This window comes from Streptomyces sp. NPDC002513 (assembly GCF_053595355.1).
On sequence record NZ_JBSFXK010000002.1, the window covers coordinates 196789 to 289955 of the forward strand.

A 93167-nucleotide genomic window follows, 5' to 3' on the forward strand; every position below is an offset into this window, starting at 1 on the left:
GGCGGAGATCACCCGCCACGGACCGGACCGTACGTGTGACCTGCGTCAAATATTGTCGGCCCGGAACCGGGCTGCGGATCTCCGTGCAATGGCGCAGTATCACAGCCGCATCGCCGAATTGAGTGGTTTTGGTCGGGCGTGTTGCCCAAGCGATGCCGACCGATGTTGGTCATCGGGTCCTGAGATGCGGGATAATGGCTTGGAAGCAATGTGTTCGATGCCGGTGTCGCGTGTCCCCCGAGGGGTCGCGTGCCCTTCAGGGGCTGTCGGCTGACAATGAGCTGGTTTCAGGAAGGGGAACGAGCATGGCGGCCATGAAGCCGCGGACGGGCGACGGCCCGCTCGAGGTGACCAAGGAGGGGCGGGGCATCGTCATGCGCGTTCCGCTCGAAGGCGGCGGTCGGCTCGTCGTCGAGCTGACCCCTGACGAGGCCGACGCTCTCGGCGACGCCCTCAAGAAGGTTGTCGGCTGACGCGCGAGCGATCCCGCATTCTCTGCTGCCCCGGCATCGTACGCGGTGCCGGGGACTGCTTTTCTGCCCGGCACGCGCTCGGCGCACCCTTCGGCCCGCACAGCCCGTAAGCCCGCACAGGCGGCTCAGCGTTTGACCGCGCATAGCAGTCCGTCACCCACCGGGAGCAGCGAGGGCACCAGGTCCGGGCTCTCGCGGACCGTGCGCAGCAGGTCCCGCAGTCGCAGGACCTCGCTGGGCTGGGGCCCCGAGTCCACTGTCCGGCCATGGGCGAAGGCACCCTCGAAGACGACGAGGCCGCCGGGCCGCAGCAGACGCAACGATTCCGCGAGGTAGTCGAGCACCTCGAGCCGGTCGCCGTCGCAGAAGACGAGGTCGTAGCCGGCGTCCGCGAGCCGGGGCAGCACGTCCAGGGCGCGGCCCGGGATGAACCGGGCGCGGTTGCTGGCGAAGCCGCAGGCGCGGAACGCCTGGCGGGCGAACTGCTGGTGCTCCGGCTCAGGGTCCACCGTGGTCAGCACGCCGTCCGGCCGCATGCCGTGCAGCAGATGGATCCCGGAGACACCGCATCCGGTACCGATCTCCGCCACCGCCTTCGCGTCCACGGTGGCGGCGAGCAACCGCAGCGCGGCGCCCGTGCTGGGCGACACCGAGCGCAGCCCTGCCTCACGGGCCCGGTCGCGGGCCCAGTGCAGCGCTTCTTCCTCGGCGACATAGGCGTCGGCGAACGCCCAGCTCGTCTGCCGGTTGCCGGTAATGACCCTCTCCTGTCCCCGTGATTGCCTGGGCGTGACTGTATCCGTTGGCCCCGGGAACCAGGAGGTGGGACCAGGCGTTTGGAAGGGCGGGAAAGGCAGCGAGGGAAGGACGGGGGACGGCCGGTGGACCTGGACGCCGAGCAAGTGTTGACGCATCCGCATCAGCGCGCGTCAAATTCTCTTAAAACCGCTTATCCGGAGCTAACGGGCGAGGTGGCTATGGTAGGGGCTCCACTGGACACCACCAGAGCCGACAGGGGAGGTGCGGCTGCGCCTGTGGACCGGAGAGGAGTGCTGCGGCGCCTTCTCGGGTCATCGGGTGAGCCGAAATCCGTGACCAACATCGCTGACACGCACCACGCAGCCGACACCGTGCAGACCGCGACCTTCGCCGCTGACGCGGACTCGCAGGCGTGGACTCCGCCCACCTGGGAGGAGATCGTCAGCACGCACAGCGGCCGGGTCTACCGACTGGCGTACCGCCTGACCGGTAACCAGCACGATGCCGAGGACCTGACCCAGGAAGTCTTCGTCCGGGTCTTCCGCTCCCTGTCGACGTACACGCCCGGCACGTTCGAGGGCTGGCTGCACCGCATCACCACGAACCTCTTCCTGGACATGGTCCGCCGCAAGCAGCGCATCCGCTTCGACGCGCTCGGCGAGGACGCGGCCGAGCGGCTGGCCAGCCGGGAGCCCACCCCGCAGCAGGCCTTCAACGACGCGCATTTCGACGCCGACGTCCAGCAGGCCCTGGACACCCTCGCGCCCGAGTTCCGTGCCGCCGTCGTCCTGTGCGACATCGAGGGGCTGTCCTACGAGGAGATCGCCGCGACCCTGGGCGTCAAGCTCGGCACGGTCCGGTCCCGTATCCACCGCGGTCGCTCACAGCTGCGCAAGGCGCTGGCGCACCGCTCGCCGGAGGCCCGGGCCGAGCGGCGCACCTTCATGGCCCGTGTGCCCGCGCTGGGGGGAGGGGGCGCGACCGCGTGAGTGGATCCCGTCGCCCCACACCGGCAGAGCAGCACCTGGGAGACCGCCTCTCCGCCCTCGTGGACGGAGAGCTGGGTCATGAGACGCGCGAACGCGTGCTGGCCCATCTGGCCACGTGCGCGAAGTGCAAGGCCGAGGCCGACGCCCAGCGCCGGCTGAAGAACGTTTTCGCGGAGGCGGCCCCGCCGCCGCCCTCCGAGAGCTTCCTGGCCCGCCTGCAGGGCCTGTCCGCGGGAGGCGACGCCGACGGCGATGGCACGCCGCTCGGCGGGGGTGGTTTCGGCGGTAGACCGTCGTCGTCCTCCGGGCTCCCCTCGGAGCCGGGCGTCTTGGGCGAGACCTTCGGATACGTGCCGACGGGACCCCACGCCACGGCGCTGACCCCTTCCGAGGATCGGGCACTGTCCGGGGAGCGGGGGTTCCGCATCCATCACGTCGGCCGCTCGGACACCGAGCGCCCGTACTCACGGGGGCGGAGGTTCGCCTTCGTCGCCGCGGGCGCCGTTTCGCTGGCCGCGATCGCGCTCGGCGGGGTGTCGACGGGTGTCCCGGCCGACACGGCCCCGGAGGCACGCGGTTCGGACACCGGAAGCAATGTGACCCCGGTGCGTTCACCGGGCACGGGCGGCGGCACGACGACCGACGCCTCCCGGCGGCGGGCCGTCGGGCCGCTGCTCGGGCAGCGAACGCTGAGCCAGGAACCCGTCGCCTCCACGGCGGCGTCGGCCCCGCTGCTGCCCGCGGGCCCCGCTCCGGATGAGCGGGACGCCTCGGAGATCCGTGCCCTGACGGCTCCCGTGGTGGCCGGAGCCGCCGCGATGTCCCCGCTGATAGGCCCGCTCGCCGAGCCCGCACCGCTCACGCTGGCGTCCTGGTCGGCCGCCCCCGGGCTCACCGCTCCCGGGCTGCTCATGGCTCCGGCGCCGGCCACGTCCACCGGCCCGTCCCCCTCGTCCTCCCCGTCCGTCGCCCACTGAGCCGAGCATCGGCGCGCGGACCCGTGCCGCCGCCAAGGGCGCCGACGGCGGCCCCGCGGTCACCAGGGGTGAACCCGGCGACAAGGCCGGCTCGGGACCGGCGATGTGATCACGGAGGCCGAGGGGACGGGCGTCCACTCCGGGGGGAACGCATCGTCCGGACCCGCGCGCACCGCCCCGGCGGCCGTCTGGAGCCGGCCGTGGTCCGCGACGGCGCGCGGCGGAGGAGCACACGCGTGCTCGGTTCCGCGGACGGCAACTGACGCCAACCCCACAGGAACACGGACGAAAACCGCTACGCAAGGCAAACATCCCGGAAAACCCGACGTGTACACGAGGTCGCGGAGGCCGGGACAGTACCGATCGGGCGGGAACGCCGGGTACCGTGGGTCCGGCCCGGACCACGGAAGACCCGCCACACCATCGAGGGCCGCGGACCGAGGACCTCGCAAGGAGCATCAGGTGTTCAATGACATAGGACCGCTCGAGCTGGTGACGCTCGTTGTCCTCGCCGTGCTCGTCTTCGGTCCGGACAAGCTCCCGAAGATGATCCAGGACGTCACGCGCACCATCCGGAAGATCCGGGAGTTCTCGGAGAGCGCCAAGCACGACATCCGCAGCGAGCTGGGCCCCGAGTTCAAGGACTTCGAGTTCGAGGACCTCAACCCCAAGACGTTCCTCCGCAAGCAGTTGGAGAACGACGAGCTGGGGCTGACGGAGATCCGCAACGGCTTCGACCTGAAGAAGGAGATGGCCGAGGTCACGGACGCGGTGCAGGGCCACGACTCCGAGGCGCCGTCCTCCCCGTCCTCGCCGGCCTCCCCGTCCTCGTCGGCTGGTGGCACCGTCGACATGACGAAGAGGCCCGAGAAGCCGGGCCCCGGCGAGTACCCGCCCTTCGACGCGGACGCCACCTGAGCCGTCCACGGACGCGGCCGGCGGGGTGGCACGGCCGCTGAGACGTGACGCAGGCCATTTGCGCTTCAGCGCGCGGGCGGTCGTATTGAGACGTCCAAGAGGCCGTATGTGCCGGGCGTTTCCCTGTGCTTCGGACCGCTGTGGCTATGCTGCCCAGTTGTTGTGCGGACCGTTTCTGGAGCGAGGACGCCCGTGGGGGGCGGGCCGCTCGGTCCGACGAGAGCGAGGAGGCGTCCGGGCAGATGGAGACGACGAGTCGGGTGGGTGCGCAGGCGCCCGCCGCGGAGGGCGGAGCGCGGCTCCCCTTCGCCCGGGGCACGGTGGACGGTTACCAGCAGGCGTCGTTCCCGTGGTACGGCCTCGACGAGGCCTTCACGGGCCCGCGCTGGCTGATGCAGGTGGGCACCGCCGCCGACGGGGCCGTGGAGCACGGGTCGGTCGGACACGGTGACGAGCCCTCCGTGCGGCACGAGGCCACCGAGGACAAGGAGCGGTTCGCGGTCGTGGTGACCGTCGCCGCCAACCCCGTGCGGCGCAGCGCGGACGGCACCGGAGTGCTGGAGGCCACCTCGGTCTCGTCGGCGGCCTGGCTGGCCGGTGTGGGCCTGCTGTCGTTCGTCTGGCCCGGTCAGCTGGACCACAGCCTGCGGGACGACTGGCTCGAACAGCAGACCGAGACGGCGTGGGTGCTCGCGGACGACCTGACCGGCCCCGTCTGGTCCACCCTGTCCCTGCCCGTGGACGGGGTGCCGACACCGTTCCACTACCGCGAGTCCGAGTTCGGCTGGGTCCTCGCCGGGACCACGCAGGCCGGGGAGCACGTGGGGGCGTACGGCCGGGGCATGAGCGCCTATGGACTGGGCTTCGCGATGATCAAGGACATCCACGCCTACGTCGCCTAGCGGGGCGTACGAGGAAGAGGAAGGGGGCGCCGTCACGGTGACGGCGCCCCCTTCCTCGTAAGGCGTAGGGCGTCCTGGAACCCTCGTAGGCGTCCTAGAACTTGTTCTTCGGGGTGATCCCCAGCGACATGCCCGCCAGGCCGCGCTGCCGGCCGCCGAGCTTGCCCGCGATCGAGCGCAGGGCCGAGCCCGCCGGGGAGTCCGGGTCCGTCAGGACCACCGGCTTGCCCTCGTCGCCGCCCTCGCGCAGGCGGACGTCGATGGGGATGGAGCCCAGTACCGGGACCGTGGTGCCCGTGGTGCGGGTGAGGCCGTCGGCGACGGCCTGGCCGCCGCCCGTGCCGAAGACGTCCACCATCTCGCCGCAGTGCGGGCAGGGAAGTCCGGACATGTTCTCGACCACGCCCACGATCTTCTGGTGGGTCTGCACGGCGATGGAGCCCGCCCGCTCCGCCACCTCGGCGGCGGCCTGCTGCGGGGTGGTGACCACCAGGATCTCCGCGTTCGGGACCAGCTGGGCCACCGAGATCGCGATGTCGCCCGTGCCCGGCGGGAGGTCGAGCAGCAGCACGTCGAGGTCGCCCCAGAACACGTCCGCGAGGAACTGCTGGAGCGCGCGGTGCAGCATCGGGCCACGCCAGACCACCGGTGCGTTGCCCGGGGTGAACATGCCGATCGAGATGACCTTCACGCCGTTCGCCTGGGGCGGCATGATCATGTTTTCGACCTGGGTCGGACGGCCGTCCACGCCCAGCATGCGCGGCACGCTGTGGCCGTAGATGTCGGCGTCCACGACACCGACCTTCAGGCCGTCGGCCGCCATCGCCGCCGCCAGGTTGACCGTCACGGAGGACTTGCCGACGCCGCCCTTGCCGGAGGCCACCGCGTACACCCGGGTGAGCGAGCCCGGCTTGGCGAAGGGGACCTCGCGCTCGGCCTGGCCGCCGCGCAGCGCGGTCGCCAGCTCACGCCGCTGCTCGTCGCTCATCACATCGAGGGTGACGTCGACCCGGGTGACACCGTCGACGCGGGAGACCGCGTCGGTGACACGCTGGGTGATCGTGTCGCGCATGGGGCAGCCGGAGACCGTGAGGTACACGGTGACAGCGACCGCTCCGTCCGCGCCGATGTCCACCGATTTGACCATCCCCAGTTCGGTGATGGGTCGCTGGATCTCGGGGTCGTTCACCGTCGCCAGTGCCTCGCGCACCGCGTCTTCCGTAGCCATAAACACGATGGTACGGCGCCGGGGCGGGGCCTTTGAAAGTCCCGTCAGCGGTCGTCTGCGTCACGTCCGCCCGCGTGTTCCGCCGGGACCACGAGATGTCCGTCGGGACGACGGTGCCCGTCCAGCTCCCTCACCAGGTCCTGGAGTTCGGAGCGGATCCAGTCGCGGGTGGCGACCTCGCCCAGGCCGGTGCGCAGCGAGGCCACCTCCCGGGTCAGATACTCGGTGTCCGCGATGGACCGCTCGTTCTGTTTGCGGTCCTGCTCGAGGTTGACCCGGTCGCGGTCGTCCTGGCGGTTCTGCGCCAGCAGGATCAGCGGAGCGGCGTAGGAGGCCTGCAGGGACAGCATCAGGGTCAGGAAGATGAACGGGTACGGGTCGAAGCGCAGGAAGTGCGGGGCGCTGATGTTCCACACCAGCCACAGGGCGATCACGACCGTCATCCAGACGATGAACCGCCCGGTTCCGAGGAAGCGGGCGATCCGCTCCGACATGCGTCCGAAAGCCTCCGGGTCCCACTCGGGCAGCACCCGGGTGCGCCGGGGCTGCGGCTGGTCGAGCCGGATGCGGGCGCGGGCGGCGGTCGAGCCGGAGGGCGTCTTCTCGCGATCAGGTGCCATGGGCGGCCCCCTCGTCGCTCAGGTCGAACTCCGCCTCGCGCCAGTCCTCGGGCAGCATGTGGTCCAGCACGTCGTCCACGGTCACCGCGCCGAGCAGCGAGCCGGACTCGTCGACCACGGGTGCCGCGACCATGTCGTAGGTCGCGAAGAACCCGGCCACGACCGGCAGCGCGGCGTCCGGGGACAGGGTCTGCGGGTCGTCGTCGAGGAGGGCGCTGACGAGGGTGTACGGCGGGTCGCGCAGCAGCCGCTGGAAGTGCACGGTGCCCAGGTACTTGCCGGTCGGCGTCTCGTCCGGCGGCCGGCAGACGTACACCTGGGCGGCGAGGGCGGGGGACAGGTCCGGATTGCGGACCCGGGCGAGCGCGTCGGCGACGGTCGCGTCGGGCCGCAGCACGACCGGCTCGGTGGTCATCAGGCCGCCCGCGGTCTTCTCCTCGTACGCCATCAGACGGCGCACGTCGGCCGCGTCGTCGGGCTGCATCAGGCTCAGCAGCCGCTCCTTCTCGTCCTCCGGCAGCTCGGCGAGCAGGTCGGCGGCGTCGTCCGGGTCCATCGCCTCCAGGACGTCCGCGGCGCGCTCCTTGCGCAGCTTGCCGAGGATCTCGATCTGATCGTCCTCGGGCAACTGTTCGAGGACATCGGCGAGCCGGTCGTCGTCGAGGGCCGCGGCGACCTCGGCGCGGCGCTTGGCGGACAGGTGGTGCAGCACATTGGCGAGGTCGGCGGGGCGCAGTTGTTCGAAGGTGGCCAGCAGGCTCTCGGCGCCCTGTCCGTGCTCCTCCAGGGAGAACCCGGTGACGGCGGACCACTCGACCGTGAGCGTCTCGCCCTTGCTGCGCCGGAACGCCCCGCCTTTCCCCTTGCGCACGAAGACCTTGCCGACCTCCCACTCGCGGCGGGCCGGCAACTGCTGCACGGAGAGGTCGAGCACGGTGACCTCCTCGTCGGTCTCCACGAGACGGACGCGCCGGTCGAGCAGCTCACCGAAGACGAGCCGCTCCGTGGGCCGCTGCTCGAAGCGGCGCACGTTCAGCACGCCGGTGGTGATGACCTGGCCGGACTCGATGCCGGTCACCCGGGTCATGGGCAGGAAGATACGGCGGCGGGTGGTCAGTTCGACGACCAGGCCGAGCAGTCGCGGGGGACGCCGTCCCACGCGCAGCATGACGACGAGGTCGCGCACGCGGCCCACCTGGTCGCCGTTGGGGTCGAAGGCGGCGACGTCGGCGAGGTGCGAGACGAAGATGCGAGGGGCGCCAGCAGCCGCCATGCCCGCCGCCTCCTGTTCCTGCCGTTCTATCCCTTCAGGTGGGCTTCAGGCTAGTCCGTCCTGTTGTCGTACGCCCTGGCGAGAGGTGCGGACCGACTGACTCCGGAAGGCCCCGCGGGCACCGGTACTCTGCGGTAGGCCGATGAGGACATCCGTATGAGAGGCAGCCCCCACCCGTGACTGCAATCCCCCAGGGCCCCACCCGCAGGGCCGCACTGGTGAGCGCGATGTGCACGCTGGTCGTGACGGGAGCGGGGCTCACGGGATGCAGTGACGGCGACCCGGACGCGGGGACCAACGGGGTGGGGAAGCTGTCCGCCGACAAGATCCAGAGCCGGACGCGTACGGCGGCGAAGTCGGCGCCGGCCGTGCGGCTGTCGGGGACGGTCGTCAGCAACGGCGCCACGTACAGCCTGGACATGCGGCTGAAGGGCGAGGGGGGGCACCGGATCGGTCACCTCGAAGAACGGCACGTTCCGGCTGCTGCGGGTGGGCGAGCACCTGTTCCTCAAGGCCGACGCGGAGTTCTGGAACCACGAGAGCGGCACGGGGGACGGCGCGGGCTCCGCGGCCGCCGCGGGCAAGCTCGACGGGAAGTACGTCAAGGTGCCGTCCGGTGATCCGGCCTATCAGCGCTTCAGCGGGTTCACCGACAAGGACATGCTGCTCGACGGGCTCCTCACGCTGCACGGCACGCTCGCCACGGACGGCCGCCATGAGCAGGACGGCGTCCGTACGGTCCGCATCACCGGCGACAAGGGCTCCGGCGGCACGCTGGACGTCTCCCTGGAGGGCGCCCCCTATCCGCTGCTCCTGGCGCGCGCCGGCAACGCGGGGACGCTCCGCCTGTCGGACTGGGGGAAGGACTTCGCGCTTCAGGAGCCGTCGAAGCAGGAGACGGTGGACTACGGGGAGCAGCTGCCGACGTCCTGACCACGGTCGGTCGCCCTCGCCCGGGGCGGCCGGCTCGGCCGGCTCGGCCGCCCATGGTGGCGCCGCAGACGTACGGCGGTGGTGGTGCGACTGCGCGCGCAGCCGGGAAACCGGTCAGCGGCGCTTGCGTCGCAGCAGGCGTGGCAGGGCCGCCGGGATCGGGCGGCGGGTCACGGCCGGGCTCGGCGGCGGGGGCGCGGCCTGCGCGTCGGACGGCAGCGGGAGCGTCGCGCCCCGCGGCTCCAGACGCAGCACCCGGCACTCCCGGCGCCAGCGCTCGGGCATCTCCTCGCCGTCCGGGGCGTTCAGCCGCTTGCCCTTCAGCTCGGCGACCGCGCTCTCCCACTCCGGCGATCCCGGTGCCGGCTCCACCACCCGTGCGGGCCAAGTGACGATCCGGCCGCCCTTGTCCTTGCTGCGGACCGTGACGACCGCGTCGCCCCCGTCGGCCAGGCCGGGCAGCGGCTGCTCGCCGGGACCGTCGCCCACCACGCACGCCGCGCCCTCGTGCCACACATGCCACAGCGCACGCGCGGGCGCGGCCTGGGTGTGCGCGCCGGGAGACGGCGCGGCCTGGACCCAGATCAGCCCGGACTTCTTCGTGGCCTCCTCGACGAGGGCCCTCTCGAGCAGCTCGCTTGTCATGCGCTCAGCCTAGTGCCCCGGCAGGACACCGGTCCGGCCCCTCACAGCCAGCCGTTCCGCTTCAGCGTGCGGTGGATGCCGAGACAGATGGCCACCGTGATGCCCATGATCACGGGGTAGCCGTACTTCCAGTGCAGCTCGGGCATGTGCTTGAAGTTCATGCCGTACACCCCGCACACCATCGTCGGTACGGCGATGATCGCGGCCCACGCCGTGATCTTGCGCATGTCCTCGTTCTGTGCGACGGACGCCTGCGCCAGGTTGGCCTGGAGGATCGAGTTCAGCAGCTCGTCGAAGCCGAGGACCTGCTCCTGCACGCGGGCGAGGTGGTCGGCGACGTCGCGGAAGTACTTCTGGATGTCGGGGTCGATCAGCCGCATCGGCCGCTCGCTCAGCAGCTGCATGGGCCGCAGCAGCGGCGCCACGGCCCGCTTGAACTCCAGTACCTCACGCTTGAGCTGGTAGATCCGGCTCGCGTCGGTGCCCCGGGGGGTTCCCTTCCGGCCGGGCGAGAACACCTCGGTCTCCACCTCGTCGATGTCGTCCTGCACCGCGTCCGCCACCGCGATGTAGCCGTCGACGACATGGTCGGCGATCCCGTGCAGCACGGCCGACGGGCCCTTGGCCAGCAGCTCGGGCTCGTCCTGCAGCCTGCGCCGCAGCTCCCGCAGCGAGCCCTGTCCGCCGTGCCGGACGGTGATGAAGAAGTCCCGCCCGGTGAAGCACATGACCTCACCGGTCTCGACGACCTCGCTGGTGGCGGTCAGCCGGTCGTGCTCGACGTAGTGGATGGTCTTGAAGACGGTGAAGAGGGAGTCGTCGTACCGCTCCAGCTTGGGGCGCTGGTGCGCCTGCACCGCGTCCTCGACGGCCAGCGGATGCAGCCCGAAGTCGCTTGCGATACCGGCGAATTCGGCATCGGTGGGCTCGTGCAGGCCGATCCATACGAAGCCGCCGTCGCGCCGCACCAGCCGCATCGCCTCGTGCGGCGTCAGCGGCTTCGGCGTCTGCAGCCGGACCCCGTCGCGGTAGACGGCGCAGTCGACGACGGCGGACGGCGTCGCGGGGTCGCGCGTGGCGTCGTACGCGCTGGTCTCCTTGCGCAGCGAGGGGCGGGACGGGCGGACCACGGCGCGCAGGTCGCGGATCATGGACATGGCAGGCTCCTTCGCAACGGGCAACGAAGGCCCCGGCGACGGGTGGAACTGCCCGGAATGGGGACGTCCTGACGAGGTGTCTCCTCCCTTTTCGGCAGGGGAGGTTTGGCACGTCCACAAAGCGGGGAGCACCGCACCGTTGGGTCGCGGGCTTCGCTACGGGTTCAGATCAGACAGATCAGGTGAAACGAAACGAAGTGCTCTTCCGCGGTGCGCGGAGGGATCCTGAGCGGGTCCCCCGGGGGCCGCGCGAAAACACGGCACGCAGATGAGAGGTAGCAGTCAGCCGGAGCAGCTACATCAGCGGTCGGAAGAGCGGGTGGTACTGCACGGTCGACTTCGATCCATGCCAGCCCCACCTCCTCCGGCCGGTCCCTGGTGAGGGACGATCCATCTCCCCATAAGGGAGTCTCACGGTGCGGGACTCGATCGCACCGCTTCTGCGGGCTGCCCGACCACCGGCCAAGAGTAACAGCCGGCCGAAGTGTCAAGGCGCCGCTTTGCCGGGTACTGACGAGTTCTATGCTCGCCGCATGGTTGATGTTCTTCCTCTGGTCGAGGCCCGGTTGCGCACCGCGCTCGGCGAACCGGACGCTCGCGCGGCGGTCACCTTCCTCGGCGCGGACCGCGTCGAGGTACTGCGTTTCCGGGACGAATCCAAGGAAGGCGCCGTCCTGCGCTACGCCACCCTCGGCATGTCCGCCCAGCCGATGACGGACCCCACCGCGATGCTCGCCGACCCCGTCAAAGGCCCCCGGGCCGAGCTGGTCCTCTCCGTCCGGGGCGGTCTCGCCGACACCGACAAGGTGCTCCGCCCGCTCGCCGTCCTGGCAGCGTCCCCGCAGGTCGAGGGCGTGGTGGTGGCTCCCGGCGCCTCGCTGGACGTGGGCGGACCGCTGTGGCCGGGCGCCCCGTTCAGCTCCGTGCTGGTCGCCGAGCCCGGCGGTCTGGTCGAGGACCTGGAGCTGGACCCGCCGCTCGACCCCGTACGGTTCCTGCCGCTGCTGCCGATGACTCCCAACGAGGCAGCCTGGAAGCGGGTGCACGGCGCTCAGGCCCTCCAGGAGCGCTGGCTGACGAACGGAACGGATCTGCGGGATCCGTCCCGCAGATCCGTCCGTCTGGACTGACACCCGCGTGAGCAAGCTCACCAACCCATGGCCGAAAGCCGTCAGTTGGCGAAGACGGTGACGCCGTCCTCCGTGGCGTGGCGCGGCTGAAGCTCCGCCGCCTCGTGGGTCAGCGCCTTGCGCCGTACGAGGACCACGAGCGCGCCCGCGACCGCGGTGGCCGCCGCCACCACGAACGGGAGGTGGATGTCGCTCCACTCCTCGATCTTCGGCGCGAGGAAGGGCGCGGCCGCGGCGGCGAACCACCGCACGAAGTTGTAGCCGGCGCTCGCCACCGGGCGCGGCGCGTCCGAGACGCCGAGGGCCAGCTCGGTGTAGACGGTGTTGTTCACACCGATGAAGGCGCCGGACAGGATGGTGCAGACGACGGCGGTGGTGTGGTCGCCGTAGCCGAGTACGGCGACATCGGCCGCCAGCAGCACCAGGGAGCCGCCGAGCACCTTCAGCGAGCCGAAGCGCTTCTGCAGGCGCGGCGCCACGATCACCGAGAAGACGGCGAGCAGCAGGCCCCAGGCGAAGAACACGGCACCCGACGCGTACGGCGTCATGTTCAGCACGAACGGCGTGAAGGCCAGCACGGTGAAGAACGTGTAGTTGTAGAAGAACGCGGAGACGGCCGCGGAGGCGAGGCCGCCGTGGCCGAGCGCCTTGAGCGGGTCGAGCAGCGAGGTCTTCCGCGCGGGCCGGGGCTGCTCCTTCAGGAACGCCGTGATGCACAGGAAGCCGATCGCCATCAGGGTGGCCGTGCCGAAGAACGGGTAGCGCCAGCTCATGTTGCCGAGCAGCGCGCCCAGCAGGGGACCGCAGGCCATGCCGAGGCCGAGCGCCGACTCGTACAGCAGGATCGCCGCGGCGCTGCCTCCCGCCGCCGCGCCGACGATCACGGCGAGGGCCGTGGAGACGAACAGCGCGTTGCCGAGGCCCCAGCCGGCCCGGAAGCCGACGAGCTGGGCCACCGAGTGCGAGGTGCCCGCGAGGCCCGCGAAGACCACCACGAAGGCGAGCCCCAGCAGCAGTGTCCTGCGGCCGCCGATGCGGCTGGAGACGAAGCCGGTGACCAGCATCGCGACGGCGGTGATCAGGAAGTACGAGGTGAAGAGGAGGGAGACCTGGCTGGGCGTCGCCTGAAGGCCCCGGGCGATGGACGGCAGGATCGGGTCGACGAGTCCGATGCCCATGAAGGCGACGACGGACGCGCCCGCGGTCGCCCAGACGGCCTTCGGCTGGCGCAGGAGGCCGCCGGCCCCCGCGTCGAACGGATCCGCCCCGGCCGCCGCCGCGGCGGGTCCTCCTGTACTGCTGCTCATGGGTGTCCTCGCAGTCCTCGGTGAAGGGCCGGTCCGACGGCCGGCCCTGTGGTCGGATGGTCACGACCTGATGGTTGGCTTATACATACATTAAGTTAGAGTGCCTAATAAATGCAAGTCACATCTACTTCTGGCCGGCGTGGGCCGACGTGCGGGCACACGCCGGACGGGTGATCGTCCTTGACGCGGCGCGGGACGGGGAGGAGCGTGGGGCCCTATGAGGGGCGAACCCAGTTGCCCGAAGTGTGGTGGCCGGGTCAGGGCTCCCGGACTCTTCGCCGATTCCTGGCAGTGCGATGTGCACGGGAACGTGCATCCGCTGCAGCCCGTGATCCCGCCCAGCGTCGAGGCCCTCAGCGTCGTGGTGCACCGTGCCCGGGTGCCGGTGTGGATGCCGTGGCCGCTGCCGGTGGGCTGGCTGTTCACGGGCGTGGCCTACGCGGGCGACGACCGCAGCGGCGGCCGTGCGACGGCCGTGGCCTGCTCGGGTCCCGGGCCGCTCGGCGGCGTGGGCGAGCTGATCCTCGTCGCCGAGGAGCTGGGTGTGGGTCTCGGCGCACGCTACGCGGGCATCGACGGCCCGGACCCCGGCCCCTATCTGAACGTCGAGAAGCCGCCCCAGGTCAAGGTGCTGGCCGCCGGACGCCCCACCCCGCTGTGGCATCTCACGGGCACCCCCGACGACCGGGCGGTCTTCGCGGGCGAGGCGCGCGGCCTGTGGCTGTGGGCGGTCGTCTGGCCCGAACAGACCGGCATGCTGATGTACGACGAACTGGTGCTGACCGATCTGCGCGACGCAGGGGCCGAGATGGACCTGCTGCCGATCGGGGCGCTGTCGCCGCGCCTGCTCGATCCGTGACCTGAGGAGCCCGTGCGCCCGGGGCGCTTCCCGCGCCGTCCGGTGCCTGCGGGCTCGTAGGGGGCGCTCGCGGGCTGCGGTTGTGACGGGGATGCCGAAAATCCCGTTATCCTGGAGCGTCCCCTTCCGTCCCGTCACCGCCTGGAGCCCGTGTCGTGCGCATCGATCTGCACACCCACTCCACCGCGTCGGACGGCACGGACACCCCGGCCGAGCTGGTGCTGCGCGCCGCCGCCGAGGGGCTGGACGTCGTCGCGCTCACCGACCACGACACCACCCGCGGCCACGCGGAGGCGATCGAGGCGCTGCCCGAGGGCCTGACCCTCGTCACCGGCGCGGAACTCTCCTGCCGGTGGAACGGCATCAGCATGCACCTGCTGGCCTACCTCTTCGATCCCGAGGAGCCCGGCCTGCTCGCCGAGCGCGAACTGATCCGGGACGACCGCGTGCCGCGGGCCCACGCCATGATCGCCAAGCTCCGGGAACTGGGCGTGCCGATCACCTGGGAGCAGGTGGCCCGCATCGCCGGCGACGGCTCGGTCGGGCGCCCGCACCTCGCCTCCGCCCTGGTCGAGCTGGGTGTCGTGGACAGCGTCTCGGACGCGTTCACGCCCGCATGGCTGGCCGACGGCGGGCGTGGCTACGTCGCGAAGCACGAGACGGACCCCTTCGAGGCGATCCGGCTGGTCAGGGCCGCGGGCGGAGTCACCGTCTTCGCGCATCCGGCCGCCTCGAAGCGGGGGCGCACCGTGCCGGAGTCCGCCCTCGCCGACCTCGCCACCGCCGGGCTCGACGGCATCGAGGTCGACCACATGGACCACGACCCGGCGACCCGGACGCGGCTGCGCGGCCTCGCGCAGGAGCTGGGACTCCTCGCCACGGGCTCCTCCGACTACCACGGCAGCCGCAAGACCTGCGTCCTCGGCGAGTACACCACCGACCCCGAGGTGTACGGGGAGATCACCCGCCGGGCCACCGGGGCGTTCCCGGTACCAGGGGCCGGCGGACGCCGGAGCGTCCAGCTTCCGTAACCCCCCTGTGGTCACCTGTGACCCCCCTGCAGTGACCTGCGACCCCCTGTCTCGGAGGCACCACCCGGCATCCGCCGCCGTGCCCCCGCCTCACCGCGCCTTCCGCGCGGCGACCGCCCCCAGCGGCCGCGGCCCCCCTCGCCGCGCGTCCGCTCCGTACCTCTGCGCAAGGCCCCCATGTTCGACGTCGCCGTCTTCGGTTCCCTCTTCCTCACCCTCTTCGTGATCATGGATCCCCCCGGGATCACCCCGATCTTCCTCGCGCTCACCGCCGGCCGCCCCGCCAAGGTGCAGAAGCGGATGGCCTTCCAGGCCGTCTGCGTGGCCGGCGGCGTCATCGCCGTCTTCGGGGTGCTCGGCCACCAGATCCTGAACTACCTCCACGTCTCCGTGCCCGCGCTGATGATCGCGGGCGGACTGCTGCTCCTGCTCATCGCCCTCGATCTGCTCACCGGCAAGACGGACGAGCCGAAACAGACCAAGGACGTCAACGTCGCCCTCGTACCGCTCGGCATGCCGCTGCTGGCGGGCCCGGGTGCGATCGTCTCGGTGATCCTGGCGGTCCAGAAGGCCGACAGCGTGTGGAGCCAGGTGTCCGTGTGGACGGCGATCCTCGCGATCCATGTCGTGCTGTGGCTGGTCATGCGGTACTCGCTGCTGATCATCCGCGTGATCAAGGACGGCGGTGTGGTCCTGGTGACCCGGCTCGCGGGCATGATGCTCTCCGCGATCGCCGTGCAGCAGATCATCAACGGGATCACCCAGGTCGTCCACGCGAGCTGAACGGCCGGACGGGTCCCGGGAACGCGCGAAACCCCGTACGGACGTGCCGTACGGGGCTTCGAAGTCTCAGACGGCCGTGCGTGAGCAGCTGCGAGGCCGTTCGTACCGAGAGCGAGACGGTGGGTGAGGCGGCTTATGAGGCAGTCGGTTCGGCCGGGCGGATCCAGAGTCGCTGCCCGATGGCGGCGGCTTGCTGCACGATCTGCTTGACGGAGGCGGCGTCCACGACGGTGGTGTCCACGGGCCTGCCGTCGACATCGTCGAGTCGCATGATTTCGAAGCGCATGAGGCTTCTCCCTTCGTCTGGTCATCCTCCTGAGGAGAACTACTGGTGTGCGGAGCACGGGGCGGCGCTGCCCCCTCCGAAGGAGTCAACGGGTTGCTCCGCGCAAACATTCCCTACGCTAAGGAAATTTTTCGAGTCTCTAAATGATGACCGCTAAGTCGGTGGACGGCCACCGGAAGCGGTGGAGCATGTGTGTTCACGTAGCACCGATCGGGACCGGTTGTGTTCGCAGCGTGACCACCGGGACAATGGACGCATATGAACGACGACCTGGCGGCGCTCGGCGCCCGCATCGACCGCACGAACGAGCTGCTCCAGCGCATGCTCGCCGAGGTGGCGAAGACGCCCTCGACCCATGCGATCTTCGTCGACGCCGGCTATCTGTACGCGGCGGCGGGACGGCTCGTCGCCGGGACCGAGGACCGCCGGGCCTACGACCTCGACGCCGAAGGACTGATCGAGGCCTTCATCGACAAGGCGCGCTCGGTCTTCGCGGACAGCCGGCTGCTGCGCGTGTACTGGTACGACGGCGCGCGACGCCGTATCCACACGGCGGAACAGCAGTCCATCGCCGAACTCCCCGATGTCAAGGTGCGGCTCGGCAACCTCAACGCCAACAACCAGCAGAAGGGCGTCGACTCCCTGATCCGGACCGACCTCGAGTCACTGGCCCGGCACCGGGCCATCAGCGACGCGGCACTCATCGGCGGCGACGAAGACCTGGTGTCGGCGGTCGAGGCGGCGCAGGGGTACGGGGCACGGGTGCACCTGTGGGGGATCGAGGCCCCCGAGGGCCGCAACCAGGCGGAACCGCTGCTGTGGGAGGTCGACAGCCAGCGCACCCTCACGCTCGAGTTCTTCAAGCCCTACGTCGCCCGGCGAACGGCCGCGGCGTACGAGCCGTCCTCCGCGGCCCGTCCCACGCGTGAGGAGGTCCGCTTCGTGGGCGCGCAGATCGCCGCGAAGTGGCTCGCGGCGCGGGGCCGGGAGTCACTGGCGGACCTGCTGCCCGGACACCCGTATCTGCCCGGCTCCGTCGACCAGGACCTGCTGGTGGAGGCGGAGGGCGTGCTCCAGTACTCCCTGCGCGGCCAGTCGGACCTGCGGCGCGCGCTGCGGGACGGCTTCTGGGAGCACGTGCAGGGGCAGTACTGACGGACGGGCTTCCGAAAAGCGCCCGCGGGCGGGAACCGCGACCGGGCGACGGCTAGGCGTGCCGGTCCCAGAAGGCGGTGAGGGCCTCGGCCGTCGGCGCGGGCCGGTCCGTGTTGGGGGAGTGCTCCGCATGCGGCACGACCGTGCGGTGGGCGCCCAGCCGGGCCGCCATGTCGTCCAGCAGCGGGAGCGGCCAGGTGTCGTCGCGGTCGCCGGACAGGACGTGCACGGGCAGACCGGCGGCGGCCAGCTCGGCCACGCGGTCGGGTTCCTCGCACAGCTGCCGGCCCGTCGCCAGGAGCTGGGCGGGACTGTTGCCGAGCCAGCGGCGCCGCAGATCCTCCCCGTCGGTGAGGCCCTCGTCGATGCCCGAGGCGTCGCCCTCCCCGGGCGGCTCCATGGCCTGGATGGCGTCCCAGACCTCGGCCAGGTCCATGACGGCGAGGGCGTCCCTGAGCAGCTTCACGCGCTGCTGCTGCGGGACGGAGATCTGGGCCGGACCCGATGCCATGAGGGTGAGCGAGGCGAACGGGGAGGCGTCGAGCAGAACGGCGGCCCTGGCGATCTGACCGCCGAGGGAGTGTCCGAGGAGATGCACGGGCGCACCGATGGCGCGCGCCTGCGCGAGCACGTCCCGCGCCAGCTCGCTCTGCGCGTACGGCGCCTCGTCGTCCCGGGGCCCGGGGGACTGGTACTGCCCCCGCCCGTCGACGGCGACCGTCCGGTACCCGGCCTCCGCGAGCAGGGGCTGCACGACGATGAAGTCCTCTTTGCTCCCGGTGAAGCCGGGGAGCAGCAGGGCGGTCCCCTTCACTCGCGTAGTCGCCGCGTCCGCCATGAGCACGGCGAACTCCCCGCGCTCCGTGGCGAGCGTGTGCGCCCGGACACCGGGAGGCGGGACAAAGCTGGGGGGACGGCTCATGGTGGGGAGGTTACCGGGCGGTCGGGGGACAGCGAAGGCGGGGCGGGTGACGCCTGGGTGCACGGGGCGGCGAGAACCAGGGGGGAAAGAACGGCGGGAGCGAGAGGAACCGACGAGAAACGCCGATGGCCCGCCCCGGCGTGGGGGCGGGCCATCGGCGTTTTCGCCGTCTCAGCCTTCGGCCGTCCGGGCTCAGCCCTCGGCGGACTGGGCGGCCTTGCGCGTACGGCGGCGCGGCTTCGTCTCCGCGTCGTCCGCCTGCGCCGGGATCTCCGCCTCCACGGCAGCCGCCTTGCGGGTCCGGCGCCGGGGCTTGGCCTCGGTCTCCTCGGCCGTCTGCGCGGGAATCGCGGCTTCGGCCTCGGCTTCCGTGGTCTTGCGGGTGCGGCGGCGCGGCTTGGCCTCCGCGGCCTCCGCGGTGTCGACGGCGACCGTTTCGGGTGCGGCTTCCGTGGTCTTGCGGGTGCGGCGGCGCGGCTTGGTCTCCGCGGCCTCCGTCGCTTCCTCGGCGGGCGCCGGAGCCGTTTCCGTGGCTTTACGCGTACGGCGGCGCGGCTTGGCCTCGGTGGCCTCCGCGGTGTCGACGACGGCCTCGGCCGTCTTGCGTGCACGTCGCGGCTTGGCCGGTGCCTCGCCCTGGACCGTGTCGACAGCGGCCTCGGCGGGAGCCGGAGCCTCTTCCGTGGTCTTGCGGGTGCGGCGGCGCGGCTTGGTCTCCGCGGCCTCCGCGGCCTCCGCGGTGTCCACGGCGACCGTTTCGGGTGCGGCTTCCGTGGTCTTGCGGGTGCGGCGGCGCGGCTTGGTCTCCGCGGCCTCCGTCGCTTCCTCGGCGGGCGCCGGAGCCGTTTCCGTGGCTTTACGCGTACGGCGGCGCGGCTTGGCCTCGGTGGCCTCCGCGGTGTCGACGACGGCCTCGGCCGTCTTGCGTGTACGTCGCGGCTTGGCCTCGGTGGCCTCCGCGGTGTCGACGGCGACCGTTTCGGGTGCGGCTTCCGTGGTCTTGCGGGTGCGGCGGCGCGGCTTCACCGGCTCGGCGGCGTCCACCGCGTCCACCACCGCTTCAGCGGCCGCCGGCACCGCCGGCACCGCCGGCTCCACCGTTTCGGTCACCGTCACGGCCTGCTCCGGCGCCACCCCGGCGCGCGTGCGACGGCGGCGGCGCGGCGTGCGCGGCTCCACGGCCCCGGTCGTGTCGTCCAACGTGTTCGTGACCTCCGGCTCGCCCGTGGCGGTCAGGGCCTCGGTGGCGGCCGGCGTCTCCAGCGTCGCGCCGCCTCGCGTACGACGGCGGCGGCGCGGCGTACGCGCCGGACGCTCGCGTTCCGCGGACGGGGCCGAGGCGCGGCGGCCGCGCGGCCCCCGACCACCGGTCTCGCCGAGGTCCTCCAGTTCCTCCGCCGCGAGCCCCGCGCGCGTGCGCTCCGAGCGCGGCAGCACGCCCTTCGTGCCCTCGGGGATACCGAGGTCGGCGAAGAGGTGCGGCGAGGTGGAGTAGGTCTCCACCGGGTCGTTGAAGCCCAGCTCCAGCGCCTTGTTGATCAGCTGCCAGCGCGGGATGTCGTCCCAGTCGACGAACGTGATCGCCGTACCCGACGCGCCCGCGCGGCCCGTACGGCCGATGCGGTGCAGGTAGGTCTTCTCGTCCTCGGGGGACTGGTAGTTGACGACGTGCGTGACGCCCTCGACGTCGATGCCGCGCGCGGCCACGTCGGTGGCCACGAGCACGTCCACCTTGCCGTTGCGGAACGCCCGCAGTGCCTGCTCGCGTGCGCCCTGGCCCAGGTCGCCGTGGACCGCGCCCGCCGCGAAGCCGCGCCGCTGGAGCTGCTCGGCGATGTCGGCCGCCGTCCGCTTCGTACGGCAGAAGATCATCGCCAGTCCGCGGCCCTCGGCCTGGAGGATGCGCGCGACCATCTCCGGCTTGTCCAGGGAGTGGCCGCGGTAGACGAACTGCTTGATGTTCGCGACCGTCGCGCCCTCGTCGTCCGGCGCCGTGGCACGGATGTGCGTCGGCCGGGACATGTAGCGGCGGGCGAGACCGATGACCGCGCCCGGCATGGTGGCCGAGAACAGCATGGTCTGGCGCTTCGGCGGCAGCATGTCGATGATCTTCTCGACGTCGGGCAGGAAGCCCAGGTCGAGCATCTCGTCGGCCTCGTCGAGCACCAGGCACTTCACGTGCTTCAGGTTCAGCTTCTTCTGGCCGGCCAGGTCCAGCAGGCGGCCCGGGGTGCCGACGACCACGTCGACGCCCCTCTTCAGGGCCTCGACCTGGGGCTCGTACGCCCGGCCGCCGTAGATCGCCGTGACCCGCACATTGCGCACCTTGCCCGCGGTGAGCAGGTCGTTGGTGACCTGCGTGCACAGCTCGCGGGTGGGGACGACGACGAGCGCCTGCGGGGCGTCGGTGAGGTCTTCGGGCTTCGCGCGGCCCGCCTCGACGTCCGCGGGGACGGTCACGCGCTCGAGGAGGGGGAGGCCGAAGCCGAGCGTCTTGCCGGTGCCGGTCTTGGCCTGGCCGATGACGTCAGTGCCCGAGAGGGCTACGGGGAGCGTCATCTCCTGGATGGGGAAGGGATGGATGATGCCGACGGCTTCCAGGGCCTCGGCCGTCTCGGGAAGGATTCCGAGTTCTCGAAAAGTCGTAGTCAGGGTGCTGCCTCTTCTGTGTGTGCGGTGCGAGGCGAGCGCGGGGGTCGTGACCGTGCCGGATGACGTCGGCCGCTTGGGGGACGGGCCTGTGGCACGGGACCACGCCGACGCTCGAGCGCTCGTACCGCTGAGGGTCTCCCTCCGGGGGCCGTACGCACGCTGGCGTACGGATGAGGAGGGCTGTCGGGTCGGAGCCGATCGGGCCACCGACCGGGCATCCTCATACATGCGGCCCGTCGAGATACGTCAACGTACTCAGCAGGCGCATTACCACCATACCCCGGAATCACGCACACGCGATGGCCGATTCGGTCACGTAGTCGTCGTCACACTGCTTGACCGAGGCCTTCCGGGGCGCGGTGAGCGGGCTATTGTGCGCTTCATGACCACGCCTGACAACGCCCCCGAGGCATCCGCCGAACCCACCGGAGTCGCCGCCCAGGACTGGGCGACCGCCTCTGTCGACCCCCACTACCGTGCCGCGGTCGTGGACCTGCTCGGCGCCCTGGCGTACGGGGAGCTGGCGGCGTTCGAACGGCTCGCGGAGGACGCGAAGCTCGCGCCCACGCTCGCGGACAAGGCGGAGCTGGCCAAGATGGCCTCCGCCGAGTTCCACCACTTCGAGCAGATCCGGGAGCGGCTGACCGGGATCGGCGTGGGGTCCACCGAGGCGATGGAGCCGTTCGTCGCGGCGTACGACAGCTTCCACAAGCAGACGGCGCCCTCGGACTGGCTGGAGGGGCTCGTCAAGGCGTACGTGGGCGACTCGATCGCCAGTGACTTCTACCGCGAGATCGCGGCGCGGCTGGACGCCGACACGCGCGGGCTCGTGCTCGCCGTGCTGGACGACACCGGGCACGCCGGCTTCGCCGTCGAGAAGGTGCGTGGCGCGATCGACGCCGACCCGCGGGTGGGCGGCCGGCTCGCGCTGTGGGCACGGCGGCTCATGGGCGAGGCCCTGTCGCAGTCCCAGCGCGTGGTCGCGGAGCGGGACGCCCTGTCGACCATGCTCGTCGGCGGCGTCGCGGACGGCTTCGACCTCGCCGAGGTCGGCAGGATGTTCTCGCGGATCACCGAGGCGCACACGAAGCGGATGGCGGCCCTGGGCCTGGCGGCCTGACGGCGGCGTGGCGCGGGCCTCGGGGCCCGAGCGAACGCGGCGGCGGTCCCGGTCATGGTCACCGGGCCGCCCGAGCGTGTCGTCGCAGTCGCAGTCGCAGTCGGAGCCTGGGGCGGAGCCGGAGCCGGTGGCGGGGTGGGCGTGGGCGCCGATCTCCGCGGTGTCCCCCGTCTCCCCGGTCTCCTTGGTCTTCCCGGTCTCCGAGGTCTCCCTGGTCTTCCCCGTGTCCGGCCTCAGGCCGTGGCCGACCGGCGCCGAAACCGCTCCGCAGGCCGCAGCAGCAGCGACAGCGAGGCCGCGGAGACGACCAGGGCGCCCATGAGGATCACCAGGAGGCCCACGGCGCCCAGGGCGCTACGGGTGACGAAGGCGCCGAAGAGGGCACCCGCCACGCCCGTCGGCAGCACCAGGGCCCGGGCCGGCAGCCGGTGGGGCAGCCGGTGCGCGGCGACCCAGGCCAGGGCCAACCCGAGGACGGCGGAGCCGAGCGCTTCCAAGAGCATGAGTGGTTCCCTCTCGCAAGGCTGCTGCCAGGGCATATCGGTCGTAGCCGGTCCTACCCCCGGCGCGCGGAACACAATCATCCACTGTGTGCGAGATGTGCTCCATCTGTGCACTCCGCATCCGGGTGCGAGGCCGCCGGGACCTGTGCGGCGGGCGTGAGAAAGGGGCCCGGCGGCGTGCGCCACCGGGCCCCTTCCCTGCTCCGTTCGGATCTACAGCGTGCCGAAGCCCACCTTGCGGGGGGCCGTCTCGCCGATCTCCACATAGGCGAGGCGGTCGGCCGGGACCAGGAGCTTGCGGCCGTGCTCGTCCACCAGGCTCAGCAGAGCCGACTTGCCGGACAGCGCCTCGGCCACGACGTTCTCCACCTCTTCGGCACTCTGACCGCTCTCCAGAACGATCTCGCGGGGCGCGTGCTGCACGCCGATCTTGACCTCCACGACTTTGTCCCTCCGACGGTCAGTGATGTGCGCGGCCGTCCGCGCCGTACCAGCACACATTAGCCCGGTGAGGGGATCTGCACGCTCTGCCCCTGAACGCCAGGAGCGAACAGCCGACGGGAACAAACGCGCGTGCGGCCCCACCCGGTGCCGTCACACGGTCCGGCTCGGTGCCGTCACACGGCTCCGCTCAGCGGTGCCCGCGCGGTCCCGGTCAGTGGTGCTGGTCGTTGCCGTGCAGCGGGAAGCCCGCGATACCCCGCCAGGCCAGGGACGCCAGGAGCTGCACCGCCTGGTCGCGCGGCACGCTGTGGTCGCTGTGCAGCCAGGAACGCGCCACGACCTGGGCGAGACCGCCGAGCCCGGAGGCCAGCAGCATCGATTCGGCCCGCGACAGGCCGGTGTCCTCGGCGATGACGTCGCAGATCGCCTCCGCGCACTCGAGGGTGACCTTGTCGACGCGCTCGCGCACGGCGGGCTCGTTCGTCAGGTCCGACTCGAAGACCAGCCGGAACGCCCCGCCGTCGTCCTCCACGTACGCGAAGTAGGCGTCCATGGTGGCCCGGACCCGCTGCTTGTTGTCCGTCGTCGACGCGAGAGCGTTCCGCACGGCCTGCAACAGCGCCTCGCAGTGCTGGTCCAGCAGGGCCAGATAGAGGTCGAGCTTGCCGGGGAAGTGCTGGTAGAGCACCGGCTTGCTGACGCCCGCGCGCTCGGCGATGTCATCCATCGCCGCCGCGTGGTAACCCTGCGCCACGAAGACTTCCTGCGCGGCGCCCAGGAGCTGATTGCGTCGGGCACGGCGCGGCAGGCGAGTGCCCCGCGGGCGCGCCGCCTCTGTCTGCTCGATGGCTGTCACGCCGCCTCCCAAGATCGTCCACATGCGGTGTGCGCCGCGCCGCCATCGTACTTTTCGGTAACCGTGGTGTGCGCGGTGCGAGCGCAGAATTTCACGGACCGGACGCCGGCGAAACCCGTCCTCGGCGTCCCGGACACCGACGGGCCGGGCGAATCGCCTCCCCGGCGCTCGCCGACGCCGGGCGGTCCCGCCACCTCGCGCACCCCTCCTCTTACCTCGCGCACGTCTTCTCTTACCGCGCGTGACGGTCGTGTGCGTCCTGCCTCGCGTGACGGCCCTGCGCGGGGTGCTCGTCCGGTTCCACGTGGTCGCCCGGTCCGAGAGGGGTTCGTCCCGTCCCACGCGATCGTCCTCTATGCCTCACCGATGCCGATGCCGATGCCGATGCCGATGCCTGTACCGATACCGATACCGAACCCGATCGTGTGGTCCCGGGTGCTCACCGATAGTCGTCCTCGTCAAGGGAGATGACGCGTTTCTGCTCCACGAGGTCCGCCACGTTGGCGCGCAGGACCTCCTCCTCGGTCAGCGGCTCGTCCCGCTCGGGGGCGAGTTCCCGGTGCTGTTCGGCGGCGTCGTTCACCGGGGCCTCCACGTCGAGTTCGTCGAGGTCCGTCTCGTCGTCCTCGAACGTCTCGGGCTCGGTGGGGTCTGCGGCCATGGTGGGCTCCCTTCCCAGAACTCCTGGAACGTTCTTGAAGAGGCAGGGTCCACATGCGGGTGCCCTGTTATGAGCCTAGGAGACACCCGAATCGGACGCTATGTGTGCTGACGGCGCTCTTCGGGGCGGGCCGACAGGGTGCGGGGGCCGGAGTGCCGGGCCCTTCCGTTTGTGACAGCGAACACAGGAACCACGATGTGATCGTCTCGTAACATTGCCGCATGTCTTCGACCGAGTTGCCGTCCGTCCCGGCCGCCAATGCACTGCCGAAGGTGACGCCCGTCCGGGTCGAGGAGGGCGAGCGGCTCAGGACGGTGGGACTGCCCGGAATCACGCTGACGGTGCGGTCGAGACCGCCGCGGCGCGAGGGGCTGGCGCCCGCGCTGTACGTCCACGGGCTCGGCGGCTCCTCCCAGAACTGGTCGGCCCTGATGGTGCTGCTGGACGGGCTCGTCGACGGTGAGGCCGTCGATCTGCCGGGCTTCGGCGACTCCCCGCCGCCCGACGACGGCGACTACTCCGTCACCGGGCACGCGCGCGCGGTCATCCGCTATCTCGACGCGAGCGGACGCGGGCCCGTGCACCTGTTCGGCAACTCGCTGGGCGGGGCCGTCGCCACGCGCGTGGCGGCCGTACGGCCCGATCTCGTCCGTACGCTCACCCTGGTCTCCCCGGCGCTTCCGGAGATCTTCGTGCAGCGCGGCGCGGTGCCCACGGGGCTGCTGGCGCTGCCCGGGGTCGCGGCCCTGTTCACCCGGTACACCAAAGGCTGGACGGCCGAGCAGCGCGTCCGCGGAGTCACGGCGCTGTGCTACGGCGACCCCGGGCGCGTCACCCCGGAGGGCTTCCGCGCCGCGGTCGAGGAGATGGAGCGGCGGCTGCGGCTGCCGTACTTCTGGGACGCGATGGCACGCTCGGCGCGCGGGATCGTGAACGCATACACGATGGGCGGACAGCAGGGTCTGTGGCGCCAGGCGGAGCGGGTCCTCGCGCCGACTCTGCTGGTGTACGGCGGCCGGGACCAGCTCGTGTCGTTCCGCATGGCCAAGCGTGCGGCGCACGCCTTCCGCGACTCCCGGCTGCTGACCCTGCCGGAGGCGGGACACGTGGCCATGATGGAATACCCGGAGCTGGTGGCCCGGGCCTTCCGGGAACTCCTCGCGGACGCAGGCGAGTTGACCGCGGACGCGGGCGACCGCGACGGTGGCGGGGTACGAGGCGGAGTCGAGTCCGGCGGCGCCGGGGCGGGGAGCTGAGGCGCGGCGTGGGACGGCACAGCCGCAAGGGGCGGGGCGACAAGAGGGGCACGGGCTCGGACAGGGGCGCGGTCCCGGGCATACCGGCGCCGGCCCCGTCGGCCTCCGGCACGAGACCGACGACGGCCGGCCCGGCACCGACGACGGCAGGCACGAGACCGGCGACCGTAGGCCCGACACCCACGACGGCAGGCCCGGCACCGGCGACCGTAGGCCCGACACCCACGACGGCAGGCCCGGCACCGGCGACCGTAGGCCCGACACCGACGGCAACCGGCGCAACACCGTCGAAAACCGGGACCACACCCCCCAACCCCCGGCCGGCGCCCGGTGCGCCAGGACCCCGGGACGCGACGGCACAGGGCCGGGTGCCCGCGGGGCCGGCTTCTCAGCGAGGCGCGCGCCGCGCGGCCGAGGGCACTCCTGCGCGGGGCGTCCCGCGTGTCGCGGACGGCACCCCGGCCCACGGCATGCCCCGCGTCCCGGCCGACGGTACGCCCGCGGACGGCACCCGTGCCGTCCGCGGCGGTCACCCCCAGCAGCGTGAATCCGGCGGCGGCTGGGGTGAGTTGGGAAGCGGGACCGGGTCCCAGGCGGCGCCCGCCGGGCGCTCCGCGCCCCGGGTGCCGCGCCAGCGGAGGCAGTCCGGCCCCCGCCAGGAGTACCTCGACGCCTTCGACCAGGGCGCCCCAGACCAGGGCGACAACGTCTTCGTGCCCCGCCGCGAAGGCGCCGCCGCCCGTACGCCCCGCACCCGTGGCCGCGCCCCCGGGGCGGAGGAGGCCCCCGCGACGGCCGAGGACGGCGCGGAGTCCCGCGGCGGATCCCGCAGGGGCCGTACGTTCGCCGGTATCGCCGCCGGCGCCGTCATCACCGCGCTCGCCGTCGTCGTCGCCAGTCAGTTCCTCGGCGGACAGGACGGCGCCTCCGCGCGGTCGGCGTCCGCCACCGGCCAGGCCCGCGACACCCACGGCGCCGGCGTCGGTGGCGACAGCACCTCGACCCCGTCCGCCTCGCCCAGCGCGACGCCGCTGACCTACGACCAGGCCATGGGCCGGACCTACCCGCTCAGTGCCACGCTGAAGGGCTCGGGGGTGTTCTCCGCGGTCCCCGGCTCGGCGGAGGCGCCGGGCCGGGGGCACCGGTACACCTACCGCGTGGATGTGGAGAAGGGGCTCGGCCTCGACGGCCGGCTCTTCGCCGAGGCCGTCCAGAAGACCCTCAACGACGACCGCAGCTGGGCCCACCACGGCGCCCGCACCTTCGCGCGCGTCTCCTCCGGCAAGCCCGACTTCGTGATCACGCTCGCCAGCCCGGGCACCACCGCAGCCTGGTGTGCGAAGTCCGGCCTGGACACGACGGAGGACAACGTCTCCTGCGACTCGGCCTCCACCGACCGCGTGATGATCAACGCCTACCGCTGGGCGCAGGGCTCGACCACGTACGGTGACAGAATTCACGCCTACCGGCAGATGCTGATCAACCACGAGGTCGGCCATCGCCTCGGCTACGGCCATGTCACCTGCGACAAGGACGGCGAGCTGGCCCCGGTCATGCAGCAGCAGACCAAGTTCCTCGACCATGACGGAATCCACTGTCTGCCCAACCCCTGGCCGTACCCCAGGAGTTGACAGGCGCCGCTTCCGTCGCGTTGACACGCGGGGAAAGTTCCTCCATATTTCTTCGCATGTCGCACCGTCACGCCCCCGTTCGCGCCGCCATCGAGCTGGCGCTCATCGGCGTGACCTCCTTGTGCGTGGCCGACATTCACTGTCGCTGACGCCCCGCCTCCGGCGTGAGCGTCGCGTTCTCACCACTCTGTGAATCCCCGTGAACCCCTGCGGACTCCCTGACCGCACGGCTGCACGGATGCCGACGACCTGACGCCGGGGCTGACGTCTGCCCTTGTCCGTCTCATTCCTCGTCAATCCGTCTCGCATGTCGGGACACCCTCCGAGAGGTCGTCAACTCCGATGCGTCAACCGTCCGTCATAGCGCGCCGCGTGGCAGCGGCATCCGTAGGCCTGGTCGTGGCAGCGGGCGCCGTCGCCTGCGGGCCGAAGGACAGCGATGCCAAGGGCGCCGGTGGCGACTCCACGCCGCACAAGGGCGGCACACTGACCGTCCTGAACTCCCAGCCGCAGCAGGACTTCGACCCGGCGCGCCTGTACACCTCCGGCGGCGGCAACGTGCCCTCCCTGGTGTTCCGCACCCTCACCACGCGCAACCGCGAGAACGGCGCGGCCGGCGCCAAGGTCGTCCCGGACCTCGCCACCGACACCGGTCGCCCGAACAAGGACGCGACCGTGTGGACGTACACCCTGAAAAAGGGCCTCACCTACGAGGACGGCACCCCGATCACCTCGGCCGACATCAAGTACGGCATCGAGCGCTCCTTCGCCCCCGAGCTCTCCGGCGGCGCGCCCTACCTGCGGGACTGGCTGGCCGGCGCGGCCGACTACCAGGGCCCCTACAAGGACAAGAAGGGTCTCGACGCCATCGAGACGCCGGACAGCCGCACCCTCGTCTTCCATCTGAACAAGCCCGAGGGCGAGTTCCCGTACCTGGCGACGCAGACGCAGTTCGCGCCCGTGCCGAAGGCCAAGGACACCGGCACCAGGTACGAGGAGCACCCCGTCTCGTCCGGCCCCTACAAGGTCATCACGAACGAGAACGACGGGGAGCGGCTCGTCCTGGAGCGCAACCCGCACTGGTCGGCGTCGACGGACGCCGAGCGCAAGGCCTATCCCGACCGGATCGACGTACGGTCCGGGCTGGACTCCTCGGTGATCAACCAGCGCCTGTCCGCGTCCCAGGGAGCGGACGCCGCCGCGGTCACCACGGACACCAACCTCGGCCCGGCCGAACTGGCCAGGGTGACCGGCGACAAGGACCTCGCCTCACGCGTCGGCACCGGTCACTTCGGCTACACGAACTACCTGGCGTTCAACCCCACGGTCAAGCCGTTCGACGACGTCAGGGTGCGGCAGGCGGTCGCGTACGCCCTCGACCGGTCGTCGGTCGTCAACGCGGCGGGCGGCTCCTCGCTGGCCGAGCCCGCGACCACCTTCCTGCCCGACCAGAAGTCCTTCGGCTACACGCCCTACGACCTCTTCCCGGCCGGCAGGACGGGCAACCCGGACAAGGCGAAGGAACTGCTGAAGCAGGCCGGACACGCGAACGGGCTGACGATCACCCTGACCCACTCCAACAGCAAGGACTTCGAGACCAGCCCGGAGATCGCGACCGCGGTCCAGGACGCGCTCAAGAAGGCCGGCATCACCGTCAGGCTCCAGGGCCTGGAGGAGAACGACTACAAGGACAAGATCCACAACGTCACGACGGAGCCCGGTCTCTTCCTCGCCCACTGGGGCGCCGACTGGCCGTCCGGCGGTCCCTTCCTCGCCCCGATCTTCGACGGCCGGCAGATCGTCAAGGACGGCGCGAACTTCAACACCGGCCTGCTGAACGACAAGTCGGTCAACGCCGAGATCGACGCCATCAACAAGCTGACCGACCTCGACGCGGCCGCCGAGCGCTGGGGCGCACTGGACCGGAAGATCGGCGAGCAGGCCCTCGTCGTGCCCCTGTTCCACCCCGTCTACAAGCGCCTCTACGGCAAGGACGTCAAGAACATCGTGATCAGCGACTGGACCGGTGTGCTGGACATCTCGCAGGTCGCGGTGAAGTAGCGCCGTGAGCGAGGCACTTGTCGCCGCCCAGGCTCCCGGGACGGACACACCCGTCCCGGGAGCCTCGGGGGCCCTTCTGTTCTGGCGGCGGCTGCGGGCGCAGCGCGCCGCCCTCGTCGCGGCGGCCGTCGTCGCGCTGCTCGTCCTGGTCGCGCTCGCCGCGCCGCTGCTCACCGCGATCGAGGGCCAGGACCCGACCACGTACCACCCCGCACTCGTCGACTCCGCGCGCGGCGGCGTCCCCGTCGGGTCGTTCGGCGGCATGAGCGCCGACCACTGGCTCGGCGTCGAACCGCAGACCGGACGCGACCTGTTCGCGCGGCTGGTGTACGGCGCCCGGGTCTCTCTCGGAGTCGCGCTCGCGGCGACCGCCGTCCAGGTCCTCATCGGGGTCGTGGTCGGTGTCGCCTCCGCCCTCGGCAACCGGTGGGTCGATCAGCTCTTGAGCCGGGCCACCGACATCATCGTGAGCATGCCGCTGATGATCATGTCACTGGCGCTGCTCGCGATCGTGCCCGCCGGCTTCCCTCGGCCCGTCCTCGTCACCCTCGTCATCGGCCTGATCGCCTGGGGCAACATCGCGAAGATCGTGCGCGCGCAGACGCTCACCCTGAAAGGGCTCGACTACGTCGCCGCCGCCCGGCTCAGCGGCTGGGGCACCTGGCGGATCGCCCGCCGTGAGCTGCTGCCCGGCCTGGCGGCGCCCGTCATCACCTACGCGGCCCTGCTCGTCCCCATCAACATCACCGTCGAGGCCGCCCTGTCCTTCCTCGGTGTCGGCGTGAAGCCGCCGACACCGTCCTGGGGGCAGATGCTCACCGCCGCCGACGTCTGGTACCAGGCGGCGCCGCAGTACCTGCTGCTCCCGGCGGGCGCCCTCTTCGTCACCGTCCTCGCCCTGACCGTCCTCGGTGACGGCGTGCGCACGGCCCTCGACCCGCGCGCCGCCTCCCGGCTGCGCGTCGGCACCGGCCGCAGGCGCGAGAACCGGGCGGGCGAGAAGAAGACCGAGACGGGGACCGGGAAGGGGGCGGAAGCATGAGCGGCTTCGGCGGTTTCGTCCTGCGCCGCGCCGTCGGCGCCCTCGTCACCCTGTTCGCCATCTCGGTGATCGTCTACGTCGTCTTCTACGTCACCCCCGGCAACGTCGCCCAGATCACCTGCGGCCCGCGCTGTTCACCGGAACAGGTGCACCAGGTCGCCCAGCAGCTCAGACTCGACGAGCCGCTCCTCGTGCGCTACGGGCACTTCCTCCAAGGCCTCCTCGTCGGCCAGGACTACTCCACGGGCACATCGGTGGAACACTGCGCGGCGCCCTGTCTCGGCCTCTCCTACCAGAGCGACCAGCAGGTCACCAGCCTGATCCTGGCGAAGCTCCCGGTCAGCCTGTCGCTCGTGCTCGGCGCGATGGTGCTGTGGCTCGTCCTGGGCGTGGGCACCGGCATGCTCTCCGCCTGGCGGCGCGGCAGGCCCACCGAGCGGGTGCTCACCGGCATCACCCTGGCGGGCACCGCCACGCCCGTCTTCGTCATCGGCCTGGTTCTCATGATCGTCGTCTGCGGCGAGCTGCACCTGCTGCCCTTCCCGCAGTACGTCGCCCTCACCGACGATCCCGAGCAGTGGGCGTGGAACCTGCTGCTGCCGTGGCTCTCCCTCGCCCTGATCGAGGCCGCCACGTTCGCCCGGCTGACCAGGGCGTCGATGCTGGAGACGCTCACCGAGGACCACATACGGACCTTCCGCGCCTACGGCGTCGGCGAGCGCGCGGTCATCGGACGGCACGCGTTGCGCGGCGCGCTCGCGCCCGTCATCGCGCTGAACGCCAACAACGTCGGCTCCGCCGTCGGCGGCGCCGTCCTCACCGAGACGCTCTTCGGACTGCCCGGCATCGGCCAGGAACTCGTTGAGGCGGTGAAGGTCGTCGACCTGCCGGTGGTCGTCGGCATGGTCCTGGTCATCGGCTTCTTCGTGGTCGTCGCCAACGCCGTCGCGGACGTGCTGTACGCGGTGGCCGACCGACGGGTGGTACTCGTATGAGCCTTGTGGAAGTGACGGATCTGACCGTCGGGTTCGGCGACCTGCGGGCCGTCGACGGGCTCTCCTTCCGGCTGGCGAAGGGCGCCGCGCTGGGACTGGTCGGCGAGTCCGGCTCGGGCAAGTCCACCGTCGCGGCGGCCCTGCTGGGGCTGCACCGCGGCACGGGCGCCCGGCTCGGCGGCTCGGTCCTCGTCGCCGGCACCGACGTACAGCGGGCGCCCGAGGGCGAACTGCGCGGGCTGCGCGGCGGGAAGGCCGCCATGGTCTTCCAGGACCCGCTGTCCTCCCTGGACCCGTACTACGCGATCGGCGACCAGATCGCCGAGGTGTACCGGGTGCACACCCGTGCCTCCCGGCGCGCCGCACGCGCGCGTGCCGTCGAGGTGCTGGACCGGGTCGGCATCCCGGACGCGGCACGGCGCTCCCGCGCACGCCCGCACGAGTTCAGCGGCGGCATGCGCCAGCGCGCCCTGATCGCCATGGCACTCGCGTGCGAGCCCGAACTGCTGATCGCCGACGAGCCGACCACCGCGCTGGACGTGACCGTCCAGGCCCAGATCCTCGACCTGCTGCACACCCTGCGACAGGAGACCGGGATGGGGCTGCTGCTGGTCACCCACGACGTGGGAGTCGCCGCCGAAAGCGTCGACGAGGTGCTCGTGATGCGCCACGGCAGGGCCGTCGAACACGGCCCGGTCGCCACCGTGCTGGGGGAGCCCCGCGAGGAGTACACACGGGAACTGCTGGGCGCGGTGCCGCGCGTCGACGCGCCCCGCGTGCGCGCGGGAGCCGCCTTCGACGAGGTCGTCATCGAGGCGTCGGGACTGCGGCGCGAATTCGGGCGCGGCAGGCGGAGATTCGCCGCCGTGGACGACGTGTCGCTCACGGTACGGCGCGGCGAGACCCTCGGCATCGTCGGGGAGAGCGGCAGCGGGAAGACCACCCTGGGCCGCATGCTGGTCGGGCTGCTGGAACCCACGGCCGGCGAGATCCGCCATGACGGCGCGGTGCGCTCCGGGGTGGACCCGGCCGTACAGATGGTCTTCCAGGACCCCGTCTCCTCCCTCAACCCCCGGCGCAGCGTGGGCGAGTCGATCGCCGACCCGCTGCGGGCGCGCGGAGAGCGCGAAGAGAGGCGCATCAGGGGGCGCGTAGGCGAACTGCTGCGGCGTGTGGGGCTCGACGAGACGCACTACGACCGCTATCCGCACGAGTTCAGCGGCGGACAGCGCCAGCGCGTGGGCATCGCGCGGGCACTCGCCGCCGACCCGCGCGTCATCGTCTGCGACGAGCCGGTCTCGGCGCTCGACGTCACCACCCAGGCCCAGGTCGTGGCCCTGCTGGGCGAACTGCAACGCGAACTCGGGCTCGCACTCGTCTTCGTGGCCCACGACCTCGCCGTCGTGCGCCAGGTCAGCGACCGGGTCGCGGTGATGCGGCGCGGGCGGATCGTCGAGTACGGGCCCGCCGACGAGGTCTACGACGCACCCCGTGAGGCGTACACGCGGCAGCTGCTGGCAGCCGTCCCGGCGCTCGACCCCGCGGTCGCCGCCGAACGGCGCGCCGCCCGGAAGGCGCTCGCCACGGTGTGAACCGCGCCCCGCGGCCGGCCCGGCCCCGGGCCGGCCGCCACACGGAGAAGCACGGCCGCGCGAACTGACACGAGCGAACGCGGTCCGCGCGCGAAAGTTACGACCGTTCACCCCTTTTGGTGGCGCGATGGACAACCGTCCGTCGCGCCACCCCCTTGTCCGCTTACGTTCGTCCCGCTGCGAGCCGCCGGCACAACGGCGGCTCCCCAGACGGGAGATCGGGGGTGCACTCGTGCGCATCGGACTGCTTACGGAGGGTGGCTATCCGTATGTGAGCGGTGACGCCAGGCTCTGGTACGACCGCCTCGTGCGCGGACTCGGGCAGCACGAGTTCGACATCTACGCGCTCAGCCGCACCGAGCGGCAGGAGGCCGAGGACCGGCTCCCGCTGCCGCCGCATGTCGGCCGGGTACGGACGGCCCCCCTGTGGACCGCGCGGGACGACGGGGCAGCCCTCGGACGCCGGGCGCGACGCCGGTTCGCCGAGGCATACGCCGAACTGGCCGCCGCCCTCTGCACCGCACCCGAACCAGGGTCGCCGCAGGACACCCCGGGATCGGCGGGACCCGAGGCGGACCGTTTCGGCAGTGCCCTGCACGCCCTCGCCGAACTCGCCCGCGACGAGGGCGGGCTGACCGGCGCCCTGCGCTCCGAGGCCGCCGTACGCGCACTGGAACAGGCCTGCCGCGCGCCGCGCGCCCTGCGGGCGGCGCGCACCACGCGCGTCCCCGAACTGCTGCGGACAGCCGCGCAACTGGAACGCGCCCTGCGCCCCCTCTCGCTCGACTGGTACGAGGACGACGCGCTCGGCTCGGCCGACCTCTGCCACGCCACCGCCGGCGGCACCGCGGCCCTGCCCGGACTGCTCGCCCGGCACTTCACCGGAATCCCGCTGCTCGTCACCGAGTACGGCGTGCCCCTGCGGGCGCACTACCTGGGGACCTCGCGCGAGACACCCCCGGCGGTGCGCGCCCTGCTCGCCTCCTTCCACCGCCTGCTGGCCGCCGAGGTCTACCGCCGGGCCGCCTGCATCACCCCCGGCAACATCCACGCCCGCCGCTGGCAGGAACGCTGCGGCGCCGACCGCGACAAGCTGCGCACCGTCTACCCCGGCATGGAGGCGGCCCGCTTCACGGAGGTGGGCGAGGCGGCCGACCGCGCGGACCCCCGCACGCTGGTCTGGGTCGGCCGCGTCGAACCGGCGAAGGACCTGATCTCCCTGCTCCACGCCTTCGCCGAGATCCACAGGGAGGAGCCGCAGGCCCGGCTGCGGCTCGTCGGGGCCCCGGCGGGCGCCGAGGGCACGGCCTACCTGGGGCACTGCCGGGCGCTGGCCGCCCAGCTCTTCCCCGACGAGGCCGACGGTGTCCACGACGTCGGTGACAACCCGGTGTCCTTCGAGGACATCGGCGGCCCGGAGCTGCCCGGGCTGCCCGAGGCATACGGGGCGGGGGCGGTCGTCGTCCTGTCGAGCGTCGTCGAAGGCTTTCCGATCGGCCTGGTGGAGGCCATGTTCTGCGGCCGGGCGACGGTGTCCACGGATGCGGGCGCCGTGGTGGAGGTCATCGGCGGCACGGGACTCGTCGTCCCGCCGCGCAACCCGCGCGCACTCGCCGAGGCGTGCCTGGCGCTGTTGCGCGACCCCGAGCGCCGCGAGCGCCTCGGCGCGGCCGCCCGCGCCCGAGCCCTCGAACTGTTCACCGTGGAACAGAACGTCACGGCGTTCCACGACCTCTACCTGGAGGTCGTCTCACATGCGCCCGTCCGGCGCGTACTCGTGGACGGCACCGGCGAACCCCTGCCCTTCGGCGTGCCGGCGGAGGCCCATCTGCCGGGCCACTGGACCGCGCCGCGCCTGCCGCGCGGCAGACCACGCTGGGCGTCGGCGCCGGGCGAGCCGACGGCACCCGTACGCGCGACCGGCCTCCAGGAACCCGTCCCGGCCGCGGGGGGCGCGCGATGAGCGACGTGGGAGAACTCGACCGCCCCGGGGCCCCGGACAGCCCCGGCCCCTTCGACGCGGGGTCCTGGGAAGCCCTCACCCCCCGGCCGCACAGCGACCGGGCCCCCGGGCATCAGGCCTCCCGGGACCCCGCTCCCCACGCGGCCGGCACCACCGGCCCCCCGTCTCCCCACGACACGGACCCGGCGCGCAGGCCCGCCGGGCGCCGTGGCGCCGTCGACCCCGTCAAGGCCCTCATGCACCGCCACCGTGACCTGTGCGAGCGGGCCGTCGACCCCCTGGAGATCGCGGCCGGTCTGGAGGCCCACGGCCTCACCGACCGGGTCGCCGCACGCTTCCGGCACCGGGACGTGTTCTCGCTCGCCGAGGAGATGTACGCGCGCGTACCCCGCGACGGCGACCAGCCCCCACCGCCGGGCGCCGCGGCGGACGCCCCCCGCGAGCCCCGCGCCTGGGCCGTGCTGGCTCTGCTCCCGGGCGCCCTGGGCACGGCCACCGTCATCGGGCTCCGGCTCACCGACGGCAGGCTCCGCCTCGCCGCCGCCGCACTCGGAGCCCTCGCCGTCACGCTCGGACTCCGCGCGGCCCTCGCCCGCGGCCCCCTGCGCGTCCCCGTCCACCGGGCACCCACCGCCCCGCGCGCGTGGACCTGCTGGCTCCTCGCCTACGCACTGCTCGGCGACAGCCTGCTGCGCGCCGCCCTGGACGGCGGCCCCGACGGCCCCGTGGCCCCGGCCACCGCCCCGGTCCTCGCCCTCGCCCTGGGCTGTGGGCCGGCCGCCTGGTGCGCCCGCCTCTTCGCCCTGCGCGCCCGCCGCAGGCTCACCGCCAGCCGGGGTCTTGAGGACTTCACCTCGTCGGTCACCCCCCTACTCCTCGGCACCGTCGCCCTCTTCCTCTGCGCACTGACCGCTCTCCTCGCGCTGTGCGCGGCCCTCCTCCACGAGCCCGCCGCCTACGCCGGGGCCGGCGCCCTGGGCGTGCTCCTCCTGCTCGCCCGGCTGCTCACCGCCCACGGCTTTCGCCGAGCCCCGGCCGCCGCCCTCGGCGCCGCGACCGCCGCCGAGGCGACCGCCCTGGCCACGGTCTTCGCCGGCCGGCTCCCCAGCTGCGGATTCCTGGCCACCCCGGTGCGCACCCTGACCGACACCCTCGGCACGAACGCCGTCCCGGCCCTGGCCTGCGCCCCCGTCGCCCTGGCCCTGCTGGTCCACGCGACCCGCACCCTGACCCGGGCCTCGGCCCATGCCCGGCCCCCCGGATCACCCTGAGCCCCGCCCCTGGCATCCCCACCCGTCTCAGGCCCGGCCCACCAACGCCCCACCGCCGACGTCACAAGCCGCCACCGCTGCCCGGGACCCGCTCCCGCTCATGTTCCTCCCGCGGAGCCGACACCGCGGGCCCCTCTCATCCCACGGCACCACCCCTGAAGGAGAACGCCAGATGATCACCTCCCGAACCGGAGAATCCGCCCCGGGAGCCGCCCGATGAGGGTCCTGCTGATCGGAGCCAACGGATACCTCGGCCGCTTCGTCGCCGACCGGCTGCTCGCCGACCCGGCCGTGCAGCTCACCGCCCTCGGCCGCGGCGACGACGCCGACGTACGGTTCGACCTCGCGTCCGGCAGCCCCGGCGCACTCACCCGCTTCCTGGACGCCGTGCACCCCGGGGTCGTCATCAACTGCGCCGGGGCCACCCGCGGCGGCGCCCGTGAACTCACCCGGCACAACACCGTCGCCGTCGCCACCGTCTGCGAGGCCCTGCGCCGCAGCGGCTGCGGGGCACGCCTGGTGCAGATCGGCTGCGGCGCCGAGTACGGGCCCAGCCAGCCCGGCTCCTCCACGGCGGAGGACGCCGTCCCGCGTCCCGGCGGGCCCTACGGCGTCAGCAAGCTCGCCGCCACCGAACTCGTCCTCGGCTCCGGGCTGGACGCCGTCGTGCTCCGGGTGTTCTCGCCCGCCGGGCCCGGCACGCCCGCCGGCTCCCCGCTCGGCCGCCTCGCCGAGGCGCTGCGCCGCGCCATGCAGTCGGGCGACGGCGAACTCAAGCTCGGCGGCCTCGGCGTGCAACGCGACTTCATCGACGTACGCGATGTCGCCCGCGCCGTCCACGCCGCGTCCCTCTCCGCCGCCCAGGGCGTGATCAACATCGGCGCCGGCCGCGCCGTGCGCCTGCGGGACGCGGCCGCCGTCCTCGCCCGGGTCGCCGGCTACGGCGGGACCCTGCACGAACTCGACGGACCCCCCGGACCGATGCGGCCGTCCATCGGCCACCCCCGCACCGAACCGGAGCACTCGGCTCCGGTCGCCTACCCCTACCCGGACGGCTGCGGCAGCTGGCAGCAGGCCGATGTGCGCACGGCCCGCGACCGGCTCGGCTGGCGGCCCCGGATCAACCTCGAGGAGTCTCTCGCCGACATCTGGATGGAGGCGGCATGCCGCATCTGACCAGCACCACCGCGAGCACCGCGAGCACCGGTCTGGGCGCCGGACTCGGCATCCCCGGGTATGCGCACCCCTTGGTCGCCCCCATGGAATGGGGTGCGCTCACCCGTCCGGGCACCCCGGTGCACTGGGCCGTCCTCAAGGTGGGCAGCGGCCCCGGTACCCGCCCCGACCCGCACTGTCTGGAGGCCACCGGACGCCTGCACACCGCGGGCGTCCGTGTTCTCGGTCACCTCGACGTCGTCCAGGGCACGCGGCCCTTCGGCGAACTGCTCTCCGAGGCACACCGCCATCTCGACTGGTACCGCGTCGACGGCTTCCTCCTGGACCGGTGCCCGACCGAACGCGCCGCGCTCCCCGAGGTCCGCCGCCTGACCACCACCCTCCGCGCACTCCTCGGCCACGGGCACATCGTCCTGGGACACGGCACCCACCCCCATCCCGGATACGCCGAGACCGCCGACCAACTGGTCACCTTCTCCGGCACCTGGAGCGACTACCGCTGGTCGCAGGTGGCCGAGTGGACCGCCGATCACCCGCCCGAGCGGTTCTGCCACTTCGTGCACGGCGTGCCGCGCGGCCACCTCGACGAGGCGCTGCGCATCGCCCGCTGGCAGGGCGCCGGGACGATCTGGTTCACCGACCGCACGATCCGCGGCGGGCGCACCGACCCCTGGGAGACCATGCCCGGCTACTGGGACGACATCGTCTCGCGCCTCGGAACGGGTGTCTCGGAATGAAAAAGGGCGTGGCAGTGTTACGAGGAGAACAACCGTAGTGATCGACCGACCAACGGAGTCCCCGTGTCGCTGCCACCCCTGGTCGAGCCGGCTGCCGAGCTCACCGTAGACGAGGTCCGCAGGTACTCGCGCCACCTGATCATCCCCGATGTCGGGATGGACGGGCAGAAGCGGCTGAAGAACGCCAAGGTGCTCTGTGTGGGCGCCGGCGGTCTGGGCTCGCCGGCCCTGATGTACCTGGCCGCGGCGGGCGTGGGAACGCTCGGCATCGTGGAGTTCGACGAGGTCGACGAGTCGAACCTGCAGCGGCAGATCATCCACAGCCAGGCCGACATCGGCCGCTCCAAGGCCGAGTCGGCGCGCGACACGGTCAAGGGCATCAACCCCTACGTGAACGTGATCCTTCACGAGGAGCGGCTCGAGGCCGACAACGTGATGGACATCTTCAGCCAGTACGACCTGATCATCGACGGCACCGACAACTTCGCGACCCGCTACCTCGTCAACGACGCGTGCGTGCTGCTGAACAAGCCGTACGTATGGGGCTCGATCTACCGCTTCGACGGCCAGGCCTCCGTCTTCTGGTCGGAGTACGGTCCCTGCTACCGCTGCCTGTACCCGGAGCCCCCGCCGCCGGGCATGGTCCCCTCCTGCGCCGAGGGCGGCGTCCTCGGCGTGCTGTGCGCGTCCATCGGCTCCATCCAGGTCACCGAGGGGATCAAGGTCCTCACCGGCACCGGCGAGCCGCTGGTCGGCCGACTGATGATCTACGACGCCCTGGAGATGCAGTACCGCCAGGTCAAGGTCCGCAAGGACCCCAACTGCGCGGTCTGCGGCGAGAACCCCACCATCACCGAACTCATCGACTACGAGGCCTTCTGCGGCGTCGTCTCCGAGGAGGCCCAGGCGGCGGCCGCCGACTCGACGATCACTCCCAAGCAGCTCAAGGAGTGGATCGACGACGGCGAGAACATCGAGATCATCGACGTCCGGGAGCCGAACGAGTACGAGATCGTCTCCATCCCGGGCGCCCGGCTGATCCCGAAGAACGAGTTCCTCCTGGGCGCGGCCCTGGAGAACCTGCCGCAGGACAAGAAGATCGTCCTGCATTGCAAGACGGGTGTCCGCAGTGCGGAAGTCCTCGCCGTCCTGAAGTCGGCCGGCTTCGCGGACGCGGTGCACGTCGGCGGCGGCGTCATCGGCTGGGTCAACCAGATCGAGCCGCACAAGCCGGTGTACTGATCCCCTTCCGGCTGACCGGCAAGACCGCACAGGCCCACGGCTCTGATCAGTTCGGACGCCGTGGGCCGTGTCGTCGCCGGTCGGCCTCGGGACCGACGGCGCGGGTCCCCAGTGCGGGCAGGTCCATCCCGGGTGCTCCCTGGGACCGAGGCTCGTCGGGCCCTGTCGATCGCTCGCCGTCAGGGGCAGACCTTGCCGTCCCTCGGGACCGCGCCGTTCAGAAGGTACGCGTTCACGGTCGCGTCCACGCACGCGCTTCCGCTCCCGTACGCCCCATGGCCCTCGCCCTTCCAGGTGAGTTCGACACCGACGCCCTTGCCCAAGCCGTCGGCCATCTTGCGGGCGCCCTCGTACGGTGTCGCCGGATCCCCGGTGTTGCCCACCACCAGTACCGGAGCGGCTCCCGGCGCACTGACCTCCGGGTGGTCGAACTGTCCGGCCACCGGCCAGTCGTGGCACCAGCCGGCCGTGTCCCAGCCCAGGAAGTCGCCGAACACGGGCGAGATCCTCTCGAACTCCGGCAGGAGCGCCTTCACCTGCTCGGCCGTCGGCCGCTGTCTGTCGTCCAGGCACGATATGACCCGCTGTGAGTGCGTCATCGTGCCGTAGTGCCCCAAGGCGTCGCGGTCGTTGTACTCGTCGGCCAGCCGCAGCAGCTCCGAGCCGTTGCCGCTCTGCGCCGAGGCGAGGGCGCTGGTGAGGACGGGCCAGCTCTCCTTGCTGTAGAGCGGCAGCACGATGCCGGTGAGAGCCAGGGTCTGGGTGAGCTTGCGTCCGGACGCCGTCGGCAGCGGCTTGGCGTCGATCCGCTTGAGCAGGTCCGCGATCTTCTGGGAACCCTGCTGAGGGTCCTGGCCCGTCGACCTCAGGTAGTCGTCGAGCGCGCGCTGGAAACCCCGGGTCTGGTTCTTCGCATGGCCCACGCTGTCGGCGGTCGGGTCGACCACGGCGTCCAGCACCAGGCGCCCCACGTGCTGCGGGAACAAGTGGGCGTACACACCGCCCAGTTCGGTGCCGTACGAGATGCCGACGTAGTGCAACGCCCGGTCGCCGAGAACCTGGCGCATCAGGTCCATGTCGCGCGCGGTGTCGGTCGTCGACACATGAGTGAGCAGCTTGCCAGCCGCCCGCGCACACCCCTTGCCGAAGTCGGTGGCGTCATCGAGGTACGCCGTCACCTCGGCGGTGTCGTCCGGTGTGGCGTCGACGGCCTCGGCCGCCTGGATCGCCTTGTCGCTGCGGCAGCGGATGCCCCCGCTCGCGCCGACTCCGCGCGGATCCCAGCTCACCAGGTCGTAGCGCTCATGGAGTCGGGAGGCCACGCTCGCGTACGACGGCATCATCGAGATGCCGGAGCCGCCCGGCCCGCCGAAGTTGAACAGGAGCGAGCCTATGCGGCTGCCTCCGGTCGCCTTGGACCGGATCAGCGCGAGACCGATCGTCTCACCGTCCGGCTCCGACCAGTCCAGTGGCGCCTTCAGCGTCGTGCACTGCCAGTCGCCACCCGGGGCCGAGACGCCCGCGCAGCTGCTCCAGGTGAGCTTCTGGGCAGTGAGCGAGGCGGGCAGTGCCGGGGACTCGGCCTTCCGCGGTGCCGGCGCCGACGCAGCGGAACGGCCCTTGCCGTCGTCCGCGCTCGAGCCGGACGAGCCGCTCCCGCAGCCGGTGATCAGCAGGGCGGCCGCGACCGCGGCCGTCCACCGTACGACACGTGACATGTGCACCCCCCTCATCAGCTCTCCGCACGGAGCAGCGGAGAGCGGTCAGGCCATAGTAGGCGGATCGAGCGCAGCCCATGACGGCCTGTGGAAAACAGTCTGACCTGCACTTTCTCCTCCGAACGCCGTGTCGGCCGGGGCCAGGGCCCGCAGTGCGGGGGACCGGTGGGAGCGGAGGTCCCCGTCCCGGGGAGCCGCCGGGTTCACGAGCAGACGGTGCCCGCCGCGGGGACCTTGCCGTTCAGCAGGTAGGCGTTGACGGCGCTCTGCACGCACTTGTTCTTGCTGTCGTACGAACCGTGCCCCTGGCCCCTGTACGTCAGCTCGACGCCGACACCGCGCCCGAGCGCGTTCACCATTTTCTTCGCCCCCTCGTACGGGGTCGCCGGGTCGCCGGTGTTGCCGACCACGAGGATCGGCGGGGCGCCGGGGGCGCTCACGTCCGGGTGGTCGGCGGCCCCGGCCACCGGCCAGTTCGTGCAGCTGATCAGGCCCCAGGCCAGATACTCGCCGAACAGCGGGGAGGCGGCCCGGAACTGCGGCAACCTCGCCTTCACATCGGCGACGGTGTAACGAGGCTTCTCGTCCGCGCAGTTGATCGCGATGTTCGCGGGGACCAGATTGCTGTACTGGCCGCTCTCGTTGCGCCCGTTCATCGAGTCCGACAGCGCCATCAGCAGTCTGCCGTCACCCGCGTACGCCTGTTTCAGGCCATCGGTCAGATATCCCCAGAAGTCCTTGGAGTACAGGGCCTGCGCGATGCCGCTGGTGGCGGCGGTCCGGGTCAGACGACGGGGGAAGATGCCGGGGAGCGGCTTCTGGTCGAGGCCCTTCAGCAGTTTGGCGATCCGGTTCTCGACGTCTCGCGGGGTGCTCCCGACCGGGCAGCCCCCGCTCTTGGCGATGCAGTCCCGGGCGTAGTTGTCCAGCGCGAGCTGGAAGCCCTTGGCCTGCCCGAGCGAGGCCTGTACCGGGTCCGCCGTCGGGTCGACGACCGCGTCGAGGAGAGCCCGTCCCACGTTCTTGGGGAACAGGTGTGCGTAGACGGCGCCGAGTTCGGTGCCGTACGAGATGCCGAAGTAGTACAGCTTGGTGTCGCCGAGGGCCTTGCGCATCAGGTCCATGTCGCGGGCAGCGTCGGTGGTGCGCACATACGGCAGGACCCGCCCCGAGTGCTGCTGGCAGGCCCGGTTGAACTGCCTGGTGTTGTTCACGAAGGTCTGCTGCTCGGCCGTGTTGTCGGGTGTCATGTCCTGCTGGAAGTACGCGTCGAGCTGCTGGTCGTCCTCACACTTGACGCCCGCGCTGCGGCCGACCCCGCGCGGGTCGAAGCTCACCAGGTCGTAACGGGTGCGCAGGGTCTCGTAGTCCGGTGCGAAGGCGGGCAACGCGGTGACCCCGGAGCCGCCCGGGCCGCCGAAGTTGAAGACGAGGGACCCGATCCGTTTGTTCGGGGGGCCGCTGGCCTTCGCCCGGATCAGCGCGATCCCTATGGTGCCGCCGGTGGGGTCGTTCCAGTTCAGCGGCGCCTTCATGGTCGCGCACTGCCACCGGCCGCCCTTCGGCAGCGGAGCGGGGGCACTGCCGCCGCCCTCCGACTCGGACGGCGCGGGGCAGTCCTTCCAGATCAGCTTCTGACTCGACAGCTCCCCGTCCACGAAGCCGCCGGCGCAACCCGCCATCAGCGAGGGCAGGACGACGGCGGTGGCGGTGAGGGCGGCGGCGCGGATGCGGAGTCGGTTCGGCATGCTCCCATCGTGGGGCCGTGCCGGGCGGAGCGCTCGGGGCGGGGGCCGTGCGGGTGAGTGGCCGCTTTTGCCCCGGACCGCCCCCACGACCTGCGCGAGGGCGGCCGGCACCGACCGCGTGAACCCGGCTGGAGGCTGGCGCGTGCGGGTGCCTGCGCGTGGGCGGGCGGCCTTCGCGCGCGTGCCCGGTGAGCGGCCTTCGCGCGCGCCCGGCGGGCTCACCTGTCCGGAGCGCTTCCCCGCGCGCTCGGCGATTTTTCAGAGCGCTTCCTTGCGTGAAAGGTGGTTGAAGAACAGCCACCCCGGCAGCACCGGCAGCCACAGCGTCAGCAGCCGGTACAGCAGCACCGCCGGAGCCGCGACCTCTTTGGGCAGGCCGACGGCGATGAGACCCACCGTGAGGGTGGCCTCGACCGCGCCCACGCCGCCGGGGGTCGGGGCGGCCGACCCGAGCGCGTTGCCCGCCAGGAACACGACCGCCACACTGGCCAGGCTCAGCGAGGTGTGCTCCTCATGCCCGAACGCCCGGATCGAGGCGTCCAGGCACATCACGAAGCACGCGGTCAGCAGCAGCATGCCGCCGATGCCGGTGACCAGCTTCTGCGGCCGCTGCAGCACGTCGAGCATGCGCGGCACGACACCGGCGAACAGCGACCTCACGCGCGTGACGACGAACTTCCGCAGGAACGGCACGGACGTCACCACCAGGACGAGCACCGCGACCGTCAGCAGACCGGCGATGACCGTGCGGGACGGCGACAGGGACGGAGTCTTCTCGGTGCCGGTGAGATAGCCGAACGAGAGCAGCATCAGCACATGGCAGCCGAGCCCGAACAACTGCGAGGCGCCGACGCTCGCCACCGCCAGCCCCGGCCGCACCCCCGCCCGCTGCAGGAAGCGCGTGTTCAGCGCCACACCGCCGACCGCCGCGGGCGCCACGATCTTCACGAACGACCCGGCGACCTGCGCCGCCACGGCGCGCCAGAACGGCACCCGCTCGGGCACGAAGCCGAGCAGCGCCATCGCCGCCGCGACGTAGCTCAGCGCGGAGAAGAACACGGCCGCCGCCACCCAGCCCCACTGGGCGTTGGCGAAGAGCGTGCCGAACTCGATATGCGTGAGCTGAGTCAGCAGGAAGTACGCGCCGATGGCACCGGCGATGAGACTGATCAGCGTGCGCGGCCGCACCCGCTCCAGGCGGGCCGGCTCGACCGGCGCCTGGGGCCTGATCCGCAGCACCTGGTGGCGGATCTGGGTGAGGAGATCCTCCTCGCGAGCCTCCTCCAGCGCCTCGTCGATCGCTCGTTTCTCGGCCCGCTGCTCGGCGCGTACGGACTTCTTGTCGGGCTTGTCGAGGACGACCCCGGTGGCGTCGCCCGCCTCCGCCGCGCGGACCAGCCTCGCCTGCCGCGAGGCCTCCAGGACCGCGTCCCGCTCGCGGTCGGCCCGCTCCCGGGCCAGTCTTCGCAGCGTCGCGCGCGTGGAGCGCGTCAGTGCGATCGGCTGCAGCATGGGCAGGCAGTCGGCGACCGCGTCCGGGCCGAGCACGGCGACCGCAGAGGCCACCGCCCGTTCGGCACCGACCCGCAGCCCGAGCGTGGCCAGCAGCTGCGCGATGTCCATCCGCAGCACCAGATCGCCGGCCGCGATCTCGCCACTGCGCAGGTCGGTCAGGATGACGGTGCCGGAACGATCCACCATGAGGGCGTCACCGGCGAGCCGGCGGTGCGCGATGCGCCGCGACTGCAGCGCCCGCACCTGGTGCCAGGTGTCGTGCAGCAGCCCGTCGGTGATCTCCTCGTCGGCCAGCTGGTCCAGCGTGCGGCCGCCGGTGTGCTCGTAGACGAGCATCACCGCGTCGGGGCCCAGCTCGGAGGTCGCGATCAGCCGGGGTGCGTTGACGCCGGCCGCGATGGCCGCGTACGCGAGGAGCGCCTCCTGCTCCAGGGCCTGGCGCAGCGACTGCAGGCTGCGGCGGGTGGTGATCCCGCGCAGCGTCAGCCGCCGCCACACCCGGTAGAAGAAGCCCTGGGCCTGCTGCTCGCGGTCGACGACCGTGACGTCCAGGGGCGGGCCGTCCTCCAGCGTGACGAAGTAGCGCCGGCCGCGGTCGCCGTTCTCCGTCGTGTCGGGCATCTCTTCGCGCGCCGCGCTCACGGGGCGGAAACCCACGGTGCGCAGACCCGCCATCAGGGTCCGCCCGGTGGGCTGCACATTCGGCGAGCCGACCGCGTACAGCGTCCCCGCCGCGACGCTCCAGCCGATCAGCACCGTCAGGATGATGGAGAACGGTGTCGTGTAGCCGGTGACCAGCATGGAGAAGGCGTCGAGCAGCAGCACCACCCACAGCACGGCGCGCCAGCGCGGTCTGCGTGACATGCCCACCGCCGTCATATAGGCGATGACGGGCGCGAGATAGCCGTGCACCGGGTCGGTCAGGACATGGACGTCGCTGGGGGAGGGCTGGGTGAGCGCGTCCTGGATGGAGGGCGGTGCGGCCTTGGCGACCCACAGGTCCGTGGCGAGTGTCACCCCGTGGGCGAGGACCGCCGCGAGGACGCCGTCGGCGATGCGCAGACCGTCCCGCTTGATCAGCCGTTCGATCGCGAAGGCGACCGGCACCAGCAGGATCGCGATGCTCGACGCCAGACCCGCGAACTTGATCAGTGCATCGGGTGCCTGTCCCGTGCCCTTGTTGATGTCCTGTTCGAGACCCGAGGTGGTGCCGTGCGCGAACGCGGCGATGGCGAGCACCACCACGATCCCGAGGATGCCCACCAGGAGCCGCATCAGGTCGGAGGGACGGTGCACGCGCGCGGGGAGCAGCGGCTCGTCGCCCTCCACCTCGTCATGGGGCACGCCGGCACCGCCCGCGTGCGGGGCGGACGGCTGCCGCACGTCGTCCGCGCCCCGCCCGGTGTCCTGCCCCCGGCCCTGCGCGTCCGTCCGCGGCCCGTCGTGCTCGTGCGCCTTCTTCAGCGCGTCCTGCGCATCCCGCGTCTCCTGTGGGTCCTCGCCGGTATCGCGGCCCCCGGCGGCGGTGTCCGGGCGCGACGAACCCCCAGAGGTGCCCTCCGCTCCGCCGGGGTGCACGCCCTGTTGCTTCATCGTCTCTTCTTGGTCTCGTATCACCAGTCACCGCCCGCACGATCGTGGCATGCCCACCCGACACACGGGGGCATCAGGGTGCAAATGCGGGGGCGCACAGTCTGCCCGAAGTACCGGGCCGGGGCGAGGGCTGCGCCCGGCCGCTCTCTCCTCACATTGTCGGTGGCGTCGGGCAGGATGGGTCGGATGAGCGAGCAGAGTCTTCCGGTGGACGCCCTGCCGGAATACGCGGAACGGGTCCTTGACCTGGCCGAACGCATTCCGCCAGGGCGTGTCATGACGTACGGGGACGTGGCCGAGTGGCTTGCGGAGGGCGGCCCGCGCCAGGTGGGCCGTGTGATGGCCCTCTACGGGGGAGCCGTGCCCTGGTGGCGGGTGGTCCGCGCCGACGGCGCGCTCCTGGCGGGCCACGAACTGGACGCCGTCGGCCACTACCGCGACGAGGGCACCCCGCTGCGGGAGGCCGGCCGTGCGTCCGAGGGCCATCTGCCGCGCCTGGACATGAAGCGTGCGCGATGGGACGGCCACGCATGCGCGGAAGGTCACATCTGACAGCTTCCGCCATCGGACGCCCCGGACGGGACGCCATGACCCGTTCGGGGGAAGCGCGGCACGTCCGTGACATGCCGTACGTTCGTGCGGTGAGGGACAGGAGTGACCGGAGGGACCCCCGGGAAGAAGGGGAAGCCCTCCTTCCGGGACCTTCCCGGGCGTAGCGTCAACGGCGCGCGTCCCCCTCAGCCCGCCCGCGGCCACCGCCCGTCCCACCCGACGGTCCTCCCACCCGCGGCCCGACCACCACCCCCCGACGACGGCACCCCGCGCCGACAGTGACAAGCCCGAGCACGACCACCAGGACCGGCGAACCACGTGAGCTCCTCTTCCTCCACCAGACGCCTGCCGCACCCCCCGGTGCGGCAGGGGAGCCGTGGCGCTTACCGACTGGTGCGTACCCCGCCCGTCCAGGTGGATCCCCCTCGACTTGACGCAACACAGCGCGCCGTGGTTGACCACCGGGCCGGCCCCCTGCTCGTGCTCGCCGGCCCGGGCACCGGCAAGACCACCACGCTCGTGGAGTCCGTCGCCGCCCGGATCGCCCACGGCGGCGACCCCGAACGCATCCTGGTGCTGACCTTCAGCCGCAGGGCCGCCGTCGACCTGCGCGACCGCATGGCGCTGCGCACGGGCGCGGCGCACGCCCCGCAGGCCACCACGTTCCACTCGTTCTGCTACGCCCTGGTCCGCGCCCACCAGGACAGCGACCTCTTCGTCGAGCCCCTGCGGCTGCTGTCCGGCCCCGAGCAGGACGTGGCCGTGCGGGAACTGCTCGCCGGGCAGCCCGACCTGGAACGCCTCGGCCTCGCACATGTCCGCTGGCCCGACGAACTGCGCGCCTGCCTCACCACGCGCGGCTTCGCCGACGAGGTGCGCGCCGTGCTGGCCCGCAGCCGTGAACTGGGCCTCGGCCCGGCGGCCCTGCGCCACTTCGCCCGGCGCATAGGCCGCCCCGACTGGGAGGCCGCCTCCGCGTTCCTCGCCGAGTACCTGGACGTCCTCGACCTCCAGGGAGTGATCGACTACGCGGAGCTGGTCCACCGCGCGGTGCTGCTGGCCCGCCGCCCGGAGGTCGCCGAGCGACTGGCCGCCCGGTACGACGCGGTCTACGTGGACGAGTACCAGGACACCGACCCGGCGCAGGTCCGGTTGTTGCGGGCCCTCTCGGGCGACGGGAGGACCCTGGTGGCCTTCGGCGACCCCGACCAGTCGATCTACACGTTCCGGGGCGCCGACGTGGGCGGCATCCTGGACTTCCCGCGCACGTTCCCCCGCCCCGACGGCACCCCCGCACCCGTGCACGTCCTCACGACGTCCCGCCGCTCCGGCGCCGCCCTCCTCGCCGCCACGCGGCTGCTCACCCAGCGCATGCCGCTGACCCGCCTCCCGGCGGACAAAGTGCGCGCCCACCGGGAACTCACACCGGTACGGGACGGCGGCCGCGTCGAGGTCCACACCTACCCCACGCCCGGCACGGAACTGGACAACATCGCGGACATCCTGCGCCGCGCCCATCTGGAGGACGGCGTCCCCTGGAGCGAGATGGCCGTCCTCGTCCGCGCCGGGGCCCGCACCATCCCGACGGCCCGCCGCGCTCTCACAGCCGCCGGGGTACCCCTCGACATCGACGGAGACGACCTGGCGCTGCGCCACGAGCCTGCCGTGACACCCCTGCTGACGGCGCTGCGTGCGGTGGCCCGGGCGGAGGCCGCGCGAATCCGTCCTGGGGAGGACGCGCACGGCCGTCCCGGGGAGGACGCGTATGACCGCCCGGACAGGGACGCGCACGGCCGTCCGGAAGAGGACGCGCACGACCATTCGAACGAGGATGCGCACACCCGCCCGGAAGAGGCGGCGCAGGACGTGGCACGTACCGACTCCGGAGAGGCCGCGCCGGGCGCGACGCCCACCGGGGTCTGGCTCGACACCGAGACCGCGCTCACCCTCCTCACCTCCCCCCTCGGCGGCATGGACGCCGCCGACCTGCGCCGCCTGGGCCGCGCCCTGCGCGAGGAGGAGCGCGCCGCCGGCAACCCCGTACCACCGCCCTCCGACCAACTCCTCGCGCGGGCCCTGGCCCAACCGGAGCGCCTGGTGGCGCACGACCCCGCGTACGCGCGCGGAGCCCAGCGGCTGGGCGCGCTGCTCAGGAAGGCACGGGAACTGCTCGCCGGCGGCGGCACGGCCGAGGAGGCCCTGTGGGAGCTGTGGGACGGCACGCCATGGCCCAAGCGCCTGGAGAGCGCCTCCCGGCGCGGCGGCGCCGGGGGCCGTAACGCCGACCGTGACCTCGACGCCGTATGCGCCCTGTTCGCGACCGCGGCGCGCGCCGAGGAGCGCACCGGCGGCCGGGGCGCCCTCAACTTCCTGGAGGAGATCGAAGCCCAGGACATCGCCGCCGACACGCTGACCCGCCGCGCCGTGCGCCCCGACGCCGTACGTCTGCTGACCGCCCACCGCTCCAAGGGCCTCCAGTGGCGCCTGGTCGTCGTCGCCGGCGTCCAGGAAGGCCTGTGGCCCGACCTGCGCCGCCGCGGCTCCCTCCTGGATGCCGACCGCATCGGCCGCGACGGACTCGCCGAACCCCTCACCCCCGGCGCGCTGCTGGCGGAGGAACGACGCCTGTTCTACGTCGCCTGCACACGCGCGCGTGACCGCCTCGTCGTCACCGCCGTGAAGGCCCCCGCCGACGACGGCGACCAGCCCTCCCGCTTCCTCACCGAACTCGGCGTCGAACCCAGGGACGTCACCGGCCGCCCGCGCCGCCCGCTGTCCGTCGCCGCGCTCGTCGCCGAACTGCGCGCCACGACCGTCGACCCGCGCGTTTCCGACACCCTCAGGGAGGCCGCCGCCCGCCGACTGGCCCGGCTCGCCGCGCTCGCCGACGACGACGGCCGGCCCCTCGTGCCCTCCGCGCACCCCTACCGCTGGTGGGGCATGTGGGACCAGACCCAGAGCAAGGTACCGCTGCGCGACCGCGACCAGCCCGTGGTGCTCTCCGGCAGCGCGCTCGACCAACTCGCCCACACCTGCGCCCTGCAGTGGTTCCTCGGCCGAGAGGTGAAGGCCGACGCACCCGCGACCGCCGCCCAGGGCTTCGGCAACGTGGTGCACGTCCTCGCCGACGAGGTCGCCTCCGGACACACCCCCGCCGACCTCGACGTCCTCATGGAGCGCCTCGACTCGGTGTGGAACGCGCTCGCCTTCGACGCGCCCTGGAAGTCCGCGCAGGAGAAGCACAACGCGCGCGTGGCGCTCGAACGCTTCCTGAAGTGGCACGTCGACTCGGGCGGCCTCCGCGCCGGGCGCACCCCGGTGGCCAGCGAGCACGACTTCGACGTCACCCTCGCGGCGGGCGACTACCAGGTGCGCATCCGCGGCTCCATGGACCGCGTCGAGTCGGACGACAAGGACCGCGCCTACGTCGTCGACTTCAAGACCGGCAAGCAGGCACCCAGCGCCGCCGAGGTGGCCCGCCACCCGCAGCTCGCCGTCTACCAGCTGGCCGTGCGCGAGGGTGCCGTCGACGACGCCTTCGACGGCCTGCGGCCCGAACCGGGCGGCGCCGAACTCGTCCAGCTGAGGCAGGGCGCCGCCAAGAAGGACGGCGGCGACACCCTGCCCAAGGTGCAGGCCCAGGAACCCCTCGACGGACAGTGGATCGGCGAGCTGCTGGCCACCGCCGCGGGCAAGGTCCTCGACGAACGGTTCTCCCCGACCACCGGGCAGCACTGCACACACTGCGCCTTCCGCGCCTCCTGCAGCGCACGACCGGAGGGCCGCACCGTCGTGGAGTGACTACGGCGAGCGAGCACTGTGAGCACTCCGAAGGGGGCACCGGGCGAACACAGTGCGTGAGCGCCGGCGAGCGGGCACATCGGTGTGACCCACGGCACCCAACACGCCGACCAGCGCATCTCCCGTCCCGGCAAGCGATCCGGCGCCCCGCTGTCAGTGGCCACCGCTAGCCTCTCCGACGTGCCCGCCCGTATCAGCGACCCCGAGCAGCTCAAGGAGCTCCTCGGCATCCCGTTCACCCCGGAGCAGACGGCCTGCATCACCGCGCCGCCCGCCCCGCAGGTCATCGTGGCCGGAGCCGGATCGGGCAAGACCACGGTGATGGCGGCCCGCGTGGTGTGGCTGGTGGGCACCGGACAGGTCGCACCCGAACAGGTCCTCGGCCTGACCTTCACCAACAAGGCGGCCGGTGAACTCGCCGAGCGCGTCCGCACGGCACTGGTCAAGGCGGGCGTCACCGACCCGGACGCCATCGACCCCGACAACCCGCCCGGCGAACCCGTGATCTCCACCTACCACGCCTTCGCGGGCCGCCTGCTGACCGACCACGGCCTGCGCATCGGGCTCGAACCGGCCTCCCGGCTGCTCGCCGACGCCACCCGCTTCCAGCTCGCCGCGCGCGTGCTGCGCGAGGCCCCCGGCCCCTACCCGGCACTCACCCGCTCCTTCCCCGACCTCGTCAGCGACCTCCTCACCCTCGACTCCGAACTGTCCGAACACCTCGTACGACCGGACGACCTGCGCGCGTACGACGCCGCACTGCTGCACACCCTTCAGAGCGTCCGGCTCAGCAACGCCGACCTGCGCAAGGTCCCCGAGACGGCCGCCGCCCGCCGGGACCTGACCGAGCTGGTCGGCCGCTACCGCGCGGCCAAACGAGAGCGCGACCTCCTCGACTTCGGCGACCAGATCGCCCTCTCGGCGACCCTCGCCCGCCGCCCCGAAGTGGGCCGCATCCTGCGCGACGAGTACCGCGTCGTCCTGCTCGACGAGTACCAGGACACCTCGGTGGCCCAGCGCGTCCTGCTCGCCGGACTCTTCGGCGGCGGCACCGGCCACCCCGTGACCGCCGTCGGCGACCCCTGCCAGGCGATCTACGGCTGGCGCGGCGCGTCCGTCGCCAACCTCGACGACTTCCCCGAGCACTTCCCGCACGCCGACGGCCGCCCCGCCACCCGGCAGGCACTCAGCGAGAACCGCCGCAGCGGCGGCCGCCTCCTCGCCCTCGCCAACGACCTCGCCGAGCCGCTGCGCGCGATGCACGCGGGCGTGGAAGCCCTCCGCCCCGCACCCGGCGCCGAGCGCCACGGACAGGTCCGCTGCGCCCTGCTGCGCACCCACGCCGAGGAGATCGACTGGATCGCCGACTCCCTCGCCCACCTCGTGCGTACCGGCACCGCGCCCGGCGAGATCGCGGTCCTGTGCCGCACGGCGACCGACTTCGCCCAGATCCAGGGCGCCCTCGTCACCCGCGACATCCCGGTCGAGGTCGTGGGCCTGTCCGGCCTGCTGCACCTGCCCGAGGTCGCCGACCTCGTGGCGGTCTGCGAAGTCCTCCAGGACCCCGGCGCCAACGCCTCCCTGGTCCGGCTCCTCACCGGCCCGCGCTGGCGCATCGGCCCCCGCGACCTCGCCCTGCTGGGCCGGCGCGCCCGGCTGCTCGTGTCCCACGCGCGCGGGGACGCCGACGACGACCCGGACCGCCGGCTCGCCGCGGCCGTCGAAGGCGTCGACCCCTCCGAGGTGATCTCGCTCGCGGACGCCCTCGACACCTTCCTGGAACTGCCCATGGAGGCCGGCCGCGAGGACGACAGGCTGCCGTTCTCGCCCGACGCGCGCGTGCGGTTCGCCCGCCTCGCCACCGAGCTGCGCGAACTGCGCCGCTCCCTCGCCGACCCCCTGATGGACGTCCTGCACCGGGTGCTCGCCGTCACCGGCCTGGAAGTCGAGCTGTCCGCCTCCCCGCACGCGCTGGCCGCCCGCCGCCGCGAGACCCTGTCGAACTTCCTGGATGTCGCCGCGTCCTTCGCCGCCAACGACCAGGACGCCTCCCTGCTGGCCTTCCTCGGCTTCCTGCGCACCGCCGCCCAGTACGAAAAAGGCCTCGACAACGCCCTGCCCGGCGGCGAGAACACCGTCAAGGTCCTCACCGCGCACAAGTCCAAGGGCCTGGAGTGGGACGTCGTCGCCGTCCCCGGACTGGTCACCGGCACCTTCCCCAGCAGCCAGGGCCGCGAGAAGTGGACCGCCCAGGGCAAGGTCCTGCCCCACGCCCTCCGCGGCGACGCCGACACCCTCCCCGACGTCGAGTCCTGGGACTCCCGGGGCATCAAGGCCTTCCACGAGGCCATGAAGGACCACCAGCACACCGAGGAGCTCCGTCTCGGCTACGTCACCTTCACCCGCCCCCGCTCCCTGCTGCTCGGCTCCGGCCACTGGTGGGGCCCCGCGCAGAAGCGCCCCCGCGGGCCCTCCGCCTTCCTCCAGGCCCTCCACGACCACTGCGCCGCCGGATACGGCGAGATCGAGGCGTGGGCCGACGAGCCCGCCGAGGACGAGCAGAACCCCGCGCTGGACGAGGCCACCGCCGACCACGCCTGGCCGCTGCCGCTGGACGAGACGGCACTCGCCCGCCGGAGGGCCGCCGCCCAGACCGTCCTGACGCACCTGGACCGGATCACGTCGCAGACCGGCACCCACACCACCGCCACCCACGACCCGTCCGCATACGAGGACCCGGAGTGGCCGCCGCCACCGGACGACGAGGACCCCTACGGGCCGGACGACGAGGAGCACTACGGGCCGGATGGAGAGGACCACCGCGGTCCGCACGGCGAGGATCCTCACGAGCCGGATGACAAGGACCGCTACGGGCCGGACGACGAGGACCCCTACGGGCCAGATGACGAAGCCCCCTACGGACCGGACGACTCGACGAGCCACCGGCCGGCGGACCCGCCGACATCGGCACCTCACGCGCGCGTACCCCTGGACGCCCGCACCCCGACCGTCCCGCACGCCCGTCGGCCCCCCGCCGAGGACACCCCCCTACTCACCCCCGAAGAAGCCCGCACCGTCGCCTCCTGGGACCGCGACCTGGACGCCCTCACCGGGGAACTGCTGCGCGCCCGCACAGCCGTCACCGACGTACCCCTGCCGTCGTCCCTGACCGCCTCCCAGGTACTCCGGCTGGCCGCCGACCCCGACGGGCTCGCGCAGGAACTCGCACGCCCCATGCCTCGCCCCCCGCAACCCGCGGCGCGCCGAGGCACCCGCTTCCACGCCTGGGTCGAGGCACGCTTCGAGGAACTGCGCCTGCCCATGCTGGAGCCCGAGGAGTTGCCCGGCAGCGAGGCCGAGATCGCCGACGAACGCGACCTGGAGGCCCTCAAGGACGCCTTCGAGCGCACGCCCTACGCACACCGCACCCCCTACCGCGTCGAAGCCCCCTTCCAGTTCGCCATCGCCGGACGCCTCGTCCGCGGCCGCATCGACGCCGTCTACCGCGCGGACGACGGCGACGGGACCACGTACGAGATCGTCGACTGGAAGACCAGCCGCACCCGCAACGGCGACCCGCTCCAGCTCGCCCTGTACCGGCTCGCCTGGGCCGAACAGCAGAACGTACCCCTGGAGAGCGTCAAGGCCACCTTCCTCTACGTCCGCAGCGGCGAGATCGTCCACCCCGAGGGCCTCCCGGACCGGGCCGCGCTGGAGCGACTGCTGCTCGGCGAGCCCTCCCGCGCGGAACCGGCCGACCAGGAAACCGGCGCGGGCCGATAGGCTCGGGAGCATGAGCGAGACCCCGGACAGCGCTGTCCGCACGTACATCGACAACCACCGCGCCACCTTCCTCGACGACCTCGCGGAGTGGCTGCGCATCCCGTCGGTGTCCGCCCAGCCCGAGCACACGGCGGACGTACGGCGCAGCGCCGAGTGGCTCGCCGCCAAGCTCCGCGACACCGGCTTCCCCACCACCGAGGTCTGGCCCACCGACGGCGCCCCCGCCGTCTTCGCCGAGTGGCCCGCCGACGACCCGCAGGCACCCACGGTCCTCGTCTACGGCCACCACGACGTACAGCCCGCCGCCCGCGAGGACGGCTGGGACAGCGACCCCTTCACACCGGTGATCCGCGAGAACCGCCTCCACGCGCGCGGGGCCGCCGACGACAAGGGGCAGGTGTTCTTCCACACACTCGGCGTCCGCGCCCACCTCGCTGCCACCGGCCGCACCGCCCCCGCCGTGCACCTCAAGCTGCTCATCGAAGGCGAGGAGGAGTCCGGCTCCCCGAACTTCCGCACCCTCGTCGAACAGCACGCGGACCGGCTGACCGCCGACGCCGTGATCGTCTCCGACACCGGCATGTGGTCCGCGGACACCCCCACCGTGTGCACGGGCATGCGCGGCCTCGCCGAATGCGAGATCGTCCTGCACGGCCCCGACCAGGACATCCACTCCGGCTCCTTCGGTGGCGCCGTCCCCAACCCCGCCACCGCGGCCGCCCGCCTGGTCGCCGCCCTCCACGACCAGAACGCGCGCGTGGCGATACCCGGCTTCTACGACGGCGTCACCGACCTCACCGACCGCGAACGCGCCCTCTTCGCCGAACTCCCCTTCGACGAGGAACAGTGGCTGCGCACCGCGCGGTCCACCGCCACCCACGGCGAAAAGGGCTACACCACCCTGGAGCGCATCTGGGCCCGCCCCACCGCCGAGGTCAACGGCATCGGCGGCGGCTACCAAGGCCCCGGCAGCAAGACGATCATCCCGTCCTCGGCCATGGTCAAACTCTCCTTCCGGCTCGTCGCCGGACAGGACCCCGACCACATCGAGAAGGCCGTCCGCGCCTGGGCCGCCGACCAGCTGCCCGCCGGCATCCGGCACGAGATCACCTTCGGCGCGGCCACCCGCCCCTGCCTCACCCCCCTCGACCACCCCGCCCTGCAATCCGTCGCACGCGCCATGGGCCGCGCCTTCCAGCAGCCGGTCCGCTTCACCCGCGAAGGCGGCTCCGGACCCGCAGCCGACCTCCAGGACGTCCTCGGCGCACCCGTGCTGTTCCTCGGCATCTCCATCCCCTCCGACGGCTGGCACGCCCCCAACGAGAAGGTCGAACTCGACCTGCTCCTCAAAGGCGTCGAAACCGCCGCATACCTATGGGGTGACCTGGGGGAGAACTGGCGCGATGCCGACTGACGATCTCGCGGGCCGGACGGGCGGACACGCGGGCCACGGGGCACGGCACACTGGAAAGGCCGCCCCGCACGCCCAAGACCCGCCGCGCCCGGTCCCACCCCAGCCGAACGTCCCGGCTGAACCGACCGCCGAAACAACCGTTCCACCGGGGGAGTTGGAAACAACCGTGACCACATGGACCGACCACACCGCCGACCGGCCCATCTCGCTCACCGCCCCGAGCGGCATCGACCGGGCCGCCCACCACCGGCTCGACGAGGCATGGCTCGCCGCGGCGTGGAGCCACCCCACCACGCGCTGCTTCGTGGTCTCCGGCGGCCAGGTCCTCATCGACGAGACGCCCGACGGCCGCACCGAACTCGTCATGACCCCCTCCTTCGAGGCACCCCTCACCGAGGCCCACCGCTACTTCCTCGGTACCGACGAGGACGGCGTCAGCTACTTCGCACTTCAGAAGGACGCCCTCCCCGGCCGCATGGACCAGTCCGCACGCCCGGCCGGCCTGCGCGAGGCCGGACTGCTGCTGTCCCCCCGCGACACCGGCCTGATGGTCCACGCGGTCGCCCTGGAGAACTGGCAGCGCATGCACCGCTTCTGCTCGCGCTGCGGCGAACGCACCGTCATCGCGGCCGCCGGACACATCCGCCGCTGCCCGGCCTGCGGCGCCGAACACTACCCGCGCACCGACCCCGCGGTGATCATGGCCGTCATCGACGACAAGGACCGCATCCTCCTCGGCCGTCAGGTGCACTGGCCCGAGGGCCGCTTCTCCACCCTCGCCGGCTTCGTCGAACCAGGCGAGTCCATCGAACAGTCCGTCCGCCGCGAGGTCTTCGAAGAGGCAGGCATCGCCGTCGGCGAGGTCGAGTACGTCGCCAGCCAGCCCTGGCCCTTCCCCTCCAGTCTGATGCTCGGCTTCCTCGCCCACGCCGCCACCACCGACATCAACGTCGACGGCGACGAGATCGAGGAGGCCCGCTGGTTCTCCCGCGACGAACTGCAAGCCGCCTTCGACTCCGGAGAGGTACTGCCCCCCTACGGGATCTCCATCGCCGCCCGCCTGATCGAAATCTGGTACGGCAAGCCCCTCCCCACCCGGAGCGTGTGACCCTCCGCACACCGCCGGGTACGCAGGCTCGACTTGTCGGGTGCCTCACCGCGATGATGCGGGGGTCGTGATCACCGAGTTCTCGGCGGACGACGGCCAGAGCGGAGGCAGCGGCGTGCACGTATACATCAGCGCTGACATGGAGGGCGTCACCGGATTGGTGGGCGCACAGGATGTGCAGGCCGGGGGGCAGGACTACCAGCATGGTCGGGTCATGATGACCGAGGACGTGAACGCTGCCGTGCGTGGCGCGCTCGCGGCTGGTGCCACGCGGGTTCTGGTGAATGACGCCCACGGGTCCATGCGGAACCTGCTCGCGGATCAGATGCACCCCGAGGCGGAGCTGGTCAGAGGCAAACACAAGCGGATGGTCATGCTCGAAGGCCTGGACGGCGACTTCGACGCGGTGCTGTGCGTCGGCTACCACTCACGTGCCGGCGCCCTGGGCGTGCTCAGCCACAGCTACATGGGCCACGAGATCGAGGACATGTGGTTGGACGACCAGCCCATGGGAGAGATCGGATTCGCGCATGCCACGGCCGCTGCACTGGGGGTACCCGTGGTGATGCTTTCCGGCGACGACGCCGCCTGCGATGAGATGACAGCCTGGGACGCCCAGGTCGTCACGGCTCCCGTCAAGTACGCCAGGGATCGCTTCAGCGCGCGGCTGAGGCCCGCGATCGAAGCGCGTAAGGCGATCGAGGAGGCCGCCGCCGAGGGGGTGCGCCGCGCCGACTCCCGCCCACGACTGCCCCGCACGGAAGCCGCAGCGACCTTGGCGGTGCGGTGGCAGTCGGCCACCGTCGCCAGCCAACTCGAAGCGATTCCCGGAGTCAGCCTGCGAGACTCGCGCACCGTTGAAGTGACCGGGCCAGTTCCCCAGCTCCACCGACTCTTCGGTGTCTTCATGCGAGTGGCGTCGTCACTGACCGACCAGCAGCCGTATTGCTGAGCAGCCGTACGACGACGAGACCCACGCCCATGATCCTTGGGCGGGGTCTCGTATGCCTGCTCCCCGGTCAGACGCCGAGTGCCTGCTTCACCTGGGCAAGGCTCGGGTTCGTCATCACGACCTCGGCACCACCGCTGGAGGGAACCACCTGAACAGTGGGAACCGTCTGGTTTCCGTTGTTCGCCTGCTCCACGAACGCCGCGGACTGCGGGTCCTGCTCGATGTTGATCTCGTTGTACGTGATGCCCTCACGGTCCAGCTGGCTCTTCAGCCGCCGGCAGTAGCCACACCACGAAGTGCTGTACATCGTCACAGTGCCCGGCATGTCGGTCGCGCTCCTTCACCGCTAGGGATGCGTGCTCTGCTCGCTCGCTTAGAGGGCAACATACGTGAACGTTCCACCATTCCCGCCACCGCTCCGACCACCCCTCCCGCCACCGCTCCGACCACCCCTCCCGCGCCCCCGCTGCCGCCCGCCCCCGCCTCAGGCGGCGAACATCGCCCACCGCACAGGCCACCGGCACCCACCTCGGCATTCATACGACCGCAGCCGTCCCCCTGTGGACAACCACCGCACCCGCCTTCACAGACCTGGCAGCATGGCGGGGTGACAGCAGCAACGCACTCCACCCTCTTCCCGCAGGTTCCGGACTCGGCCGACGCGGTGCTCGAAGGGCTCGACCCCGAGCAGCGCGCCGTGGCGACCGCCCTGCACGGCCCGGTGTGCGTGCTGGCAGGAGCCGGCACCGGCAAGACACGAGCCATCACCCACCGCATCGCCTACGGAGTCCGCGCCGGCATCCTCCAGCCGTCCAGCGTGCTCGCCGTCACCTTCACCAACCGCGCCGCGGGCGAGATGCGCGGCCGTCTCCGCCAGCTCGGCGCCGCCGGCGTCCAGGCCCGCACCTTCCACTCCGCCGCCCTCCGCCAGCTCCAGTACTTCTGGCCGAAAGCCGTCGGCGGCAGCCTCCCCCGCATCGTCGACCGGAAGATCCAGATCGTCGCGGACGCAGCAGCCGCCTGCCGCATCCGCCTCGACCGCAACGAACTGCGGGACGCGACCGCCGAGATCGAATGGTCCAAGGTCACCCAGACCGTCCCCGCCGACTACGCCGCCGCGGCCGCCAAAACGGGCCGCGAAGCCCCCCGCGACCCCGCCGAGATCGCCCAGCTCTACGCCACCTACGAAGACCTCAAACGCGAGCGGGCCGTCATCGACTTCGAGGACGTCCTCCTCCTCACCGTGGGCATCCTCCAGGACCGGCACGACATCGCCGAAGCGGTCCGCGCCCAGTACCAGCACTTCGTCGTCGACGAGTACCAGGACGTCAGCCCCCTCCAGCAGCGCCTGCTCGAACTGTGGCTCGGCGACCGCGACAGCCTGTGCGTCGTCGGCGACGCCAGCCAGACCATCTACTCCTTCACCGGCGCCACCCCCGACCACCTCCTCGACTTCCGCATCCGCCACCCTGGAGCCACCGTCGTCAAACTCGTCCGCGACTACCGCTCCACCCCCCAGATCGTCCACCTCGCCAACGGCCTCCTCGCCCAGGCCCACGGCCGCGCGGCCGACCACCGCCTCGAACTCGTCTCCCAGCGCGACCCAGGACCCCACCCCGTCTACACCGAATACACCGACGAACCCACCGAAGCCGAAGGCGCCGCCCGCCGCATCCGCGACCTCCTCGCCACCGGCGCACCCGCCGCGGAAATCGCGATCCTGTTCCGCACCAACTCCCAGTCCGAGATCTACGAACAAGCCCTCGCCGACGCCGGAATTCCCTACCAGCTCCGAGGCGCCGAGCGATTCTTCGACCGCCCCGAGGTCCGCAAAGCCGGCATCGCCCTGCGCGGCGCCGCCCGCTTCGGAGCCAACGACTCCCTCCTCGACGATGCCGTCGACCTGCCCTCCCAGGTCCGCGCCGTCCTGTCCGGCGAAGGCTGGACACCCACCCCTCCGGCGGGCTCCGGCGCCGTCAGAGAACGATGGGAGTCCCTGGCCGCACTCGTGAACCTCGCCCAGGACTTCGCCGCGGCGAAACCCCACGCCACCCTCGCCGACCTCGTCGCGGAACTCGACGAACGCGCAGGCGCCCAGCACGCCCCGACCGTCCAGGGCGTCACCCTCGCCTCCCTGCACTCCGCCAAGGGCCTGGAATGGGACGCCGTCTTCCTCGTCGGCGTCGCCGAGGGCATGATGCCGATCACCTACGCCAGAACCGACGAGCAGATCGAAGAAGAGCGCCGTCTGCTCTACGTCGGCGTCACCCGGGCGAGAGAACACCTCCATGTCTCCTGGTCCCTGTCCCGCGCACCGGGCGGCCGTCCCAACCGGCGCCCCAGCCGTTTCCTCGACGGACTGCGCCCCGGCTCCTCCGCCATCCCCGGCCGCCCCCCGTTCGGCGGCATCAGCGGCACCGGCGGCATCGAACGCGGCTTCGGCACCGCCGCTACGACCAGCGCCCCCCGTCGCACCAGCAGAACCCCCGCCCGCTGCCGAGTCTGCGGGCGCACCCTGTCGGACGCCGGCGAGATGAAACTGATGCGCTGTGACGACTGCCCCTCCGACATGGACGAAGGCCTCTACGAAAGGCTGCGCGAGTGGCGGGCGCGACAGGCCCACCGCAGCGGCCAGCCCGCGTTCTGCGTCTTCACGGACAGAACCTTGATCGCCATCGCCGAAGCCGCCCCCGACGACGAGGGCGAACTGGCACGCATTCCCGGAGTCGGAGTCCGCAAGCTCCACCGCTACGGCGCCGATGTTCTGGCCATCTGCGCAGGCAGAGACGGGGAGGAAGAGGACAAGGGCGACTGACGCCAACTCGTCGAAAAAATAGTTTGCGCATGCCCCAGCAATCCCCATAGGTTCTTAGCCACGGGGACGGCGGCCTTCTCGGAGGCCCCGATTCCGTGTTGTACTTACGTATCCGTCGGACTGGCTCACCCCCAGTCCTCCGAGACGCCGAGAGGAGGCGATTGAAGTGATCAGCATCAGGACCAGCTCCACCCGCACCGTCAAAATGACCGATCGCTCGGTCGTCTCCACGTGCATGCTCGGCGCCTTCGACCTGGGCACCGGTCTGTCCGGCATCCGTGCCGACCGCCCGGCGTCCTCCCTGCCTGTCACGGGTCTTCCCATCCGTGAGCGCAATGAGCGACCGATCAAGGCACTGGAAGCAGTAGCGGCACAGGCGCAGGCCTATGCCTTTGCGGCGGCCGGTGCCGGATTCCGGAAGCAGGCGACGCAGCACCACCTGATGTGGGCCTTCCGTGGGCCAGAACCCTGGAGTGATCCAGCCTGATCGGCGATCAGGCCGGCGCCTTCAGGGCCGCGGAACCCCATCCGGGATCCGCGGCCCTTCTGTTTTCCCCAACGGGGGACAGCAGACCGAAGGGGCCTCGGGACAAGAAAAGAACCCGGTACCAAGCCGCACCCCGGCCCAACAGGGCCGGAACGACCAGACGAGGAAGACGACCCGTGCAACTCGAAGCGCACGCCCCGTCCGTACCGCCTTCCGAAACGATCCCCCCGCCCGGCCTCACGGAGGACTCCACCTTGACCCCGCTCACCCCGCTCACCGCGCTCGACGACGCCATCGAGAACCTCGGCGTGCCCGTCCCCTGCCGCTCTTACGACCCGGAGGTCTTCTTCGCCGAGTCGCCGGCCGATGTCGAGTACGCCAAGTCCCTCTGCCGCACCTGCCCGCTGATCGAGGCCTGCCTCGCCGGCGCCAAGGAGCGGCGTGAGCCCTGGGGCGTCTGGGGTGGCGAGCTCTTCATCCAGGGTGTCGTCGTCGCCCGGAAGCGGCCGCGTGGCCGCCCGCGCAAGAACCCGGTCACGGCATGAACACCCCAGGAACGATCGACCGCCCCCACACGCACGACCCCAAGAAGCAGGCCCCGATGAAGCCGTCCACCAGCGAGCCCGCAGGCTCCGCGATCCCAGACGTCACCACCTCAGGCGCGAACGCCTCGCGTCAGAACAGGACCCGAGAGATGCAACTCATCCCAGAAGCCTTGGCTCGCGCGCATATGCGCGAGCGACTGCAGGAGGCCGAGCAGGAACGCCGGGCCGTGCGCCTGGCGATGGCCCACCGGATGCAGCGCAAGGCCGAGCGCGCCTCGCGGCGAGCCCGACGGGCGCTGGCCATCGCCGTGATGCAGTAGCCGCCCACCGTAGGCGGTGGGAAGACCTGGCGGGGGCCGGTCCGAATGGACCGGCCCCCGCGGTGCGTTGTGTGCTACGCGTCACACCGACGGCGATATCGTCACCGGAGTGAGGAGTCTTCCCGGAGACAGCGACAGCGGCGGCTCCGCGCGGCCGTCCGACACCACACAGGCCCAGAACCTCGTGTGCGCCCGCTGCGGCATGCCCGCCGACGATCCCCGACCCACCTGGACCTGCTCCGTCGAGAACGGAGTCCGCCACTACTTCTGCGACAGCTGCGCCCGGGACAACATCAGGGCGATCGAGGGGCGGCTGGACTCGGAGTGGTGGTAGAAGCGGCCCGGTTCCTGAAACCTCCGCTTCGGGGGCTTCCCCCTCCCCTCCCCTCCCCCCACCCCGCCCCCCATGAGCCCGTGATGCAGCACGGTCATGCCTCAGCTGCCGGTTCCTCCAGTAGGAAGCCCGGGAGCCACTCCTCCAGTTCGTCGCGCAGCCGGACCGTCGCGCCCAACTGGCACAGCACGCCGATGGTGCTGAGTGTCACCCGGTGTATGAGTAGGTACGCCGGGGGCAGGTTCAGCTGTTTGCCCAGCTGGTAGGCGGGGGAGCGCGGGTCGGCGATGCGGGCCGCCTGGCTGCGCATCCAGCCGCGGGTGAAGGTGAACTCGTCGGCCTGGGCGGGCTCGATGATCGGGAGGAGGTAGTCGAGGACCCCGTCGGGGTCGAGGCCGATGGACTCCTTGACGAAGCCCTCCTCGCAGAGGAGTTCGTAGACCGACTGGGCGTCGCCCTCGAGGGCCATGCGCAGGGACGGGCCGATCGGGGTCGGCAGACCGCCGGGGAGGCGGTCGACCGTGCCGAAGTCGAGGACGCCCAGGCGCCAGTCGTCCTTCTCGGTGGGGCCGGGCAGGAGACGGAAGTTGCCCGGGTGCGGGTCGGCGTGCAGGAGGCCTGTGCGGGCCGGGCCGGAGAAGAGGAAGCGGGCCAGTAGCTGGCCGGCGCGGTCGCGCTGCTCCTGGGTACCGTTTGCGATCACCTCCGACAGCGGCAGGCCGTCGACCCACTCGGTCACCAGGATCCGCTCGCACTGGTGCACCACATCCGGCACCATCACGTCCGGGTCGTTCGCGAACTCTTCCGCGTGCGCCCGTTGCGCCTGCGCCTCCAGGCCGTAGTCCAGCTCCTCGGAGACCCGGTCGCGTAGTTCTGTGATCAGCGGCTTGATGTCCATGCCCGGGATCAGGGGGCCGAGCAGGCGGGCGAATCGGCTGAGCTGGTTGAGGTCGGAGAGCAGTGCCTCGCCGGCGCCCGGGTACTGTACCTTGACCGCGACCTCGCGGCCGTCGTGCCACACCCCGCGGTGGACCTGGCCGATCGACGCGGCCGCCGACGGCTTGTCCTCGAATTCCTGGAACAGCTCGTGCCAGTTGGCGCCGAGGTGCTCTTCGAGTACGGCGTGGACCGTGCGTGTCGGCATCGGCGGCGCCGCCTCCTGAAGCTTCGTCAGGGCGGCCCGATAGGGTCCGGCGACCTCCTCGGGGAGTGCGGACTCGAACACGGACAGCGCCTGGCCGAACTTCATCGCGCCGCCCTTCAGCTCGCCCAGCACCTTGAACAGTTGTTCGGCGGTGCGCTGCTGGAGTTCGCGGCCGACGATCTCGGCGGACTCCCCGACGATGCGTTTGCCCAGACCCCACGTGGCCCGCCCGGCGAAGCCGAGCGGGAGCGCGGCGAGCTTGGCGGTACGGGTAACCGCCTTCCGGGGAAGATCAGACATGCGCCCTCCAAGTCCCAGACAGCCGTGCCGCGTGTGTCCTGCGGGACGAGTTCCTTGACGGCCGTCGCTCCGCCATTGTCTCGTGTGACTCCCCCTCCTTTGAGGTGTGTTTCTCCTTACCTTTCTCCGCCGCACCTTTCTCCGCCGCGCCGCACGCGCATGCGGGGTGCGGCCACACCGGTCGGGTGTGCCAGTGGAGGCGGGGCACGGACACCTCCCAGCGCGCGCCGACGCTGGAGGGCGCCTCGCCGTCGAGGAAGGCGAGCGCGTGTCCGGCGGCGACCCCGGCGACGGCGGTGGCCAGGGCGAGGTCGCACGCCTGGACCTGCCGTGGGCGTCCGGAGCGCCACTGGGCGACCAGTCGGGGCCAGGTCTCGTCCCGGTCGGTGCGGGCCCGGTCAAGGCAGCCCGCGCAGGCCGTGTCCCCCGGCAGGACGAACGGGCCGACGACTCCCGTGCCCTCCACCACCCCGGCATACAGATGGGGCACGCCGGAAGCGATCAGTGGTTCGGCGGTGAAGGGGTCGGGTGCGTGGACGTCCAGGCCGTCGCGTGGGGCGAGGATCACCAGGGAGAGTCCGAGGCCCGGTTCGTCATGGGGTGAGCGCCGGGAGGCGCGCTCCCGGCGTGGTGGCCGGTCCGGGGCGGCTGCTCGTACCGCGCGGCGGGCCGCCTCTTCGCGGCGTACGCCGATCGAGTCGGCCGGAAGACCGCCCGGTGCGACGTCCCATGGTTCGACGCAGCCGGTGTCGCGGACGTCGACCTCGCCGACGCCCGCGCCCGCGAGCAGTGAGGCGAGGACGGCTCCCACGCGGCCCGCGCCGCGGACTTGGACGCGATGGTTGCGGCGGGCGGCGAGGCGCCGGGCGGGCTCGCCCGGCGGGCGGGCGACGAGTGACAGTGATGCCAGGTCGGGCCGGAGGCGGTCCAGCACGGCGGCTTTCGCGCGCAGGGCGTCGGCCTGGGGGCCGCCGCCGGTGGTGTCGTCGAGCAGGCCCGAGCCGGTCAGGTTGTCGACCAGTGCGTCGACATGGCCGTCGGGCAGGCCCATGCCGCGGGCTTCCTCGCGCAGCAGCGGCAGACCGCGGGTGCCGTCGAGCAGGGTGAGGAAGCTGCCCGTCGCGGTGTCCATGGGCCCCAGCACCATGGCGTGTGCGGGTGCCATCCCGAATTGCACGGTGTTGAGATCGCGCCAGCCGCGCCGGAGCGCGGGCTTCACCATCGGATGCATGAGTGGCCCCCGTAGTTGTCGTAGGTCCCGGTTCGTCGGTGGGTGTTGTGGTGTGCTGACGGGTGTCAGGATGCCTGGGGAGGGTGGGGGTGTGCGGGGGGTTGTCCACAGGTGGGGGTGTTGGTCGTATTAGTCAAGCGGACGGGGTGTGGATCGCCGCAGAACCGTTCCGGAGGGGGGACTTCCCGTGTGTGCAGCGGGTAACGTCGGGGCGTGCCTGCCGATCCACTGCACCGCGCCCAAAAGCCACAGCGCAGCACGACCAGCCAGCCGCCGAGCGGCTCGGGGGCGAGCGCGATCGAGGTGCGCAGGAGCTCGCGTCGCCGTAGAACGGTCTCCGCGTACCGCGAGGGTGATCGCACCGTCGTGCTGATTCCCGCCCGGATGTCCGAGGCGGAGGAGCAGCGCTGGGTGACCGTCATGCTCGACAAGCTGGCCGCTCAGGAGAGCAAGCGGGTGGTCGGCGACGTGGAGCTGGCCGAGCGGGCGGAGCGGCTGTCGGGGCAGTACTTCGAGGGGCGGGCGCGGCCCGCCTCGGTGCGCTGGGTCACGAATCAGAACACGCGCTGGGGCTCGTGCACCCCGTCCGAGGGCAGTATTCGTCTGTCGCACCGGTTGCAGGGCATGCCGGAGTACGTCCTGGACTATGTCCTGCTGCATGAGCTGGCGCATCTGCTGGTGCCCGGGCACGGGCCGCGTTTCTGGCGATTGTTGGAAGCGTATCCGCGCACGGAGCGTGCCCGCGGGTATCTGGAAGGGGTCGTCGCGGCCGGCCGGCTGCCGCATCAGCCGGCGCCTCGCGCGGAGTAGCGGGGGCCGCCGCGGCCCCTCCTGTCCCGTTCTCTTCGTTCTTTTCCCCTGGTTTCGCTCCTGTCCCGTTTCCTTTCCTTCGCTTTCTCTTTTTTCACTTTCCCTTCCGTCCCGCTTTCTCCCGTGCCGTTCGCTCCCGACCCGTGAGGGGGCGTTGCCGGGCGCCGTCCGGGAAGCGGTTGTGTACCGGGTCTGTACCGGCTGCGTCCGCTGTGGGTGTTTGCCGTTAGCCTGGCGCGACACGCTCATACTCGGAACGGGGGACGGTCGTTACGCATGGCCAGGGAATTCCAGCGCGGCCACAAGGCCAGGATCAGTGACCTCACCGCGGGCACGGATCTGTACGTAGGCGTACAGATCGCCGGGCCCGGACTCACCTTCGACATCAGCTGCTTCGGTCTCGACGGCGACGAACGGCTCTCGGACGACCGGTACTTCGTCTTCTTCAACCAGCCGAAGACGCCGGAGGGGGCCGTTCAGCTCCTGGGGCCGCAGGCGGGCGACACGGAGTCCTTCCGGGTCACGCTCGACAGGATCCCACCGCAGATCGGGAAGTTGTCCTTCACGGCGACGATCGACGGCGCCGGGCAGATGTCGCAGATCGCCCCCGGATATCTGCGCATTGTGGCGGGCGGCGAGGAGGTGGCCCGTTACCCGTTCAGCGGCGCGGAGTTCACCACCGAGCGTGCGGTCATGCTGGGTGATTTCTATCTGAAGGACGTCTGGCGGTTCGCCGCGGTCGGCCAGGGCTTCGACGGCGGGCTCGAGGCGCTGCTGAAGAACTTCGGCGGTGAGGTCCTTGAGGAGGAGCAGTCGTCCGCGCCGCAGCAGCCGGCGGCCGGTGCGGCGCCCGGGTTCGCCCCGCCGGTCCAGTCGTCGGCGCCGCCCGCGTTCGGTGCCGCGACCGCCGCCCCGGTGCCGCAGCAGCCGCAGCCCGCGCCGCAGGGCTTCGCGCCGCCCTCGCCTCCCGCGCCCGCCCCGCCCGCTCCCGCTCCGTCCGTGCATGCCGCGCCCACCATCGTCGCGCCCCTGAGTACACCGCCCGGCGGCACCGTGCCGCCCCCGGGACCCGCGCCGTACACCCAGCCGCCCGGACAGCCGGGCCCGCCGCCGGACCACGGCGGGCAGCCGCCCGCCACGATGCCGCCCGGCTACGGTCAGCAGCCCCCGCCGCACCCCGGCTACGGTCAGCAGCAGCCGCCCTACGGCCAGGTTCCCGGCCAGGCAGGCATGCCCGCCCCGTACGGCGCTCCCCAGGGCGCCCCGCAGGCCGGTGCCGGTGTGGCCGCCGCGCTGCAGGCGTTCAAGGAGACACCCACCGGCCAGCGGTGGACGCAGCAGAACAAGAAGCTCGTCCGCGTCGACCTCGGCATCGGCGGCCAGCCCGTGCTGGCCCGGCAGGGCAGCATGGTGCTGTACCAGGGCAAGGTCGACTTCGGCTACAAGGGCGCCGGTTTCGTCGGGCGCATCGTGGGCAACGCGACCGGCCAGGAGATGCAGCTCATGCGCTGCACCGGCCAGGGCCAGGTGTTCCTCGCCGAGAACGCCACCCATCTGCACCCGATCGAACTCCAGGGTGACGCGATCTGCGTCTCCGCGGAGAACGTTCTCGCCTTCGACGAGTCCCTCCAGTACGAGGTCCGGCGCATCGAGGGGCACGGCATCCCCGGCGGCGCGCTGTTCACGATGCAGTTCCAGGGGACCGGCACGATCGTCGTGAAGACGCACGGCGCGCCGGTGGTGCTGCCCGTCACCCCGACGACGTTCGTGGACTCCAACGCCGTCGTCGCCTGGTCGGCGGCCGCCCAGGTCATCGTCTCCAGCCAGGTGCGGATGCGCCGCAACGCCTATCCGGGGGACACCGGGGAGGGCGTGAACCTGCAGTTCCGTGCCGCGCCCGGCAATTTCGTCGTCGTCCAGCCCTACGAGGTCTAAAGGGAGCCCGTCATGAACCAGCCGCTCGCGGGCTTCGCCCCCGCACCCGTCACCGCCCGCATGGAGAACCACGGCAGCCACATGCTGAAGGTCGCCCTGCAGACCGGGAACGACCTCTTCGCGCGCGTGGGGTCGATGGTCGCCTACGAAGGGTTCGTCACCTACGAGCCCAACCCGCCCGCCGTGCGCCAGATCGCGCGGGACTGGATCACCGGTGAGGGCGCGCCCCTGATGAAGTGTTCCGGGGACGGTCTGCTCTACCTCGCCGACTACGGGGCGAACGTCGTCGTCATCGGCCTGGGCGGGGACGCGATCTCCGTCAATGCCTCCAACCTGCTCGCCTTCGACGCGCATCTGCAGTGGGGTGTCGAACGCGTCAAGGGGCTCGCCAAGTTCGCCGGGCAGGGCATGTGGAACACGAAGATCTCCGGTCAGGGCTGGGTCGCCCTGACGTCCCGGGGCACGCCGATCGTCGTCGACTGCGGCGGCGGTGAGGACGAGACGTACGTCGACCCGGACGCCCTCGTCGCCTGGTCCCCGAACCTGAAGGTGAAGGGCAAGCGCAGCTTCAAGGCGCAGTCGCTCATCGGGCGCGGCAGCGGCGAGGCGTACCAGATGGCGTTCTCCGGGCAGGGCATCGTGGTCGTCCAGCCCAGCGAGGACAGCACCGACCGCCTCCGGATCCGGGGCTGAGGGGGACCGCACACCATGCAGAGCACGCTTTTCGGTTATAACGAGCAGCAGACCCAGGAGCGCTACAGCCTGCAGAACCCGCAGTTGCTGCGCGTTCTGCTGGAGGGCCATGACGACGTCCTGGCGCGCAAGGGCACCATGGTCGCCTACCAGGGCCTCATCGAGTTCGACGCCGAGTACCAGAGCCACGGCCAACAGCGCGCGCGTGCGCACACCGGCGAGGGCCTGGATCTGATGCGTTGTCAGGGACAGGGCACCGTCTACTTCGCCAACCTCGCCCAGTACGTCCACGTGATGGATATCGAGCGGGAGGGGCTCACCGTCGACAGCAGCTATGTGCTGGCGATGGACTCCTCGCTGCACTACGAGGTCATCGCCGTGGACAGCCAGTACGGCATCTCCGGCTCCGGCAAGTACCAGCTCAACATCACCGGGCACGGCAAGGTCGCGCTCATGACGTCGGGCGCGCCTCTGCTGATGCAGGTCACGCCGGACAAGTACGTCAACTGCGACGCGGACGCGATCGTCGCCTGGTCCACCGGCCTGCGGGTGCAGATGCAGGCCCAGACGCACTCCACAGGGGTGTGGCGCCGGCGCGGCAACACCGGTGAGGGCTGGGAGCTGAGCTTCATGGGCAGCGGCTTCGCGCTGGTGCAGCCCAGCGAGCTGCTGCCGCCGCAGAACGCGGCGATCGGGCAGGGGCTGCGCGCCCAGTACGGCATGGGCCAGCACGGGGCGCGGGGGCAGAACCAGGGCAACGTCTGGAGTTGACCGTCCGGGGCCGGATACCGGGGCCGGACAAGGGGCGACCGCAGGCGCGGCCGCCCCTTGCCTCATCTCTGCGTCTTCACGCCAGGTCCGCGCCGGCCCTCCCGCGCCGGCCCTCCCGCGCCGTCCGTGCGCCGCCGCGGCCTGGCGCGCGCCGTCACAGCCTGGCGCGCGTCGCCTCCAGCAGGCGTACGACCGAGTCGTCCGCCACGGCCGCCACCTCGTCGTAGGCGAACCAGCGCAGGTCCAGTGATTCGTCGCTGATCGCCTCGACGGCACCGGCCGGAGCGAGCGCCGCGTACTGGACGTCGAGATGCCAGGCGCACGGTGTGTGATGGCGGTCCAGGCGCACCGGGCCGCCGGGCAGCAGGGCAAGTCCCGCGATGCCCGACTCCTCCGTGGCCTCCCGCAGCGCGGCGGCCGCCAGCGTCCCGTCGGACGGCTCGCAGTGGCCGCCCATCTGCAGCCACATCCGCAACTTCCCGTGCAGGGTCAGCAGCACCCGGCCGTGCTCAGGGTCGATCACCAGGGCGCTCGCCGTGACATGCCCGTCGCCGCAGGCCTTCCACATGCCGTCCGGGTGCGCCGCCAAGTGGTCCAGATAGACCTGGCGCAGCTCTTCCTGGTCCTCGTAGCCCTTCAGAACGAGGACCGCGTCGTCGCGGAGGCTCACTCGGCGCCGTCGCCCTCGGTGTCGCCTTCGTCCTTCTTGGTGAGGTCGGTCTTCCCGGTGGAGCCGCCCGCCGCCTCGCCGAGCATCTTGTCCAGCTCGGAGAAGTCGAGCTGCTCACGGTGCACAAAGCCGTCCGGGTCGTCCAGGTCGGACGCCGTGGGCAGCATGTCCGGGTGCGCCCACAGGCCGTCCCGGCCGTCGACGCCGCGCGCGTCCGTCAGCGAGGCCCACAGGCGGGAGGCGTCCCGCAGCCGGCGCGGACGCAGCTCCAGACCGATCAGCGTGGCGAACGTCTGCTCGGCCGGGCCGCCCGAGGCACGACGGCGGCGCAGGGTCTCCCGCAGCGCGTCCGCGGAGCCCAGGCGCGGCTTCGCCGCTGCGTGCACCACCGCGTCCACCCAGCCCTCGACGAGCGCCAGCGCCGTCTCCAGACGGGCCAGGGCCGCCTTCTGCTCGGGTGTGTCCTCCGGCTGGAACATGCCCTGCTGGAGCGCCTGCTGCAGCTCCTGCGGGTTCTGCGGGTCGAACTGGCCGACGACGTCCTCCAGCTTGGCCGTGTCGACCTTGATGCCGCGCGCGTAGCCCTCGACCGCGCCGAACAGATGCGAGCGCAGCCACGGGACATGGGCGAAAAGGCGCTGGTGGGCGGCCTCCCGCAGGGCGAGATACAGCCGCACCTCCTCCTGGGGCACGCCCAGGTCCTTGCCGAGCGCCTCGATGTTCAGCGGCAGCAGCGCGGCCTTGCCGGCCGGGCCGAGCGGCAGGCCGATGTCGGTGGACCCGACGACCTCGCCGGCGAGTACGCCGACGGCCTGTCCGATCTGCGTGCCGAACATGGCGCCGCCCATGGAACGCATCATGCCGATCAGCGGGCCCGCCATGGCCTGCATCTCCTCCGGCAGGACATCGCCCATGGCAGCGCCGACGCGCTCGGCGACCGGGTCGACGAGCTCCTTCCACACCGGCAGGGTCGCCTCGACCCACTCCGCGCGGCTCCAGGCCACGGCGGAGCCCGCGCCGGACGGCAACGACGTCACATCGTCCAGCCACAGATCGGCAAGGCGGACGGCGTCCTCGACCGCGGAGCGGTCGCCGGGGCTCACGCTCGCGTCCTTCGTGCCGTCCGGGGTGCCCTGGGAGACCGTCTGGCGGGCGATCTGCTTGGCCATGTCCCAGTTCACCGGGCCGCCCTCGTAGGAGAGCATCTGGCCCAGCTGCTGGAACGCGGCGCCCAGGTCGGTGGGGTTCAGGGAACCGAACATCGCGGCGAGCGGGTTGTCGGCGCCGGCTCCGCCGGCTCCGGGCAACCCGAAACCGAGCGGGTTGGCCGGTCCCTGACCACCACCGCTCTGCTGGTCCTTCTTCTTGCCCTCGTCGCCGTTCTCCGGCTCCTCCGGCGGAAGGCCGAATCCGAATGGGGTGTCACTCACGGGATTCCTCGGCTGGTAAGGCCACCGGCTTTCTCCGGCGGCTGGCTGCCCGACAACACACCCAGCGTAGACACCCCGGCGCGATCGGGCCTGAGTGCTTCGCCGACACCCGGCCTGCGGCAGGATGGATGCCACCTGGTACGGCCGCGTGTGCCGCGCCCGTACTGAAGACAACCGCTGGAGACGCCCGGTGAGTTCCCCAGATCCACAGGTTCGCGCAGCGCGAAACCTCTCGGCCCGCCCGTCGCCCGACGACCGCCCCGGCCCGGCGGAGCAGCGCGCCGGGCGGACGCCCGCCCTCCGCGGGCCCGTCGTCGCGGTCACCGGCGCCGCGTCCGGTGTCGGCGCGCTGCTGACCGAGCGGCTCGCCACGTCCGACGCGATCAAGCAGGTCGTCGCCATCGACGAGCGGCGCGGGGAGTGCGCGGCGGCACAGTGGCACATCCTGGACGTGCGGGACCCGGCCATCGCGGAGAAGCTGCGGGGCGTGGACGCCGTGGTGCACCTGGCCCTCGACCTCGATCTGGAGACGGATCCCGCGGCGCGTACGGCATACAACGTGCGCGGAACGCAGACCGTGCTGACGGCCGCCGCGGCGGCCGGGGTGCACCGGGTGGTGCTGTGCACCTCGGCGATGGTGTACGGGGCGCTGCCGGACAACGAACTGCCGCTCTCGGAGGACGCCGAGCTGCGGGCCACGGCGGAGGCCACCGGGGTCGGGGACCTGCTGGAGATCGAGCGGCTGGCGCGGCGGGCGCCGCGCGCGCACCCGGGACTCAATGTCACCGTGGTCCGGCCGTCCGTGCTGGTCGGCGGCACGGACACCGCGCTGACCAGGTATTTCGAGTCGCCCCGGCTGCTGGTGGTGGCGGGTTCGCGGCCGGCCTGGCAGTTCTGCCACGTCGAGGACCTGTGCAGCGCCCTGGAGTACGCCGTCCTGGAGAAGGTGGAGGGGGAACTGGCCGTCGGGTGCGAGGGGTGGCTGGAACAGGAGGAAGTCGAGGAGCTGAGCGGGATCCGGCGGATGGAGCTGCCCTCGGCGGTCGCCCTGGGGGCGGCGGCCCGGCTGCACCGGATCGGACTCACGCCCTCGCCCGCCGGGGACCTCGCGTACACGATGTACCCGTGGGTGGTGAGCGGGAGCCGGCTGCACGACGCCGGGTGGCGGCCCCGGTGGACGAACGAGGAGGTCCTCGCGGAGCTGCTGCAGGAGGCGGCCGGGCGGCACACCGTGGCGGGCCGGCGGCTCGGGCGCAAGGACGCGACCGCGGCGGGTGCCGCGGGCGCCACGGTGGCTCTGCTCGGTGCGGCCGCGGTGGTACGGCGGGCGCGCAAGGCCCGGCGGAGGATCTGAGTCCGGGTGGCGGGCCAAGGTCCCCGTGCGACCTCGCTCCCGCCGCCCCGCGCGCCTGTCCGGCCCGGCTGCCGCGCCCGTCCCGCACGCTACGGCGGACAACACGTGGTGGAGCTGCCTCCGCCCGTTCCGCACAGCACGCCGGGAAAACCCCGCGGCCCGGCTCTACACGCCCGTACCGCTTCGTGGACCTTCCGAACGGGCACGCACGCGTGCCAGGCGTATCTTCCTTTCGTCTCGTCGCTCACGCACGCGTAGGGCACGATGGGGGCATGGCACCCCACAGCAACCACCCCGGTGAGCGGGCGGCGGACGATCCCATCAAGCTGCTGGCGATCCGCGACGCCCCGCTCTCCGTCGACGAGGTCTTCCAGGCCGTCGGGGACGACGCAGCCGGAGGGACGGTGCTCTTCGTGGGGACCGTGCGCAACCACGACGCCGGAGCGGACGTCGACGAGCTGGGATACTCCTGCCACCCCAGTGCCGAGGCGGAGATGCGGCGGATCGCCGAGAAGGTCGCCGCCGACTATCCCGTCCGGGCCCTCGCGGCCGTGCACCGCGTCGGCAGCCTGAGGGTCGGCGACCTCGCCGTGGTCGTCGCGGTGGCCTGCCCCCACCGGGGCGAGGCCTTCGAGGCGTGCCGCAGGCTGATCGACGACCTCAAGCACGACGTGCCCATCTGGAAGCACCAGACGTTCTCCGACGGCACGGAGGAATGGGTGGGCGCCTGCTGACCCCCGGGCGCCGCCCCGCCGCGCCGTCTGCCCCCGGCACACTCCTCTCATAGGGTTGACCAAGCCCTCACCCGGTCTCCGGTTGCGTAACCGGGCCCCTGACGCGAGCGTTGACATGGCGGATGGTTAATCTGCTGATCAGTCAGTTGCGGTCGATCATGGGGTTGGGAGGTCGGCATGGCGGCGCTCGCCTGGTTGCTGATTCCGCTTTTGGCTGCGATCGGTGCGGGACTGTGGGGCGGCTGGGCCGGCCGTCACCGCAAGACCGCGGGCGACGGCTCCGAGCTGGCCGGATACGCGCGGTTCCGCGAGGCCATGGAGAAGTCCCACTCCGGCACCTGAAACCTGCCGCCCGAGGGGCCGTCCAGGCGTACGGGACGGCCCCGGGGGTGCACGGACAGCAGCGTCCCGTACTGTCGTTCCATGCCACGCCGCACCGCGACGATGCTCGCCTCCACCCTGATGCTGATCGCGCTCCTGTGCGCGGGAGTGTTCATCAAAGTGCCGTACGCGGAGATGTCCCCGGGGCCGACGGTGAACACCCTCGCCGAGCACGACGGCGAGCCGGTGCTGCAGATCTCCGGGCGCACGACCTACCCGACGACCGGCCATCTGAACATGACCACCGTCCGGGTCACCAGCGCCGACTACAACATGAACCTGGTCGAGGCCGTCTACGGCTGGCTCGCGCCCGACAACAAGGTCGTCCCGCACGACACGCTCTACCCGGAGGGCAAGACCGAGCAGCAGTCCACCCAGGAGAACGCCGAGGAGTTCAGCCAGTCCCAGGAGAGCGCCAAGGTCGCCGCCCTGAAGGAGCTGGGCATTCCCGTGAAGTCCTGGGTGATCGTCGCCACCGTCCTCAAGGGCTCGCCCGCCGAGGGCAGGCTGCACGCCGGTGATGTCATCAAGGCCGTCGACGGGACGGCCGTGAAGGGACCCGACGACGTCGCCAAGCTGGTCACCCGGCACAAGCCGGGACAGGACGTCGCCTTCACGATCGTGCCCGCCAAGGAGCAGGCCGCGGCCGAGAAGGCGCAGAAGACGGCCACCCGGACCGAGAACGTGACGATCGCCACGGCGAAGTCCCACGACAGCGGCCGGCAGCGGGCCATCGTCGGGATCTCCGCCGGGACCGACCACACGTTCCCGTTCACGATCGACATCAAGCTCGCCGACGTCGGCGGTCCCAGCGCGGGGCTGATGTTCACCCTCGGCATCATCGACAAACTCACCCCGGACGACCTCACCGGCGGAAAGTTCGTGGCCGGCACCGGCACCATCGACGACGACGGGCACGTCGGCCCGATCGGCGGGGTCGAGATGAAGACCGTCGGCGCGCGCGACAAGGGCGCCCAGTACTTCCTCACGCCGAAGGACAACTGCGCGGACGCCGCCAAGGACACCCCCGAGGGCCTCACCCTCGTCCGGGTCAACACCCTCGACGACGCCCTGAACGCCCTCAAGGACATCCGCACCGGCAAGACCGCCGACCTGCCCAAGTGCACCACCAAGGGCTAACGCCGAGGCACGCGGACAGGCCCCGGGGCGCGTAGGACATCCGACGGGCGCGTACGACGACGGGGGCGCCCCCTGGAAGCCAGGGGCGCCCCCGTCGCCGTAGAACCGTGCGGGCCTCAGTCCGCGAACGTCGCCGACAGCGCCTCCGTGAGCCCCGGCACCAGGTCCGGGCCCGTCAGCACCTCCGTCGCCGCGTCCTTCTCGCGCAGCCGCAGCGCCGACTCGCGCGCACCGTCCCGCAGCACCGCCACCGTCATCCGCACCTCCTGGCGGTCCGGGTGCTCGGCGACCCACTGGGTGAGCTTCTTCTCGCTCAGCCCCTGCGGGACCGAGGCCTCCGCGGACGGCGGCAGCATCAGCCGCTCCACCGTGAGAGCGCAGCCGGCCACCGCGTCGGGCCAGGCGATGGTGGCGAGGAACTCGTCCAGCGGCCTGTCGGCGGGGATCTCCTCCTGCTCGATCGGGGTGAGGCCCGCGGCCTCGGGCTCGTCCTCCAGGCCGAGCTGGGCCGCGAGCGAGGGTTCCTGGGTCCGCAGCCGCGCGGTGTCTACGAGGGCGAAGAGGCGAGCGGGCTGGTCCCACCCGAGGCCGGAGACGTACTCGTCGATCTCGAGCACGGCCCGGGTGAGGGGACTCGCTGCCATGGGAGTGTTGGACATGGTCACAATCCTGCCTCGTTCCGACCCGGAAGCGGGAACCGAGTAAAGCGCCAGTAAGTTGCATAGGTGAGGCTCCGCGAGCGTGGAGCCTCGTCCATGGTCCGCGTTCACGGGGGCCTGACGGATCACACGGATCAACAGCGAACTTCGAGGTGCGCACCTTGGCTTTCCAGATGCCGGACCGCGGCGGAGGCCCGACGGGGCCGCGGATCAGAGTGGGCCGCCCGTCCGGGCGTGCCCGGACCCTGCTCATGACATTGGGGGTCCTCGCCGTCCTCGGCATGGCGTTCATCATGTTCGCCGGCTTCTGGACGGACTGGCTCTGGTACCGGTCGGTGAAGTACTCGTCCGTCTTCACGACCACACTGTGGACCAAGATCGGGCTCTTCTTCGTCTTCGGTCTGCTGATGGCGGCCGCGGTCGGCTTCAACGTCTGGCTCGCGCACCGGCTGCGCCCGCCGCTGAGCGCCATGTCCATGGAACAGCAGAGCCTCGACCGCTACCGGATGGGGATCGCGCCCTACAAGCGATGGCTGCTCCTCGCGATCACCGCCCTGGTGGGCCTGATCGCGGGCGCCTCCGCGGCGGGCCAGTGGCAGACCTGGCTGATGTGGGTCAACGGCGTCTCCTTCCACCAGAAGGACCCCCAGTTCCACCTGGACGTCTCCTTCTACGCCTTCGACCTGCCCTGGTACCGCTTCCTGCTCGCCTTCGGCTTCGCCGCCACGGTGCTGTCGCTGATCGCCGCCGCGCTCACGCACTACCTGTACGGCGGTCTCCGGCTCACCTCCCCGGGAGCGCGCGCCACGGCCGCCGCGACCGGACACCTGTCGGTGCTGCTCGGCGTCTTCGTCGCCCTGAAGGCGGTCGCCTACTGGCTCGACCGCTACGGGCTCGCCGTCAAGTCCAGCGACTTCAAGGCGACCGGCGACTGGACCGGTCTGAGATACGTCGACGCGAACGCCTACCTGCCCGCCAAGACCATCCTGTTCTGCATCGCGGTCATCTGCGCGCTGCTCTTCTTCGCCACCCTGTGGCGGCGCACCTGGCAGCTGCCCGTCATCGGCTTCGGTCTGATGGTCCTGTCGGCGATCCTCATCGGCGGGCTGTACCCGGCGATCGTGCAGAAGTTCCAGGTCCAGCCGAACGAGCAGGCCAAGGAAGCTCCGTACGTCACGAAGAACCTCAAGGCGACCCGCGAGGCCTACGGCATCGACGACGCCCAGGTCACCGAGTACCCCGGCACGAGCAGCACCAAGGACAAGAACACGCTGCGCACGGACGCCGACGCCACGGCAAGCATCCGCCTGCTGGACCCGAACGTCGTCTCGCCGACGTTCCAGCAGCTCCAGCAGATGAAGAACTACTACGCCTTCCCGACCAACCTGGACGTCGACCGCTACACCAAGGACGGCAAGGACCAGGACACGGTCATCGGCCTGCGCGAGCTGAACCTGGCGGGCATCCCGAAGCAGAACTGGATCAACGACCACTTCCGCTACACCCACGGCTTCGGCGTGGTCGCCGCCAAGGGCACCACCGCCGACAGCAACGGCCAGCCGGTCTTCACCGAGTCCGACCTGCCGTCCACCGGTGACCTCGGCACCTACGAGCAGCGGATCTATTACGGCGAGAAGACCACCGAGTACTCGATCGTCGGCGGCCCCCAGAAGGAGATCGACTACTCCGACGACAGCGGCGAGAAGACCACCTCCTACCGGGGCAACAGCGGCGTCAGCCTCTCTGACCCGGTCAACCGGGCCGCGTACGCGGTCGCGTTCGGGGAGCCGCAGATCCTCTACTCCGGCGCCATTGGCGACGGCTCGCGGATTCTGTACAACCGCACCCCCAAGCAGCGCGTGGAGGCGGTCGCGCCCTGGCTGACCATCGACGGCGACGCCTACCCGGCGGTCGTCGACCACCGGATCCAGTGGATCGTCGACGCCTACACGACGACGAACGGCTATCCGTACGCCTCCCGCACGACGCTCGGCGACACGACGGCCGACTCGCTCACCGCCGGGAACACCCAGCGCGCGGTGATGGCCCAGCAGAACCAGGTCAACTACATCCGCAACTCGGTGAAGGCGACCGTCGACGCGTACACCGGCGAGGTCAAGCTCTACCAGTGGGACACCAAGGACCCGGTCCTGAAGACCTGGATGAAGGCGTTCCCGGGCACCGTGGAGCCGCGGAGCGACATCTCGTCCTCGCTGATGTCCCATCTGCGGTACCCGCAGGACCTGTTCAAGGTCCAGCGTGAACTGCTCACCCGCTACCACGTGAAGGACGCCCAGACGTTCCTCAGCGGCAGCGAGGTGTGGCAGGTGCCGGACGACCCCACCAACAGGTCGGGCAACGCGGTGCCGCCGTACTACCTGAGCATGAAGATGCCCGACCAGTCCGCGCAGGCGTTCTCGCTGACGACGACGTTCACGCCGAACGGCCGCGACAACCTGAGCGCCTTCATGGCGGTCAACGCCGAGGCGGACAGCCCCGACTACGGCAAGATCAGAGTCCTGAAGCTGCCGACGAGCAGAACGGTCGACGGGCCCAAGCAGGTCCAGAGCCAGTTCAACTCCCAACAGGACATCGCCGAGTCGATCAGGCTCCTCAAGGGCGGTGACTCGGACATCGAGTACGGCAACCTGCTCACCGTCCCGATCGACGGCGGCCTGCTGTACGTCGAGCCGGTCTACGTGCGCGGCGGCGGCCTCAAGTACCCGCTGCTGCGCAAGGTGCTGGTGAGCTACGGCGGCAACACGGCGTTCGAGGACACCCTCGGCCAGGCGCTCGACAAGGTCTTCGGGGCGGAGACCTCGACCTCTCCGCCGGGGACCGGGAACACCAACCCGCCGCCGTCCGGCAACCCGACGGTCCAACGGGCGCTCCAGGACGCCCAGAAGGCCTTCGACGCCGGCCAGGAGGCACTCAAGAAGGGCGACTGGGGGGCGTACGGACAGGCGCAGAAGGACCTCCAGGACGCGCTGAAGCAGGCCGAGGAGGAGCAGTCCAAGGCCGGTAGGCCCACAGGCGGCAGCAGCGGCGGGAAGGGCGGCGCGCGTCCGACCGCCGGCCCGAGCGGATCGCCCAGCGGCTCACCGAGCGGCGGCCCGAGCGGCTCACCGAGCGGTTCGGGCGGCGGCTGAACCGAGAGCCCTCCCGCGCCGTGATACGGTTGCACCACAACGGCGCGGGGTGGAGCAGCTCGGTAGCTCGCTGGGCTCATAACCCAGAGGTCGCAGGTTCAAATCCTGTCCCCGCTACTGAAGTCGAGGGCCCGGATCCTGATCAGGATCCGGGCCCTCGGCGTGCGCGGGGACGCTACGACGGGGGCGCGCGGTCAGGCGACGGGGCGTACGACGACACGACGGGGCGTACGGCGTGACCTGGCGACTCAAGTGAAGTGGGGCCGAATACACGGCCAGTTGGCCGCTCCGTGTTTGACTTGTCTCTCTGTGGGCATGTCGACAAAACGCTGAAGTGACCTCACAGACTGCGGTATACCAGGTGTACCTGGGTTGCAGGTGGTGCGACGATGGACGTTATGGGGGACAAGGGAACTCTGTTCGAATCACGGCGAATTGTGTGGCCCGTCAAGCGGGACACGCTGGGTGAAAACGGTGAGGTCGTCGAGGCCGGTGAGGCCATCGAGGAGGCGCGCCACCGGCTCGCCGCCGAGGCCGGCGACAGGGAGGCGATGAGCGTCCTCGGGGCCATGCTGCTGCGCCGAGGCGATCTGGACGGGGCCGAGCCCCAGCTGCGCGCCGCCACCGCCGCCGGCGACCGTGCCGCGGCCAACAACCTGGGTGTCCTCCTGCATCAGCGGGGGTACGCCGACGAGGCCGCGGGTTGGTGGCGGGTCGCGGCTGTCGCCGGTTCCGCGGCGGCGGCGCACGCGCTCGGACGGCACCACCGCGAGCGCGGCGACGAGCCCGCCGCGGAGTACTGGCTGCGCCAGTCCGCGGAACAGGGCCACACCCTCGGCGCGTACGCGCTCGCGGATCTGCTGGAGCACCGCGGTGACGAGGGTGCCTGGCGGTGGATGCGGGCCGCCGCCGAGCGAGGGCACCGCGAGGCCGCCTACCGGCTGGCGCGGACGCTGGACCGCAGGGCCCTCGAGGCCCAGGAGACCGGCGATGACAACAGTATCGGCGCGTTGGCCCTGGAGGAGGCCGAGCAGTGGTACCGGCAGGCCGCCGCGCGCGGACACCGCCGGGCGGCGCTGCACCTCGGGGCGATCCTGGAGAAGCGGGGCGAGCTCAGGGAGGCCGGGCGCTGGTATCTGACGAGCGCCAAGGACGGTGAGGCGCGGGCCGCGTGCGCGCTCGGCTTTCTGCTGCGGGACGCGGGGGACAGCGAGAGCGCCGCCGTGTGGTGGCTGCGGGCCGCGCAGGAGGGCGACGGCAACGCGGCGAACGCGCTCGGCGCGCTGCACGCCGAGCGGGGTGAGACGCAGACCGCCGAACGCTGGTACCGGGCCGCGATGGACGCGGGCGACGTCAACGGCGCCTACAACCTCGGGCTGCTGTGCGCGGAGCAGGGACGCATCGCGCACGCCGAGCAGTGGTACCGGCGGGCGGCTTACACCGGGCACCGCGAGGCGGCGAACGCGCTCGCCATCCTGCTGCTGCAGGGCGGGGACGCGAGGGGCGCGGAACCGTGGTTCTCCAAGGCCGCGGAGGCGGGAAGCGTCGACGCCGCCTTCAACCTCGGGATCCTCCACGTGGGACGCGGCGACGACGCGACGGCCCTTGCGTGGTACGAGCGGGCGGCGGCCGCCGGGCACACCGAGGCGGCGCTCCAGGTCGGGATCGCGCGACTGCGGGAGGGGGACGAGCAGACGGCCGAGCGGCATCTGCGGTGCGCCGCCGGGGGCGGCAGCGCCGAGGCCGCCTACCGGCTGGCCGCCGTGCTGGACGCACGCCGCCCGCCCCCGCCCGCGCACGAACTGGGGGAGCCGTCGCAGGAGAAGAGCGAGTGCGAGGAGTGGTACGAGCGGGCGGCGACCCAGGGACACCGGCGGGCGCAGGTGCGGGTCGGGATGCTGGCCTCGGCGCGGGGCGAGGTCATGGAGGCGGCCCGGTGGTACCGGGAGGCGGCCGAGGGCGGATCGCGCAACGGGGCGTTCAACCTGGGACTGCTGCTCGCCCGGGAAGGGAGCGAGCCGGAGGCCGCGCTGTGGTGGACGCGGGCGGCGGACGCGGGGCACGGCCGGGCGGCGCTGCGGCTGGCCCTCGTGTACGCGCGGCGGGGAGAGCTGGTGGAGGGGCAGCGGTGGGCCGACCGGGCCGCCTCGCTCGGACCCGCCGGGGTGTCCGAACGGGCCGCGCGGCTGCGGGACGCGCTGCGGCAGGAGCTGTCGGCCTGACGGTCCGGCGCGGCAGGGGCCCGGCCCCCGCCGCGACGGACCGGTGACGGTCCGGGGACGGTCCGGGGACGGGCGGGCCGCGGAAGCGATTTGCCTCTGTCCACGCCCTTGACGTAATGTTGCGTTCACCGACGCGGGGTGGAGCAGCTCGGTAGCTCGCTGGGCTCATAACCCAGAGGTCGCAGGTTCAAATCCTGTCCCCGCTACTGAAGTCCAGGGCCGGAATCCGAAAGGGTTCCGGCCCTGGCGCATTGACGGCCGATGACCGCCCCAGTGGTGTCGGCCCGCCGGGCTGGAGGCCCGTTTTTGACCCTGAGCGACATGTGCTTGCCTGCCCGGGCAGAGTAGGCGGTCGAGTCCTGCGAAGAGCGCTCCCCATGGGGGAGGATCAGTCGTGATGGACGACGCGCCGTACACAGCACACAGCCCCGGCACCTCTACGGTTCCGGGGCCGTCGGGAGAGCTGCGGTTACGCCCTCGCGCAGTCCGGGCACAGGCCGCGGTACGTCACCTCGACGTTCGAGACCGTGAAGCCGAAGCGCTCCGAGGCCGGGAGGGCGGCCATCGGGTCGCCCGTCGGGTGGACGTCGCGGATCGCGCCGCAGCGGGCGCACACCAGGTGCTGGTGCGGCCGGTGGGCGTTCGGGTCGTAGCGCTTGGCGCGCTTGTCCGTGGCGACCTCGAGCACCTCGCCGAGGGAGACCAGCTCACCCAGCGTGTTGTAGACGGTCGCCCGGGAGATCTCGGGCAGCCTGGCGGCAGCTCGCGCGTGCACCTCGTCGGCCGTCAGGTGGACGTGTTCACCGTCGAGGACCTCGGCCACGACACGCCGCTGCGCGGTCATTCGCCATCCGCGTCCGCGCAGCCGTTCCAACAGGTCACTCATAAGACCAGCCTAACAGCAAGGGGACCAGGTCCCGAACAGGTGTGAAATTGGAGCTTTGCTTGACTTAGACATTGTCCATTGTAGGATCGAGATCGGCTTTGGCCAAGTAGCAGGGTTTGTCGGAAATGACGCAGGAGGCGCAGTGACGCAGGGACCGCTCACGACGGAAGCCGGTGCTCCGGTAGCCGACAACCAGAACAGTGAGACCGCGGGCGTCGGCGGCCCCGTTCTCGTTCAGGACCAGCACCTCTTCGAGAAGCTGGCCCACTTCAACCGGGAGCGCATCCCGGAGCGTGTCGTGCACGCCCGTGGCGCGGGCGCCTACGGCACCTTCACGGTCACCGCCGATGTCACCCCGTACACGCGGGCCAAGTTCCTGTCCGAGGCGGGCAAGCAGACCGAGGTCTTCCTGCGCTTCTCGACGGTGGCGGGCAACCTGGGCGCCGCGGACGCCGTCCGTGACCCCCGCGGCTTCGCGCTGAAGTTCTACACCGAAGAGGGCAACTACGACCTCGTCGGCAACAACACCCCGGTGTTCTTCATCAAGGACGCCCTCAAGTTCCCCGACTTCATCCACACCCAGAAGCGCGACCCCTACACCGGTTCGCAGGAGCCGGACAACGTCTGGGACTTCTGGGGCCTGTCGCCCGAGTCCACCCACCAGGTGACCTGGCTCCACGGCGACCGTGGCATCCCGGCGTCGTTCCGCCACATGAACGGCTACAGCTCCCACACCTACCAGTGGAGCAACGAGGCCGGCGAGGTCTTCTGGGTCAAGTACCACTTCAAGACCGACCAGGGGATCAAGACCCTCACCACCGAAGAGGCCAACAAGCTCGCCGGTGAGGACCCCGACTCCCACCAGCGCGACCTGCGTGAGTCCATCGAGCGCGGCGAGTTCCCGACCTGGACCGTGCAGATCCAGGTCATGCCGGCGGCGGACGCGGCCACCTACCGCTTCAACCCGTTCGACCTCACCAAGGTGTGGCCGCACGAGGACTACCCGCCGATCGAGTTCGGCAAGCTGGAGCTCAACCGCAACCCGGAGAACATCTTCGCCGAGGTCGAGCAGTCGATCTTCAGCCCCGCCCACTTCGTGCCCGGCATCGGCCCCTCCCCGGACAAGATGCTCCAGGGCCGCCTCTTCGCGTACGGCGACGCCCACCGCTACCGCGTCGGCATCAACGCCGACCACCTGCCGGTGAACCGCCCGCATGCCACCGAGGCGCGCAACTACTCGCGTGACGGCTACCTGTACGACGGCCGCCACAAGGGCACGAAGAACTACGAGCCGAACAGCTTCGACGGCCCGGCCCAGACGGACCGTCCGCTGTGGCAGCCGTTCGACGGCTTCACGGCCGGCACCGGCACCCACGAGGCCCCGGCCCACGCCGAGGACAACGACTTCGTGCAGGCGGGCAACCTCTACCGGCTGATGTCCGACGGTGAGAAGGAGCGCCTCATCGACAACCTCGCGGGCTCCCTCTCCAAGGTCTCGCGTGACGAGATCATCGAGCGCGCGGTCAACAACTTCCGTCAGGCCGACGGAGACCTCGGCAAGCGCCTGGAGGCCGCGGTCCAGGCCCTGCGCGGCTGACCCGGGTTGGACCGCTTGTCGTAGGGCACGGGCCGGAATCCCTGAGAGGATTCCGGCCCGTTCGCGCGTCCGCGGCCAGGGGTGGAGGGACGTCCGCGGGCTTGGGGAGGAGCTCTTAGAGGGGCGTGGCGGGGACGCGCTCTCGGGCCGGGGCCCAGCAGCGGATGATGTCGCGGACCGAGACGACCCCGACCGGTTCGTCGCGGGCGAGCACGATCAGATGCCGGAAGCCGTCGTGGGCCATGGCGGCAGCGGCCTCTTCGAGGGTCCAGGTGGGCGCGGCGAACACCACGTCCGTGGTGGTGTGGGCATCGGCCCGCTCGGTGTCGGGGTTCTGGCCGAGGCCGACGGAGTTCAGGATGTCACGCTCGGTGAGGATGCCGAGACCGCCGGCGTCCGGATCGAGGACCACGGCCGCGCCGACGCGGCGGGCGGACATCAGGGTCGCCGCCTGGCGGAGGGTGTGTGCGGGGCCGATGGTGAGGACCATCGTGCTCATGGCGTCGCGGACGAGCATGGACGAAGCCACCTCCTGAGGGTGCGCCGGAATGCACTGACTCCGGGCTCCGGATCCGATGGATGCCGCCAGCCGAAGGTGCCTGTTCCGCGCTTCACAAGTTCACAAGTGGGGATACCCAGAGTCGCAGGCAAAGCGCGGGTCAACAAGAGGGCGCACGTCGTGTGTTCAGGGGCGCTCGAGGTGCACAGCAGCACCGAAGGTGTCTGGTTGCCTGCCGGGGCACCTAGTAGCGGTCGTTCAGGTAGTCGAGCAGGGTGTCGTGGAGCAGCCCGTTCGACGCGGCCGCGTTGCCGCTGTGCGGGCCCGGGCGGCCGTCGATGCCCGTGAAGGAGCCGCCGGCCTCGGTCACGACGATCGCGTTGGCGGCCATGTCCCACAGGGACAGCTCCGGCTCGGCGCAGATGTCCACCGATCCCTCGGCGACCATCATGTACGGCCAGAAGTCGCCGTAGCCGCGGGTGCGCCAGACCGCCCGTGTCAGGTCCAAGAAGCCGTTCAGCCGCCCTCGCTCCTCCCAGCCGGACAGGGAGGAGTACGCGAAGGAGGCGTCGGACAGCGTCGCGACGCGTGAGACGCGCAGCCGGGACGCCGAGGACAGGCTGCGGCCGGTGAACGCGCCGTGTCCCTTGGCGGCCCACCAGCGGCGGCCGAGCGCGGGCGCGGAGACGACGCCGACGACGGGCTGGTAGCCCCCCTCGCCCGCCTCCGTCAGGGAGATCAGGGTGGCCCAGACGGGCACACCGCGGACGTAGTTCTTGGTGCCGTCGATCGGGTCGACGACCCAGCGGCGCGGCCCCGTGCCCTCGATGCCGTACTCCTCGCCGAGGATCGCGTCCCGCGGCCGGGCGCGCTGGAGCTGGCCGCGGATCAGCTCCTCGGCGGCCTTGTCGGCCTCGCTCACCGGCGTCATGTCCGGTTTGGTCTCGATCTTGAGGTCGAGGGCCTTGAACCGGGCCATGGTCGCGGCGTCCGCGGCGTCCGCGAGGACATGGGCGAGCCGCAGGTCATCGAGATACTCGGGCATGAGCGAACGGTATCCCCCCGTCCCGGGGACGGCCACACGACCCGGGGATCTTCACGGGCTCCGGACGTCCCGGCGTCTCGCCGCCCCGGGCCGCGCGCCGTCGCGCCCCTGCGCGCCGGCACGATCACGGTGTGTCCCGGCCAGGAGGGCGCCCCCTGACGCCGCCGCGAACCCTTGACAGTGCTGGTACGCCCGTCAAATCTGTGCGTCAGAGCCGCCGGCCCCGAGGGAGGCGATGATGCCTGCAGCGCGGGAATCCCTACTGGACGCCGCCTATACGGCGCTCGCGCGTCGTCCGTGGTCCGTCGTGCGCATGGTGGACGTGGCCGCGGCGGCCGGTGTCTCCCGTCAGACCCTCTACAACGAGTTCGGCAGCAAGGAGGGGCTCGCCCGGGCCTTGGTGCGGCGGGAGGCGGACGGTTACCTCGCCGGTGTCGACCGGGCGCTGGCCACGCCCACGGACCCCCGGGAACGGCTGGCCGCCATCGCCGAGTGGATGACGTCCGCCGCGCGCGGCAACCCGGTTGTGCGCGCCATGCTCACCGGCTGCTGGAGCGAGCGGCTGCCCGCGCCGACGCTCTCGGCCGTGCCGTCCACCTCGGCGGTGCCCGCGCAGCGCCGGGCCGACGGGCCGCTGCCGTCCCCGGCGGACTTCGTGACCCTGGTCCGCGACCGTGCCGTCACGGCGGTGGCCGGACCGGTGACGACCAAGGCGGAGGCGGCGGAACTGGCCCGCGTCTGCGAGCTGGTCGTACGGCTGGCCCTGTCCTGTCTCACGGCGCCGCCGGGGGCGGGCGGGGTCGTCGAGCTGGTGCGGCGGGCCCTGCCGCGGCCGGTGCGATGAGGACGCGCCCACGGCCTCCCCAGGTCACCACGCGGATTCCCGCGCCCTGAAGGGGGACTTGTCCCCTCAGCGGGCCGAGCCGGACAGTTGCAGGCCGATCACGCCCACGATCACCAGCGTGATCGAGACGATCTTCAAGGTGGAGACCAGGTCGCCCAGGAACACCATGCCGTAGATCGCCGTTCCCGCCGCGCCGATCCCGGTCCACACCGCGTACGCCGGGCCCACGTCCAGTTTCTTCAGGGACAGGGTCAGGAGACCGAAGCTGCCCAGGGCGAAGCAGCAGAACGCGACCGTGGGCCAGAGTCTGGTGAACCCGTGCGAGAGCTTGAGACACACGGCGAAACCGGTCTCGAGAAACCCGGCCACGATGACCAGCAGCCACGCCATGTCTTCCTCCCACATTCCACGTCGACTGCCTCATCCGGTTGGTCAGGCCCGGTGCGAGTAAAGCAATTACCTGCGCGCCATGGACGCAAACACGATGAGAGTAATGGACGCAAACACGATGAGAGCAAACGCGAAGAGTTCAGGCGCGGGGAGGCCAGGGTCGTTCACTGGCGCGATGGATTGCCGGCAGGCAGGTCGGTCCCGGTGAGGTCAGTCCCCGTCCCTCCGCTCGCGCGTGGCCAGCAGCCGGCGCAGCGAGTACAGCCGTGCCGGGTCCGCGTGCCCCTCGGCCACCCAGGCGTCCAGCGCGCAGTCCGGCTCGTCGTGGCTGCACCCCCGTGGACAGCCCGCGGTGCCGGGCTCCAGGTCCGGGAAGGCGTGGATGACGCGGGAGGGGTCGATGTGCGCGAGGCCGAAGGACCGCACGCCCGGGGTGTCGATCACCCAGCCGCCGAGACGGTCCCCCAGGGGCAGCGCGAGCGCCGACGTGGTGGTGTGCCGCCCGCGGCCGGTCACCGCGTTGACATGGCCCGTGGTACGCCGCCGGTCCTTGGGCACCAACGCGTTGACCAGCGTCGTCTTGCCCACGCCGGAGTGCCCGACGAACGCCGTGACCTTGCCGTTCAGATGCTCGCGCACCTGATGTGCCGCGTCGCCGCTCTCCAGCTCCTCGCGGCTGGTGACGACGTAGGGGATGTCCAGCGTCCCGTACAGCTCCAGGAGCTTGTCGGGCGGGGCGAGATCCGACTTCGTCATGACCAGGAGCGGTTCGAGGCCACCGTCGTACGCGGCGACCAGACAGCGGTCGATCAGGCGCGGGCGCGGCTCCGGGTTGGCGAGGGCGGTGACGATGGCGAGCTGGTCGGCGTTGGCGACGACCACGCGCTCGTAGGGATCGTCGTCGTCCGCCGTACGGCGCAGGACGGAGGCGCGTTCCTCGATGCGGACGATGCGGGCGAGGGTGTCCTTCGTGCCGGACAGATCGCCGACCAGGGCGACGCGGTCGCCGACCACCGCCGCCTTGCGGCCCAGTTCCCGGGCCTTCATCGCGACGACCGTACGGCCGTCGACGAGACAGGTCAGCCGGCCGCGGTCGACGGTGAGGACCATGCCCTCGGCCGCGTCCTCGTGCTTGGGGCGGATGTGCGTACGCGGCCGGTTGCCCTTGCGGTTCGGGCGGCTGCGGATGTCGTCCTCGTCGGTGTGCTTGCCGTAGCGGCGCATGATCGTGAGTCCGCCCGTCAGTTCCCGAGCATCCCGGCCCACAGCTCGGGGAAGTCCGGCAGCGTCTTGGCGGTCGTCGCCACGTTCTCGATCCGCACGCCGTCGACCGCGAGGCCGATGACGGCGCCCGCGGTGGCCATGCGGTGGTCCTCGTAGGTGTGGAAGACGCCGCCGTGCAGGGGGCGCGGGCGGATGTGCAGGCCGTCGGCGGTCTCGGTGACGTCGCCGCCCAGCTCGTTGATCTCCTTGGTGAGCGCGGCCAGCCGGTCCGTCTCGTGCAGCCGCAGATGGGCCACCCCGCGCAGGGTCGACGGGGAGTCCGCGAGGGCCGCGACCGCCGCGACGCCCGGGGTCAGCTCGCCGACCTCGCCCAGGTCCACATCGATCCCGTGGAGGGCACCCGAACCGGTGAACTCGAGGCCGCGCTCGGTCAGCTCGCAGGAGCCGCCCATCGCGGTGAAGATCTCGCGCAGCCGGTCGCCGGGCTGGGTCGTACGGGCCGGCCAGTCCGGGATGACGACCTTGCCGCCGGTGACCAGCGCGGCGGCGAGGAACGGCTGGGCGTTGGAGAGATCCGGCTCGACGGTCAGGTCCCGGCCGAGCAGGGCACCGGGCGTGACCCGCCAGACGTTCGGCTCGCCGCCCGACTCCGGGGTGTCCACCTGCGCGCCGACCGCGCGCAGCATGTCCACGGTCATCCGGATGTGCGGCATGGAGGGCAGCGTCGCGCCGGTGTGGCGGACCTCGACGCCCTGGTTGAAGCGCGGGGCGGACAGCAGCAGGGCGCTGAGGAACTGGGACGAGGAGGACGCGTCGACGGACACCGGGCCGCCGTCCAGCGCGCCGCCGCCGTGCACGGTCAGCGGCAGGGCGCCGCGGCCGTCGTCGTCGATGCGGGCGCCCAGGGCGCGCAGGGCGTCGATCACGCCGTTCAGCGGGCGCTCGTACGAGCGGGGGTCGCCGTCGAAGCGGACGGGGCCGTCGGCGAGCGCGGCCACCGGGGGCAGGAAGCGCATCACGGTGCCGGCGTTGCCGACGTCGACCGTGGCCGGGCCGTGCAGCGCGGCCGGGATCACCCGCCAGGTCTCGCCGGAGCCGTCGGGGCCGACCCCTTCCTCGATGCCGGCGCCCAGCGCGCGCAGGGCGTCGGCCATGAGCAGGGTGTCGCGCGAGCGCAGGGGGCGGCGCAGCCAGCCCGGCTCGGAGGCGAGCGCGGCGAGGACGAGGGCACGGTTGGTGACCGACTTCGACCCGGGCACGTGGACCGTCGCGTCGACGGCTCCGCTCGCGTGCGGGGCGGTCCAGAGGGCGGTCTGTGCGGGGTTAACGGTCATGCGCCCCACTGTAGTGGTTGGTCCAGTCCGTAGATCTTGATCAAAAGTGGCGAAACCTGAGTGAAACCCCTGTCTGGTAGGGGTCCGGAACGCGCGCTGCGTGGACGCCTGGAACATGCCGGGCGCCTCTGTCCGAAACGGCCCGGACGTTCAGATGCGTGCGCCCCTCGGACGCGTGCAGCGGTCCGTCAGAGCCGCAGCAGCCACTGCCCGCCGCCCATCAGCGAGCACAGCGACACCACGTGGAACAGGAAGAGCCACATCACCGCCGGCACATGGGTGAGCCGGGAGAGCTGGTCCGCGTCCGAGTCCCCGGCGCCCCCGCGCGAGCGCTTCGCCTGGAGCTCGAAGGCCGGGCGTACGCCGCCGACCAGCAGGAACCACACCACCGCGTACGCGAACGCCGCCTGTACCTGGGGACCGGCCAGCCAGGACACCAGCAGGAAGGTGCCGCCGGTGAGGACCACGGTCAGCGCCCCGTACGCGTTGCGGATCATCACCAGCATCACCAGCAGCAGTGCGGTGGCCAGCCACAGCAGCAGCGTGATGTGCCCGGCCGCGAGCAGCGCCGCGCCGCCGAGGCCGAGCAGCGGGGGAGCGGTGTAGCCCGCGGCGGCGGTGAGGATCATGCCGAGGCCGTACGGCTTGCCGCGGCTGACGGTGAGGCCGCTGGTGTCGGAGTGGAGCCGGATGCCCGTGAGGGTACGACCGGTCAGCAGCGCGACCAGTCCGTGACCGCCCTCGTGCGCGATGGTGATGGCGTTGCGCGCGATCCGCCACACGCCCGGCGGGACGACCACGGCGAGCGCGGCGGCCAGGGTGGCGAGCACCACCCACAGGTCGGGATCGGGCTGACGTCCGAGGGCCCGGTCCCACAGGCCGGGGAGGGCGCTGAGCGAGGTCGAGGCGAGGCTGTCCATTGCGGTGGGTGGCTCCTGGCGTGTCGGCGGATCTGTCAGGGTGGCACGTAGGGACGGACGGTAGCGGACGGTATCTGAGACGCTGACGTGGCGGCTATCGGTCCCATCGGTAAACGTGCAGGTCACACGGTTAGACCCGCGCGGTGATCCGGGGTTCCCGCTCTTCCCGTGCTGTCTGTGCGCCGACCTGGAGGCACCTGTGCGGGGCTGGTGCTGATCTCCTTGCACCGTCCTGTGCGGCGCGAGTGAGGATCGTGACAGGGCCGGGAGCGGCAAGGGCGGTCGCGCTGAGCATGGCGTCGATGGCGTACGTGTGGCCGTGGGGACCGGCGTCGGCAAGCAGGGCGGCGGCGTGGCGGGCGAGTGCCGGCGAGCACGTGGTCCGTGACGGTTGGCCGCCTCACGACCTGCGACACTGGTACGCGACGACCGCGCCCGGCAACGGTCTGCCGTGCGCGGTCAAGGTGATGGATGTGGCGCTGGCCCGGCACCGTGCTGACGTGGTGCCGACCGAGGCGGCCATGTCCGCAGGTCGGAGGGGCACACATGTGCGGACGGTATGCGGCGAGTCGCAGGCCCGAGGATCTCGCAGGGATCTTCGAGGCGGAGAAGTGGGGGGAGCCCGAGGAGACCCTGGCGCCCGACTACAACGTCGCCCCGACCAAGCAGGTCTACGCGGTCCTGGACCGCCCCCTGAAGGACGCCGACGACAAACGGCCGGTTCGCCAGTTGCGCAGGCTCACCTGGGGCCTCGTCCCGTCCTGGGCCAAGTCGCCCGAGGGCGGCGCGCGGATGATCAACGCGCGCGCGGAGACGGTGCACGAGAAGCCGTCCTACCGCCGCGCCTTCGCCGCCCGGCGCTGCATCATCCCGGCCGACGGCTACTACGAGTGGGTCACCGCTGCGCAGGAGCGCGAGCTGGAGGTCGAGGGCCGGAAGAAGCGGCCGCGCAAGCAGCCGTACTTCGTGCTGCCCGCCGACGGCTCGGTCTTCGCGATGGCCGGCCTCTACGAGTTCTGGCGGGACCGGACGCTGCCCGACGACCATCCGCGCGCCTGGTGGGTGACCTGCTCGGTGATCACGACGGAGGCGGAGACGACACCGCTGGCCGTCGCCCCCGCACAGGGCCCGCGCTCCCTGGCCGACATCCATCCGCGTATGCCCCTGATGCTCACCCCCGACCGCTGGGACGCCTGGCTCGACCCCGCCCGCACCGACCCGGACGACCTGCGCTCCCTGCTCCAGGCACCGCCCGCCGGCCTGATGCGCGCCTACCCGGTCTCCACGGCGGTCAGCAACGTCCGCAACAACGGTCCGGAGCTGGTGAAGGAGCTGGAGGCCCCCGAGGAGGGCACACTCTTCTGACGCGCCCGACGGGGACGCATCCGGGAGCCCCGAAGCGGCGCTCCGGCCGACCACGGCCCCGAGGGACGCGCGTGACCGAGGCGGGCAGGGCCGTACAGGGCGGCCGGAAGGTGTGACCGAGGCGGGCAGGGCCGTACAGGGCGGCCGGAGGACGGCGGACATGGCGGATGGGACGCAGAGCGTGGAGACCGGTGCCGGTACGGCCCGTGTCACCTGGCACCGGGCGCGGCAGGCCGCGCTGGTCCTCGCCCTCGGCCACGGCGCCGGGGGCGGCGTCGAGGCACGCGACCTCCAGGCGCTCGCCCGGGTCCTGCCCGCGCACGGGGTGACCGTCGCGCTCGTCGAGCAGCCCTGGCGTGTCGCCGGCAAGAAGGTGGCCCCGGCGCCGAAGACGCTGGACGCGGGCTGGCACGGGGTGTGGCCCGCCCTGGCGGGCCCCGGGCTGCCCGTGATCGCCGGCGGGCGCAGCGCCGGGGCCCGGGTCGCCTGCCGCACGGCCGCCGGGCTCGGTGCCGTCGCGGTCCTCGCGCTGAGCTTCCCGCTCCACCCGCCGGGCCGGCCCGAGAGGTCCCGCGCCGAGGAGCTGCTGGGCGCGGGCGTGCCCACCCTGGTGGTCCAGGGCGGGCGGGACCCCTTCGGCAGGCCGGAGGAGTTTCCGGGGGGCTCGTACGGGATGGTCGAGGTGCCGTACGCCGATCACGGCTTCGCCGTCCCCAAGCGCGCGGACCTCGGCCAGGAGCAGGCTCTGGAGATCATCACCGGCGCGGTGGCGACGTGGGCCGTGTCACTGGGGTCGCCCGCGTGACGCCCGGGAATGTTGCGGGGCGGACCACTGTTGTGGGGATCAGACAGCACCGGGGTGCTGCACCGCACGACGAGAGGAAGTCCGCCGCATGGGTTCGACCATCTCCCCGACGCGCAGCAGCAGCGCTGACCTGGACTGGACGGTGCTGCACGCGGTGAAGACCGTCCCTGTCCGGGCGGCGGCGGGCCAGGGTGTTCGTCTATCCTCCGAACACAGTGGGACCGCTTTCGGTCCTGCCATGTCGCTGGAGGAGGTGGGTCCGGTCACCGGTACCGACGCAGGGACCGAACACGGCCAGGCGGAGCAGCCCGAGGGTCAGGGGTCGGGCGCGGAGTCGTCCGGCGAGCGCAGTGCGCGCTTCGAGCGGGACGCGCTCGAATTCCTGGACCAGATGTACTCTGCCGCGCTGCGCATGACGCGCAACCCGGCGGATGCCGAGGACCTGGTGCAGGAGACGTACGCGAAGGCGTACGCGTCCTTCCACCAGTTCCGCGAGGGCACGAACCTCAAGGCGTGGCTGTACCGGATCCTCACCAACACGTTCATCAACTCGTACCGCAAGAAGCAGCGCGAACCCCAGCGCAGCGCGGCCGAGGAGATCGAGGACTGGCAGCTGGCGCGCGCCGAGTCGCACATGTCGACCGGTCTGCGCTCGGCCGAGTCGCAGGCGCTCGACCACCTGCCCGACTCGGACGTCAAGGCAGCGCTGCAGGCGATCCCCGAGGAATTCCGCATCGCCGTCTATCTCGCCGATGTAGAGGGCTTTGCGTACAAGGAGATCGCGGACATCATGGGGACACCCATCGGCACGGTGATGTCCCGGCTGCACCGGGGCCGCCGTCAACTGCGCGGCATGCTCGAGGACTACGCCCGCGAGCGCGGGCTGGTCCCGGCGGGCGCCGGAGAGTCGGACGAAGCGAAAGGCTCGGGCTCATGAGCTGCGGAGAGCCGCACGAGACGGACTGCAGTGAGGTCCTCGACCATCTCTACGAGTTCCTCGACAGCGAGATGCCGGACGTGGACCGCACGAAGATCCAGCACCACTTCGAGGAATGCTCGCCGTGCCTCGAGAAGTACGGTCTGGAGCAGGCCGTGAAGAAGCTGGTCAAGCGGTGCTGTGGCCATGACGAGGTGCCGACCGACCTTCGGGCGAAGGTCATGGGCCGCATCGAGCTGATCCGTTCGGGTCAGACGGCGCCGGAGCAGGGTGCGACGGCGACGCCGCAGGAGTCCTGAATTGACGCGGCACGAGTCCTGAACTGATGTGGCACAGCCCTGAACCGACGCCGCAGAAGTCCTGAACTCCTGATCGCACAAGGCCTCGCCTCGCGAACGAAGCTGATGTGCGCGGCGTCCCAGGTTCCGTTGTAGAGGGCCAGAACCTTGAACGGGGACACAGCG

80 protein-coding genes, 2 tRNA genes and 2 pseudogenes are annotated in these 93167 nt (G+C 71.7%); 53 read left to right on the forward strand and 31 right to left on the reverse strand.

The window, feature by feature from the left end; all coding sequences use genetic code 11:
- Positions 1-305: 305 nt before the first annotated feature.
- Positions 306-473: a DUF3117 domain-containing protein gene (locus ACWD5Q_RS02370; RefSeq protein ID WP_003966491.1), complete on the forward strand. Its 168-nt coding sequence runs from the start codon at positions 306-308 to the stop codon at positions 471-473.
- 125 nt (positions 474-598) lie between these two features.
- Here the strand turns inward: ACWD5Q_RS02370 and ACWD5Q_RS02375 are convergent, their stop codons facing one another.
- Positions 599-1231: an O-methyltransferase gene (locus ACWD5Q_RS02375; protein WP_451425188.1), complete on the reverse strand. Its 633-nt coding sequence runs from the start codon at positions 1229-1231 to the stop codon at positions 599-601.
- A gap of 219 nt (positions 1232-1450) precedes the next feature.
- On the opposite strand from ACWD5Q_RS02375, the gene sigE reads away from it, so the two are divergent.
- From sigE to ACWD5Q_RS02395, 4 genes are all read left to right on the forward strand, one after another.
- Positions 1451-2221 (forward strand): RNA polymerase sigma factor SigE, encoded by a 771-nt coding sequence (gene sigE, locus ACWD5Q_RS02380; protein ID WP_451425110.1) that lies wholly within the window; start codon positions 1451-1453, stop codon positions 2219-2221.
- Positions 2218-3198 (forward strand): zf-HC2 domain-containing protein, encoded by a 981-nt coding sequence (locus ACWD5Q_RS02385; protein ID WP_451425111.1) that lies wholly within the window; start codon positions 2218-2220, stop codon positions 3196-3198. The genes sigE and ACWD5Q_RS02385 overlap by 4 nt, the downstream gene beginning before the upstream one ends.
- Positions 3199-3660: 462 nt before the next feature.
- Positions 3661-4116: a sec-independent translocase gene (locus ACWD5Q_RS02390; protein ID WP_451425112.1), complete on the forward strand. Its 456-nt coding sequence runs from the start codon at positions 3661-3663 to the stop codon at positions 4114-4116.
- A 242-nt stretch (positions 4117-4358) separates the two neighbouring features.
- A complete protein-coding gene (locus ACWD5Q_RS02395; RefSeq protein ID WP_451425113.1) occupies positions 4359-5018 on the forward strand; it encodes a hypothetical protein in 660 nt (219 codons plus the stop codon).
- Between the two features lie 94 nt (positions 5019-5112).
- Here the strand turns inward: ACWD5Q_RS02395 and ACWD5Q_RS02400 are convergent, their stop codons facing one another.
- The 3 genes from ACWD5Q_RS02400 to ACWD5Q_RS02410 are packed head-to-tail and all read right to left on the reverse strand — an operon-like array spanning position 5113 to position 8139.
- Complete coding sequence (locus ACWD5Q_RS02400; protein WP_451425114.1) at positions 5113-6246, reverse strand: Mrp/NBP35 family ATP-binding protein; 1134 nt, start codon at positions 6244-6246, stop codon at positions 5113-5115.
- Positions 6247-6290: 44 nt separating this feature from the next.
- Positions 6291-6866 carry a DUF1003 domain-containing protein gene (locus ACWD5Q_RS02405; RefSeq protein ID WP_451425115.1) on the reverse strand — a complete coding sequence of 192 codons (576 nt, stop codon included), beginning with the start codon at positions 6864-6866 and terminating at the stop codon, positions 6291-6293.
- Positions 6856-8139 carry a magnesium transporter MgtE N-terminal domain-containing protein gene (locus ACWD5Q_RS02410; protein WP_451425116.1) on the reverse strand — a complete coding sequence of 428 codons (1284 nt, stop codon included), beginning with the start codon at positions 8137-8139 and terminating at the stop codon, positions 6856-6858. Before ACWD5Q_RS02410 ends, ACWD5Q_RS02405 begins: the two co-directional genes overlap by 11 nt.
- Positions 8140-8315: 176 nt before the next feature.
- On the opposite strand from ACWD5Q_RS02410, the pseudogene ACWD5Q_RS02415 reads away from it, so the two are divergent.
- Positions 8316-9072, forward strand: a pseudogene (locus ACWD5Q_RS02415) (hypothetical protein).
- A 114-nt stretch (positions 9073-9186) separates the two neighbouring features.
- On the opposite strand, the gene ACWD5Q_RS02420 reads toward ACWD5Q_RS02415, so the two are convergent.
- On the reverse strand, positions 9187-9717 hold the full coding sequence (locus ACWD5Q_RS02420) for a hypothetical protein (RefSeq protein WP_451425117.1): 531 nt from the start codon (positions 9715-9717) through the stop codon (positions 9187-9189).
- A gap of 41 nt (positions 9718-9758) precedes the next feature.
- Positions 9759-10874 (reverse strand): magnesium and cobalt transport protein CorA, encoded by a 1116-nt coding sequence (locus tag ACWD5Q_RS02425; RefSeq protein WP_451425118.1) that lies wholly within the window; start codon positions 10872-10874, stop codon positions 9759-9761.
- Between the two features lie 533 nt (positions 10875-11407).
- Here ACWD5Q_RS02425 and ACWD5Q_RS02430 point away from each other — a divergent pair.
- On the forward strand, positions 11408-12004 hold the full coding sequence (locus ACWD5Q_RS02430; RefSeq protein WP_451425119.1) for a suppressor of fused domain protein: 597 nt from the start codon (positions 11408-11410) through the stop codon (positions 12002-12004).
- 41 nt (positions 12005-12045) lie between these two features.
- Here the strand turns inward: ACWD5Q_RS02430 and ACWD5Q_RS02435 are convergent, their stop codons facing one another.
- The gene (locus ACWD5Q_RS02435; RefSeq protein WP_451425120.1) at positions 12046-13311 is read right to left on the reverse strand and encodes an MFS transporter; all 1266 of its coding nucleotides are present in this window, start codon (positions 13309-13311) and stop codon (positions 12046-12048) included.
- Between the two features lie 217 nt (positions 13312-13528).
- On the opposite strand from ACWD5Q_RS02435, the gene ACWD5Q_RS02440 reads away from it, so the two are divergent.
- From ACWD5Q_RS02440 to ACWD5Q_RS02450, 3 genes are all read left to right on the forward strand, one after another.
- A complete protein-coding gene (locus ACWD5Q_RS02440) occupies positions 13529-14170 on the forward strand; it encodes a DUF6758 family protein (protein ID WP_451425121.1) in 642 nt (213 codons plus the stop codon).
- Between the two features lie 155 nt (positions 14171-14325).
- Complete coding sequence (locus tag ACWD5Q_RS02445; protein ID WP_451425122.1) at positions 14326-15201, forward strand: PHP domain-containing protein; 876 nt, start codon at positions 14326-14328, stop codon at positions 15199-15201.
- Between the two features lie 177 nt (positions 15202-15378).
- Complete coding sequence (locus ACWD5Q_RS02450) at positions 15379-15984, forward strand: MarC family protein (RefSeq protein WP_451425123.1); 606 nt, start codon at positions 15379-15381, stop codon at positions 15982-15984.
- Between the two features lie 133 nt (positions 15985-16117).
- Here ACWD5Q_RS02450 and ACWD5Q_RS02455 read toward each other — a convergent pair whose 3' ends face one another.
- A complete protein-coding gene (locus tag ACWD5Q_RS02455) occupies positions 16118-16270 on the reverse strand; it encodes a hypothetical protein (RefSeq protein WP_451425124.1) in 153 nt (50 codons plus the stop codon).
- A gap of 258 nt (positions 16271-16528) precedes the next feature.
- Between ACWD5Q_RS02455 and ACWD5Q_RS02460 the strand changes: the two genes are divergently transcribed.
- Positions 16529-17425 carry an NYN domain-containing protein gene (locus tag ACWD5Q_RS02460; RefSeq protein ID WP_451425125.1) on the forward strand — a complete coding sequence of 299 codons (897 nt, stop codon included), beginning with the start codon at positions 16529-16531 and terminating at the stop codon, positions 17423-17425.
- Between the two features lie 52 nt (positions 17426-17477).
- On the opposite strand, the gene ACWD5Q_RS02465 is transcribed toward ACWD5Q_RS02460, so the two are convergent.
- Both ACWD5Q_RS02465 and ACWD5Q_RS02470 read right to left on the reverse strand, forming a co-directional pair.
- Positions 17478-18347 (reverse strand): alpha/beta fold hydrolase, encoded by an 870-nt coding sequence (locus ACWD5Q_RS02465; RefSeq protein WP_451425126.1) that lies wholly within the window; start codon positions 18345-18347, stop codon positions 17478-17480.
- 192 nt (positions 18348-18539) lie between these two features.
- The gene (locus tag ACWD5Q_RS02470) at positions 18540-20906 is read right to left on the reverse strand and encodes a DEAD/DEAH box helicase (protein WP_451425127.1); all 2367 of its coding nucleotides are present in this window, start codon (positions 20904-20906) and stop codon (positions 18540-18542) included.
- 475 nt (positions 20907-21381) lie between these two features.
- On the opposite strand from ACWD5Q_RS02470, the gene ACWD5Q_RS02475 reads away from it, so the two are divergent.
- Positions 21382-22119, forward strand: coding sequence for a ferritin-like fold-containing protein (locus ACWD5Q_RS02475; RefSeq protein WP_451425128.1), 738 nt, complete (start codon positions 21382-21384; stop codon positions 22117-22119).
- A gap of 233 nt (positions 22120-22352) precedes the next feature.
- Here ACWD5Q_RS02475 and ACWD5Q_RS02480 read toward each other — a convergent pair whose 3' ends face one another.
- From ACWD5Q_RS02480 to ACWD5Q_RS02495, 4 genes are all read right to left on the reverse strand, one after another.
- Positions 22353-22622, reverse strand: a complete 270-nt coding sequence (locus ACWD5Q_RS02480; protein ID WP_451425129.1) for a hypothetical protein — start codon at positions 22620-22622, stop codon at positions 22353-22355.
- Between the two features lie 213 nt (positions 22623-22835).
- Positions 22836-23063 (reverse strand): DUF3107 domain-containing protein, encoded by a 228-nt coding sequence (locus ACWD5Q_RS02485; protein ID WP_451425130.1) that lies wholly within the window; start codon positions 23061-23063, stop codon positions 22836-22838.
- A 214-nt stretch (positions 23064-23277) separates the two neighbouring features.
- Positions 23278-23922, reverse strand: coding sequence for a TetR/AcrR family transcriptional regulator (locus ACWD5Q_RS02490; RefSeq protein WP_451425131.1), 645 nt, complete (start codon positions 23920-23922; stop codon positions 23278-23280).
- Positions 23923-24361: 439 nt separating this feature from the next.
- On the reverse strand, positions 24362-24583 hold the full coding sequence (locus ACWD5Q_RS02495) for a hypothetical protein (protein WP_451425132.1): 222 nt from the start codon (positions 24581-24583) through the stop codon (positions 24362-24364).
- Between the two features lie 221 nt (positions 24584-24804).
- Between ACWD5Q_RS02495 and ACWD5Q_RS02500 the strand changes: the two genes are divergently transcribed.
- From ACWD5Q_RS02500 to moeZ, 12 genes are all read left to right on the forward strand, one after another.
- Entirely contained in the window at positions 24805-25839 is a 1035-nt protein-coding gene (locus ACWD5Q_RS02500; protein ID WP_451425133.1) for an alpha/beta fold hydrolase, read from the forward strand.
- Between the two features lie 368 nt (positions 25840-26207).
- Positions 26208-27470, forward strand: coding sequence for a DUF3152 domain-containing protein (locus ACWD5Q_RS02505; protein ID WP_451425134.1), 1263 nt, complete (start codon positions 26208-26210; stop codon positions 27468-27470).
- Positions 27471-27526: 56 nt separating this feature from the next.
- Positions 27527-27619 carry an Ms4533A family Cys-rich leader peptide gene (locus ACWD5Q_RS02510; RefSeq protein WP_451425135.1) on the forward strand — a complete coding sequence of 31 codons (93 nt, stop codon included), beginning with the start codon at positions 27527-27529 and terminating at the stop codon, positions 27617-27619.
- 193 nt (positions 27620-27812) lie between these two features.
- On the forward strand, positions 27813-29531 hold the full coding sequence (locus ACWD5Q_RS02515; protein WP_451425136.1) for an ABC transporter substrate-binding protein: 1719 nt from the start codon (positions 27813-27815) through the stop codon (positions 29529-29531).
- Between the two features lie 4 nt (positions 29532-29535).
- Positions 29536-30573 (forward strand): ABC transporter permease, encoded by a 1038-nt coding sequence (locus ACWD5Q_RS02520; protein WP_451425137.1) that lies wholly within the window; start codon positions 29536-29538, stop codon positions 30571-30573.
- A complete protein-coding gene (locus tag ACWD5Q_RS02525) occupies positions 30570-31568 on the forward strand; it encodes an ABC transporter permease (protein WP_451425138.1) in 999 nt (332 codons plus the stop codon). Before ACWD5Q_RS02520 ends, ACWD5Q_RS02525 begins: the two co-directional genes overlap by 4 nt.
- Positions 31565-33160 carry a dipeptide ABC transporter ATP-binding protein gene (locus ACWD5Q_RS02530; protein WP_451425139.1) on the forward strand — a complete coding sequence of 532 codons (1596 nt, stop codon included), beginning with the start codon at positions 31565-31567 and terminating at the stop codon, positions 33158-33160. The genes ACWD5Q_RS02525 and ACWD5Q_RS02530 overlap by 4 nt, the downstream gene beginning before the upstream one ends.
- 232 nt (positions 33161-33392) lie before the next feature.
- On the forward strand, positions 33393-35123 hold the full coding sequence (locus tag ACWD5Q_RS02535) for a DUF3492 domain-containing protein (RefSeq protein WP_451425140.1): 1731 nt from the start codon (positions 33393-33395) through the stop codon (positions 35121-35123).
- Complete coding sequence (locus ACWD5Q_RS02540) at positions 35120-36394, forward strand: hypothetical protein (RefSeq protein ID WP_451425141.1); 1275 nt, start codon at positions 35120-35122, stop codon at positions 36392-36394. Before ACWD5Q_RS02535 ends, ACWD5Q_RS02540 begins: the two co-directional genes overlap by 4 nt.
- Before the next feature lie 216 nt (positions 36395-36610).
- On the forward strand, positions 36611-37570 hold the full coding sequence (locus tag ACWD5Q_RS02545; protein ID WP_451425142.1) for an NAD-dependent epimerase/dehydratase family protein: 960 nt from the start codon (positions 36611-36613) through the stop codon (positions 37568-37570).
- Positions 37558-38307 carry a spherulation-specific family 4 protein gene (locus ACWD5Q_RS02550; protein WP_451425143.1) on the forward strand — a complete coding sequence of 250 codons (750 nt, stop codon included), beginning with the start codon at positions 37558-37560 and terminating at the stop codon, positions 38305-38307. Before ACWD5Q_RS02545 ends, ACWD5Q_RS02550 begins: the two co-directional genes overlap by 13 nt.
- Positions 38308-38370: 63 nt before the next feature.
- Positions 38371-39549 (forward strand): adenylyltransferase/sulfurtransferase MoeZ, encoded by a 1179-nt coding sequence (gene moeZ / locus ACWD5Q_RS02555; RefSeq protein ID WP_451425144.1) that lies wholly within the window; start codon positions 38371-38373, stop codon positions 39547-39549.
- Between the two features lie 179 nt (positions 39550-39728).
- On the opposite strand, the gene ACWD5Q_RS02560 is transcribed toward moeZ, so the two are convergent.
- From ACWD5Q_RS02560 to ACWD5Q_RS02570, 3 genes are all read right to left on the reverse strand, one after another.
- On the reverse strand, positions 39729-41267 hold the full coding sequence (locus ACWD5Q_RS02560; protein ID WP_451425145.1) for an alpha/beta hydrolase: 1539 nt from the start codon (positions 41265-41267) through the stop codon (positions 39729-39731).
- A gap of 203 nt (positions 41268-41470) precedes the next feature.
- Positions 41471-43015 carry an alpha/beta hydrolase gene (locus ACWD5Q_RS02565; RefSeq protein ID WP_451425146.1) on the reverse strand — a complete coding sequence of 515 codons (1545 nt, stop codon included), beginning with the start codon at positions 43013-43015 and terminating at the stop codon, positions 41471-41473.
- 258 nt (positions 43016-43273) lie between these two features.
- Positions 43274-46123: a lysylphosphatidylglycerol synthase transmembrane domain-containing protein gene (locus ACWD5Q_RS02570; protein WP_451425147.1), complete on the reverse strand. Its 2850-nt coding sequence runs from the start codon at positions 46121-46123 to the stop codon at positions 43274-43276.
- A 186-nt stretch (positions 46124-46309) separates the two neighbouring features.
- On the opposite strand from ACWD5Q_RS02570, the gene ACWD5Q_RS02575 reads away from it, so the two are divergent.
- The 6 genes from ACWD5Q_RS02575 (at position 46310) to ACWD5Q_RS02600 (ending at position 57733) form a co-directional block, all read left to right on the forward strand.
- Positions 46310-46675, forward strand: a complete 366-nt coding sequence (locus ACWD5Q_RS02575) for an MGMT family protein (protein ID WP_451425148.1) — start codon at positions 46310-46312, stop codon at positions 46673-46675.
- A 318-nt stretch (positions 46676-46993) separates the two neighbouring features.
- Positions 46994-50476, forward strand: a complete 3483-nt coding sequence (locus tag ACWD5Q_RS02580) for an ATP-dependent helicase (protein ID WP_451425149.1) — start codon at positions 46994-46996, stop codon at positions 50474-50476.
- A 180-nt stretch (positions 50477-50656) separates the two neighbouring features.
- Complete coding sequence (locus ACWD5Q_RS02585; protein WP_451425150.1) at positions 50657-54259, forward strand: UvrD-helicase domain-containing protein; 3603 nt, start codon at positions 50657-50659, stop codon at positions 54257-54259.
- A 10-nt stretch (positions 54260-54269) separates the two neighbouring features.
- A complete protein-coding gene (locus tag ACWD5Q_RS02590) occupies positions 54270-55673 on the forward strand; it encodes a dipeptidase (protein WP_451425151.1) in 1404 nt (467 codons plus the stop codon).
- A 166-nt stretch (positions 55674-55839) separates the two neighbouring features.
- Complete coding sequence (gene nudC, locus ACWD5Q_RS02595) at positions 55840-56781, forward strand: NAD(+) diphosphatase (protein ID WP_451425152.1); 942 nt, start codon at positions 55840-55842, stop codon at positions 56779-56781.
- A 115-nt stretch (positions 56782-56896) separates the two neighbouring features.
- Positions 56897-57733 carry a M55 family metallopeptidase gene (locus tag ACWD5Q_RS02600; RefSeq protein WP_451425189.1) on the forward strand — a complete coding sequence of 279 codons (837 nt, stop codon included), beginning with the start codon at positions 56897-56899 and terminating at the stop codon, positions 57731-57733.
- A gap of 67 nt (positions 57734-57800) precedes the next feature.
- Here the strand turns inward: ACWD5Q_RS02600 and ACWD5Q_RS02605 are convergent, their stop codons facing one another.
- Positions 57801-58058: a mycoredoxin gene (locus ACWD5Q_RS02605; RefSeq protein WP_451425153.1), complete on the reverse strand. Its 258-nt coding sequence runs from the start codon at positions 58056-58058 to the stop codon at positions 57801-57803.
- Positions 58059-58340: 282 nt separating this feature from the next.
- Between ACWD5Q_RS02605 and ACWD5Q_RS02610 the strand changes: the two genes are divergently transcribed.
- From ACWD5Q_RS02610 to ACWD5Q_RS02630, 5 genes are all read left to right on the forward strand, one after another.
- Positions 58341-60548 (forward strand): ATP-dependent DNA helicase UvrD2, encoded by a 2208-nt coding sequence (locus ACWD5Q_RS02610; protein WP_451425154.1) that lies wholly within the window; start codon positions 58341-58343, stop codon positions 60546-60548.
- A 166-nt stretch (positions 60549-60714) separates the two neighbouring features.
- Positions 60715-61035, forward strand: coding sequence for a hypothetical protein (locus tag ACWD5Q_RS02615; RefSeq protein WP_451425155.1), 321 nt, complete (start codon positions 60715-60717; stop codon positions 61033-61035).
- 176 nt (positions 61036-61211) lie between these two features.
- Entirely contained in the window at positions 61212-61580 is a 369-nt protein-coding gene (locus tag ACWD5Q_RS02620; RefSeq protein WP_451425156.1) for a WhiB family transcriptional regulator, read from the forward strand.
- On the forward strand, positions 61577-61900 hold the full coding sequence (locus ACWD5Q_RS02625) for a hypothetical protein (RefSeq protein WP_451425157.1): 324 nt from the start codon (positions 61577-61579) through the stop codon (positions 61898-61900). Before ACWD5Q_RS02620 ends, ACWD5Q_RS02625 begins: the two co-directional genes overlap by 4 nt.
- A 109-nt stretch (positions 61901-62009) precedes the next feature.
- Entirely contained in the window at positions 62010-62234 is a 225-nt protein-coding gene (locus ACWD5Q_RS02630; protein ID WP_451425158.1) for a hypothetical protein, read from the forward strand.
- 94 nt (positions 62235-62328) lie between these two features.
- Here the strand turns inward: ACWD5Q_RS02630 and ACWD5Q_RS02635 are convergent, their stop codons facing one another.
- Both ACWD5Q_RS02635 and ACWD5Q_RS02640 read right to left on the reverse strand, forming a co-directional pair.
- Entirely contained in the window at positions 62329-63678 is a 1350-nt protein-coding gene (locus ACWD5Q_RS02635) for an ABC1 kinase family protein (RefSeq protein ID WP_451425159.1), read from the reverse strand.
- On the reverse strand, positions 63671-64909 hold the full coding sequence (locus ACWD5Q_RS02640) for a TOMM precursor leader peptide-binding protein (RefSeq protein WP_451425160.1): 1239 nt from the start codon (positions 64907-64909) through the stop codon (positions 63671-63673). The genes ACWD5Q_RS02635 and ACWD5Q_RS02640 overlap by 8 nt, the downstream gene beginning before the upstream one ends.
- Before the next feature lie 213 nt (positions 64910-65122).
- Here ACWD5Q_RS02640 and ACWD5Q_RS02645 point away from each other — a divergent pair, with 213 nt between their 5' ends.
- The 4 genes from ACWD5Q_RS02645 to ACWD5Q_RS02660 all read left to right on the forward strand — a co-directional run bounded on the left by ACWD5Q_RS02645 (position 65123) and on the right by ACWD5Q_RS02660 (position 69118).
- Positions 65123-65719, forward strand: coding sequence for a M48 metallopeptidase family protein (locus ACWD5Q_RS02645; protein ID WP_451425161.1), 597 nt, complete (start codon positions 65123-65125; stop codon positions 65717-65719).
- Positions 65720-65995: 276 nt separating this feature from the next.
- On the forward strand, positions 65996-67654 hold the full coding sequence (locus ACWD5Q_RS02650; RefSeq protein ID WP_451425162.1) for a TerD family protein: 1659 nt from the start codon (positions 65996-65998) through the stop codon (positions 67652-67654).
- A gap of 12 nt (positions 67655-67666) precedes the next feature.
- Positions 67667-68347: an AIM24 family protein gene (locus ACWD5Q_RS02655; RefSeq protein ID WP_451425163.1), complete on the forward strand. Its 681-nt coding sequence runs from the start codon at positions 67667-67669 to the stop codon at positions 68345-68347.
- A gap of 15 nt (positions 68348-68362) precedes the next feature.
- Positions 68363-69118 carry an AIM24 family protein gene (locus ACWD5Q_RS02660; RefSeq protein WP_451425164.1) on the forward strand — a complete coding sequence of 252 codons (756 nt, stop codon included), beginning with the start codon at positions 68363-68365 and terminating at the stop codon, positions 69116-69118.
- A 154-nt stretch (positions 69119-69272) separates the two neighbouring features.
- Here the strand turns inward: ACWD5Q_RS02660 and ACWD5Q_RS02665 are convergent, their stop codons facing one another.
- Both ACWD5Q_RS02665 and ACWD5Q_RS02670 read right to left on the reverse strand, forming a co-directional pair.
- Positions 69273-69788, reverse strand: coding sequence for an NUDIX hydrolase (locus tag ACWD5Q_RS02665; RefSeq protein WP_451425165.1), 516 nt, complete (start codon positions 69786-69788; stop codon positions 69273-69275).
- Positions 69785-71218 (reverse strand): zinc-dependent metalloprotease, encoded by a 1434-nt coding sequence (locus ACWD5Q_RS02670; RefSeq protein ID WP_451425166.1) that lies wholly within the window; start codon positions 71216-71218, stop codon positions 69785-69787. Before ACWD5Q_RS02670 ends, ACWD5Q_RS02665 begins: the two co-directional genes overlap by 4 nt.
- 190 nt (positions 71219-71408) lie before the next feature.
- Between ACWD5Q_RS02670 and ACWD5Q_RS02675 the strand changes: the two genes are divergently transcribed.
- From ACWD5Q_RS02675 to ACWD5Q_RS02690, 4 genes are all read left to right on the forward strand, one after another.
- On the forward strand, positions 71409-72572 hold the full coding sequence (locus tag ACWD5Q_RS02675; protein WP_451425167.1) for an SDR family oxidoreductase: 1164 nt from the start codon (positions 71409-71411) through the stop codon (positions 72570-72572).
- 272 nt (positions 72573-72844) lie between these two features.
- Positions 72845-73306, forward strand: coding sequence for a molybdenum cofactor biosynthesis protein MoaE (locus ACWD5Q_RS02680; protein WP_451425168.1), 462 nt, complete (start codon positions 72845-72847; stop codon positions 73304-73306).
- A 177-nt stretch (positions 73307-73483) separates the two neighbouring features.
- On the forward strand, positions 73484-73648 hold the full coding sequence (locus ACWD5Q_RS02685) for a hypothetical protein (protein WP_451425169.1): 165 nt from the start codon (positions 73484-73486) through the stop codon (positions 73646-73648).
- A gap of 81 nt (positions 73649-73729) precedes the next feature.
- Entirely contained in the window at positions 73730-74827 is a 1098-nt protein-coding gene (locus ACWD5Q_RS02690; protein WP_451425170.1) for a YlbL family protein, read from the forward strand.
- Positions 74828-74943: 116 nt separating this feature from the next.
- Here ACWD5Q_RS02690 and ACWD5Q_RS02695 read toward each other — a convergent pair whose 3' ends face one another.
- Positions 74944-75486: a PPA1309 family protein gene (locus ACWD5Q_RS02695; protein ID WP_451425171.1), complete on the reverse strand. Its 543-nt coding sequence runs from the start codon at positions 75484-75486 to the stop codon at positions 74944-74946.
- 173 nt (positions 75487-75659) lie between these two features.
- Here ACWD5Q_RS02695 and ACWD5Q_RS02700 point away from each other — a divergent pair, with 173 nt between their 5' ends.
- The 4 genes from ACWD5Q_RS02700 (at position 75660) to ACWD5Q_RS02715 (ending at position 81063) form a co-directional block, all read left to right on the forward strand.
- Positions 75660-78635: a UPF0182 family membrane protein gene (locus ACWD5Q_RS02700; protein WP_451425190.1), complete on the forward strand. Its 2976-nt coding sequence runs from the start codon at positions 75660-75662 to the stop codon at positions 78633-78635.
- A gap of 43 nt (positions 78636-78678) precedes the next feature.
- Positions 78679-78752: transfer RNA gene (locus ACWD5Q_RS02705), tRNA-Met, on the forward strand.
- 272 nt (positions 78753-79024) lie between these two features.
- Positions 79025-80857, forward strand: a complete 1833-nt coding sequence (locus tag ACWD5Q_RS02710; RefSeq protein ID WP_451425172.1) for a sel1 repeat family protein — start codon at positions 79025-79027, stop codon at positions 80855-80857.
- Between the two features lie 132 nt (positions 80858-80989).
- Positions 80990-81063 (forward strand) — tRNA-Met (locus tag ACWD5Q_RS02715).
- A 263-nt stretch (positions 81064-81326) separates the two neighbouring features.
- Here ACWD5Q_RS02715 and ACWD5Q_RS02720 read toward each other — a convergent pair.
- The gene (locus tag ACWD5Q_RS02720; protein ID WP_451425173.1) at positions 81327-81743 is read right to left on the reverse strand and encodes a Fur family transcriptional regulator; all 417 of its coding nucleotides are present in this window, start codon (positions 81741-81743) and stop codon (positions 81327-81329) included.
- A 142-nt stretch (positions 81744-81885) separates the two neighbouring features.
- Between ACWD5Q_RS02720 and ACWD5Q_RS02725 the strand changes: the two genes are divergently transcribed.
- Positions 81886-83340 carry a catalase gene (locus tag ACWD5Q_RS02725; RefSeq protein ID WP_451425174.1) on the forward strand — a complete coding sequence of 485 codons (1455 nt, stop codon included), beginning with the start codon at positions 81886-81888 and terminating at the stop codon, positions 83338-83340.
- Between the two features lie 115 nt (positions 83341-83455).
- On the opposite strand, the gene ACWD5Q_RS02730 is transcribed toward ACWD5Q_RS02725, so the two are convergent.
- A complete protein-coding gene (locus tag ACWD5Q_RS02730; RefSeq protein ID WP_451425191.1) occupies positions 83456-83857 on the reverse strand; it encodes a CBS domain-containing protein in 402 nt (133 codons plus the stop codon).
- A 226-nt stretch (positions 83858-84083) separates the two neighbouring features.
- Positions 84084-84884, reverse strand: coding sequence for a histidinol-phosphatase (gene hisN, locus ACWD5Q_RS02735; RefSeq protein WP_451425175.1), 801 nt, complete (start codon positions 84882-84884; stop codon positions 84084-84086).
- Positions 84885-85122: 238 nt separating this feature from the next.
- On the opposite strand from hisN, the gene ACWD5Q_RS02740 reads away from it, so the two are divergent.
- Positions 85123-85728 carry a TetR/AcrR family transcriptional regulator gene (locus tag ACWD5Q_RS02740; protein ID WP_451425192.1) on the forward strand — a complete coding sequence of 202 codons (606 nt, stop codon included), beginning with the start codon at positions 85123-85125 and terminating at the stop codon, positions 85726-85728.
- Between the two features lie 66 nt (positions 85729-85794).
- On the opposite strand, the gene ACWD5Q_RS02745 is transcribed toward ACWD5Q_RS02740, so the two are convergent.
- The 5 genes and pseudogenes from ACWD5Q_RS02745 to ACWD5Q_RS02765 form a co-directional block, all read right to left on the reverse strand.
- A complete protein-coding gene (locus tag ACWD5Q_RS02745; protein WP_451425176.1) occupies positions 85795-86118 on the reverse strand; it encodes a DMT family transporter in 324 nt (107 codons plus the stop codon).
- Between the two features lie 210 nt (positions 86119-86328).
- Positions 86329-87342 (reverse strand): ribosome small subunit-dependent GTPase A, encoded by a 1014-nt coding sequence (gene rsgA / locus ACWD5Q_RS02750; protein ID WP_451425177.1) that lies wholly within the window; start codon positions 87340-87342, stop codon positions 86329-86331.
- A gap of 17 nt (positions 87343-87359) precedes the next feature.
- Positions 87360-88676 carry a 3-phosphoshikimate 1-carboxyvinyltransferase gene (gene aroA, locus ACWD5Q_RS02755; protein WP_451425178.1) on the reverse strand — a complete coding sequence of 439 codons (1317 nt, stop codon included), beginning with the start codon at positions 88674-88676 and terminating at the stop codon, positions 87360-87362.
- Positions 88677-88864: 188 nt separating this feature from the next.
- Positions 88865-89596: a M50 family metallopeptidase gene (locus ACWD5Q_RS02760; RefSeq protein WP_451425179.1), complete on the reverse strand. Its 732-nt coding sequence runs from the start codon at positions 89594-89596 to the stop codon at positions 88865-88867.
- A 130-nt stretch (positions 89597-89726) separates the two neighbouring features.
- A pseudogene (locus ACWD5Q_RS02765) lies at positions 89727-89960 on the reverse strand (hypothetical protein); the annotation flags it as partial.
- A 182-nt stretch (positions 89961-90142) separates the two neighbouring features.
- Here ACWD5Q_RS02765 and ACWD5Q_RS02770 point away from each other — a divergent pair.
- The 4 genes from ACWD5Q_RS02770 to rsrA all read left to right on the forward strand — a co-directional run bounded on the left by ACWD5Q_RS02770 (position 90143) and on the right by rsrA (position 93002).
- Positions 90143-90961, forward strand: coding sequence for an SOS response-associated peptidase (locus tag ACWD5Q_RS02770; RefSeq protein WP_451425180.1), 819 nt, complete (start codon positions 90143-90145; stop codon positions 90959-90961).
- Between the two features lie 160 nt (positions 90962-91121).
- Positions 91122-91766, forward strand: coding sequence for an alpha/beta hydrolase family protein (locus ACWD5Q_RS02775; RefSeq protein ID WP_451425181.1), 645 nt, complete (start codon positions 91122-91124; stop codon positions 91764-91766).
- A 253-nt stretch (positions 91767-92019) separates the two neighbouring features.
- The gene (sigR, locus tag ACWD5Q_RS02780) at positions 92020-92703 is read left to right on the forward strand and encodes an RNA polymerase sigma factor SigR (protein ID WP_451425193.1); all 684 of its coding nucleotides are present in this window, start codon (positions 92020-92022) and stop codon (positions 92701-92703) included.
- Positions 92700-93002: a mycothiol system anti-sigma-R factor gene (rsrA, locus tag ACWD5Q_RS02785; protein WP_451425182.1), complete on the forward strand. Its 303-nt coding sequence runs from the start codon at positions 92700-92702 to the stop codon at positions 93000-93002. The genes sigR and rsrA overlap by 4 nt, the downstream gene beginning before the upstream one ends.
- Positions 93003-93167: the final 165 nt, after the last annotated feature.

Excerpts from the sequence above, each read along its gene's own strand:
- ACWD5Q_RS02370 (WP_003966491.1), top strand. The coding sequence starts at position 306 with ATGGCGGCCATGAAGCCGCGGACGGGCGACGGCCCGCTCGAGGTGACC.
- sigE (WP_451425110.1), top strand. The coding sequence starts at position 1,451 with ATGGTAGGGGCTCCACTGGACACCACCAGAGCCGACAGGGGAGGTGCG.
- ACWD5Q_RS02395 (WP_451425113.1), top strand. The coding sequence starts at position 4,359 with ATGGAGACGACGAGTCGGGTGGGTGCGCAGGCGCCCGCCGCGGAGGGC.
- ACWD5Q_RS02400 (WP_451425114.1), bottom strand. The coding sequence starts at position 6,246 with ATGGCTACGGAAGACGCGGTGCGCGAGGCACTGGCGACGGTGAACGAC.
- ACWD5Q_RS02405 (WP_451425115.1), bottom strand. The coding sequence starts at position 6,866 with ATGGCACCTGATCGCGAGAAGACGCCCTCCGGCTCGACCGCCGCCCGC.
- ACWD5Q_RS02410 (WP_451425116.1), bottom strand. The coding sequence starts at position 8,139 with ATGGCGGCTGCTGGCGCCCCTCGCATCTTCGTCTCGCACCTCGCCGAC.
- ACWD5Q_RS02420 (WP_451425117.1), bottom strand. The coding sequence starts at position 9,717 with ATGACAAGCGAGCTGCTCGAGAGGGCCCTCGTCGAGGAGGCCACGAAG.
- ACWD5Q_RS02425 (WP_451425118.1), bottom strand. The coding sequence starts at position 10,874 with ATGTCCATGATCCGCGACCTGCGCGCCGTGGTCCGCCCGTCCCGCCCC.
- ACWD5Q_RS02430 (WP_451425119.1), top strand. The coding sequence starts at position 11,408 with ATGGTTGATGTTCTTCCTCTGGTCGAGGCCCGGTTGCGCACCGCGCTC.
- ACWD5Q_RS02435 (WP_451425120.1), bottom strand. The coding sequence starts at position 13,311 with ATGAGCAGCAGTACAGGAGGACCCGCCGCGGCGGCGGCCGGGGCGGAT.
- ACWD5Q_RS02440 (WP_451425121.1), top strand. The coding sequence starts at position 13,529 with ATGAGGGGCGAACCCAGTTGCCCGAAGTGTGGTGGCCGGGTCAGGGCT.
- ACWD5Q_RS02450 (WP_451425123.1), top strand. The coding sequence starts at position 15,379 with ATGTTCGACGTCGCCGTCTTCGGTTCCCTCTTCCTCACCCTCTTCGTG.
- ACWD5Q_RS02455 (WP_451425124.1), bottom strand. The coding sequence starts at position 16,270 with ATGCGCTTCGAAATCATGCGACTCGACGATGTCGACGGCAGGCCCGTG.
- ACWD5Q_RS02460 (WP_451425125.1), top strand. The coding sequence starts at position 16,529 with ATGAACGACGACCTGGCGGCGCTCGGCGCCCGCATCGACCGCACGAAC.
- ACWD5Q_RS02465 (WP_451425126.1), bottom strand. The coding sequence starts at position 18,347 with ATGAGCCGTCCCCCCAGCTTTGTCCCGCCTCCCGGTGTCCGGGCGCAC.
- ACWD5Q_RS02470 (WP_451425127.1), bottom strand. The coding sequence starts at position 20,906 with ATGACGCTCCCCGTAGCCCTCTCGGGCACTGACGTCATCGGCCAGGCC.
- ACWD5Q_RS02475 (WP_451425128.1), top strand. The coding sequence starts at position 21,382 with ATGACCACGCCTGACAACGCCCCCGAGGCATCCGCCGAACCCACCGGA.
- ACWD5Q_RS02480 (WP_451425129.1), bottom strand. The coding sequence starts at position 22,622 with ATGCTCTTGGAAGCGCTCGGCTCCGCCGTCCTCGGGTTGGCCCTGGCC.
- ACWD5Q_RS02495 (WP_451425132.1), bottom strand. The coding sequence starts at position 24,583 with ATGGCCGCAGACCCCACCGAGCCCGAGACGTTCGAGGACGACGAGACG.
- ACWD5Q_RS02500 (WP_451425133.1), top strand. The coding sequence starts at position 24,805 with ATGTCTTCGACCGAGTTGCCGTCCGTCCCGGCCGCCAATGCACTGCCG.
- ACWD5Q_RS02510 (WP_451425135.1), top strand. The coding sequence starts at position 27,527 with ATGTCGCACCGTCACGCCCCCGTTCGCGCCGCCATCGAGCTGGCGCTC.
- ACWD5Q_RS02515 (WP_451425136.1), top strand. The coding sequence starts at position 27,813 with ATGCGTCAACCGTCCGTCATAGCGCGCCGCGTGGCAGCGGCATCCGTA.
- ACWD5Q_RS02525 (WP_451425138.1), top strand. The coding sequence starts at position 30,570 with ATGAGCGGCTTCGGCGGTTTCGTCCTGCGCCGCGCCGTCGGCGCCCTC.
- ACWD5Q_RS02530 (WP_451425139.1), top strand. The coding sequence starts at position 31,565 with ATGAGCCTTGTGGAAGTGACGGATCTGACCGTCGGGTTCGGCGACCTG.
- ACWD5Q_RS02540 (WP_451425141.1), top strand. The coding sequence starts at position 35,120 with ATGAGCGACGTGGGAGAACTCGACCGCCCCGGGGCCCCGGACAGCCCC.
- ACWD5Q_RS02545 (WP_451425142.1), top strand. The coding sequence starts at position 36,611 with ATGAGGGTCCTGCTGATCGGAGCCAACGGATACCTCGGCCGCTTCGTC.
- ACWD5Q_RS02550 (WP_451425143.1), top strand. The coding sequence starts at position 37,558 with ATGCCGCATCTGACCAGCACCACCGCGAGCACCGCGAGCACCGGTCTG.
- ACWD5Q_RS02560 (WP_451425145.1), bottom strand. The coding sequence starts at position 41,267 with ATGTCACGTGTCGTACGGTGGACGGCCGCGGTCGCGGCCGCCCTGCTG.
- ACWD5Q_RS02565 (WP_451425146.1), bottom strand. The coding sequence starts at position 43,015 with ATGCCGAACCGACTCCGCATCCGCGCCGCCGCCCTCACCGCCACCGCC.
- ACWD5Q_RS02570 (WP_451425147.1), bottom strand. The coding sequence starts at position 46,123 with ATGAAGCAACAGGGCGTGCACCCCGGCGGAGCGGAGGGCACCTCTGGG.
- ACWD5Q_RS02575 (WP_451425148.1), top strand. The coding sequence starts at position 46,310 with ATGAGCGAGCAGAGTCTTCCGGTGGACGCCCTGCCGGAATACGCGGAA.
- ACWD5Q_RS02590 (WP_451425151.1), top strand. The coding sequence starts at position 54,270 with ATGAGCGAGACCCCGGACAGCGCTGTCCGCACGTACATCGACAACCAC.
- ACWD5Q_RS02605 (WP_451425153.1), bottom strand. The coding sequence starts at position 58,058 with ATGCCGGGCACTGTGACGATGTACAGCACTTCGTGGTGTGGCTACTGC.
- ACWD5Q_RS02625 (WP_451425157.1), top strand. The coding sequence starts at position 61,577 with ATGAACACCCCAGGAACGATCGACCGCCCCCACACGCACGACCCCAAG.
- ACWD5Q_RS02635 (WP_451425159.1), bottom strand. The coding sequence starts at position 63,678 with ATGTCTGATCTTCCCCGGAAGGCGGTTACCCGTACCGCCAAGCTCGCC.
- ACWD5Q_RS02640 (WP_451425160.1), bottom strand. The coding sequence starts at position 64,909 with ATGCATCCGATGGTGAAGCCCGCGCTCCGGCGCGGCTGGCGCGATCTC.
- ACWD5Q_RS02650 (WP_451425162.1), top strand. The coding sequence starts at position 65,996 with ATGGCCAGGGAATTCCAGCGCGGCCACAAGGCCAGGATCAGTGACCTC.
- ACWD5Q_RS02655 (WP_451425163.1), top strand. The coding sequence starts at position 67,667 with ATGAACCAGCCGCTCGCGGGCTTCGCCCCCGCACCCGTCACCGCCCGC.
- ACWD5Q_RS02660 (WP_451425164.1), top strand. The coding sequence starts at position 68,363 with ATGCAGAGCACGCTTTTCGGTTATAACGAGCAGCAGACCCAGGAGCGC.
- ACWD5Q_RS02680 (WP_451425168.1), top strand. The coding sequence starts at position 72,845 with ATGGCACCCCACAGCAACCACCCCGGTGAGCGGGCGGCGGACGATCCC.
- ACWD5Q_RS02685 (WP_451425169.1), top strand. The coding sequence starts at position 73,484 with ATGGCGGCGCTCGCCTGGTTGCTGATTCCGCTTTTGGCTGCGATCGGT.
- ACWD5Q_RS02690 (WP_451425170.1), top strand. The coding sequence starts at position 73,730 with ATGCCACGCCGCACCGCGACGATGCTCGCCTCCACCCTGATGCTGATC.
- ACWD5Q_RS02695 (WP_451425171.1), bottom strand. The coding sequence starts at position 75,486 with ATGTCCAACACTCCCATGGCAGCGAGTCCCCTCACCCGGGCCGTGCTC.
- ACWD5Q_RS02700 (WP_451425190.1), top strand. The coding sequence starts at position 75,660 with ATGCCGGACCGCGGCGGAGGCCCGACGGGGCCGCGGATCAGAGTGGGC.
- ACWD5Q_RS02710 (WP_451425172.1), top strand. The coding sequence starts at position 79,025 with ATGGACGTTATGGGGGACAAGGGAACTCTGTTCGAATCACGGCGAATT.
- ACWD5Q_RS02720 (WP_451425173.1), bottom strand. The coding sequence starts at position 81,743 with ATGAGTGACCTGTTGGAACGGCTGCGCGGACGCGGATGGCGAATGACC.
- ACWD5Q_RS02730 (WP_451425191.1), bottom strand. The coding sequence starts at position 83,857 with ATGCTCGTCCGCGACGCCATGAGCACGATGGTCCTCACCATCGGCCCC.
- hisN (WP_451425175.1), bottom strand. The coding sequence starts at position 84,884 with ATGCCCGAGTATCTCGATGACCTGCGGCTCGCCCATGTCCTCGCGGAC.
- ACWD5Q_RS02740 (WP_451425192.1), top strand. The coding sequence starts at position 85,123 with ATGCCTGCAGCGCGGGAATCCCTACTGGACGCCGCCTATACGGCGCTC.
- ACWD5Q_RS02745 (WP_451425176.1), bottom strand. The coding sequence starts at position 86,118 with ATGGCGTGGCTGCTGGTCATCGTGGCCGGGTTTCTCGAGACCGGTTTC.
- rsgA (WP_451425177.1), bottom strand. The coding sequence starts at position 87,342 with ATGCGCCGCTACGGCAAGCACACCGACGAGGACGACATCCGCAGCCGC.
- aroA (WP_451425178.1), bottom strand. The coding sequence starts at position 88,676 with ATGACCGTTAACCCCGCACAGACCGCCCTCTGGACCGCCCCGCACGCG.
- ACWD5Q_RS02760 (WP_451425179.1), bottom strand. The coding sequence starts at position 89,596 with ATGGACAGCCTCGCCTCGACCTCGCTCAGCGCCCTCCCCGGCCTGTGG.
- ACWD5Q_RS02770 (WP_451425180.1), top strand. The coding sequence starts at position 90,143 with ATGTGCGGACGGTATGCGGCGAGTCGCAGGCCCGAGGATCTCGCAGGG.
- ACWD5Q_RS02775 (WP_451425181.1), top strand. The coding sequence starts at position 91,122 with ATGGCGGATGGGACGCAGAGCGTGGAGACCGGTGCCGGTACGGCCCGT.
- rsrA (WP_451425182.1), top strand. The coding sequence starts at position 92,700 with ATGAGCTGCGGAGAGCCGCACGAGACGGACTGCAGTGAGGTCCTCGAC.